This window comes from Sporosarcina sp. GW1-11 (assembly GCF_033088395.1).
In the GTDB taxonomy this organism is placed as follows: Bacteria; Bacillota; Bacilli; order Bacillales_A; family Planococcaceae; genus Sporosarcina.
Genome location: NZ_JAPMIW010000007.1, coordinates 1 through 86,610 on the forward strand (window position 1 = coordinate 1; position 86,610 = coordinate 86,610).

General features: G+C 39.6%; 99 protein-coding genes, 4 pseudogenes and 1 riboswitch. Of the genes and pseudogenes, 25 read left to right on the plus strand and 78 right to left on the minus strand.

Features of this window, described 5'->3' with window-relative positions; genetic code table 11:
* Positions 1–1,035: 1,035 nt before the first annotated feature.
* The 13 genes from ORD22_RS06120 to ORD22_RS06180 form a co-directional block, all read right to left on the minus strand.
* Positions 1,036–1,422 carry an Asp23/Gls24 family envelope stress response protein gene (locus ORD22_RS06120; protein WP_317645049.1) on the minus strand — a complete coding sequence of 129 codons (387 nt, stop codon included), beginning with the start codon at positions 1,420–1,422 and terminating at the stop codon, positions 1,036–1,038.
* 16 nt (positions 1,423–1,438) lie between these two features.
* Entirely contained in the window at positions 1,439–2,785 is a 1,347-nt protein-coding gene (gene accC / locus ORD22_RS06125; protein ID WP_317645050.1) for an acetyl-CoA carboxylase biotin carboxylase subunit, read from the minus strand.
* A 13-nt stretch (positions 2,786–2,798) separates the two neighbouring features.
* Positions 2,799–3,314 carry an acetyl-CoA carboxylase biotin carboxyl carrier protein gene (gene accB, locus ORD22_RS06130; RefSeq protein WP_317645051.1) on the minus strand — a complete coding sequence of 172 codons (516 nt, stop codon included), beginning with the start codon at positions 3,312–3,314 and terminating at the stop codon, positions 2,799–2,801.
* A gap of 263 nt (positions 3,315–3,577) precedes the next feature.
* Positions 3,578–4,129 carry a SpoIIIAH-like family protein gene (locus ORD22_RS06135; protein ID WP_317645052.1) on the minus strand — a complete coding sequence of 184 codons (552 nt, stop codon included), beginning with the start codon at positions 4,127–4,129 and terminating at the stop codon, positions 3,578–3,580.
* The gene (locus tag ORD22_RS06140) at positions 4,116–4,559 is read right to left on the minus strand and encodes a hypothetical protein (protein WP_317645053.1); all 444 of its coding nucleotides are present in this window, start codon (positions 4,557–4,559) and stop codon (positions 4,116–4,118) included. Before ORD22_RS06140 ends, ORD22_RS06135 begins: the two co-directional genes overlap by 14 nt.
* 43 nt (positions 4,560–4,602) lie before the next feature.
* Positions 4,603–4,770, minus strand: a complete 168-nt coding sequence (locus ORD22_RS06145) for a hypothetical protein (protein ID WP_317645054.1) — start codon at positions 4,768–4,770, stop codon at positions 4,603–4,605.
* Between the two features lie 9 nt (positions 4,771–4,779).
* Entirely contained in the window at positions 4,780–5,679 is a 900-nt protein-coding gene (locus ORD22_RS06150; RefSeq protein ID WP_317645055.1) for a stage III sporulation protein AE, read from the minus strand.
* A 37-nt stretch (positions 5,680–5,716) separates the two neighbouring features.
* Positions 5,717–6,091: a SpoIIIAC/SpoIIIAD family protein gene (locus tag ORD22_RS06155; protein ID WP_317645056.1), complete on the minus strand. Its 375-nt coding sequence runs from the start codon at positions 6,089–6,091 to the stop codon at positions 5,717–5,719.
* Entirely contained in the window at positions 6,091–6,300 is a 210-nt protein-coding gene (locus tag ORD22_RS06160; protein WP_099689929.1) for a stage III sporulation protein AC, read from the minus strand. The genes ORD22_RS06155 and ORD22_RS06160 overlap by 1 nt, the downstream gene beginning before the upstream one ends.
* Before the next feature lie 686 nt (positions 6,301–6,986).
* Positions 6,987–7,544: an elongation factor P gene (gene efp, locus ORD22_RS06165; protein WP_317645057.1), complete on the minus strand. Its 558-nt coding sequence runs from the start codon at positions 7,542–7,544 to the stop codon at positions 6,987–6,989.
* Between the two features lie 24 nt (positions 7,545–7,568).
* On the minus strand, positions 7,569–8,630 hold the full coding sequence (locus ORD22_RS06170) for a M24 family metallopeptidase (protein WP_317645171.1): 1,062 nt from the start codon (positions 8,628–8,630) through the stop codon (positions 7,569–7,571).
* On the minus strand, positions 8,624–9,070 hold the full coding sequence (gene aroQ / locus ORD22_RS06175) for a type II 3-dehydroquinate dehydratase (RefSeq protein WP_317645058.1): 447 nt from the start codon (positions 9,068–9,070) through the stop codon (positions 8,624–8,626). Before aroQ ends, ORD22_RS06170 begins: the two co-directional genes overlap by 7 nt.
* A 72-nt stretch (positions 9,071–9,142) precedes the next feature.
* Entirely contained in the window at positions 9,143–9,568 is a 426-nt protein-coding gene (locus ORD22_RS06180; protein WP_317645059.1) for a hypothetical protein, read from the minus strand.
* A 123-nt stretch (positions 9,569–9,691) separates the two neighbouring features.
* Between ORD22_RS06180 and ORD22_RS06185 the strand changes: the two genes are divergently transcribed.
* Positions 9,692–10,684: a DUF1385 domain-containing protein gene (locus tag ORD22_RS06185; RefSeq protein WP_317645060.1), complete on the plus strand. Its 993-nt coding sequence runs from the start codon at positions 9,692–9,694 to the stop codon at positions 10,682–10,684.
* 57 nt (positions 10,685–10,741) lie between these two features.
* Here the strand turns inward: ORD22_RS06185 and ORD22_RS06190 are convergent.
* The 3 genes and pseudogenes from ORD22_RS06190 to ORD22_RS06200 all read right to left on the minus strand — a co-directional run.
* A pseudogene (locus tag ORD22_RS06190) lies at positions 10,742–11,860 on the minus strand (vitamin B12-dependent ribonucleotide reductase); the annotation flags it as partial.
* A gap of 214 nt (positions 11,861–12,074) precedes the next feature.
* Positions 12,075–13,547, minus strand: a pseudogene (locus ORD22_RS06195) (vitamin B12-dependent ribonucleotide reductase); the annotation flags it as partial.
* A gap of 162 nt (positions 13,548–13,709) precedes the next feature.
* Complete coding sequence (locus tag ORD22_RS06200) at positions 13,710–14,543, minus strand: lipoate--protein ligase family protein (protein WP_317645061.1); 834 nt, start codon at positions 14,541–14,543, stop codon at positions 13,710–13,712.
* A 174-nt stretch (positions 14,544–14,717) separates the two neighbouring features.
* On the opposite strand from ORD22_RS06200, the gene ORD22_RS06205 reads away from it, so the two are divergent.
* From ORD22_RS06205 to ORD22_RS06225, 5 genes are all read left to right on the plus strand, one after another.
* On the plus strand, positions 14,718–15,068 hold the full coding sequence (locus ORD22_RS06205; RefSeq protein WP_411567626.1) for a rhodanese-like domain-containing protein: 351 nt from the start codon (positions 14,718–14,720) through the stop codon (positions 15,066–15,068).
* A gap of 61 nt (positions 15,069–15,129) precedes the next feature.
* A complete protein-coding gene (locus ORD22_RS06210) occupies positions 15,130–16,395 on the plus strand; it encodes an AAA family ATPase (RefSeq protein WP_317645063.1) in 1,266 nt (421 codons plus the stop codon).
* A 193-nt stretch (positions 16,396–16,588) separates the two neighbouring features.
* Complete coding sequence (locus tag ORD22_RS06215) at positions 16,589–17,308, plus strand: toast rack family protein (protein ID WP_317645064.1); 720 nt, start codon at positions 16,589–16,591, stop codon at positions 17,306–17,308.
* A 223-nt stretch (positions 17,309–17,531) separates the two neighbouring features.
* A complete protein-coding gene (locus ORD22_RS06220) occupies positions 17,532–19,952 on the plus strand; it encodes a Lon protease family protein (RefSeq protein WP_317645065.1) in 2,421 nt (806 codons plus the stop codon).
* A 300-nt stretch (positions 19,953–20,252) separates the two neighbouring features.
* Positions 20,253–21,314, plus strand: coding sequence for an acyltransferase family protein (locus tag ORD22_RS06225; RefSeq protein WP_317645066.1), 1,062 nt, complete (start codon positions 20,253–20,255; stop codon positions 21,312–21,314).
* Between the two features lie 176 nt (positions 21,315–21,490).
* Here the strand turns inward: ORD22_RS06225 and ORD22_RS06230 are convergent, their stop codons facing one another.
* The 5 genes from ORD22_RS06230 to ccsB all read right to left on the minus strand — a co-directional run bounded on the left by ORD22_RS06230 (position 21,491) and on the right by ccsB (position 26,840).
* Complete coding sequence (locus tag ORD22_RS06230; protein ID WP_317645067.1) at positions 21,491–22,018, minus strand: hypothetical protein; 528 nt, start codon at positions 22,016–22,018, stop codon at positions 21,491–21,493.
* 57 nt (positions 22,019–22,075) lie between these two features.
* Positions 22,076–22,201, minus strand: coding sequence for a hypothetical protein (locus tag ORD22_RS06235; RefSeq protein ID WP_317645068.1), 126 nt, complete (start codon positions 22,199–22,201; stop codon positions 22,076–22,078).
* A 90-nt stretch (positions 22,202–22,291) separates the two neighbouring features.
* Positions 22,292–23,011, minus strand: a complete 720-nt coding sequence (locus ORD22_RS06240; protein ID WP_317645069.1) for a VCBS repeat-containing protein — start codon at positions 23,009–23,011, stop codon at positions 22,292–22,294.
* A gap of 127 nt (positions 23,012–23,138) precedes the next feature.
* Complete coding sequence (locus tag ORD22_RS06245) at positions 23,139–25,421, minus strand: excinuclease ABC subunit UvrA (RefSeq protein WP_317645070.1); 2,283 nt, start codon at positions 25,419–25,421, stop codon at positions 23,139–23,141.
* A gap of 246 nt (positions 25,422–25,667) precedes the next feature.
* Positions 25,668–26,840, minus strand: coding sequence for a c-type cytochrome biogenesis protein CcsB (gene ccsB, locus ORD22_RS06250; protein ID WP_317645071.1), 1,173 nt, complete (start codon positions 26,838–26,840; stop codon positions 25,668–25,670).
* A gap of 165 nt (positions 26,841–27,005) precedes the next feature.
* Between ccsB and ORD22_RS06255 the strand changes: the two genes are divergently transcribed.
* Complete coding sequence (locus ORD22_RS06255) at positions 27,006–28,307, plus strand: sensor histidine kinase (protein WP_317645072.1); 1,302 nt, start codon at positions 27,006–27,008, stop codon at positions 28,305–28,307.
* On the plus strand, positions 28,294–29,022 hold the full coding sequence (locus ORD22_RS06260) for a LytR/AlgR family response regulator transcription factor (protein ID WP_317645172.1): 729 nt from the start codon (positions 28,294–28,296) through the stop codon (positions 29,020–29,022). Before ORD22_RS06255 ends, ORD22_RS06260 begins: the two co-directional genes overlap by 14 nt.
* A 121-nt stretch (positions 29,023–29,143) precedes the next feature.
* Here the strand turns inward: ORD22_RS06260 and ORD22_RS06265 are convergent, their stop codons facing one another.
* Genes ORD22_RS06265 through ORD22_RS06290 form a run of 6 tightly spaced genes read right to left on the minus strand, consistent with a single transcriptional unit; the run spans position 29,144 to position 31,207 of the window.
* A complete protein-coding gene (locus ORD22_RS06265) occupies positions 29,144–29,401 on the minus strand; it encodes a hypothetical protein (protein ID WP_317645073.1) in 258 nt (85 codons plus the stop codon).
* Positions 29,402–29,404: 3 nt separating this feature from the next.
* Positions 29,405–29,584 (minus strand): hypothetical protein, encoded by a 180-nt coding sequence (locus ORD22_RS06270; RefSeq protein ID WP_317645074.1) that lies wholly within the window; start codon positions 29,582–29,584, stop codon positions 29,405–29,407.
* Between the two features lie 11 nt (positions 29,585–29,595).
* On the minus strand, positions 29,596–29,832 hold the full coding sequence (locus tag ORD22_RS06275) for an ATP-dependent Lon protease (protein WP_317645075.1): 237 nt from the start codon (positions 29,830–29,832) through the stop codon (positions 29,596–29,598).
* Between the two features lie 31 nt (positions 29,833–29,863).
* Entirely contained in the window at positions 29,864–30,214 is a 351-nt protein-coding gene (locus ORD22_RS06280; protein ID WP_317645076.1) for a DUF2200 domain-containing protein, read from the minus strand.
* A gap of 51 nt (positions 30,215–30,265) precedes the next feature.
* On the minus strand, positions 30,266–30,679 hold the full coding sequence (locus tag ORD22_RS06285) for a DUF4275 family protein (RefSeq protein WP_317645077.1): 414 nt from the start codon (positions 30,677–30,679) through the stop codon (positions 30,266–30,268).
* Between the two features lie 54 nt (positions 30,680–30,733).
* Positions 30,734–31,207, minus strand: coding sequence for a DUF4362 domain-containing protein (locus ORD22_RS06290; protein ID WP_317645078.1), 474 nt, complete (start codon positions 31,205–31,207; stop codon positions 30,734–30,736).
* Between the two features lie 546 nt (positions 31,208–31,753).
* Between ORD22_RS06290 and ORD22_RS06295 the strand changes: the two genes are divergently transcribed.
* Positions 31,754–32,194: a carboxymuconolactone decarboxylase family protein gene (locus ORD22_RS06295; RefSeq protein WP_317645079.1), complete on the plus strand. Its 441-nt coding sequence runs from the start codon at positions 31,754–31,756 to the stop codon at positions 32,192–32,194.
* Between the two features lie 470 nt (positions 32,195–32,664).
* Positions 32,665–32,883: a hypothetical protein gene (locus ORD22_RS06300; RefSeq protein ID WP_317645177.1), complete on the plus strand. Its 219-nt coding sequence runs from the start codon at positions 32,665–32,667 to the stop codon at positions 32,881–32,883.
* Between the two features lie 179 nt (positions 32,884–33,062).
* On the opposite strand, the gene ORD22_RS06305 is transcribed toward ORD22_RS06300, so the two are convergent.
* From ORD22_RS06305 to ORD22_RS06340, 8 genes are all read right to left on the minus strand, one after another.
* Positions 33,063–33,581 (minus strand): hypothetical protein, encoded by a 519-nt coding sequence (locus ORD22_RS06305; RefSeq protein WP_317645080.1) that lies wholly within the window; start codon positions 33,579–33,581, stop codon positions 33,063–33,065.
* Between the two features lie 11 nt (positions 33,582–33,592).
* On the minus strand, positions 33,593–34,936 hold the full coding sequence (locus tag ORD22_RS06310) for an FAD-binding oxidoreductase (protein WP_317645081.1): 1,344 nt from the start codon (positions 34,934–34,936) through the stop codon (positions 33,593–33,595).
* Between the two features lie 991 nt (positions 34,937–35,927).
* Complete coding sequence (locus ORD22_RS06315; RefSeq protein WP_317645082.1) at positions 35,928–36,305, minus strand: hypothetical protein; 378 nt, start codon at positions 36,303–36,305, stop codon at positions 35,928–35,930.
* A 30-nt stretch (positions 36,306–36,335) separates the two neighbouring features.
* Positions 36,336–36,551 (minus strand): hypothetical protein, encoded by a 216-nt coding sequence (locus tag ORD22_RS06320; protein ID WP_317645083.1) that lies wholly within the window; start codon positions 36,549–36,551, stop codon positions 36,336–36,338.
* Positions 36,552–36,639: 88 nt separating this feature from the next.
* Positions 36,640–37,242: a hypothetical protein gene (locus tag ORD22_RS06325; protein WP_317645084.1), complete on the minus strand. Its 603-nt coding sequence runs from the start codon at positions 37,240–37,242 to the stop codon at positions 36,640–36,642.
* Between the two features lie 52 nt (positions 37,243–37,294).
* The gene (locus ORD22_RS06330; protein WP_317645085.1) at positions 37,295–37,492 is read right to left on the minus strand and encodes a hypothetical protein; all 198 of its coding nucleotides are present in this window, start codon (positions 37,490–37,492) and stop codon (positions 37,295–37,297) included.
* 119 nt (positions 37,493–37,611) lie between these two features.
* Positions 37,612–38,346: a hypothetical protein gene (locus ORD22_RS06335; protein WP_317645086.1), complete on the minus strand. Its 735-nt coding sequence runs from the start codon at positions 38,344–38,346 to the stop codon at positions 37,612–37,614.
* Positions 38,347–38,348: 2 nt separating this feature from the next.
* Positions 38,349–38,864, minus strand: coding sequence for a hypothetical protein (locus ORD22_RS06340; protein WP_317645087.1), 516 nt, complete (start codon positions 38,862–38,864; stop codon positions 38,349–38,351).
* A gap of 138 nt (positions 38,865–39,002) precedes the next feature.
* On the opposite strand from ORD22_RS06340, the gene ORD22_RS06345 reads away from it, so the two are divergent.
* The gene (locus ORD22_RS06345; RefSeq protein WP_317645088.1) at positions 39,003–39,128 is read left to right on the plus strand and encodes a hypothetical protein; all 126 of its coding nucleotides are present in this window, start codon (positions 39,003–39,005) and stop codon (positions 39,126–39,128) included.
* Positions 39,129–39,268: 140 nt separating this feature from the next.
* Here ORD22_RS06345 and ORD22_RS06350 read toward each other — a convergent pair whose 3' ends face one another.
* Both ORD22_RS06350 and rpmJ read right to left on the minus strand, forming a co-directional pair.
* Positions 39,269–39,409 (minus strand): hypothetical protein, encoded by a 141-nt coding sequence (locus ORD22_RS06350; RefSeq protein ID WP_317645089.1) that lies wholly within the window; start codon positions 39,407–39,409, stop codon positions 39,269–39,271.
* A 36-nt stretch (positions 39,410–39,445) separates the two neighbouring features.
* Entirely contained in the window at positions 39,446–39,559 is a 114-nt protein-coding gene (rpmJ, locus tag ORD22_RS06355; RefSeq protein WP_317645090.1) for a 50S ribosomal protein L36, read from the minus strand.
* A gap of 303 nt (positions 39,560–39,862) precedes the next feature.
* Here rpmJ and ORD22_RS06360 point away from each other — a divergent pair, with 303 nt between their 5' ends.
* On the plus strand, positions 39,863–40,843 hold the full coding sequence (locus ORD22_RS06360) for a polysaccharide deacetylase family protein (RefSeq protein ID WP_317645091.1): 981 nt from the start codon (positions 39,863–39,865) through the stop codon (positions 40,841–40,843).
* Between the two features lie 171 nt (positions 40,844–41,014).
* On the opposite strand, the gene ORD22_RS06365 is transcribed toward ORD22_RS06360, so the two are convergent.
* The 5 genes from ORD22_RS06365 to ORD22_RS06385 all read right to left on the minus strand — a co-directional run bounded on the left by ORD22_RS06365 (position 41,015) and on the right by ORD22_RS06385 (position 43,165).
* Positions 41,015–41,440 (minus strand): hypothetical protein, encoded by a 426-nt coding sequence (locus tag ORD22_RS06365; protein WP_317645092.1) that lies wholly within the window; start codon positions 41,438–41,440, stop codon positions 41,015–41,017.
* A gap of 35 nt (positions 41,441–41,475) precedes the next feature.
* On the minus strand, positions 41,476–42,216 hold the full coding sequence (locus tag ORD22_RS06370; RefSeq protein WP_317645093.1) for a hypothetical protein: 741 nt from the start codon (positions 42,214–42,216) through the stop codon (positions 41,476–41,478).
* A gap of 232 nt (positions 42,217–42,448) precedes the next feature.
* Positions 42,449–42,643, minus strand: coding sequence for a hypothetical protein (locus tag ORD22_RS06375; RefSeq protein WP_317645094.1), 195 nt, complete (start codon positions 42,641–42,643; stop codon positions 42,449–42,451).
* Positions 42,644–42,790: 147 nt separating this feature from the next.
* Positions 42,791–42,991, minus strand: a complete 201-nt coding sequence (locus ORD22_RS06380; protein WP_317645095.1) for an ATPase — start codon at positions 42,989–42,991, stop codon at positions 42,791–42,793.
* Positions 42,992–43,000: 9 nt separating this feature from the next.
* Positions 43,001–43,165 carry a hypothetical protein gene (locus tag ORD22_RS06385; RefSeq protein ID WP_317645096.1) on the minus strand — a complete coding sequence of 55 codons (165 nt, stop codon included), beginning with the start codon at positions 43,163–43,165 and terminating at the stop codon, positions 43,001–43,003.
* 749 nt (positions 43,166–43,914) lie between these two features.
* On the opposite strand from ORD22_RS06385, the gene ORD22_RS06390 reads away from it, so the two are divergent.
* Complete coding sequence (locus ORD22_RS06390) at positions 43,915–45,981, plus strand: catalase (RefSeq protein WP_317645097.1); 2,067 nt, start codon at positions 43,915–43,917, stop codon at positions 45,979–45,981.
* 282 nt (positions 45,982–46,263) lie between these two features.
* On the opposite strand, the gene ORD22_RS06395 is transcribed toward ORD22_RS06390, so the two are convergent.
* The 13 genes from ORD22_RS06395 to comGA form a co-directional block, all read right to left on the minus strand.
* On the minus strand, positions 46,264–46,956 hold the full coding sequence (locus tag ORD22_RS06395) for a DUF1361 domain-containing protein (RefSeq protein ID WP_317645098.1): 693 nt from the start codon (positions 46,954–46,956) through the stop codon (positions 46,264–46,266).
* 583 nt (positions 46,957–47,539) lie between these two features.
* Entirely contained in the window at positions 47,540–48,514 is a 975-nt protein-coding gene (locus tag ORD22_RS06400) for a N(5)-(carboxyethyl)ornithine synthase (protein ID WP_317645173.1), read from the minus strand.
* 435 nt (positions 48,515–48,949) lie between these two features.
* The gene (locus ORD22_RS06405) at positions 48,950–49,522 is read right to left on the minus strand and encodes a GNAT family N-acetyltransferase (protein WP_317645099.1); all 573 of its coding nucleotides are present in this window, start codon (positions 49,520–49,522) and stop codon (positions 48,950–48,952) included.
* Between the two features lie 216 nt (positions 49,523–49,738).
* A complete protein-coding gene (gene gcvPB / locus ORD22_RS06410) occupies positions 49,739–51,202 on the minus strand; it encodes an aminomethyl-transferring glycine dehydrogenase subunit GcvPB (RefSeq protein ID WP_317645100.1) in 1,464 nt (487 codons plus the stop codon).
* A complete protein-coding gene (gcvPA, locus tag ORD22_RS06415; protein ID WP_317645101.1) occupies positions 51,195–52,541 on the minus strand; it encodes an aminomethyl-transferring glycine dehydrogenase subunit GcvPA in 1,347 nt (448 codons plus the stop codon). Before gcvPA ends, gcvPB begins: the two co-directional genes overlap by 8 nt.
* A 21-nt stretch (positions 52,542–52,562) precedes the next feature.
* On the minus strand, positions 52,563–53,663 hold the full coding sequence (gene gcvT / locus ORD22_RS06420; RefSeq protein ID WP_317645102.1) for a glycine cleavage system aminomethyltransferase GcvT: 1,101 nt from the start codon (positions 53,661–53,663) through the stop codon (positions 52,563–52,565).
* Between the two features lie 160 nt (positions 53,664–53,823).
* Positions 53,824–53,916: riboswitch (glycine riboswitch) on the minus strand.
* Positions 53,917–54,052: 136 nt separating this feature from the next.
* Positions 54,053–54,559 (minus strand): shikimate kinase, encoded by a 507-nt coding sequence (locus tag ORD22_RS06425; protein WP_317645103.1) that lies wholly within the window; start codon positions 54,557–54,559, stop codon positions 54,053–54,055.
* Between the two features lie 162 nt (positions 54,560–54,721).
* Entirely contained in the window at positions 54,722–55,156 is a 435-nt protein-coding gene (gene comGF, locus ORD22_RS06430; RefSeq protein ID WP_317645104.1) for a competence type IV pilus minor pilin ComGF, read from the minus strand.
* The gene (locus tag ORD22_RS06435; protein ID WP_317645105.1) at positions 55,153–55,452 is read right to left on the minus strand and encodes a hypothetical protein; all 300 of its coding nucleotides are present in this window, start codon (positions 55,450–55,452) and stop codon (positions 55,153–55,155) included. The genes comGF and ORD22_RS06435 overlap by 4 nt, the downstream gene beginning before the upstream one ends.
* Positions 55,445–55,906 carry a type II secretion system protein gene (locus tag ORD22_RS06440; RefSeq protein ID WP_317645106.1) on the minus strand — a complete coding sequence of 154 codons (462 nt, stop codon included), beginning with the start codon at positions 55,904–55,906 and terminating at the stop codon, positions 55,445–55,447. Before ORD22_RS06440 ends, ORD22_RS06435 begins: the two co-directional genes overlap by 8 nt.
* Complete coding sequence (comGC, locus tag ORD22_RS06445; protein WP_317645107.1) at positions 55,887–56,216, minus strand: competence type IV pilus major pilin ComGC; 330 nt, start codon at positions 56,214–56,216, stop codon at positions 55,887–55,889. The genes ORD22_RS06440 and comGC overlap by 20 nt, the downstream gene beginning before the upstream one ends.
* Positions 56,217–57,269: a competence type IV pilus assembly protein ComGB gene (comGB, locus tag ORD22_RS06450; protein ID WP_317645108.1), complete on the minus strand. Its 1,053-nt coding sequence runs from the start codon at positions 57,267–57,269 to the stop codon at positions 56,217–56,219. It abuts the gene before it with no gap.
* Complete coding sequence (comGA, locus tag ORD22_RS06455) at positions 57,259–58,263, minus strand: competence type IV pilus ATPase ComGA (protein WP_317645109.1); 1,005 nt, start codon at positions 58,261–58,263, stop codon at positions 57,259–57,261. Before comGA ends, comGB begins: the two co-directional genes overlap by 11 nt.
* Positions 58,264–58,606: 343 nt before the next feature.
* Between comGA and ORD22_RS06460 the strand changes: the two genes are divergently transcribed.
* The gene (locus tag ORD22_RS06460; protein ID WP_317645110.1) at positions 58,607–58,849 is read left to right on the plus strand and encodes a DUF2626 domain-containing protein; all 243 of its coding nucleotides are present in this window, start codon (positions 58,607–58,609) and stop codon (positions 58,847–58,849) included.
* A 61-nt stretch (positions 58,850–58,910) separates the two neighbouring features.
* Here the strand turns inward: ORD22_RS06460 and ORD22_RS06465 are convergent, their stop codons facing one another.
* Positions 58,911–59,546, minus strand: a complete 636-nt coding sequence (locus ORD22_RS06465) for an MBL fold metallo-hydrolase (protein WP_317645111.1) — start codon at positions 59,544–59,546, stop codon at positions 58,911–58,913.
* A 158-nt stretch (positions 59,547–59,704) separates the two neighbouring features.
* Between ORD22_RS06465 and ORD22_RS06470 the strand changes: the two genes are divergently transcribed.
* On the plus strand, positions 59,705–59,887 hold the full coding sequence (locus ORD22_RS06470) for a DUF2759 domain-containing protein (protein ID WP_317645112.1): 183 nt from the start codon (positions 59,705–59,707) through the stop codon (positions 59,885–59,887).
* Positions 59,888–59,934: 47 nt separating this feature from the next.
* On the opposite strand, the gene ORD22_RS06475 is transcribed toward ORD22_RS06470, so the two are convergent.
* The 5 genes from ORD22_RS06475 to rpmG form a co-directional block, all read right to left on the minus strand.
* Positions 59,935–60,954, minus strand: a complete 1,020-nt coding sequence (locus ORD22_RS06475; protein ID WP_317645113.1) for a YqgU-like beta propeller domain-containing protein — start codon at positions 60,952–60,954, stop codon at positions 59,935–59,937.
* Positions 60,955–61,020: 66 nt separating this feature from the next.
* The gene (locus ORD22_RS06480) at positions 61,021–62,913 is read right to left on the minus strand and encodes an LTA synthase family protein (protein WP_317645114.1); all 1,893 of its coding nucleotides are present in this window, start codon (positions 62,911–62,913) and stop codon (positions 61,021–61,023) included.
* Positions 62,914–63,042: 129 nt separating this feature from the next.
* Positions 63,043–63,240, minus strand: coding sequence for a YqgQ family protein (locus tag ORD22_RS06485; protein WP_317645115.1), 198 nt, complete (start codon positions 63,238–63,240; stop codon positions 63,043–63,045).
* Positions 63,233–63,817, minus strand: coding sequence for a 5-formyltetrahydrofolate cyclo-ligase (locus ORD22_RS06490; protein ID WP_317645116.1), 585 nt, complete (start codon positions 63,815–63,817; stop codon positions 63,233–63,235). Before ORD22_RS06490 ends, ORD22_RS06485 begins: the two co-directional genes overlap by 8 nt.
* A gap of 56 nt (positions 63,818–63,873) precedes the next feature.
* On the minus strand, positions 63,874–64,023 hold the full coding sequence (gene rpmG, locus ORD22_RS06495) for a 50S ribosomal protein L33 (RefSeq protein ID WP_317645117.1): 150 nt from the start codon (positions 64,021–64,023) through the stop codon (positions 63,874–63,876).
* Positions 64,024–64,197: 174 nt separating this feature from the next.
* Between rpmG and ORD22_RS06500 the strand changes: the two genes are divergently transcribed.
* On the plus strand, positions 64,198–64,551 hold the full coding sequence (locus ORD22_RS06500) for a hypothetical protein (RefSeq protein WP_317645118.1): 354 nt from the start codon (positions 64,198–64,200) through the stop codon (positions 64,549–64,551).
* Positions 64,548–64,958, plus strand: a complete 411-nt coding sequence (locus ORD22_RS06505) for a hypothetical protein (RefSeq protein WP_317645119.1) — start codon at positions 64,548–64,550, stop codon at positions 64,956–64,958. Before ORD22_RS06500 ends, ORD22_RS06505 begins: the two co-directional genes overlap by 4 nt.
* A gap of 38 nt (positions 64,959–64,996) precedes the next feature.
* Here the strand turns inward: ORD22_RS06505 and ORD22_RS06510 are convergent, their stop codons facing one another.
* The 4 genes from ORD22_RS06510 to ORD22_RS06525 form a co-directional block, all read right to left on the minus strand.
* A complete protein-coding gene (locus ORD22_RS06510; protein ID WP_411567627.1) occupies positions 64,997–67,162 on the minus strand; it encodes a peptidoglycan D,D-transpeptidase FtsI family protein in 2,166 nt (721 codons plus the stop codon).
* 402 nt (positions 67,163–67,564) lie between these two features.
* A complete protein-coding gene (locus ORD22_RS06515; protein ID WP_317645121.1) occupies positions 67,565–68,173 on the minus strand; it encodes a superoxide dismutase in 609 nt (202 codons plus the stop codon).
* Between the two features lie 87 nt (positions 68,174–68,260).
* Positions 68,261–68,743, minus strand: a complete 483-nt coding sequence (locus tag ORD22_RS06520; RefSeq protein WP_317645122.1) for a DUF456 domain-containing protein — start codon at positions 68,741–68,743, stop codon at positions 68,261–68,263.
* Positions 68,744–68,762: 19 nt separating this feature from the next.
* The gene (locus ORD22_RS06525; protein ID WP_317645174.1) at positions 68,763–70,394 is read right to left on the minus strand and encodes a Na/Pi cotransporter family protein; all 1,632 of its coding nucleotides are present in this window, start codon (positions 70,392–70,394) and stop codon (positions 68,763–68,765) included.
* Positions 70,395–70,633: 239 nt separating this feature from the next.
* Between ORD22_RS06525 and ORD22_RS06530 the strand changes: the two genes are divergently transcribed.
* The 4 genes from ORD22_RS06530 to ORD22_RS06545 are packed head-to-tail and all read left to right on the plus strand — an operon-like array spanning position 70,634 to position 73,291.
* A complete protein-coding gene (locus ORD22_RS06530; protein ID WP_317645123.1) occupies positions 70,634–71,137 on the plus strand; it encodes a DUF1189 family protein in 504 nt (167 codons plus the stop codon).
* A gap of 46 nt (positions 71,138–71,183) precedes the next feature.
* Positions 71,184–71,528 carry a hypothetical protein gene (locus ORD22_RS06535; RefSeq protein WP_317645124.1) on the plus strand — a complete coding sequence of 115 codons (345 nt, stop codon included), beginning with the start codon at positions 71,184–71,186 and terminating at the stop codon, positions 71,526–71,528.
* 51 nt (positions 71,529–71,579) lie between these two features.
* Entirely contained in the window at positions 71,580–72,704 is a 1,125-nt protein-coding gene (gene ispG, locus ORD22_RS06540) for a flavodoxin-dependent (E)-4-hydroxy-3-methylbut-2-enyl-diphosphate synthase (protein WP_317645125.1), read from the plus strand.
* Entirely contained in the window at positions 72,701–73,291 is a 591-nt protein-coding gene (locus ORD22_RS06545; RefSeq protein WP_317645126.1) for a 5' nucleotidase, NT5C type, read from the plus strand. Before ispG ends, ORD22_RS06545 begins: the two co-directional genes overlap by 4 nt.
* Positions 73,292–73,420: 129 nt before the next feature.
* Here ORD22_RS06545 and ORD22_RS06550 read toward each other — a convergent pair.
* Positions 73,421–73,681 (minus strand): annotated as a pseudogene (locus tag ORD22_RS06550) (hypothetical protein).
* Positions 73,682–73,939: 258 nt separating this feature from the next.
* On the opposite strand from ORD22_RS06550, the gene ORD22_RS06555 reads away from it, so the two are divergent.
* Positions 73,940–74,104, plus strand: coding sequence for an aspartyl-phosphate phosphatase Spo0E family protein (locus tag ORD22_RS06555; RefSeq protein ID WP_317645127.1), 165 nt, complete (start codon positions 73,940–73,942; stop codon positions 74,102–74,104).
* Between the two features lie 116 nt (positions 74,105–74,220).
* Here ORD22_RS06555 and ORD22_RS06560 read toward each other — a convergent pair whose 3' ends face one another.
* From ORD22_RS06560 to ORD22_RS06570, 3 genes are read right to left on the minus strand one after another with little or no spacing between them, the layout of a single operon-like run.
* Entirely contained in the window at positions 74,221–74,634 is a 414-nt protein-coding gene (locus tag ORD22_RS06560) for a Fur family transcriptional regulator (RefSeq protein WP_317645128.1), read from the minus strand.
* 25 nt (positions 74,635–74,659) lie between these two features.
* A complete protein-coding gene (locus tag ORD22_RS06565) occupies positions 74,660–75,490 on the minus strand; it encodes a metal ABC transporter permease (protein WP_317645129.1) in 831 nt (276 codons plus the stop codon).
* On the minus strand, positions 75,487–76,257 hold the full coding sequence (locus ORD22_RS06570; protein WP_317645130.1) for a metal ABC transporter ATP-binding protein: 771 nt from the start codon (positions 76,255–76,257) through the stop codon (positions 75,487–75,489). Before ORD22_RS06570 ends, ORD22_RS06565 begins: the two co-directional genes overlap by 4 nt.
* Before the next feature lie 99 nt (positions 76,258–76,356).
* Between ORD22_RS06570 and ORD22_RS06575 the strand changes: the two genes are divergently transcribed.
* Positions 76,357–76,599 (plus strand): hypothetical protein, encoded by a 243-nt coding sequence (locus ORD22_RS06575; protein WP_317645131.1) that lies wholly within the window; start codon positions 76,357–76,359, stop codon positions 76,597–76,599.
* Between the two features lie 33 nt (positions 76,600–76,632).
* On the opposite strand, the gene ORD22_RS06580 is transcribed toward ORD22_RS06575, so the two are convergent.
* Both ORD22_RS06580 and ORD22_RS06585 read right to left on the minus strand, forming a co-directional pair.
* On the minus strand, positions 76,633–77,535 hold the full coding sequence (locus ORD22_RS06580) for a deoxyribonuclease IV (protein WP_317645132.1): 903 nt from the start codon (positions 77,533–77,535) through the stop codon (positions 76,633–76,635).
* A complete protein-coding gene (locus tag ORD22_RS06585; protein WP_317645133.1) occupies positions 77,532–78,827 on the minus strand; it encodes a DEAD/DEAH box helicase in 1,296 nt (431 codons plus the stop codon). The genes ORD22_RS06580 and ORD22_RS06585 overlap by 4 nt, the downstream gene beginning before the upstream one ends.
* A 111-nt stretch (positions 78,828–78,938) precedes the next feature.
* On the opposite strand from ORD22_RS06585, the gene vrrA reads away from it, so the two are divergent.
* Together vrrA and ORD22_RS06595 are read left to right on the plus strand one after the other, a co-directional pair.
* Complete coding sequence (gene vrrA / locus ORD22_RS06590; RefSeq protein WP_317645134.1) at positions 78,939–79,409, plus strand: VrrA/YqfQ family protein; 471 nt, start codon at positions 78,939–78,941, stop codon at positions 79,407–79,409.
* Between the two features lie 69 nt (positions 79,410–79,478).
* The gene (locus tag ORD22_RS06595) at positions 79,479–80,444 is read left to right on the plus strand and encodes a 4-hydroxy-3-methylbut-2-enyl diphosphate reductase (RefSeq protein ID WP_317645135.1); all 966 of its coding nucleotides are present in this window, start codon (positions 79,479–79,481) and stop codon (positions 80,442–80,444) included.
* 176 nt (positions 80,445–80,620) lie between these two features.
* On the opposite strand, the gene ORD22_RS06600 is transcribed toward ORD22_RS06595, so the two are convergent.
* The 7 genes and pseudogenes from ORD22_RS06600 to ORD22_RS06630 form a co-directional block, all read right to left on the minus strand.
* A complete protein-coding gene (locus tag ORD22_RS06600) occupies positions 80,621–81,742 on the minus strand; it encodes a Nif3-like dinuclear metal center hexameric protein (protein WP_317645136.1) in 1,122 nt (373 codons plus the stop codon).
* Positions 81,739–82,437 carry a tRNA (adenine(22)-N(1))-methyltransferase gene (locus ORD22_RS06605; RefSeq protein WP_317645137.1) on the minus strand — a complete coding sequence of 233 codons (699 nt, stop codon included), beginning with the start codon at positions 82,435–82,437 and terminating at the stop codon, positions 81,739–81,741. Before ORD22_RS06605 ends, ORD22_RS06600 begins: the two co-directional genes overlap by 4 nt.
* A gap of 117 nt (positions 82,438–82,554) precedes the next feature.
* A complete protein-coding gene (locus ORD22_RS06610) occupies positions 82,555–82,920 on the minus strand; it encodes a c-type cytochrome (RefSeq protein ID WP_317645138.1) in 366 nt (121 codons plus the stop codon).
* Between the two features lie 138 nt (positions 82,921–83,058).
* Positions 83,059–84,198: an acyl-CoA dehydrogenase family protein gene (locus tag ORD22_RS06615; protein WP_317645139.1), complete on the minus strand. Its 1,140-nt coding sequence runs from the start codon at positions 84,196–84,198 to the stop codon at positions 83,059–83,061.
* Positions 84,199–84,299: 101 nt separating this feature from the next.
* Positions 84,300–84,866, minus strand: coding sequence for a hypothetical protein (locus ORD22_RS06620; RefSeq protein ID WP_317645140.1), 567 nt, complete (start codon positions 84,864–84,866; stop codon positions 84,300–84,302).
* Between the two features lie 86 nt (positions 84,867–84,952).
* Positions 84,953–86,122: an RNA polymerase sigma factor RpoD gene (gene rpoD / locus ORD22_RS06625; protein WP_317645141.1), complete on the minus strand. Its 1,170-nt coding sequence runs from the start codon at positions 86,120–86,122 to the stop codon at positions 84,953–84,955.
* A 15-nt stretch (positions 86,123–86,137) separates the two neighbouring features.
* A pseudogene (locus tag ORD22_RS06630) lies at positions 86,138–86,610 on the minus strand (DNA primase); the annotation flags it as partial.

The window sequence follows — 86,610 nt, forward strand, 5'->3', positions numbered from 1 at the left end:
TGTTGGCTCCTGGCGGGAGGCAATCCCCCACGTGCCGAAGCGTTGATAGGAAGCGGACCTTCATGAAATTCAGTAACATAAAAAAGTCGAGCGACGACACATTACAAACTAGTAGTAAGTTCAAGACACATCAATCCGCTTCTGTATGCAGTGAAGTAATTCGTCACTGAACCCACTGCGGCGCTGGCGGATGGCTCCCGCGATAAGCCAGAAAGGAAGATCGCCTTTCTGTCTCATCGCTCCGCCTACCGCTTGTAAGGCGCCTGCGTTTTGTGAGGATAAGTAAATGGTATAGTACGTTGAAGTTAAAAAGTAGAATTCGCTAGGTTCCAAAGAGTACAAAACTACACTGCACTGCACTCACTAGCGTAGGCACAACTGCGGGGTCGGCCGAAGCCATGAGACAACTAGCGCGATTTTCGCTTGTTGGCTCATGGCGGGAGGCAATCCCCCACGTGCCGAAGCGTTGATAGGAAGCGGACCTTTACGAACTTCAGCACCCTAAAAAAGTCGTGCAACGATCCGACGTAATCTTAGAAGTTCGTCAGCGATTCAGTAACTTCAAGCCACTTCAATACGCTTCTGTATGTAGTGAAGTGATTTACCACTGAACCCACTTCGGCGCTGGCGGATGGCTCCCGCAATGAGCCAGAAAGGAAGATCGCCTCTCTGTCTCATCGCTCCGCCTACCGCTTGTAAGGCGCCTTCGTTTTGTAAGGATAAGTAAATGGCATAGTACATTGAAGTTGAAAGGTTTCATTCGGTAAGTGCCAAAGCCCACTAAAACTACACTGTACTCACCAGCGAAGGCACAACTGCGGGGTCAGCCGAAGCCAGGAGACAACTAGCGCGCCCTTCGCTTGTTGGCTCCTGGCGGGAGGCAATCCCCCACGTGCCGAAGCGGTGATAGGAAGCTGACCTGTACTAACTTCGGTACCGAAAATGAGTCGAGCTACGACACAACACACAAAAAAAGAGCCGCCACAAGAAATCGCAAAACACGACTTCCTGGGCAACTCCTTTTACTTCTAATACTCACTCATCAAACCGAATACCCGTAATATGAACATTCACCTCATGCGTAGCAAGGGAAGTCATATGGTAAACCGCCTGACGAATCTCTTGTTGAATTTTCGTCGCAACCGTAGGAATCGAATGGCCATATTCGATAATGCAATATACATCAATCTTCAGTCCTTCATCTACCCACTCAGTCTTCACACCCTTACCGTACATCACCCTACCCAACTTCTCCGCAACACCCGTTGCAAAATTTCCTTGAGTAGCTACAACGCCTTCGACCTCAATCGTAGCGATGCCAATGATGACTTCTAATACTTCAGGTGCAAGTTGAACACGTCCAAGTGCAGCATCTCCAGACGGTGTCATTCCGACAAACGATGGATTTGTTTTATCAGCCATTACAAGTCTCCTCCAATTAGTTCATGACGTCATATTTCTCTAAGAACTTCGTATCAAAATCACCAGATTGGAAAATTTCGTTATCCATCAAGTTGGAATGGAACGGAATCGTTGTATGAACGCCTTCTACAACGAATTCGTCGAGCGCGCGTTTCATCCGAGCGACCGCTTGCTCGCGTGTTTCCGCATGAACGATTAGTTTTGCGACCATTGAGTCGTAAAACGGCGGGATTGTATAGCCTGGATACACTCCTGAATCGACACGTACACCAAAACCACCTGGTGGTAAGTACATTGTCACTTGACCTGGAGACGGCATGAAATTCTTTTCTGGATTTTCTGCGTTGATCCGGCACTCAATAGACCATCCAGTAAGCTTGATATCTTTTTGCTTGATCGCTAACTTTTCACCAGAGGCTACTCGTAACTGCTGTTGAACCAAGTCAACACCTGTGATCATTTCTGTAATCGTATGTTCTACTTGAATGCGTGTATTCATTTCCATGAAGTAGAACTTTTGGTTAATATGGTCGAAGATGAATTCTACCGTACCTGCTCCGCGATAGTTAACAGCTTTTGCTGCTTTAACTGCCGCTTCACCCATTGCCTTACGAAGTTCAGGTGAGATTGCAGGAGATGGAGCTTCTTCCACTAACTTTTGCATACGACGCTGAATTGAACAATCACGTTCCCCTAAGTGGATCGTGTTGCCAAATTTATCAGCTAGTACTTGAACTTCCACGTGGCGGAACACTTCAATGTACTTTTCAAGATAAACGCCGGGATTTCCGAATGCAGCCGCTGCTTCTTTTTGTGTAATGTTAATACCTTTCACTAGCTCGTCCTCATCGCGAGCGACACGGATTCCTTTACCGCCACCACCAGCTGTCGCTTTGATGATAACTGGGAAACCAATTCTCTTCGCAATTTCAAGACCGTGTTCTGCATTATCCACAAGTCCATCAGAACCAGGAACAATTGGAACGCCAGCATCTTTCATTGTATTACGCGCAACGTCTTTCGTACCCATTCTTGAAATTGCATCCGAAGTAGGTCCGATAAACTCGATATTTACTTCTTCACATAACTCGGCAAAGCTAGCATTTTCTGCAAGGAAACCATAACCAGGATGGATCCCGTCACAGTCCGTCGCTTTCGCCACACTGATAACGTTAGAAAAGTTCAAATAACTATCTGTAGATAAACGAGGTCCAATGCAGTACGCCTCATCTGCTAATTGAACGTGTAACGCTTCAGCATCTGCTTCCGAATAAACAGCGACTGTTTTGATACCCATTTCTTTACATGCACGAATGATCCGTACTGCAATTTCTCCACGGTTTGCAATTAATACTTTTTTCATTAGTTAGCCCCCCTTAGTTCTCTCTGACGAGGAATAAAGGTTGTCCGTATTCCACGAGTTGACCGTCTTGCACTAAAATTTCAACGATTTCTCCGGATACTTCTGCTTCAATTTCATTAAATAGTTTCATTGCTTCAACGATACATACGATAGATTCAGCTGTTACTTTATCGCCTTTTTTAACGTATGCTGCTGCATCAGGTGATGGCGCTTGGTAGTATGTTCCAACCATTGGTGAAGTGATTTTGTGCAATGAAGCATCTTCCGCCACTTCTGCTGCGGGTGCGGGTGCTGCTACCTCTGCTACCGGAGCTGGTGCGGGTGCTGCTGCAACGGGTTCTGGTGTCACTACTGGAGCTGCTACCGGTCCGGGTGCTGCTGCAACTGGTGCGGGTGTCGCTTCCGCAACTACTGTACCTGCATTTTTCTCAAGCTTGATTTTCCCACCGTCTGCTTCAAATGTGAACTTCTGGATGGATGATTGGTCGATAAGCTTAATAATTTCACGAATTTCTTGAATTTTTAACATATCTGATTCTCCTGACTATAATTTTCTTCCTACCGTATACTATGATAGACGTTTTACAATAAATTTGGAATAGAAAAATCGCAAATTATTCTATAATTAATTAAAATTACAGATAGATTGCTAATTTCTACTTATTTTCATCAATATTCACATGCATGCGTTATCCTGCGAGTTACGACGGTTAACTCATTTCTGTTTTATTCAGACTATGAAAGGAATCTCTAAAAAAACCAGCAGCTTTTTTCGGCTACTGGTTACACGATTTATTGTTTCGCCTCTGCGAAGTCTACTTTCACTGTTTGCGCGCCATCCCAACTTGACATGACGTACTGTGTAATTTCATCTGCCATTTTCGGTGAGTGACTTTCTGTTGATAACACTGTCACATTCACTCGCTCATCTTCCGCTCGAACAAACACTTCTGGGTAGCCTAGTGCCTCAATTTGCATTTCCATTAAAGCTTCTGTAGAGCTCACTTTTCGTAGTTCCGCGATTTCATTGAAGATTTCATTCTTCTGTTCCGCTGAGTAATCGGATGAAGTCATTTTAGCTGTCAATTGTTCGACCATTTCACTGCGTTCGTTACGCACTTCCATACGCATGTCTTGGAAGATGTAGGACTCAGCGAAAACCGGCTTTACTTCCTCAGACTTACCTTCTTTTTCGAGTAACTTCGTTGCATCCTTCGTTTCTTTCGTGAAGATGGCAATTCCGTCAAACGGCATAGGTGCCTCTTTTTTGACATAGTAGATAGAAATCACTGCGACTAGACTAAGTAATGTTAAAAACCACACTGTACGTTTATTTGTTTTCAAGATGATTCCCCCTTTTCTTCATTTCAGCGATAACAATACGATGTTCAGGCAATTGTAGGACATTGGCTAATAGTTGTGAGAGCCCGTTTCTAACCGCTGGATCCTCTGCTCCTTCCGCCACGACAAGTAGTCCTTTTAACGAAGAACTTTCTTTCGGAGCGTTAGACGAAATCGAAAAGTACCCTGCTAACGAATTCTCAGATTCTTTTTCGTCATAATGAAAGTAGACGGTGACTTTACCTAGCCCTTCCATTTGTTCAAGCGTTTCTTCAAGACTTGACAGCATGCGTTTCTCTTCTTTACTTTCTTTCTCGCCTCCTAGCCCCGTACTCGTGAACCAGATGATGCCAAAGACAAGCATCAACAAACCGATTACCAACATATTGGACTTCCCTGTTGGTTTTTCCAAAGCCATCACCAACTCTAGCATGACTTTACTGAAAACGAATTCTACATTTGCATACTATGTAGAGTTACAGCAACTTATGACCTGCCACCTGCAATAAAAACTGTATAATCCAACAAGCGATTGCGAGTTTGATTAAAGGTAGAAAGATTTTCTCCTGGCTTGGGGTAGCTACTAACTGTATTACTACCGCCAGCAACACAAGATTTGTCAGTCCTACTAAAAAAAGATGCATCCCGCTCCCTCACTTTCCGAGCGTCATCAACTTGATAAACGTCACGATAAAAATCGTCGTGTAGATGAACGCAAACGATAGCAAAAAGGAAATCGAGCACAGAACAAATAATGTTCGGCCAATATCGTCCAGCAAACCACTTACTTCTTTTTGACTAAAAGGTTCAATGACCGCAGCCGTCCAGCGGTATAAAAAGGCAATGAGTAAAATCTTTATAGCGGGTAATAAAGCGATTGTCCAAATTGAAAACAACAGCCAGACGCTAATATACGCTGATGCACCAGACGAATAGCGACCGATCGAACCAAGCGTGTCCGTCAACAACGAACCAACTAGTGGAATATTCTGTTTAATTAATTCTTTTAACGGTTCATTTAGCGCACCGCTCATCGTCCACGACAACGCTCCGCCAGCTGTAATAAAAATCGAATACGCCGCAACCATCGCTGATACAATCGCCAGTAACGACGTCCGAAGTAAATCAGCCATTCGTGTAAAAATGATTTCTGGCATTAGACGCGTAAGAATATCGAGTAACAGCGCTGTCAATAACACGGGCAATAAAAACTTCTCTGCAAACACGACAGCCCCTTGCGCGAATAGCAGCATTGCCGGCTGAAAATTCACGACACCAAACGTGGCGCCGGAAGCTAAGATCATGGCTGCGATGAGTGGGTACATCCCGAGAAAAAGCGATGCAATGGAATGCGTAATGAGTTGAATTTGCTGAAAGCTCTCCGTTGCTGGTTCGATTAATAACACAAGAATCATCAGCAGCAACAGAAACCTCGTCCATTTTTGGAACGCAGGTAGAAAAAAATCAATTAGCGACGTTAGCAACAATAGTATGAGCAATAAAAGAAAAGGGCCTAGTACACCTGCAATGATGTCACTCAGAAATTCCGGCATAGGCTGTCTCGTCCATTCGTAGGTTTAGTTTCTGATTTCACCACGGGATTAGCGTATGAATGGTTTCGATTAATTGACTGATGGACGTAAACCATAGGGTAAGGATGACAACTTTCATGACAGTCTGAAATAATTGGCCGAACGCTTCATATCCTTCATCCTTCATCTGCAAGGCCAGTAGTTCCGCCATATAATACAATCCCGCGCTGACTACTAGTAATATGGTCGGTGCTGGCAGTTGTTCCACAAGTGCTAGTAACGTGCGCGCAAACGGTACGAGAACTGTGAAAAGTACATACACCGCCGCCATCAAAAACAGCGTCGTATACAGAATCGGATGTAGGCTTGGAACCGCGAATGACAGTAATAGCAGCACGATATAGATGATGAATAGTTGAAAGAGAACTGCCATTACATCGCCATAGATAACCAGCTGAAGAATTCCGTGATTTCCGTGAAGAACACGCGGAGAAACATCAGCAATTCAATCGAGATGTACAGATACGCCAAGAAAAATAGAAAGAATGAAAAGTCCTTTTTACCGGTTTGTTCAAAGAAGACATGCAATACCCCAATCACTAATCCGACGCCGGCGATGCGCAATAAGTCATTCAATTCCATCCCACTACGCCTCCTCCATGCTCTACTCTATGAAGCTCGGTCACTAGATATGCAAAGACGTAAAAAAACACACGAAATCTTTTCTCGTGTGTTTGGGACCATAGAAAAATGTTAATTAGTAGTTAGTGAGCCGTCCGGGATTGGAGCTGCAGAGGCGGACGCTTTCCGGAGGGCGTGGCCTGAGCCAAGCGAACAGCGAAGGGTTCGCTTTGCCGTATTTCTGCTGTCTTTGCAGAAATTAAGGCAGCTGTGCTTCTAACGCTACGCTCGCGTTCAGTCCAGGGTCTCAGACTCACGCTGATCCTCCCGGAGTCGCCGCCTCCTCCGCTTCAATCCTATATATAGATGACAAATACTTATAGAGTCCATTGTAGTTATTGAGTGACTTAGTATTTGTTCTTCATCTTTTTATATGCAAATGAAAGGAAAAGGTACAAAGCTAAAGATCTCACTAACTGTCTTCAGATGAAAACACTAGTGAAACGTAGTGTAAGGCGGCGACTCCAGGAGGATCAGCGGGACAGGTGAAACACCCAGCGAGCGTAGCGAGGGGTGTGGTTCACCGCCCGCCCTCCGGAACGCGTCCGCCTGGAACGCAGTGAAACGGTAATATCCCCCTTCTCCCACTCTTCTCATCACAAACTAAAAAACACACGAGTAAATTACCTCGTGTGTTTGGTGTAAGATTATGCGCGGGAAACGTATTCTGCTTCTTCTGTGTTGATGACCAACATATCGCCTTGGTTGACGAAGAATGGTACTTGTACAACGATGCCAGTTTCCATTTTTGCTGGCTTTGATCCACCGCTCGCTGTGTCACCCTTGATACCCGGCTCTGTTTCAGCTACTTGAAGCGTAACTGTTACTGGTAATTCAACGCCAAGTACTTCTTCTTTGTATGTGATGACGTGAACTTCCATATTCTCTTTTAAGAACTTCAACTCATATTCAATCTGAGATTCGTTAAGTTCAATTTGCTCGTATGATTCATTGTCCATGAAGACATGATCGTCGCCATTCGCATACAAGTACTGCATACGACGGTTATCGATTTGTGCTTTCGCTACTTTTTCGCCTGCACGGAACGTCTTTTCGTTAACGTTACCTGAGCGAAGGTTACGCAACTTCGAACGAACGAATGCTGCACCTTTTCCTGGCTTAACGTGTTGGAATTCCATTACGCGCCAAATATCTCCATCTACTTCAATTGTTAGTCCTGTACGAAATTCGTTTACTGAAATCATTCGTATTCCTCCATTATTATCCGATTATAAAATAAGCAATTCTTTAGTAGACTTTGTCAACCGTTCATTACCGGTTTCTGTAATAAGAATGTCATCTTCGATCCGTACGCCACCGATTCCCGGCAAATAAATTCCCGGTTCCACTGTTACTGCCATATTGGGCACTAACACCGTTTCTGAGCGGAATGACAAAGCAGGTGCTTCGTGAACTTCCATTCCAATTCCGTGACCTGTCGAATGACCAAATGCATCCCCATAGCCTTTTGACTTGATATAGTCGCGTGTAATTGCGTCCGCTTCGATACCTGTCATGCCAGGCTTGATCTTTTCTACGCCTAACTGCTGCGCATGCAACGTCACTTCGTAGATTTCACGTAGTTTAGCAGAAGGTTCTCCGACAGCAACCGTTCTCGTAATATCAGAGATGTATCCATTAAAGAGCGCACCGTAATCCATTGTAACAAAATCACCAGTCTCAATCACTTTATCAGATGCAACCCCATGCGGTAAAGCCCCTCTTTCGCCAGAAGCGACAATTATGTCGAATGAAGAGGAGGTTGCGCCTTGTTTACGCATAAAAAATTCCAATTCATTGGCGATTTCAAGCTCTGTTTTACCCGCTTTTATGAACGAACAAATATGGATGAATGCTGCATCCGCAATAGCCGCCGCTTGTTTTAACACTTCAATTTCCTTTGGTGTTTTGATGAGGCGAAGTTTTTCTACCAAGCCTGCGACGGGAACTAATTGTGCTTCAACCGCTTTTTCATACATTTCAAATTGACTATAGCTTAGATGTTCTTTTTCGAAGCCAAGTGTCGCAAGTTTCATTTCTTTCACTTGATTGGCAACTTCTCGAATCATCGTACCGGTATGTTGGACGATCCGGTAGCCTGTCAGTTGATCATTTGCTTGTTCCATATAACGAAAGTCCGTGATAAATACCGCATCGTTTTTGGAGATGATTGCTGTCCCTGCAGAACCTGTGAAATCCGTCATGTAGCGACGGTTATACGGATTCGTAATGAGTAAAGCATCTAGTTGTTGTTCCTCCAATAATTTACGGAGTTTTTCGATTTTCATGATTCGCTCTCCTTTCGTTTTAACAGAAACGCTTGGAAGGCGAGATCATAGCCCGCTGTTCCGAAACCACAGAGTTGTCCTGCCGCTACGGGTGCGATAACAGACGTGTGGCGGAATTCTTCTCGGGTATGTATATTCGAGATGTGGACTTCGATTACCGGTACATCTATAGAAGCAATCGCGTCACGCAAGGCGATACTGTAGTGCGTAAATGCGCCCGGATTGAAAATGATACCGTCGATTCCTTTGTCTCCCGCATCATGAATCCGATTAATAAGTTCGCCTTCTATATTTGATTGGAAACAAGATAGTGAGATATCCGATTGTTCAGCAAGTCGCTGCATTCGATTCTCGATGTCCGTCAATGTTTCCGCACCATAGATGTCTGGTTCTCTTTTGCCTAATCGGTTCAAGTTTGGACCGTTTAACAGTAACAGTTCCATCTGATCCCCTCCCATTTATTTTCTTTCCTATTCTAGCACAATGGGAAGGACGAACAAACTATTTCTATTTGACTAACCAAAGGATTTTTTCATGTAGACGGACGTACCTATGACGAAGCGGATAATTATAGCTAGTAGGCATCCGAACGGAATGGACACCTTTTTAATAAATTGCGTCATTGTTAGATCCGCTTTTATGTGGATCATCCACTCGATACAAAATAGTGCAATGATCGTAACAACGAGGGACGATACCGTCGGCGGAATTTTAGACGTGAAGAGCGTCATCGTATAAAGAAGAAAAAACAGCGCAAAACAAAGGCCCCAAAGTAAAATCCACTTAAACCAAGCAGGTGTCGTCGCAAACATTTGAAATTTGGCAGTCCACCCGATAGGTGACCACTTGATAAGTTTAAAGACTTTCAAAAATTTTAATGAAATAAGTGACAAGACCGCAGCCATTGCAGCTGTCCAAAATTGAGTTGCAGTAATTTTCATGACAATACCTCCCTCAGACAGTGTCGGATTTTCCTATCATTTTTAAACATCTGAATGGTGTATTTACCGTTTTTTTAGTACACTAGAGATATCGTTTCTTACGACAGAAAGTGTGGGTATGTAATGAGCAAATCACAAACTCCTCCCGCATACGGAGGTCAAGCACTTATAGAAGGTGTGATGTTTGGCGGAAAAAAAGATACAGTGACAGCTATTCGAAGAAAAGATGATTCTATTGAGTATTATCATGTACCAAGGGAGTCGCATCCGGTTGGCGCGAAACTAAAGAAGATTCCTTTCATTCGAGGCATTGTGGCATTGATCGAATCGGCAGGCAATGGTTCAAAGCATTTGACGTTCGCCAGTGATCGCTATGATGTAATGCCAGGTGAAGAGGCAGAAGTAAAAGAAGAGGAGACGTCAAAACTCGCGATGTTTCTTGGCGTCGCCGCTATTGGCGTTCTAACCTTTTTATTTAGTAAGTTTATCTTCACGTTAGTTCCGGTTTTCTTAGCGGAGTTATTCCAACCAATCGCTCCAGGTAAAACAGCGCAAATTATAATTGAAAGTCTTTTCAAACTCATGTTGTTACTGACGTATATCGGCTTGATTTCGATGACACCACTCATCAAACGCGTGTTCCAATACCACGGTGCGGAGCATAAAGTCATTAACAACTATGAAAATAATTTGGATATGACTGTTGAAAATGTGCAATCACAATCTCGTTTGCATTATCGCTGTGGAAGTAGCTTCATATTATTTACGGTAATTGTCGGGATGTTCATTTACTTCTTCGTACCAACTGATCCCCTTTGGTTGCGTGTTGTCAATCGGATTCTATTGATTCCTGTTGTGCTTGGTGTGTCGTTTGAAGTATTGCAGCTGACGAATGCAGTAAGAAATGTGCCAGTGCTTCGTTACTTAGGTTATCCTGGACTGTGGTTGCAATTGCTCACTACAAAAGAGCCAGACGATCAGCAAGTCGAAGTCGCAATTGCTTCTTTTGAAAAATTATTAGAAGTCGAAAAGTACGGTGTCAGTGTGTTGAACGAAAAAGTTGCAGTGGAAACAGAGACAGTTGATGAACAGAAAGCTATGACAATCTTGTCATAAATGAAAGATACCCCACGAGTCCGTTTTCACTGACTCGTGGGGTATTTTAATTGAATTTTACAATCCGCACTTTAATTGCGCTTGGCAATTCGTACATGTGTTACAGCCACCGATTTCTTCGACCGTCCCTTGTCTACAAACTGGGCATGTGTCGCCTACTTCAGAGCCGATAGTTACGTTTGTCGAACGCAATGCTTGGATCGTGTTCACAAGCACAACTTTCGGCTGTTCGTTTACTTCAACGACTTCTTCCGTATCAGGAATATTATCTTCTGCTTTTAGCGTCAGAACTTGTGAATCACGGCTTCCGTCAACATACACCGTGCCACCTTTCGCTCCGCCTTTATACAATCTTTCATAAACGCTTTCTACTTGTTCCACTGTATAGCCGCGTGGCGCGTTAACTGTTTTCGAGATTGAGCTATCGATCCAGCGCTGAATGATACATTGCACGTCCGCATGCGCTTCTGGTGCAAGTTCCATTGAAGAAATAAACCATTTAGGCAAGTTATTCGGATCTGCCTCTGGATTAGCTTGCAAATACTCTTCCACGATTTCTGCTTTGACTTCGATAAACTTGCCGAGACGTCCGCTGCGGTAATATGTGAAGGAGAAATAAGGTTCTAAGCCGGTCGAAACGCCTACCATTGTTCCAGTAGATCCCGTCGGAGCAACAGTTAGAAGATGGGAATTTCGAATACCATGCTCTAGAATCGCTTGTCGAATATCTTCTGGCATACGTTTCATAAAGCCTGAATTAATAAACGCTTGACGTAAAGTTTTCGTTTCTTCATCTGTCTTACCGATCAAGAATGGGAAACTTCCCTTTTCTTTCGCAAGCTCGATAGATTCACGGTAAGCTGTTGTCGCGATCGTTTCAAATACTTCGTCAACTAATTGATTACCTTCAGGAGAGCCGTATTCTTTTTCACAATAGATGTGAAGATCAGCTAGTCCCATAACACCAAGTCCTACACGGCGTTCACCTAGGGCTTGTACTTTATTGTCTTCTAAGAAATACGGTGTCGCATCAATGACGTTATCTTGCATACGTACACCTGTCTTTACAGTTTCTTTCAACTTCTCAAAGTTTACCGTCTTCGTTTCTTTATCCGCCATCTCTGCAAGATTGACAGCTGCCAAGTTACAGACAGAGTATGGTGCGAGTGGTTGTTCCAGTTGTTATCCTAAAGGCTTTTTATCCTCTAGTTCTTACAGTTGTCTTCCTGTAAGTTCAGCATACATTTTCACTGCATATACAGTGTTGCGGTCTCGTGCCTGGATTATAGTCTGATTATAATAAATCAGGATCACCAGGTATGCGTTGCCCCTGACTAGAACTTTACTTCCAGCCTTCGGTTCGGATTGGCATCTCAGCTTTCCCGCTTCATCCCGCAATTTTTAACGTGAGGCGAACTCCACCACACGGATTCGTTGCTACTACTTGCTGTCCGTACGCTTTCGCATTCGTTTCGTCATTGGCATTATCAATAAAGAAAATGCCTGGTTCCGCTGAATACGTAGCACAAATATTGATTAGATCCCATAACGCACGAGCTTTGATTGTACGGTAGACGCGGACATCATGTCCAAGTCGTTCCCATTCACGTACATCGCCCACTTCATGCCATTGTTCATTGTAGTGCTTCATTTCTTCAGGTGAATAATTTTCAACTGCCGGGAAACGAAGATCATACTCTGCGTCTTCCTCTACAGCTTTCATGAAATCATCCGTCAACGTTACAGAAATATTCGCACCTGTTAAGAATTCAGGATTATGAACAGTGTACGTTCCGCCATCTTGCAGTTTCAACTCTGCATCACGAATAATTGCTGCATTGAAACCACCTTGACCTGGAATGTGTTTATAATTTGTAATCCCTTGGTACATCGCTTCTTCTTGCGCTGTCAGTGGTTTGAAATTCAATTTCTCATGTGCCAGCTTCTTAATCATTTCATCTTCCGTATTTTCGATCAAATACCGCAAAATTCGCGGATTCTGCATCTTGGAGATGATAAATTCACAAATATCTGGGTGCCAGTTAGCTAACATAATCATTTGTGCACCACGTCTTGATCCGCCCTGCTCCACTAAATGTGTAAGCTTTGCGATATCGTCGAGCCATGAAACGGAACCGGAGGATTTACCGTTGACACCGCGTGCCAATGTATTACGTGGACGCAATGTTGAACCGTTCGTACCGACGCCACCGCCACGACTCATAATCTCCATCACTTGCTTGCGGTGATCCGAAATTCCTTCGCGTGAATCCGGAACAAACGGCATAACGTAACAGTTAAAGAATGTAACATCCGTATCGGAACCCGCACCGTACAGTACGCGCCCGGCCGGAATGAAGTTCAAGTCTTTTAACTGGTCATAAAATCGCTCATACGACTGTGCTCGTCCTTCTTCTGTCGTTTCAACAGAAGCTAAACCTGTCGCATTACGCTTAGCAATTTGCTCATAAAATACTTCCAATGGCTTTTCAACCACATCTAGTGGACGAGTAATCGTTCCTTTATGCTGCTCTTCTGCATCGTTGATGGATGAACGAAACTCTTCTTCGATCCAAATATCGGCTTCTCCAGCTTCCATGTCGAGCGCTGTAATATACCCTAGCCCACGCGCAGGAAATTTCGGATCTTCTCGAACTGTCAGAACAACGAAATCTCCAACTTTCAATGTCTTCTTTTCCATATCTTTAAATGAATAACGATCAATCATGACTAGACGAGATACGCCGCTATGCGTCAGCTTCATATCTTCCGTAATCGGATGCACTTGTGGGAACTTTTCAATGTCCTCATTCAATTGCTGTTTGTTCAAAAATGGTTCACCTTGTTTAGACATCGTAACCATATAACATCCTCCTTCAATTTCACCAAACACAACATCTAGTGTTGTTATTACTTATTAATCTACTACATATTGAAAAAATGTCAATGGACAACATAATCCTCAAAATAGGCAACAGTTGATATATCGACAATTCACAAAAAAAATAAAACAAAAGCCCTAACGTTATTTCTTGAAATTCCACTCATCATTGGCATACTTTTCTTTCTCAATTTGACGCACTAATTCCATTTGTTCATCCGTCAATTCAAGTGGCTCCAATGTAATATCGAGTGATTTTTCAAAGCCTTGTGAAAACGCAACTTTACATTCATCAATCGTAATATCACGATCCGACAGACGATCAATCGCTATTGCGCGATCCGGTAACGTTCTACGGACACGTTCTTTTAACGCCTCTGATGAATACTTGAAGATCGATGTCAGCTTATCGACATCTAGGCTCAGTAAAATAGCACCATGTTGAAGAATAACACCTTTTTGACGAGTTTGCGCACTTCCTGCAACTTTTTTTCCTTCAACCACTAATTCATACCAACTAGGCGCATCGAAACAGACCCCGCTTTTCGGATTTCTTAACTGATTTGTCACATCTGAATCCGGAATAGAAAATTCTGCTTGCAAGCCTAAATTACGGAAACCTTCCAGCAAACCGCCTGAAATGACCCGATAGGCTTCAGTTACCGTTTCCGGCATCTCTGGGTAATTCTCGCTAACAATTACGCTATATGTAAGTTCATGCTCATGTAGGACACCACGCCCCCCCGTTGGTCTACGGACAAACCCTAGCCCAAGCTCCTTCACTTTCTCCATATCAATATCTTTTTCAATACGTTGGAAATAGCCAATCGATAACGTAGCAGGAGACCATTCATAAAAGCGTAGAACGGGTCCAATTTCTCCTCGACTATGCAAGTCAAGAAGCGCTTCATCTAGCGCCATATTATATGACGGGCTACATTTCCCTGAATCTACATAATGCCAAACAAATTTTGCCATAGTTATTCTCCTTAATAAGTCATAATTCATCTATCGTATAGGAAATCGTGAATGAAAAAAACAATAACGCATTACATTTTAGCATTAGGATTGAACTGATGCTAGAAAATCTTTATACTAGAGATATTGATAAAAGGGGGAAGTTTTTTGACTTATTATATTTTGGGCGCAGCTGTGCTCGCAATCATCGTGTATTTTATTACTACATACGTTCGTGTGGGGAAAGCACTCACTACGTTAACGCAAGAAGAATTCATTAAAGGCTACCGGAAAGCGCAGTTAATCGACGTCCGGGAACCAAAAGATTTTGAAGCTGGACATATTTTAGGCGCGCGTAACATTCCATTCACACAATTTTCACAGCGCTACAAAGAAATCCGACCTGACAAGCCCATTTATCTTTACGATCAAAATACGAGTCGTACAGGTCGTGCTGCTTTATTTTTGAAGAAAAAAGGATGCACAGAAATTTATCAATTACGTGGCGGCTTCAAGCAGTGGACAGGTAAAATTAAAACAAAATAACGACTATCGATCCTCCTTTTTTGGGGGATCTACTCATATATAAAGGAGAATTTAAAATCGTATGAAACCATCATTTTTACTCCCTTTAGACGCAGCACACTATGAAAAGCTACCGTATTTTCAAAATTATGGTGTCGTCATACAAGCCATTCTAGACAAACTCACCGCGCATTCACCCGCTGATTGGAAACTGATCCAAGTAGAGGAATTCTCCTCTTATACAGAAACGATGCTTCCCGAGCTCATCCATCACAAACGCTTGCCTTATGAATCTCTTTGCCATCTATATCAAACACTACCAACCGAGAAAATCCGACAAGATGATTCGACCAATGGTTTCGCACTACAAACGGCAGAAACAATCGATAATCAGTTACTCTTTTTCCCAGAGCATCAACTTGCAGTGGCGAATATTAGCTATTATGTCGCTACCGGCTCCACATGGTCAGAGCATACCGTCTTCGCGCCATCAGCTGATCACGTCAAACGATTCATAGAAAAGTTGAATCACTTACAACGCCAAGCGATGAAAACGAATATTACATATTTGGTCGATACTGAAGAAGGAATTGAAAAGAAGACGTACGGACTAGGTACACAAATCGAACGTAGTGATGTGTTGCTAGACGAACATTTAAAAAATGAATTATTCCGTTCGATTGATGAATTCTTTTCGAATGATGGTGCGTTTTTCAAAGAATACGGTCTTCCATACAAACGCGGAATCTTACTGTATGGCTCTCCAGGTAACGGTAAGACAACACTCGTCCGTTCCATCACGGGAACAACAGACGCGCCAGTCGTTTATTGGCAAATTACTGAATTTACAGGCAGTCATTCTGTACAGGAAGTGTTTTCGACTGTAGAACGACTCGCACCCGCAATACTCGTGATCGAGGATATCGACTCCATGCCCGAGCATATGAGAAGCACATTTTTGAATATTCTAGACGGCGTACATGTCCGTGACGGCCTCTTTATTATCGGCACGACTAATTATCCTGAACGAATCGACCCTGCGCTTATTAACCGCGCTGGACGTTTTGACAGCACGTATGAGATCCCCTCTCCTACTGAAGAAGTGAGGAAACAATATATCGAGAAACTCGATAAGAAAAAGATTTTGCAAGAACCACAAATAGGAGATATCGCCAAACAAACAAAAGGCTTATCCATCTCGCAGTTAAACGAGTTGTATATGTCCATTGCGCTTACCTATCATTATGATGATATGATTATTTATGAAGAGCGTATCCAGCAATTACAAAAGCAGCATCGACAAGCCACTCGTCATGACTGGGATGGCGGTTCAGAAATAGGGTTTTAATGTTTGACACAAAAAGGATGCAATACCGCAATGGTTTTGCATCCTTTGTTATCTACTTATCTTACCTCACATTCTCTAATTCGCCGTACTTAAAAATATGTTTAGACCTAGGATACGTCATACTGTAAGCTATAAATTGTACACCTAAAATAATATAGTAGAAAGTAGAGTCCATAAAAAAGGAGCGGGTTAAATGAAGAAGTTTTTAGTGGTTGGGTTAATTATAGGTGTCCTAGTTATGCTAGGCATCATAGGCTATCAGTGGTTCAGTGGGAATTCTACTGAACGTGAAGTCACTATTGAAAAAGATGAAGCTACATCACTAGCAGTAAACGTCCAATTCGATGCAGGCGAACTAGTCATCCAAGGCGGATCTACAAACTGGTTAGATGCTATATTTGATACGAAAGATGAAAAATTTCTTCCTAACGTAACGTATACGAATAAAAAAGATACGGGTGTACTAACAGTTAAACCAAAATCTAATATTTTCCGATTTAATAAAGGCAAACAAAAGAATTACTGGGACATTCAACTCAATAATGACATACCTATTGATTTAGATGTGGATATGGGCGTATCGAAAGCAACATTGAACTTGAACGGAATACAACTGAACAACTTAACAATTGATAGCGGTGTCAGCGACTCTACTATTGACTTAAGTGGTGAGCGGCAGAATGACCTTCAAGGCGATATTGATGTAGGAGTTGGAAAGATGACACTCCTTCTACCAAAACAGACTGGCGTCAAACTGATTGTAGATAAAGGACTTGGCACACTTGAATTAAAAGATTTTATCGCACAAAGTAGAAACGTATATGTTAATGAAGCGTATACCGATAAAGGAACGACTATCGAAATAGACGTTGATCTAGGTGTAGGTACTTTGAAGGTAGACCTTGTCGAATAAAAATGATCGGTGTACCCTTATGAGTAAACCTGCGACACCAATGTCAGCGTTCCAGTGTTTTACCATTCGCTATGCACGTAACGAAATATGGAATATGCACAACCAAAAGCCTTTCACTCCACTACAACGGAATGAAAGGCTTTTTTCTAATTATTGCGTGTACTCCTATTATTTTGGGTATACAGAAAGTAGAGACGAAAATATTGTTGTGAGGTGAATTTAATTGGCAAATTCCAACGGACAATCTATTAAACAGAAAACCGCCTTGGAACCAACAGATTTAAAAAAAGTTGTAGATAGCTCGATGTTTACATTCGAATCAACCGAACAAGCTGAAAAGTTAACAACGATCGTTGGACAACAACGTGCCCGTAAAGTAATGAATTTTGGCCTACACGTGAATAAACCCGGATATAATTTATACGTCAGCGGGATCGTAGGCACCGGGAAAACTTCCTTTGTGAATTCAGTCGTGAATGACTTCGCTAATAGAGAGGCTAAACTTTTCGACTGGTGCTATGTGAATAACTTTGAAGACGAGTATAAGCCTAAAGTGTTAAAACTCCCGGCTGGATTAGGTAAGAAACTTCAAAAGTCTATGGAAAACTTGTTGAATGATTTAAAAGTAGATATCCCAAGTACTTTCACCGAAGACAATCATCAAAAAAATCGTGCATCCATTATTCGGAAATATAAAGAAAAGATAGAAAACGTGTATAAACAGACCGATCAAACGGCGACCGATTATGGATTTTTGCTCAAACAGTCCGGTTCAACGATTTTAACTATACCTATGGGTGAAGACGGACAACCTCTGAGTGAAGAAGCCTATAAAGCAATGGATGAAAAACAACTGGCTACTATGGAAAAGGACTCTACCAAATTACAAGAAATCATACTGGAAGCTACAAAATCTATTCACCATTTTGAACAAGAGTTGAAAAGATCATTAACTGGCTTTGATCATCAAACAGCCCTTATCGCAATTGACTATCAGATAGATGAGTTAAAAAAGAGTTATAAAGATTGTCCTGAAGTGATGCAACATGTAAAAGCCGTTCGAAAAGATCTTGTAGAAAACTTTCATATTTTTTTACCACATGAATCTACACAAGAAGAAAAGCAACTAGGCATTCTGTTTACAGACGAACAACAGGCGTTTAAAAAATATACAATTAACGTGCTTGTTGATCATAGTAAAACAGTAGGTATGCCTGTCATTTCGGCGGACAATCCTACTTTTTATAATTTAATTGGCAAGGTAGAATATGAAAACCGAATGGGTATTATGAGCACTGATTTCACTAAAATAAAACCAGGCTATCTTCATCATGCGAATGGCGGGTATCTCATCATTCAAGCGAAAGATATTTTTTCAAAAAGCCAAGCGTGGGAAGGATTAAAAAGAGCCTTATTGACCCATAAACTACAAATTGAGAATATAGGCGAGCACACAAGCATCATTGCGACAGCATCGGTTAATCCAGCCCCTATTCCTTTAGATGTAAAAGTCATTATTATTGGCAATATGGATATCTACCAAATTCTCTATACTCATGATGAAGATTTCCGCAAACTTTTTAAAATTCGTGTGGACTTTGATATTGAAATGAAATACAACGAGGACAATATAACAGCATTGGTAAGTTTTATTCATACACATTGCAAAAAACATGGACTGCGACATTTTGACCGTTCAGCTGTCGCAAAAATTATAGAATATAGCTCACGTCTCGCTGGGCACCAAAACAAATTATCTACACGGTTCAACCTTCAAGTTGAACTGCTTTACGAAGCGGATGCATGGGCAAGCATGATGGGTGACGACCTCGTTTCAGCTAAACATATTGAAAAAGCCATTCAGGAAAAGATCTATCGTTCAAACTTATATGAGGAAAAAGTTCAAGCAAGCATTGATGAAGGAAGTGTTTTGATTGATACAACTGGTGAAAAAGTTGGTCAGGTAAATGGCTTGGCCGTTTATGATTTAGGGCAATATCGTTTCGGTAAACCTAGCCGTATTACTGCAACCACTTTTATGGGAAGGAAAGGTTTTGTCAATATTGAAAGAGAAAGCCAAATGAGCGGTAATATTCATAATAAAGGCGTCTATATACTAGGTGGGTATTTGGGTCAAAAGTTTGCTCAAACGTATCCATTAGTAGTAACCGCACATATTGCGTTTGAACAATCGTATGGCGGCGTAGACGGTGATAGTGCGTCGAGTACAGAGCTCTATGCGATTCTGTCAAGTTTAGCAGAAGTCCCAATCGATCAAGGGTTAGCAGTAACCGGCTCCGTCAATCAAAACGGAGAAATTCAACCGATCGGTGGCGTGAATGAAAAAATTGAAGGATTTTATGCTGTTTGTAAAAGTAAAGGGTTGACAGGCACACAAGGTGTACTCATCCCCCATCAAAACGTCAAGAACTTGACGCTGAACGATGAAGTCATTGAAGCCGTCCGTGATGGACAGTTCCACATTTATAAAGTACAAACGATTGAAGAAGGAATAGAAATTTTAACTGGCCTCCCTGCTGGCCAACCGGATGAACATGGTGAGTATGAAAAAGAAACGGTGTATGGAAAAGTTGCAGAAAAACTGCGGATGTTTATGGAATTTGCGAAAGAGCAGGAGAAGTGAATGGTTATGGAATCGATCACACGTAGTTACTAAGCAATCTACCAATGTCCACAATATGATCTCTAGTAAAACTATCGTTTACTAAATAATTATAGCCGCGGGAAAAGCATCTTCCTGCGGCTTACGCTGATTGTAGTGAGTAAATGTAATACATTATTCATGCAAACGTAATATACAAAGAAAATTCTCCTATCTATTTCCAACTTACTTACATTCCTAAGTCTTTTTTGTTACATAATAATCAAGACTGCAATTAGGTTGTACAATGGAAATACGTCAATTTTCTTGAGGTGCTTTATTATGAATAAGAAACGCTTAACCTGGGTAGATGGTGCCAAAGGATTTTTAATGATTCTTGTCGTCATTGGTCATTACCCTGGACAGCTTGAATTCCCACTCGCTAAGTATATTTATTGGTTTCACATGCCGGCCTTCTTTATTTTAAGTGGTTTGTTTTTTAAACCTGTACTAGAAAAAGGCTTCATGAGACTCTCGATTCATAAACGATTTATGCAGTTGATTGTCCCCTATTTGTTTTTCCTTTTAAGCATTACGCTAATTCGTTACGGGATAGAAATTAGTTCGGGCAATATGGACATATCATGGTATGCACATGATTTTTGGACACTCGTTGTCGGCGGCCGTTTTGCGCGTGGTGCGTACGGTGTTTTCTGGTTTGTAACAACGCTTTTCTTTACGTATTTATTCTTCTTATGGTTGACTACATACTTTAGCCGCACGAAACAAATCATTATTTTGATTATTTCTTATTGCATTGCCCACTATGAAAGTATTTTTGCGATGCGTGTCATTGGTGGCGCACCCGATACTGCGTCCCAAACAGTCCCAATGATTTGGAATATCGATGTTGCACTTATGGCAGTCATCTATTTTTCTCTCGGGTATTATATGAAGAGTGTTTGGATGAACATTTCGGGAAGATGGTTAATCGCGGGATTGGTAGGTAGTGTAGTAGCCATTGTACTCGATGCCATTCATGTAATCGACTACCATTTGAGCATGAAATTTTTACGCTATGAGCATTTCATTCTAGATTTGATCATTCCACTTTCGTTCACGCTCGTAGTAGTTGGCGTATTCCAACGCATGGCTGCCAAGCTGTCAGTAAAATGGCTGCAAAAAATCGAGAAACACTCTTTAACAATTATGTACTTGCACATCTTCACAGATATTTTGTTAAATGATTACTTTACCTATGGCATTGTTGGCTTCACGGCATTCGGCTTGGGTATTCCAATCCTATTTTCCATCATCATACAAAAGTATTTACCGAATGGAAAGGTACTCGTTGGCGGGTTTTCACCAAAAAAGATCAATACCAGCCGGGTACTATCTCATTAACAGAATGATCGTGCCCTTTTTCTGTTAAGTATGCGGTAGGATTTGAACATGATACAAAACTCACATTAAAAGATATTGAGCAATATGAGTAAATGAAAACGTAGAATGAGGCGCACAGTAGATTAGCTGTGCGCCTTTTACTTGAACATGAATATTACTAAAACGTAGATATCGTATTATGTGCAGTCTTTACTAGTTATTCCTAGTGTATCTCCATCAAGTTCTAACAAAAAATTATTATCCCAATTGATTGACTCCTTACATGTGATTGATAACTTATTATTGAACCAACCAGTAAATTTAATCATATCTATCATTTCTAATGGACTTTCCAAAAGTGTCTTATCATTTATATTTGATTCTATCTTTTCGATACTATAATCGTCAGCTATTATGAATTCGCCTGATGGCGTTACAGTTAAACTTTGATATAGATGGTGAGACTCATATTCAATTACTTCTCCACTTAGACAATCCATTTGAAATAAATAATCTGAAGTAAGAACTAGAACTTTATTATATTTCTTCGATAATGCAACAGCCCGTGGTGCCCCTCTGAATTCACCACACCACTCAGTAAAATCCTCGTTCTCAAATTTTACCCATGTCCAACTTTGGGAATTCCATGGACTTATAACATCATAAATCCTCTCCTTGTATTGTCCCGAATATGGTTGGTCTATTATTTCTGCTTTCGTTATCAACTCGTTCGCCCCCCCATAAAAAATTGGGTATTTATCATGATTATTTATTCACGAACCCTATTCAGTATCTAGTACATGATACAATTTCTCTTCAATTAAATAAAGCACCGCTATATTCGGTGCTAATTTCGTTTTATCTTCACTTTCTGGTTTGGCTGCTTGTCGGTAAAAAATTCTTCTCAAATAGAAGTACTTCCGCTTATCTTTATAGTCCGTTCATTATACTCGACACAAGGCCTTTCATCATTACAATTCATCCAATCAAATCATATTTTAGCCACCAAAAATAGCCAAATACTGGTTTTCCAATTCAAATCGATTGTTCTTCCATCCTAACGTATTCATAATAAATCCTAGAGAATCCGCATTATATCTCCCTGCTATTTTTTGATAAGCCAATAATTCACAAACGCCATTCCCATCAAAATCTATCGGATACAAACCACTTAATGGGTTCACAAAACCACTGATCGGTTGTTTTAACTTTCCGTTTCTATCATATACTTCGTTTAAATAGTCCGCCCCTTTTAGCGATAGATCAATCATATACGTTTCATTGTTCAATTTACTTGTTACTAGCACCTTGTAATGATCGAGATATGTCACTTCGTATGAATACAAGTTATTATACGCTTCAAAGTCAAACAGCCATGTTGGTTTATTGCCCATATAGGAAACTATATAATAGTTCATTATCCCGCCACTGCCACCTGTAGCCATACTTATTAAAATCTCCTCCACACCATTACCAGTAAAATCTCCTACGTATAGCGTAGGATTGTAGCCCACATTTTCCTTAAGCGCAACACTAGTCAACATGCCCGTTCTCCCATCTCGCACATGAAGCGTAATCTGCTGAACGAATGGGCTATCTGCAGTTTTTGTCCCTGTTAAATACACGTGGTCAGGTATTCTATCTCCCGTAACATCTCCTGTAGTGGACGCTACAACCATCGGGCGACTTGCTGTATCGCTAGAATGATGATTAGTCATCATGGCACTCCTTCCCCCTGATTTGATTGCCTAATCTATCCTATGGGTTCTTTGGGTATTTGCTACTCAGTAAAAAAACAGATGCCACTATCGGAAACAAAAAAGATGTCAGTTGCCTATTCTTCTTTTATAAAACAGATGATCCCTCTACCCCAAGCCGAAGCCACTTCGCAGTTGGCGTGTCCGCATGTACCATCTCTTCCGGCGTTCCTTCAAAAAGTATTTGCCCGCCATTCTTCCCACCTTCTGGACCTAGCTCAATCACCCAGTCACTTGCCGCAATAAAGTCTATATTATGTTCAATAATCACTACTGAATTTCCTTTATTGACAAGACTTTGAAAGACGTCCAACAATCGCGCATTATCATGTACATGCAGCCCTAAAGACGGTTCATCCAGTAAATAGATTTGTCCTTCTTTTTTCAAATGACTTGCTAGTTTAAGACGCTGCACTTCACCGCCACTTAATGAACTTGTCGTTTGGCCCAATGTCAGATACCCTAGTCCCACATCTTTTAGCGTGTCTACTTTTTCCACGATTTTAGGCATTGTAAAATAGTGATTCGCTTCGTCAATCGTTAACTGTAAAATTTCCACTATATTTTTACCCTCGTAACGATAGGACAATGCTTCATCTGAATACCTCGTTCCGCCACAAGCTTCACAAGGAATCGTCACTGGATCCGCAAAGGCTACGTCTGGAGTCGTGACGCCTTTCCCATCACATACCGGACACGCACCTAATGAATTAAAACTAAACAAGCCCGCTGGTTGGCCCGTAGCTTTCGCAAAAATCTTACGAATATCATCCATTATGCCCATATACGTTGCGAGTGTTGAACGACAGGAAGTTCCTATACTGCCTTGACCTACCATAATCGCCTCGCCATAACTTTTTGGGAATGCTTCAAACAGTAACGAACTTTTACCAGAACCCGATACACCGCATATCGAAACGAAAACATGCTTAGGGATATCTACGCTGACATCTTTTAAATTATTAGTCATTGCATTCTTTATCGCAAAATACTCTTCACTACCTCTTGGCTGTTTATTTATTTCCAACGTATGATCCAGGTTTGTCACCGCCGAAGCATTATTCAACCCTTCAGGCGTTCCTTGGTAGACAATTTCTCCGCCATGTACGCCTGCTCCTGGACCCATCTCAATGATTTCATCCGCCACTTTTATAACAGATAAATCATGTTCGATGACGATTACAGTATTATGATTTGCTTGCAAACTTTTCAGCATGTGTAGTAATAAATCTACTTCTTCAGGATGAAGTCCTGCACTCGGTTCGTCGAAAATGTACGTCAGATTATTTAAACTGCTCCCTAAATGACGCGCGATTTTCACCCGCTGCGCTTCACCACCAGATAACGTTCCTATTTTTCTTGCCAGACTTAAATAGCCTAAACCTAAATCTACTAGTTGTTTAATATTCGGTATAGCTTGTTGCGTGATAGACTTTCCTAGTGGATCCTGAATTCTCTTAAGTTCACTGTGTAATTCTGTCAGTTCTAGTTGATCATACTCGGCAATATTGTAACCATTTATTTTACATTTCAAAACTTCTGGATTTAAGCCTGAACCGAAGCAAGTCGGACATATTGTACGCGTAGAAACTGCTAATACCTCATCCTGAGATGTTTGTTTTAGCTTCGAAACGTCGCGATTAATATATAGCCGTACAAATCTAGGCAATAACCCGTCCCACTCATGATCCTGAGGTCCGCCTTTCGTATGAAAAGGTGCAAAAACTTGCTCACCTTCTGGAGGACCATAAATTAATAAATCATACGTTTCTTTAGGATAGTCTTTTATCGGTAGATCCGGATCAAATAACCCCCCAGTCATCATCCACCGACCTTGCCAGCCTGAAGGGGATAACGGCTTAAACTGTACTGCATATTCACGCAACGATTTATTGGGATCAATCATCTTATGTAAATCCGGAGCTACAACCTCGCCAAATCCACTACATTGCGGACATCTACCAAATGAACTTTGGCTCGAAAAGTCCGTAGCGGAACTTATAGACGGACTCCCAATTCTAGAAAATAGCAACCGAATCAATGGATGGATATCCATATACGTACCTACCGTAGAACGTGAATTGCCAACTACCGCTTTTTGCTCAACAACGACGACTGGACTCAAATGCTGCATAAGATCCGCACTCGGTCTTTCGTATCGAGGCATTTGATTCCTCACATATAGTGGATAGTTCAGCGTCATTTGTCTTCTACTTTCTGTAGCTAACGTATCAAATACAACTGAACTCTTTCCAGAACCTGAAAGTCCTGTAAATACCGTGAGTTGTTCTTTCGGGATATTCAAATCTATATTTTTTAAATTATTTTCTTGTAGTCCACGTAAGATTATTTCATCTTTATTTTTTGACATGCGTTCGACCTCCCTAGCTGTATATATTTGATTGTCTTGTAAAGGGTTTGCCTATTTTTCATAACTAACATTATATTACGGCATAAAAATAGACTGTAGAGTGAAATAAACTCTACAGACTTAGTTTGATCTACTAACAATTATTTATCAAGCACTCAACTGATTCCGGTTTAAACGTCAAGCATTATTGAATTTTCAACCCAACGATGCGATCATTCAAAATTGACTATAAAACAAAGTATTTACCTAGGCATAAGAATGCAATCCTGAAATTACCAGATTGACAAATACCTGATTGAACACAATTAGACCGAAACCTACAATTGACATCCAGGCAGTCCGCTTTCCTTCCCATCCTTGCGATGTCCGTAGATGTAAAAAGGCGGCATAAAATAGCCAGGTGATAAGAGCCCATACTTCTTTTGGATCCCACCCCCAAAATCGCCCCCACGCAAGATGAGCCCATATCATAGCAAACAATAGACCACCCAGCGAGAATAAAGGGAAACCGATGACGACTGCTCGATATGACATCTCATCCATCACCCTTGAGTTCACTCTCTTAGTAAATGGTTTTAGTAATTGGATTATGTTCTTTCCGGTTAGCTTTCGAATAATCAGATATAAAAAGGAACCTATTAATAACGACCACAGAATAGTGTTAACCTTTTTTGCATCGATAAAGCTAGGGACTTCTATGAGTCCGATAGATTGTTCAACATCCACTAGTACGGCATTTTGATTCACGATAATTGCAGGCAACATATATGTCACTTGAACTGTCTTCTGTTCTTCACCTTCAAACCGAATCAATTTTTCGTCGGATATATTTGAAAAAATGAATGAGCTCATGATAAATCCTAATAATATAACTAGACAATACATGACGAATTCCAAGCTCTTTGTGTGCACGGTCTTTAATTCAACATCTAACACGCATAGTAAATAAATAACTCCTGTTGCAAACGCTATTGATAGTATGGCACTTGAAAAGGCTACAGTAATAACATGTATAGATAGCCAATTACTTTGTAGCGCTGGAATTAGTGGTGAAGCTTCACTCATAAAAACTCCCCCAAATCCCATAACGATTAGTGAAAAAGGGATCGAAAATAACACCAATACCATTTGTTTATATAACTGGTATAGTAGTAATGAACTTGTAACAAGCATAATGCCGAAAAACGTCATAAATTCATACATATTGCTTACGGGTGCATGACCAATCGCAAGCCATCTAAGTACAAAATAAGTTAGTTGTAATAATAACGCTGAATAGGTTAAGCCTATACCCAGCCGTTTTGTCCACTCTTTTTTTGAGGTAACCGATAATCCAACCGGCACAATAGCAACTAATAACATGATAAATGCCACCAATAATGTTTGATTACTTATTTCAATTAAACTTTCACCGTTCATTTTATATTCCTCCAGACACCATAATGAATTTATACAGATAATCATGCATAAGTTTCAAACTCATTATAGACATGCCTGAATGATTTAGGGTACTTTTATCTTAAACGTATCAAATTCAATCTTGAACGTACTGGAAAAATGAACACAAAATACAGAGGTGACGATTTGACAACTACATTTGTCCTCTTTAGTTTATTCAATTTCTTTATCATCTATGGATCATTGTTTTATATTATGAATTTACATGTTACTATAAAACGATTCATTTTATGTATGCTCGTTAATGCACTTGTTTCAGTGCTAGCGTACATATTTCCGCAATCAATTTGGATTTCGATTGCCGTTAGCATTACTTTAAGTACTGGATTAATTTATTTATTTTCAAAACAACATATGGTCTATTTTCATTTACTAACTATTTATATTTCTAGTATCTTGGTAGAATATGCTGTACTATTTTTAGTGAGCATTTTTCATTTATCGTTAGTCGTTCATGGTAGTTTAATCGTACTACTACTTACAATTATAATGCTTGGATATAAAAAATTCCTTACCCACTACAATTGGAATCAAGTAAATCTTGCGATACGATCTCAAATGGTATTATTCCTTATCGCAACTATCACTATTATCGTCTTTTATAAACTGATTTTTGTCACTGCCCAAAAGGGTGATATCCAAATTTCCATAACCAATTTAATAATTCTGTCCTCATACTTTATAATCATGATCACCTTGACCCGAATTCTTTTATTTACAATGATGAAGGAGCAAAGTATCAACGCGAAACTCATCGAGCAACAATTATTTAACCAATACATGCAATCACTGGAACAAGTTAATCGGGACATGCAGAATTTCCGACACGATCACGCAAACATACTTCTTTCTTTGCGTGGCTATATCGAGAACGACGATATTATCGGACTTAAAAAGTATTTTGAGGAGAAAATTGTAAAGGTAGAGCAGCAGACCTTATTTAAAAACCAACTATTTAGTCAGTTGGATCGGCTTCAGATAATTGAAATTAAGGGATTAATTTCGACTAAACTATTACTTGCGGATGAATTATCTATACCCATTTCTGTAGAAGTGCCAAAAATGATTAAAGATATTTCTATTGACCGGCTCCATTTATCACGTATTTTGGGAGTTTTCTTAGATAATGCAATTGAAGCATCTGCTTCATTGGATGCACCTCAAATTAATTTGGCTTTCCTTTCTATGACTAACGAAATCATTATTGTCATCGAAAATAAACTATTGAATAGCGAGATAAGCATTCAACAATTATTTACGGAACGATATTCGACAAAAGGTGAACATAGAGGATTCGGGTTGTCTTCAGTCAGAAATGTTTTATCCGGGTACCCGAATATTACTTGGAATTCACGAATAGAAAATCAATGGTTTATTCATGAAATCATTATCAGGGAGAGGATTACAGTTGAGGGTGATCATATGTGAAGATAATCTAGTGCAAAGGGAATTTATTTATAAAGAAATTATGAACTATACAAGCTTCCATGAGCCAAGTATTGAATTGGTTTTATGTACAAATACTCCAGACGAGGTATTATCCTACCTGAATAATTATCAAGCAGACTGCTATTTCTTAGACATCGAGTTAGATCATCAATTAGATGGGATGGAATTAGCCATGGAGATTCGAAAAAAAGATCCATTAGCCACTATTATTTTTATTACAACTCACGCAGATCGACTTAAACTTACTTTTACTTATAAATTGGCCGCACTTGACTTTATCGTGAAAGATACACCTGATCAAATAGCCACACAAGTTAAAGAAGCATTACAAGCTGCATTTGAAAAATATATACAATTTGCTGAAGTGGTTCCTACAGAACTCATTCAAATAAATATTGGAGAACGTATTAAAAATATAGCGCTTCAGGATATTTATTTTTTCGAAACTTCTACGATTCCACATAAGTTGACTTTATATGAAAAAAACGGTTTTTATGAATTTTATGGAAGACTGAAAGATTTTGAGGAAGTGAATCCCTCATTCTATCGATGTCACAAAAGTTTTTTAATTAACCTGCAGCATGTGAAAGAATTGGATAAAAAGAAACGCACGGTAACAATGTCAAATGGAGCTATATGTGTAATTTCGTTTCGTGCGTTTCGAGAACTACAAAGTAGACTATCCGCTTATTAGTGACCGGTACCCGGTTCTTAAACCAATGGGTCTTCAACGAGAACCTGGGTATCGTCAGTTTTGAGCATTACTCTTCGTACAGCTACTGTCTCGACATCCATTTCGTACTACTGTTCAATGACTACATATCCACACACAAATTAATTCTCACAATCATTTCAATAAGAGGGGGTGTGAAACTTTCCGGAATCATCGGTGAAGGTTTATACTGTGTGATATTCGTCAGACCAAAAGAAGCCTCCTCCACAACAGCCAAGTCTAGTTCTTTGACTCCCTGAATTTCGCCGATCAAATGATAATCTGCTACGAAATAAGTTGTACCATCATCATTTTCACAAGCTCTAAATACTTCCGCTTCTTTTCTAGGATCTATACCCAACCGCTAAAAAAATTCTTGTACAGGTGCAGAGGAGCGAACGACTGCTTTTGTATAATCCATACAATCAGAACAACCACAATGTCGTTTATCAGAAATCAGCGGAAGTTCCGCATACAAAGCTCCTGTTTTTTTGCACATCCACATGAACAACACGTCCATTGATGTTGAGCTGCTCCATTTCAAACCTCCCCACCTCACTCATTGCCACTGTTTTCCTTTTCGGCTCTTTCAATCATATATCTCTCATACGCATCCTTCACATGATCATTTGCATCAACTGGTACAACGTGTTTATGTATCTCCACTAACAAAAGAAACGATCTAAAAATAACTATCACAATAATTGTACAGACGAGAAAAATTCCAATCGGTCCAGTGAGAGCTAAAATCCCCAAAAGACCCCCAACAACAATCGAGAAAAATAACTTCATAAAATCCCCCTTCCTACTAAAACCCTACCACTTACTTCCGCAAAATCTTCTCCATTGCTTTTCCTTTTGCTAACTCATCAATTAACTTATCCAAATAGCGAATTTCCCGCATCGTCGGCTCTTCAATTTCCTCCACTCGAACACCACAAATCACACCTTTGATCAACGTTCGTGAAGGATTCATTTTTGGCGCATCGGCAAAGAACGTCTCAAAATCTGTCTGTTTCAATAGAAGTGCGTCGAATTCTTCTTCGCTATAGCCTGTCAACCATAGAATGATTTCATCAACTTCCTCCTTCGTGCGACCTTTTCTCTCTGCTTTCTTAATATATAATGGATAGACACTTGCGAGACTCATTGTATAAATCTTGTGTTTAGTCATAGTACATCCTACCTTTCTCAGTAACTTTATTCATCATATCATTAAACGTATTTATCCCATTTCTATAAAATACGGTCCAAGCCAGTCATTTTCATGCGTTATGATAAAAGTCCATTGATGATCCTGATCCATTACATATAGATCTTGATAATCCATATTCCACTCATCCCTCGGCAAGTCCTGCACACTAAGATTCTTAGCATGCTGAACTAAATAAGCATCATCCGAAAATTGATAAAATATAGTGCATTGCTTTTTGTTTTTCTTCTCGAATGCACTAATCGCTTCTTCCTTTTCAAGACATTCTACCTTTTCATAACTACAAAGATGCCACAAAAACTGATCCATATAAATTTCTTTTCGCTCTTCTATTGTTAGGTTTGCAGCAAAACTCTCAATCCATTTACCACGTAAATAGCGCCCCCACTTTGGTATGTCTAGTACGTTTAACTCTTTATTTTGCATAGACTTCAACCTTTCCCAAATGAACATACATATTCCTTAGTCAAATACTCTTCATCAATCCGATATGACAAAATTAAACGTTTGACCCACCTCATCTAAGCAATCACGTAACTCATACATAACTCCTTGATTAACAGGTGTAGATACAATCTCAGAACAAGTCGTGTCTTTTATTCCAATGTCAGGGCCACCGAATCCATCGCGTGAATCATCATACGTATAGTGGAGTTTATTTCCGTCATACTGAAGATCATAGAAGATTGGAGCCCCTTCAACGGTGTAAATTGTAATTCGAATGTTGTCTTTTGTAGCATGTGTTACATTTTCAATAAACGTTTCAAACCTTTGCACATTACTCAGTTTCCCATGAAGATTCACTATATCGCCATTTTCTATAGCGTCTTCAGGAGGATAAGGAGTCTTCGGACGACCGATTTCATCTTCTATAACGATCTCATTTTTCTGTTGGCATCCAACTAACGGTAGTAAAAGTAAACTGATGGATAAAAGAAAACTGACCTTTTTCAATTATACCCCACTCCCTTTATAAAGTTAGTCGTATGACATGAAGTAACGTTTCAAATTTTCATTACCTTAATGCGCAGCATGTATTCAGTAACTGCGCTTTAGTCGTACCACACGATCCATTCATTTAAGTATTTCCTGGGCAATCTTTGTTCTTTAAGGAATAAGCAAACTCAAAATCAATTCTATATAGATTCGCCTTAATCATTGAATCTATTTTACCTAAAGTCATCCAACAATTAACTTCTTTCTTCCATTTACAGTACATTTTATTTAATTTGATATATTCATCAAGCCCATTATTCAGTTTTATTAGATTCATTTACAAATACTTATCTCAATTCACTTCAAACCCACTTTATAAATATATGTACACAAAAAAATGCTCATTATGGTGGATTTTTGTGTTGCTATACAGAAGTTTTTTCCATTCCATTTTATTCAGAAAGATTCGCTATCCACCGAGAAGCCGCAAATGGGCAAAAAGTTAGTACAAACGTTCTTTTGGATATATAATTTCCTTATCTCAAATTAAAGGAGTTTTGTTTCATGAGTCCAAGAATCCCCTATTCAGATATTGCACCTGATGGTATGGCAATCATGATGGAAATGGAGAAGTACACAAAAACATCAGCAGTTGAACGAAAACTTCGTGAGCTTATCAAAATTCAAGCTTCCCAAATTAATGGATGTGCATATTGTTTAAATATGCATACAGCAGAATCCCGAATAATGGGCGAAACGGAGCAAAGATTATACTGTGTCAGTGCATGGGATGATTGTGAATTCTATACTGAAGCAGAAAAAGTGGCTTTGGAGCTGACAGAGCACGTAACATTAATTCCAACGAAACGCGTTCCGGATGACCTTTATCAACGGGTACGTGAACATTATAACGAGAAACAATATGTAGATCTTATATTAATCATCAATCAAATTAACAATTGGAATAGAATTTCTATTGCAATGGGTAATACAGCAAGTAAATAATAATCACATTTGACGAACCTCACATGATGTTCGTCTTTTTTCATGCAGTATTTAACAAATGAGAAATAAATCAATTAAAATACCTGTATACATATGATTCATTATCATAGGTCTTTTACGAATTTCAAAATACTTGAAAAGTATTTTGATGAAGTTATTTTTTAGTGAATGCTGCAAATCCTTCCTTTAAACAATAGTCATACGGTCAAAAGGTTTCTAAAGTTCCAACCGCATCCCCAACAATACTTTATACTCTTTTTTTTTACATTTCCTCTCCTTCAATTCTAAATTGTGTTTGCACTTCACCTCTAACGTCATTGCTAAACCTTTTTCGTTTTTATCCTGATCACTTATCATCCATGTATAACTTCAACAAAACGAGACATATTACGGCAAGAGGAAATGTAAATTATTCATAAATGTACAATCAACGAATACATGGAATTAGGGTTTTAAGCTAGCTCGCGAAAATGCCTGTGGGAAAAGGTATAGGGAAGCCATTCAGAAAACAGAAATCGAAAGGAGATTATTATATGAAGAAGGAAAACTACACAGTAGTTGGAACGAATATAGACGAGGTAAAAAGACTAAATTCAGAATCTGGTCTAACATATAATGAGATGAATGAACTTCTTACAAAAGAAATTGAACAAAGAAAAAAATCGAACACTGATAAACATAAAGAATAACTTTGATAGCGCTTGTCATTGCAAAAAGCATTATTTCGTTCGACACTGAACGGAATAATGCTTTTCCTTTTATGACATTACAATCGATAGGTATACAACGTATTCCCAAGTAATCGGGAAAAGTATAGCACCCTTGTGTCCACCTCATAATATAGGCGAAAATAAAATCTGAATTATATTCATATACTCTCTTTTCTTTTTCTAATAAACTCCCAAACGCCACACAAACACAATAACAAACCAAAAATAGTAATAAAGACCACTGGGGAAATGATTGTAACAAAGCTAAAACCGATCATCGCGAAACCGACAATCAAATAATGATGAACCGCGTGTAAATGGTACGTTTCCTGTTCGGTATGCCAAGCACGAAAATACCCCTGTAATAAGCCAAGAATGACCTGCAAGAGAAGCACCATATACGGAAGGGTTTCAAATGGATTTTTTATATAGCCAATTAGTACATACACCATACCTATGCCTACATAAATAAGGAATATAAAAGACTGATCCTTATTCTTTTTGGACTGAAAGATTCGATACCCCCAAGCAGCCGCAAATGAAAATGCTGCAAAAAACCAGGCAAATAATGTGAAGGTCAGAGATACTTGCTTTAGCCAAATGATATAATACGGAAAAATCACAACTTGTCCTACAGTGACAACAAGCGGTAGAAAACGTGTAGTTTTATCATTCATACAGTGCTCCTTCACTTTATGTAATAGTCATAAAACATATTTTGGAACACTTCATTTGGATCTCTTCGCAATTTTTCATTCGCAAAGTTTTCCCACGCGGGATAAGAACGCCTGAATTGGTTTTTTGTCTGATAGCGGTAATAAGGCAGGTAATACGTTCCTCCGTGTTTAAGGGTGACGTCCGTCCAACGCTGGATAATTGATGTCGCATTCGTAACCGCTTCTTCCTTTACTCCATGCTGCATCAAAACTACCAAACCTACCATGTCTTCTTTTGCATAGTTCAGTGTCGTGAAGCTATCTTTAGCAGCATAGCGGATTGTTATATTATGAACTTTGAAATCATCAGTCTTATCGTCGGCTGAGATCACTTGCTTTAAATTATGGATATAGTCTTCGTAAGCATCAACCGGTACAAAAAACTCTTGCAGTACTTCGACACGACCAGGCTTCGTATATTCCATAAACGTGGATTCTGAACGCATCGCATTATTGCGTGTAATCTCTTTTCCATGAATAGAAGCAATATATCTCTTTTGCATAGCCCAAAATAGATCCTCTAAAGCCCCACCTTGTCGCCCCATATCAAGTGCTATCTTAGATAATCGCACACCTTGTTCTTTTTTTAGAAAATCTTTTTGATCCTGTTTATCTGTGTAATTGTAATTGATTATATACATTTCATTTAAAAAAGAACTCGGTGCAACACTCAGTCTGGCGTAGTGCATCGCCGTATTTTGATGATCAACTAGTTGAGTAAAATAGCTTTCATACTCGCTCGTTTTCAACTTTTCTGTCTGAATCACATATAAATCATTGTCCGTTAATTGCAACGTCACATCTAAAATTACACCGAATAATCCATAGCCACCAAATACGTACTTCATCCATTCATCTAAATCATCTCGCGTGACGTTCTTTATTTCTCCAGTAGGGGTTAACAGCGTCATTTCCTCAACCGTTTCCGCCATCGAACCGAAGCGAATATCCCGTCCGTGCGCATTGACTGAAAGAGAACCACCGATTGTAAAAATCGATTGAGATTGGGTTACTTTCAAAGCTAATCCATACGGAAGTAGTGCTTCTTGGACATCTTCCCATGTCGCTCCAGCTTCTACACGAATCGTTTTTTGACGTTCATCCAGTTCTAGTATTCGATTGAAAGTCCGCATATCAATAACGACGCCGTCTTTATAATACGTATGGCCACCTTGCGAATGTTGTAATCCCGCAACTGAGATCTGCTGCCCATTGTCGTTTGCTCGTTTTACAATCCGTTGCAAATCCTCTCGGTTGTCCGCCACCACGACTCGTTCCACACGTTCAGGAAGAAGACCGGTATAATCGGTTACCAAACTGCTTTGAGAAAGCCCATATTTCCTTTTCTCGATTGGGTTGTTCCATAGGACTACGGTTATAAAAATAACAACTATACTCCCCAGAAACCATGGTTTTTTAAATAGGTTCGTTAGTTTTTTCATAGGTCCCCCTTTTATCGTCACATTATGTATTGGTATAGTTATATTGTCATTATACAATGTAAAGTCAGAAAAGAATCGTATAGTAGTATATTCATAACGCAAAGAAGGACACCATGACTATATGTATGATGCCCTTCTTTGCGCTATTTTGTTCTACTAGAAACCTTTTCTATCACAATCGAGTCTAGCAACTGAATACTAAAAGGGAAACAAGATTCCTATATCCAAGCATCGCCAACGTTAGGAGCGTATGTGAACATACTATAACTACAAATTCGAAGGCTCTTGATTTAGCCTTTTGATTTATTAGAATAAACCTCTTCTCATTTTATTTTTAAGATTTTAGATCTATTATTTTTATTACACCATAATAAATCGTCCAAAATAGGAGAGGTATACATACTGAATAATTCTTTTTAGCTTCAGGTAAAAAAATTAGAGCAATTACAAATATAAAAATACTAGGAATAAGTAAGATCCAATATAATTTTCTTTTAGTCATGGTAAACGTCCATTTCCTTTCCATATCCACACACTATTAGATTCAATTCCTAATTCCAGTAAAAATCTACTGATAAACAACGTGATCGATATGAAGAAGGAGTGCAGCGACATGATAAGTAACTGTAGTGAAAATAACTTAGAAATCATTACGTCTCGTCTTAAGAATTTTCTAAGTGAGATCCATATAGCCCAAATGGATAAAATTAAACCGATGCCATTTTTCTCTTTAGACATACCCCCACGTCATCTAACTCGTACTATTGCTGAATTGGCATAAATCTTTATTAAAGACTAGCGTCCGATTATTGTTTAATTACTTAATTGTAAATTCCGCTAAAATCGCACCGATTTGCGTAACTTTTTATCGTTCTTTAAATTTATTCTGTACCTGAACAAGAACGTATTTCTTAGTCCACATTTGAGTAGTGACAATTAATTGTTCATCCACTTTTTCAAAAAAGAGACCAGAACCCTCTTTAGCTTTATATTCCCAACCTTTGGAAGCAATCATTTTTTTAACGTTTTCATCGGCTATTGAAATACCTTCATTCTTGCTTTTCGTAATATACCATGTGGAATCATTGTCTGTAGCTAGTTCTACAATCTTTTCATCGGAATTCTTCAGTTTCCCAATTACATCTTTTGCAGTTATATTGTCTATCGGTAGGGAAGGATAATATGACTTATTTACAAATATAAACATAGCTGCAATTACTATAACTATTCCAACCCATTTCACATACGTTCACCCTTATGGAATAAGAACTTTTTATTTTTGTTGCATTCTCTCCTTTTCTTTCAAAATAAAAAAATCCCTGATAAATGCCCCAATAACTCCCGACAAACCAATCACCGCAAAAAGATTTAACACCCTAACAAATACATAGGGTGAATTAATGACTAGCAGACTATCAGCTGTAACGATAATTGCAAATAGTACACAGAATAAAATCATTTTGGCGGGCGTATTCTTTTTCTCTTTCATCGGCTCCCCTCCGAACCTGTTATCACACATAATGGCCCTCTAGCGATATAGGCGCTTATTCCTTATTTGGGAATCACGCCCGCTCGCTTCACGACTTTTTTTTGTGAGATACATCATAAAAAACGGTCGTATAGAAATCAAAACCTGCTCTGAATTCTCCTCGTAAATTACCTAACAATCTTTGTAAATCGCTTCTCGAGAAATATTTTCCGTTTCTTATATACCTAATTCTTTCTTCTAAGCTTAGAAACCTTTTTATATTGTCAACCAAGTACCCTCTTTCTTCTTTATTATAATCTCCTTTAGAAAGAAGGTCTAACAGGGTATTCCTTGCCTGTTCTACATCAAGAAGTATTCTATCTAGTTGATCTTTATCCATTGTTTTGGAATCCGTACCGATGAGCCATTCCTGTTCAAAAATCGGAAGAATATATTGGGTTCGATCTACTGTAGCATTGTAATTATCACCTTCTACATTCATTTTCACATCTTTTTCATAGGTAGCTCTAAACTCGCTAATCTCTTCATTATACGTTTTCCCATTATGAGTTTCCCAACTAGGTTGATATGTAAAGCGTTGGTCGATGCTAAATGGTGAAAATGGATAATACCAAGATATAAAAATCATAACAAGTATAATGAATGCTACTGAACTTATCCCCCAGATTTTCTTTTTAGGCTTTGTATTCATATAAATCTCCTTTATATTGAGACGAACCCATTTAACTTTTCAGGCGGTAAGATTACCTCTCTATATTTCTATTTATTTCTTCTAACACAATTTTTGTACAAATAACTATAAGTCCACTAAGTAGAATCATTCCTGAATATATCGGAAACAAATCCCCTGCCTCTGGACCAAAGAAATAGTCAAAAATTAAAGGTAAAACCACAAAACTAAGAATGATGAAGCCAACCATTGTTCCAATTACTGCTTTCAACATATCATCCCCTATTTCTAAATTTAAGACTTTCATTCTTCATCATAAACTTGGAACCTTTTGCTACAAAATAATCCCAAAGCAGAACAATCAAGATCCAATTAACTTAATGAAATAACTCATTGCGGAAACTTATTAGTTAAGATATATTCCCGAACGAGTTGCAGCATCTTTTCCTTCATAGCCTCATCGTTCTTTTCTTTATCGATTAAATACCCTATATGATATATGTGTCCATCGTAGTATGCATAAAATTCATTAGCAGCAGTCGCTACAGTCGTTAGACCTTTTTCATTTTCATCGTAATATCGGTATAATAATGCACGATCCGTTGTGAGAACTTGCTGGTAAATTGGTAAATCTCCTATTAGCTTTTGTTTTATTAATGTATTCCCTACGGAGTCATATGCATCCATTCCATCGTATGATTCCAATGGATTTTTATCAGCTTCAGTAATCGATAGGATAAGAAAATCACTCGTTTGTTCATACTCATCCTTACCGAGATAGCTCAACTGTACCTGATCCTTTATTTTTCCATCTCTGTCTTTTGAAGTGACTAGAAAAGCTTTCACCTCGTCCACTGTAAACGGTAGCTTGTCGTGATCGATTGTATGCACAGTATTTTTCACTTGATCAGGTAATGATGATCCTGTTTTATTCAGCAGAAAAGGTTTGTAGAACGTAACATTCTCTCTTTCATCCAGACGATCATAAGGCTTAAAATACTCACTATAAGTCAAACTAGTACCCTTCACTTTCACAAGTTTCGATTGATCAATAGAACATCCAAACACTATGGAACTCGTAACGAGTAGCGAGAGTAATAAGCTTGGAATTTTTTTAGTTGTCATAATTACCTCTCCTCATTCATAGGAAACCAGAAACCCATGATGTTTGCTGCTTTTATCGACTGATCCTCTGTCTGAATTTCTCCTGTAGCCCAAAAGAAATTAGAATTGAAGTCAAGGAACTCTATCTTCTTAATATTCGCTTGCAAGTGAGCAGAATCCGATTGCGAAATCTGCACACATTCCACACTTTCACAATAAAGCCCATATTCTTCATATACGTAATCGGTGAAATCGCTTGTGAGGACTGGTACGCGGTAGAAGAAAACAAATAGTACTGACACCACTACTAGTAAAAACTTCTTGATAATTGAAACACTCGAATTTAGAATTAACCCGATTGCACAGGCCAAAGTCAACCAAAGCACAGATTTTATTTGGACAATCCACACGAAATAGAAGGAAACTACTAGGACAAACATCAAATAACGTGTCAGGAAATCAGTCGTTTTATCAAAAAACAAAGTGAAAAAATAAACAACTACTACAAATATGAAAAACAAAATATTGATTACAACCATCGTAAACCTCCCTATGAAACTACCTTAACCTTCTTTCTTGAAAGTCCAAAATAGAGCGCTACGAGTAGCGAAATAATCGGAGTCAAACTAATATACTTCAACGCGTTAACTGCTCCTGAAACATAGTACGAAATAGGTATGAAACTAACCGTACAGATCAGCATGAAGCATCAAGACCGTTTAGCTACTCCAATGATCAACGTACTTACTGAGATTAAAAATGAAGCACACCCTCATGAGAAATCCTTCTTTAAGTTTCAATAATTACTTAAATATTCCATACATTCGATTATAGAGTTCTTTGTGAACGAACACAAAATAAAACACCCCTTTTTAGGTTAGCGTGATTAACAAGAAATCACTACCTAGTAAAAGAGGTGCTTGCTTTATTTAAAACTAACTATTTAACGCTTTCTTCTAATTAACAATTGGTCCACAATGGTTCCGCCAATCAGGAAAGAGAGAGCCGACGTATTACCATCAGAAGCAAACGGTGCACTTAAATCATCCGCTAACACCAATTCCCCCATCATTTTCTGACTCATTGCAATCTTCCTAGATAAAGAATTGAAACCAACGAGCTATCCTTGGCTTTGTTTATGTTTGGGGTTTTCGCAAATCACCATGACTTTTCCACTTCTTTTAACAACTTTACACTTCTCACAAATCGGCTTAACAGATGGTCTAACTTTCATACGTTTCACCGCCTTTTAAGCAGCAGAAATGAAAGCAAGCAACATGTTCAACCTGGTTTTTGAATATACAAATAGAATTCCCAATGTCTGTCGTATTATGCCAACAAATTCTTTAACACGATACGTTATTTACGCGATATTGGACACGTGAGAATTCTTATTCACTCCATTACATGCTAAATGGAAAATTTGTAGTATTTAGCTAGTTGGTAGATAACTTATGAACCCGCCATAAAACGTATTAATAATCGAAATAAGGGCATAACAGGAATAATTAACTACCACTTCAAAAAGGAGGACCTTATGAAACAAATTAGTCTAATGACATGCTTGTTAATAGTTTGCGCTACTTTGTTGATTCTAGATAACGAAAAAGATCCAGTACCTCAAAAAACAATGACTCCCACATCCAAAACCATTACAACTGGGGCTACATTGATTGACAACGGATTGGACGATTACATAAAAAAAGTCCAGTCCTATGCGGAGAAGCATGATATAAAGCCCATTGATGCAAAGATTGACCCAGTGTGGAAAGCTATTCCAGGATACAATGGGTTAACCGTCGATGTTTCCAAGACGTACCGAATGATGTTGGATGGTAATAATTTCGACACGAATCATCTAGTTTTTAAAGAAGCTCCACCTAAAGTTCATTTGGATGATCTCCCACCCTCGCCTATTTATAAAGGCAATCCAGAAAAACCGATGGTAGCCTTATTAATCAATGTTGCATGGGGTGAGGAACATCTTCCACATATGTTGAAAACATTAAAAGAATCTGATGTAAAGGCCACCTTTTTCTTTGACGGAAGTTGGGTGAAAAGAAATCCGGGCATTACGAAAATGATCAGCCTAGAAGGTCATGAAATTGGTAACCACGCCTATAGTCATCCCGATCTTAACAAAAGTTCTCTCAAAGAAACAGAAGATGAATTGGGGAAAACGAATGAGGTCATTGAAGATACACTTGGCGTGAAACCTAAGTGGTTTGCACCGCCTAGCGGAAGTTTTAATCAGCAAACTGTCGATGTTGCACATGAACTTGGGATGAAAACGATTCTATGGACAGTTGACACGATCGACTGGAAAAAGCCAGATACATCGCAAATGGTCACTCGAGTTTTATCTGAAATTGAAAATGGTTCCATGATACTTATGCATCCTACAAAACCAAGTGCTGAAGGATTGGAAAATATAATTAAAGGGGCAAAAGAGAAAGGACTTCATCTAGACACTGTAAGTAATTTAATGAGTGAAAAACGGGTAGATCCTTATAAATAAATCAAAGGGAAGCTGAAAACGCCCACTTATTTAGCAGTGAGCATTTATTATTGTCCTTGTTTAGTTATTATTTGGAATATCTCTGTTTAATCTAATGCTTATTGTAGAACCGACCATAGTAGGGGCGGATTCCATCCAAACATCATCCGCCCCACTTCCTAAACTGAACCGTCAATAGTCCTTTATCCCACTTACGGATTGAAAATAGGTTTCTTCACCATTTTTAAAAACTCTCATATATTCATAATCCTTATCCAATTTGATCTTATATAATCTGTAGCTCTCGGCAGCTTTCGTAACTTCATCCTCTTCGGTTAAGTAAATATTCCATGCGTTATCATCTGTCTTAATATCCAAACTTCCAAACCCCTTACCACTTTCCAAATAGTCTTGATCAAGGTACAGATAGCGCGTGTCTGACGCATTTTCAAATATATGAATTCCATTACTATCTTCGGTAGTTACACCAGTTTCAATGAAATCTTTCACATCACGTGTCGCTTGATCTATACTTATTTCTGAAAAAGACACTTCATTTTTACCACATCCGGATAACACACTAGTCAGTAATACGATTAGCATTAAAAAACTTCTCATAATTTCTCAACTCCTTTAAAAGATCAACAACCTGCTTACTGCTGCTTTTCAACAAGCAATTGCCCTTTACGCTCGCTAATATCCCATGTGAACGCCTTACCCGAATCAAGTTTTCCCGTGACCGTTTCCCCTTTATAGCGTTCATCCACATAAACAAATAAATGGTTACGTTCTTCAAGAACAACGAACTTTCCACGTTCCCCTTGTTGTAATTTGAGTAAACTATAGCCTTCTTTTGAATAAGAAAATAACGCGATGGCCGGCTGATGATCGATCGTTAAAGCATCGATCCATTCATCTTCCTTCGTAATGTCTGCAATCCCAGCCTCTAACGTATACGGATCCCCAACAATCGATTTAACTTCTCGCCATAGTTCTTGCTGCGTTGGATACTCATCAGTTGACCAAGTACCTATTTGTTTCACCTGTCCTTCTTTAGAAACATCAAACGTCACACCGATCGTTGGCGTCTCCACATCATTGACATCAAACTGTCCAACACTATGTCCATTTTCATAATGTTCCGGTGAAATAGTTAGCTTCTTATCTGGATAGTTTTCTACCAGATAGTCAATCAGTTGCCCATATCGCTCGGCATGTGTGTTTATTTTCAACGTAGGATAATATAAATAGTATCCGATATAGCTAATAACAAGCAGACTAGTTAACACAATGGCTAGTTTTTTTCTTTTTCTACATATGAGCCAAAGTAATAGAATGACAACAACTACGGCAACTGCTAGTAGAAAAAAGTAGATAGCTTCTCCTGGATTCATGCGACAGCTCCTATTCTCATTTTCCACGCTCTTCTTTATCAAGCAAAGCGATTAACTTATCCAATTTCTCTTCTATTCTTTTATTACTTCGAATTTTCTTCTGTTGATTACTCAATAAAGAACTAAACATTAAAGCGAGAAAACATATGAATATAATATAGAGAAATAATTCCATAGTCCATTCACCCCTTTTCATCGTGTAACGCATTATAAATATTTCCCGAGAAATTACCTATTCGATGATAATGCTACTTGAAATATTAAGCTTACTCCAAACCCAGGCATGATATATCCGATTCATTTCAATTTCCAAATCTTTTTCATCCATGTGCTCATCAAGACCTAATTTCTCAAAGGTGAATGTCTCCGTCGCCTCAGTCCCTTCATATTCAGCACTAGCGAACGAAAAAGTGATTGTTTTTACCACTATCCTTCACTCCTATTCTTTACTTTTCTTATAATCATGCGGTTTCCATGCCATTCAAAAAATAAATACATTGAAAATGCAATTAGAGAGATCGCAATATTGTCTTTCCAATATCGCGTCATATTATTCGCAGTACAACATTTCACCTTACGTAGCTTTCGATTTGATCATACGTTCAGTGATAAACCCTGCTAACAGTCCTCCAGCGATAGGTACTAGGGAAATCTCAGTTTCCGACAGCGACATTCTAAATATAAGGACATCTACATCCGCTACATAACCTAGTAAATATAATAATATTATCGTTCCAAATGAAACTAATAATGGAATCCAAAAGGTCTTATCCATTATTCAACCTCACTTTTCTTTGTCTTGGAGCTGTACAATTGCTAAACAAGTCACACCAATTGATAATAATGTTATTGCAGTATCTACAGGTAAATTTCCTAAAATACTTAAAACCAGTGTACTCACACCCATCCCTAATGCAACTGCTTTAAAAACTATCTGAATATTTTTCATATGAATATCCTCCCCTTCGGCCCGTATTGGATAAATGTCTCCCTACCAATCGCAGCCTTTTGTTTAAAAATATTTAATGAAACTACCCAACGACTGCTGCTGTGGTAACGAAGGACATAGATCTCTCAATTCTTCAGAATACATCCTTTTACTTTTCACATTCGAAAGAGTAGCTACTCGTCAGGTTATTGTGAATATCAATTCTAACTTCCCCGTGACTCTCGTAGCATGTAGATGTTAGGTTGTTTATCTCTTTTGTATTGAAATAACTTGTTGATGTGATGAGAAATGAGACTACTAATAAAACCACTGACATAATTGAGAAAAAACCTAGTAACTGATTGCTTTTTAACACTTTCAAACTTACCCCTCCTTACAAATATATTTCTACAAACTAGTTAAATATATACAGCTTATTGGCACGGCAATATGCCCGACCATTATTCCTTTACCATGCGCTATATCACAATAAAAACCCTCTTCGATAAACTACTTATATAGCTCTTCTTTCCATTTATCCCCTACCACTGTATTACTATACTCATATAGTAGCGTCCCGTTTTCTTATACTATATAACTCTCCGTCCTGTATTAACGGATAAGTCATGATGTAAGTTTCATTTAATTTAAAAATGTTTCAATAATCCCTCGATTTTCTTCCAAATACGTTGCATTACTATATGTACTAGTCAACTATACATACACATATACTGTCGATGAGATGCTAGGAATGACTTGGAGGCGATATTGTGAAGAATCAATCTTCAAACAAAGGAAATAACATAAAAAAGAATCGTAAAGACCAACAGTTAGATCAGTTTAAAGTGAATAATGAAGGAACAAAGTTTACTACCAATCAAGGAGTTAAAGTTTCAAATGATGAAGAGTCATTAAAAGCAGGAGTGCGTGGCCCTACTTTAATGGAAGGTATTCATTTTAAAGAGAAATTATCGCATTTTGACCGTGAACGAATTCCTGAACGCGTGGTTCATGCGAGAGGTTACGCTGCACACGGTGAATTCGAGTGTTATGAATCGATGAAAGAGTATACAACAGCAAGTTTTCTACAAGAAGCGGGACAGAAGACACCTGTTTTCACACGATTCTCTAACGTGGCGGGGAGCTCTGGCTCTGCTGATACCGCAAGAGATGTAAGAGGTTTTGCGGTGAAATTTTATACAGAAGAAGGAAACTATGACTTAGTAGGAAACAATCTACCCGTATTTTTCATTCAGGATAGTATTAAATTTCCGGATCTTATTCATGCGGTCAAACCAGAACCTAACACAGAAATGCCACAAGCCGCTTCAGCGCATGACACATTCTGGGATTTCGTTGCCAATAACCAGGAATCTGCGCATATGGTCATGTGGCAAATGTCAGACCGAACCATCCCTAGAAGCTGGCGGATGATGGAAGGGTTTGGTATTCATACATTTCGATTTGTGAACAGCGAAGGTAAAGCATCGTTTGTAAAGTTTCACTGGAAGCCCATACTTGGGGTACATTCACTTGTATGGGATGAAGCGCAGAAAATTGCTGGAAAAGATGCAGACTTCCAGCGCAGAGATTTATGGGAAAACATTGAGAATGGTTATTTTGCGGAGTATGAATTTGGTGTCCAGATGATTGCTGAAGAAGATGAATTTATGTTTGACTTTGATATTCTGGATCCAACAAAACTATGGCCTGAAGAGATCGTGCCAGTGAAAATCATTGGCAAAATGACGTTAAATCAAAATGTTACCAACGTCTTTGCTGAAACCGAGCAAGCTGCATTTCATCCGGGCAATGTGGTTCCCGGAATAGATTTTTCCAATGATCCACTTTTACAAGGAAGACTTTTATCTTATCTGGATACACAACTGTATCGTCTAGGCGGTCCAAACTTCACAGAAATACCAATCAATCGTTCGATTTGTCCATTTCATAATAATCAACGGAATGGGTTTAATCGTCAGCGAATTGATGTCGGACCGGTTAGTTATCATAAAAATTCCTTAGCCAACAATACGCCATCCACGTCTACAGCGGAAGAAGGCGGATTCGTTCATTACGCACAAAAAGTTGAGGGACGTGTGATTCAAGCTCGAAGCAAATCGTTCGATGATTTCTTTTCTCAAGCCCGACTCTTTTGGAATAGTATGTCGCCTCCAGAAAAACAACATATCATTAACGCGTTTAGCTTTGAACTTGGAAAAGTAAATAGTGTTCATGTTAGACAACAAGTGGTAGATATGTTTTGTAATGTGGATAAGGAAATGGCAACTACGATTGCGATGAATATAGGCGTTAACAAGCCAACGGGTGAACAAGTGAATGTTTCAGCATCTTCACCGGCTTTAAGTCAAGAACATACGAATCACTTTGCATACAGTTTAAAAGTAGGGATCATCATTGGCAACGAGTTTACTGATCAAGAAGTGAAGTCAACGATTGAAAATCTATCGAAATACGGCGTATGGGTTTACACAATTGGTGAAAAGATCGGTACAGTAAAAGGCAAGAACGGACTAGCGATCAATATAAGTGATACGTTTTTAACAACGGCACCTGTCTTATTTGATTCTCTTTATGTTGTGGGAGGATCGGCAGAAAATCAAGCGAAGTTTAATTCGGAGAGTGTTTATTTTATCAATGAAGCATTTAAACATTATAAACCCATTGGTATTGCGTCAACAGGTAACTCCCTATTTAAGGCTTCTGACACAAAAAAGGGAGCAGGTATTATACAAGCTGAAAATACCTCCGAGTTTAGCGATGATTTTATAAGGGCTATTAGTCAGCAACGATTTTGGGAAAGGCAAATTTATTAAGTGTATAGAAAACGAAGGGCCATTCTTCATTAGAAGAGTGCCCCTTCTTTATTTGTTTTGGTTAGTTCTTTAGCTAAGAAAACGTAGATATCAGCTACTCATCCATGATTTAATCTGTTGATTTGTCAGATCCATGTCTCATAGCGTTCATCCCATTTTTAAATGTTCCTGTGAAATCTATAAGTTTCTCATATTACTACTTAACATAATGGCGAGTTTTTGCATGTGAGCCCAAGAAATAAAATCACAATTACTACGACACGTCCTATTAGAAATTATAAATTATTTCTCAAAAGACCCGTTTCTAAACATTCTATGAAGTGTATAACAACCTATAACGAAAATAGTGAAAACGCCAATGAACTGAGCTGCAAATCCATCGAGTACAGCAACTTGTTTTAACAATTGCAATGGGTTGAAAAGTATATCCCAACTATTGAATCGTAAAAACCTCCCAATATACACTCCTATTCCCGTTAGCAACGTGACTACTAACATTCCTACGTAACAAATACTCTTTGAATAGTTCTTTCTTATAACCTTTTCAAAAATATAGAAAGACTCTAAACCAACTACTAGGGCAAAAAAGAAACCAAATCCAATCACTAATAATTTTGCCCAAACAATAATTTCATGACTGTAAACAACACCTGAATCTGACGAATACCTTTCAACTTCTACTAACCATAAAAATTTATCGTTAGATATATGAATAAAATCCGTCACCAGATAAACTGAGTTCGGAAAGAAAAACAACCAAAGTCCCAACCAAAAAATGGAACTCCCCATTTTTCTTTGATTCATAGTCACTTCTGCTTTTCCAATAAAATATAATGGTAATACAGCTAACAAAATATTCCACGACAACATGATATAAAGGAAATTAGGATCTTTATAAAACATGATAAAACACGTACACCAATAGACAAATACAAAGAATGCTACGCCTTTATATTGCTCGAAAAAACTCCCCATAGAACCTCCATCTACTATGAACTAACATTCCTATTGATTAATTTTGCCTAATAGAAACGCAGTACGTATTTCCGAATTGCGATCGTTTCCAATTAAACTGGGCTTCTTGTACAAGCAATAGCGTACTGCTTTTCCCATCGTTTTAATGAAGATCCTATGAACCTCTGCTTCACTATAAACTCCCTTTAATATAGTAACGAATTTGTTATGTTGTAAGTTTCACTAATTTTACAAATACTTTCATAGTTAGATAAATTGGGAGATATAGGTTCAATGACTATCTTTGAAAATAGATAGAAAAAATACCAAGAGTCGATGCAGCTTTGAATAGCTGCGACACTTGGTACAGTATATTACTTTTGGAAATTCAATTTAATATTTTACGACACGACCGGTTCAGTTAACATTAGAAAAGTAATGAATAAAACTTTCTAGTTCGTAAAGAGAAATTATTGTCCAATCTTATTTTGTTATTAAACAATAATGCCCCCACAGACTATGTCCTTCGATGGCAAGCAACAAACTAAAAAGACCAGAGATCCCATTATGGACCCCCTTGTTTTTTACATATTCCGGTAGTAATTTATTTAACGAATAAGCCTCTAGCTTCTCTGAATTCTGTAATATTTTTATCGAGAATATTACCTTTTTCGATGACAATTGCTTGGCGAACCATATCCGTCCAGTTGCCCTCAGAAAGCATATCTACCATTTCAGAAAATACTTCGCTCAACATATTTGTGACAGTATGTGGGAACATAGCTGGTGTATTATCCACTGCATAATGGATAATTCCATCTACTGTGTAGACTGGATCATCAATAGTTGAAGGACGGGAAGTCTCAATCTCTAAATTCGGATCACAACTTACGTCAACAATCATTGCACCTTTTTTAAGTTTCTTCAAATCTTCTTTATAGATGATTCTATCTGTTCTACTCGTATCCCACATGACACAGTTTACAAGCACATCATAATTATACATATTTTTTCTAAATAGGGATTCTAATTTTCTACCATATACATCAACATCTGCTCCTAAACCATGAAGAATTCTTAATACCCCTTTTGTCGTATGACCATTTCCAAGAACTGCAACTTTTGTTTCATACGGCATCTTACCACAGTATTGATACGATTGAATAATTGCAGCTTCTCCTGCAATTTCTCTATTGCGATAGAAAATATATCTTCCACCATCAAACATCTCTTCCCAAGCCATGACTGTATGATTTCCAGCTAACGCGGCATCAGTGAATTTGATATCCTGAACTGCATGTGCCCAACCGATCAACAGTTTGCCAGGTGGTATCTTATCAAAGAAATCAGCGTCTCCTAGTTTAACGTCCACAATCGCATCACATTCTAGTACACGATCTCTTGATACGATATGAACGCCATGAGCTGTATACTCTTCGTCTGAATAGCCTAAAACATCGCCATATCCTTCTTCAAAGTATAATTTGTCCACGCATTTAATTTGTGTTAAGTCCTTTGGAACTAAAGCTCTTCTCTTTTCATTATTTTTATGACTAATTACAAATCCAATCGTATAAATAGTAAAACCTCCATATAATTAGTATTGAAAATTACATTACGTACTTTGCAAAAAAGTCTTTATATTGAAAATAATAGAGATGGGGCAACATCTAATTCCAGACTATTTTAATTATACCATATAATTGAAAAATAAGTTATCTATATAGATACTAAACTTAATCAGAGGACAGGATAGACCGCCACACACATCTACTCATAACTCATTGTATAGTTCATATGAATGAAATCAAAAAAATCTATTGTTTCACAGAAGATTACACCAAGCACTAAAATGCTCGTAAGGATCCAATTTTCTCCTCAATTCATGATTACACTGTATAAGCAACTTAAGGCAATAACTAAAGCTGCATATTTCGCTCGCCATTTTTCAAAAATTGAAGAACTTTCATTACTCAAAATAACCCACCTCTACTTTCCCCACTAATTGATCGTGTTACATCATGTTTTTAATATTTCTTTTCACACTCGCCCACTCTTCTTTAGTAACGCTAAACATTACGGTGTGCCGGATTGTTCCATCTACACGAATCATATGATTCCGAAGAACACCTTCTTTTTTCGCCCCCATTCGTTCAATAGCTTGTTGGGAACGAATGTTTCTATGATCGGTTTTCAGTTGGACACGATTCAACTGTAATTCCTCGAAACAATGAGTGAGTAGTAAATATTTACATTCTGTGTTGATCGGCGTTCGCCAAAATTCAGGATTCAACCAAGTGTTCCCGATTTCCAAACGCTTATGGGCAATATTCATATCCATAAACCTAGTCGAACCGATGATTTTATTTGTTTCATTATGAATGATAACAAATGGATACTCACTGCCAAGTTCTTTCGCGCTGAGAGCTACCTGAACATAATTCTCCATGTCCTGTTGTGCGTTCATTGTATTCGTCATATGCGCCCATATCCGATCATCTTGCGCCACATCATAAAGGGCCTGCACATCGTCTTTCATCATCGCTCTCAGCGTAACTTGAATACCTGATAATAAAATCTCTTTCATAACGAATCCCTCGCAGTTAGTAGTATCATGTAATTTTGGCCTATTAGATTAAGTTATTATTTCTTAAAGAAAACGAATATCTACCTGGAAACAACTATAGTTAATCCGTTTATCACAAATATACTATAGATAACCAATTAAACCTTCCACCAGTAACATTCATAGGAACAAAAAATTCGCACCGCTTTACACGATGCGAATTTTTCTATTTACCTATTACGCTTCTTTCGTATAACGCAATACTGGCTTACGTGCAGCTTTTGTTTCATCCAAGCGACCAATAACTGTTGTATGTGGTGCTTCTTGGACGATTTCTGGATTCTCGTCTACTTCTTTAGCAATTTGAATCATTGCTTCGATGAAGTTATCCAATGTTTCTTTCGATTCTGTTTCTGTTGGCTCGATCATCATGCCTTCTTCTACGTTCAATGGGAAGTAGATGGTTGGCGGATGGTAGCCAAAGTCTAATAAGCGTTTCGCCATATCAAGTGTACGTACACCAAGTTTCTTTTGGCGACGGCCAGACAAGACGAATTCGTGTTTACAATGCTGTGTATATGGAAGGTCGAAGTATGGCTCTAGGCGACGCATCATATAATTCGCATTGAGTACCGCATATTCCGTAACAGCTTTCAGGCCATCTGGACCCATAGAACGGATATATGTGTAAGCACGTAGATAAATACCGAAGTTACCGTAGTATGGCTTCACGCGCCCAATTGATTGAGGCACATCGTAGTTCAAGACAAAACGATCGTCCACTTTTGTGATAACTGGTTTCGGCATAAATGCTGCGAGTTCGTCCGTTACGCCGACAGGACCAGAACCTGGACCGCCACCACCGTGAGGACCTGTGAACGTTTTGTGCAAGTTCAAGTGAACCGCATCAAAGCCCATGTCTCCAGGACGTGCTTTAGACATAACTGCATTCAAGTTCGCGCCGTCATAATAAAGTTTACCGCCAACTCCATGAACAACTTTCGCCATTTCAAGAATTTCTTCTTCAAATAGACCAAGTGTATTCGGGTTCGTCAACATCAATGCTGCTGTATCGGGCCCAACTTTCGCTTTTAAGTCTTCCAAATCTACTAAACCATTATCATTGGACTTTACTGTCACCGTATCAAAACCAGCAACGGTTGCCGATGCAGGATTTGTACCGTGAGCGGAGTCTGGTACTAGAACTTTCGTACGTGCTGTGTCGCCATTCGCTTCATGGAATGCACGAATCATCATCAATGCTGTCCATTCACCGTGTGCTCCAGCTGCGGGTTGTAGCGTCACTTGAGACATGCCCGTAATTTCAGCTAAATGCTCCTGCAAATCATACGCTACTTCCAAAGCGCCTTGCACCGTAGACTCATCTTGTAATGGGTGAATACGCGCAAATCCCGGGAATCGAGCAACAGCTTCGTTGATTTTCGGATTGTACTTCATCGTACAAGAACCGAGCGGATAGAATCCTGTATCGACTCCATGGTTACGGTTGGATAGCGCTGTATAGTGGCGCATAATATCTAGTTCCGACACTTCCGGTAGTTCTGCATCTTCTGTACGAATCAGTTGCTTCGGTAAAATAGAAGATACATCTAGTTCCGGTACATCTAACTCAGGTAAACTGTATCCGACACGTCCAGCTTTAGATATCTCAAAAATGAGCGATTGATTTTCTTTATGCATGGATAGCCTCCAGTTCTTGCACGAATGCATCGATTTCTTCTTTAGTACGTTGTTCCGTCACAGCGATTAATGCGTGATTTGCTAAGTTTTCATCTATCAAGCTTAAATCATAACCTCCGATGATGCCTTGCTCAAGCAAACGCTTATTCACTTCTTTAATAGGAGATTTTAAATCTACGACGATTTCATTGAAATGAGCTGGACCAAACTTCACGTTGAATCCTGCTTTTTCAAATGCTTGACGTGCGTAGGCTGTCTTCGCGATGTTTTGATACGCGATTTCCTTTATGCCTTCTTTACCAAGAGCTGTCATCGCAACAGAAGCTGCCAAAGCCGTTAATGCTTGGTTCGAACAAATATTAGACGTCGCTTTTTCCCGACGAATATGCTGCTCACGTGCTTGCAACGTCAATACATACCCCCGACGTCCTTGATCGTCAGTTGTTTCTCCAACTAAACGGCCTGGCATTTTACGCATCAACTTTTTCGTTACAGCGAAATAACCACAGTGCGGACCACCGAATGATTCCGCAATACCAAATGGCTGTGCGTCACCGACCGTAATATCCGCACCTAACGCTCCTGGAGGTGTCAATAGACCAAGTGCTAACGGATTAGCTGAAACAACAAATAATGCGCCATTTTCGTGTGCAATATCGCCCATTACTTGAAGATCTTCTACTTGACCGAAGAAGTTCGGGTATTGAACGAGTACCGCAGCAGTTTCATCATCAATTAATTCCTTCAACTTTTCTACGCACGTGACACCGTCTGTATGTGGAATCGTCACGACTTCAATCGATTGTCCATCCGCATACGTTTTAACAACTGCTTGGGACTCCGCATGTACTGTAGAAGACACGAGCAACTTCTTACGGCGTGTATGACCAGCCGCAAGTGTTCCTGCCTCTGCCAATGAAGTTCCGCCATCATACATCGAAGAGTTGGCAAGATCCATGCCTGTCAATTCACAGATCATCGTCTGGAATTCAAAGATCGCCTGCAATTCACCTTGCGAAATTTCCGGTTGGTATGGTGTATACGCTGTATAAAACTCAGAACGTGAAATGACATGATCGACAATGATTGGTCGGTAGTGATCGTAAACACCCGCACCTAAAAACGAAGCATAGTCTTGCGCGTTACTATTCTTCGCAGCTAAACGACCCAATTCTTTCAATAAAGATGTTTCAGATTTCGCTGGTTTAATCTTATATTCCCCTGTAAACCGAACCGCTTCAGGAATGTCTGAGAATAATTCATCGATGGAAGAAACTCCGATTGTTTCGAGCATTTCTTTCTGGTCTTGCTCCGTCATTGGAAGATAACGATGCTTCATAATAGTTTTACCCCTTTTCGCTTATGATCTTTTATAGAAAGGTGTGCCAATCACTTTGGCTTTTAAACGTTTTGAACGAATTTCTACTTCCACTTCTGTACCTAGCTCCGTCAACTCTGTAGTAAGTAGCGCAAAACCGATATTCTTCTTTAATGTAGGAGATTGCGTTCCTGTCGTCACTTCTCCAACTTCTGTCTCACCGGAATAGATTTTGTAGCCCGTACGTGGAATCCCTTTATCAATCATTTCAAGACCAACCAATTTACGTTTCAACCCTTGTTCTTTTTGCTTCTTCAATGCTTCTTTACCGATAAAGTTTTGTTCTTTGTTTAACTTCACAACGAATCCAAGACCTGCTTCTAAAGGAGAAATGTCCTCTGACAATTCTTGACCATATAACGGCAATCCCGCTTCAAAACGCAATGTGTCACGCGCGCCAAGTCCTGCTGGCACCACGCCTTCCTCTTCCCCTGCTTGCAAGATTTTTGGAAATAGTGTTTGAATCGCTGTTGGAGAACCGTAGATTTCAAAACCATTCTCTCCTGTATACCCTGTACGTGAAACGAGTACATCTTCCCCGCCCACTTGTACATTCTCTTTAAAACGGAAGAACTTGATCTCTTCTAATGGCTCATCTGTTAATTTTTGCAGTATATCTTGCGCTAAAGGACCTTGCAGTGCAAGTAATGCATAATCAGCTGATTGGTTTTCAATAACAACATTTTCTGTCTGTTGCTTTTTCATCCAGGAAACATCTTTCTCGATATTAGATGCATTAACAACTAATAAATAGCGTTCTTCAGCCAGTTTATAGATTAGGAAATCGTCAATTGTACCGCCGTCCTCATTACACATCACTGTATATTGCGCTTGACCAATCTGTAGCTTCGATACATCATTTGTCACTAGCATCTGCAAGTATTCAAGCGACCCACTACCTGTAACAAGAACTTCGCCCATATGGGACACATCGAAAAGACCCGCTTTCGTACGGACTGCTTCATGCTCTGCTTTAATGCTTGAAAACTGCACAGGCAATTCCCAGCCGCCAAAGTCGATTGTCTTTCCTCCATACTCTTTGTAACTTTCAAATAAGGGCGTACGCAATAGTTGATTTGTCAAACTGCTTCCTCCTTTATCATCTGATCCTATAGACCAGTAGGTAATACATAAAAAAGGACAGAGGTCTCCTATAGTAAGAGACCCCTGTCCTTTTGCCTGAAAGCTTTACAGTTTCCATACTTTCTTCGGCCGCCGATTGACTCGGCACTCTCCAGAGATGCGTCATGTATGCGTTTTGTTACCTGAGAGATTCATAACATTCGTTACTTGCTCCTTCGGCGGCGCCCAATGCGCGCTCTCCCCATACAATCATTCGCATTATTTAATTAATTGTTTCTTCACAGATATCTTAACATTTCATAGAAGTAAGCGCAATCTATTTCTAATAAAGGAAATAAGACGAATGATAAGATGAAAAAACACTACATCATTCGTCTTATGAAATGTCATTACTTATATCTTTCAATTTGAAAAATAATATACTCAGCAATATCCGTCAATGATTTACCTGTAGTTTCTACTGTAAAATGACATGCCTGTAAATACTTTGGTTTTCGTTTTCTATACAGTGTTTCCAATTCTTTGCGTGAAGACTGCTGCACAATGGGGCGATTAACATCTGTCGAGATTCTTCGCCAAATATCGCGGAACGATGCATTCAGGAAAAACACAATTCCGGTTTCTCGCATAAGTTGTATATTTTCTTCTTTCACCGCCACACCGCCGCCTGTTGCGATTATGCAATACTCTTCTGGAAACGACCGTAAAAATTCCGTTTCTAGCTCGCGAAAGTGCGGTTCTCCGTACTTTTCAAAAATTTCAGGTATCGTCAGTTGCATTTGTTCTGAAATTTCATGATCCATATCATAGAAAGGTATATGTGTCAGCGTATGTAGCCGTTTCCCAATCGCACTTTTCCCGCACCCCATAAATCCTACTAAGTAAACCCTTTTCATAGTCAACCATCCCGTTTCATTAATTTGACCGCCTGTTGTTTATAATGACTTTCCACCGAGTCATATATCCCGTATAACCTATCATGCCATGAAACGAGGGAGAAAAGAAAGAGACTTACGAAAAAAAGTAGAACAATGGCGAAAATAAATGATCCTCCTCTCTCATTGTGATGATATTCCAATCGCAAACGTCCCTTCTTTTTTAATTCCATTTGTTTTTTCAACCATTATCTTTAAGCGATTGCCTTCTACTAAAAAGTTAGCAGATCGTAAATCGACTAATAAGGGCACATGACCTTCTCCGTTTACTAACTTACGGATCATTTGCTGGTATACTTGAAGTGTAATCCGTCCTCTCTCCGTGTGAAAGGTGAAACTAGTAGTTCTAGGTTGTTCTATTACGTGGACTTCCTTCAATAATTCTTGAACTTCTAGCGAGAAAACTTCCCATTCGCTGAGAAAATCATTTTGATAGCTAGATTGTACAGGCTCTTTCCAATGAAAGAATAATAGAGTGAGTTGTATTAGAATTGTAAATATGAGTAGATGAATCATACTTTCGAATAACGAAAATCCTTTCTCATCGATTCTTTTCATACGCTCACACAATAGTTACCAGGACCTCGTAAATCTTCATATATCACACAAATTTCTTCGTTATTTACTGTCCATTGATATTCCAATTCTTCATGCGTGCGCACTCCCGCCATTTGGCCACTTGCACGATAGTGAATTGCCGCCTGATAACTAGTTTGAGCGGCTATCATCATATGTTTTTTTGCTACTACAGAAGTCGTTAGCTTCATCGCCATTGGTAAAAGTGAGCTAAAAATAATCATGATGATGGCTAAAGATAACATAGCTTCCGGCCACGACTGCCCTTTTTCATTCATTGATTATCATTCTACCCCTTTCAAATTGAAAACTGATTGTTCTATTTCCCAGAGTCTTTGTGATAATCGTCATTTTGCCCGTAGGAGATAAATTACCATTGGGCATAAAATATAATTCCTTTAAATTTGTGTCGCTCCCCCTCCTCATACCTGTAGGAAACTGACCTTCTACTATCACCGTTTGATCTTCTTTTAAAGATTTATAAACGGTTCCATCTTCGAAAAATGTCATACGTATTGGTTCACCATGAGTTATTGCATATAATTGTGTCTCATGAACAGCTACTATGAATCCTTTTAGTGCATCCTCTTCTGAATTTTTATGCAAACGTTTGTCACTGAATGGCAGAATAACACCGGTCATAATGACGACAATGGATAATACTAATAGTATCTCTAGAAAAGTGAATCCATGTTCTTTTCTCCATTTTGATTTAACCGCCCGTTTTATCAACAGTCACCTTTCCTTCTGCATCAATCGCGATCGCACTTCCATCTGGACAAGCAGGCTCCTCTGGTAAATAGTCACCATCTGTTAACAACGTTATTGTTGGAATCTTTTTCTTATCCATTTTATATGCTTGTATTTGCCCTTCCACCATTTTCACATATGCTTCACAGCCTTTTTCATCTATTGATTTGGAATGCTTTGTTACGTTTGGAATCGCAATTAAAATTAAGACCGTAATGATCAACAAAACGATCATCATCTCTATCAAAGTAAATCCTTTTTCGTTCTTTATCAATTTGGTTTTCCTCCTCATTTAGATACCGTCTATCATCTTGTATACAGGTAATAAAATCGATAAATACGACAGCAAAATACAAATAGCCAATATGCCGAATAGGGCGGGTTGCAATATTGTAATCCATCGATTCATTTTCTCTTCTAATTGCTCACCTGTATGTTCACTGTAAATCATTAATTCTTTAGAAAGATATCCTGTGTCTGCACCATGTTTAGCAAAGTCCGCCAGTCGATTGGAAAGACCATCCGTTAATCGAATCGCTTCATGTAATGGTTCTCCATAAATCACATAGTTACTTAGCTGTCCCGTAATTTCTGCTAAAATTGGATCTTCCGTTTGTTCTTTTAAGACACCTAAAGCGCTTTGCAATGACAAGCCTGACTGCAAAAGACTTCCTAATTCACTCGCAAAGTCTCTCGTTTTCATATCACAAAAAAACGAACCCGCTAGTGGTACTTTTAAAAACTTTCGTAAGATTTGAGCAGCTGTTAATCTCTTAATCCAAAACTTCATGACAACATAGCCTACAACTACTGAGATTGCTATGACTAGCAATAAATTAGGAATGGCAGATACAATATAAGGTAACAGCTGGACCACACCTGACTGTTCATCAGAACGCATGATTGATAAGGCTTCAAAGTTAGGCAAGAAAAATTGTCGGAACGCTACTAATAACAGTAGAAGAAATGAGAACAAAACAACCGGATAGGCTAATAGCTTTTGAATTTGCTTTTGTTTTTCTTCTCTACGATTAACACGATTTGCCACTTCATTCAGTGCACGAAGTAAATTTCCATCTACTTCTGCAATCGCTATAGGCAACATCATACTTTTACTGAAACCTAAGCTTTCCAATATATAGGAAACACCATAGCCACTCTTTAACTCTGTTTCTACCTGCTCAAGTCTTTCTACGTAATTTTTCGTATGATAAGGCAAAATCAAAATCAATCCTTCATGAAAGGTATACCCCTCTTCTAACAACACAGATAACCTATGGAGAAATTCAGCAGGTTTTACCAACTTTTTCTTGACTGATTTTTCACTAAAAAGATTACTCTCCATCGGCGCGTACCTGTTCATAAATCATTAGTTGTTTATCAATGTCTCCGAATTCTGAAGATGTAAATCGCTGCCCTTTTGTGATAGCTTCTGTCGCTTCTTCTACAGTAGACCCATTCAAAATCTCAAAAACTGCAGCTGTTTCTCCTGAAGGTTTGGTTATTAACCTTTGAGCTGAAATCGCAATAATCGTCTGTCGAAGTTCTTCTAAGTGAATGCCCAAATCTAATAAACGATATAAACAACCAATCGGATTTTTCGCGTGAATCGTAGTGAGCACTAGATGCCCTGTCAAGGCAGCTTCTACAGCAATCTTCGCTGTTTCCGCATCACGAATTTCTCCAATCATAATAACATCAGGTGAATGTCGCAAAATCGCTTTCAATCCAGCTGAATAAGTAATACCAGATCGTTCATTGACCTGGATTTGTAAGAGGTGACTGTGATTGTTCTCTACTGGATCTTCTAACGAAATGACGTGACGCTTTAATTCCGCTACACAATGAGATGTCAAAGAATATAATGTTGTCGTCTTACCAGAACCTGTTGGACCTGTGACGAGAAATAATCCTTGTTTATTCGATATCGCTTCAGATAATTGCTTGCTCCAATCAGTATTCATACATAATTGATGAAGGGGAACGATCTTGTCATGTTTTTGGATGCGTATCGCGACACTTTCTCGCAATTGAATAGAAGGTATGGTGGAAACACGAAACGAGAAGTTTTGGTCAGAAAATGACCGGTGAAAGGACCCGCTTTGAGGTCGTCGCTGTTCGCTAATGTCCAAAGACGATAAAAACTTGTAAAATGAAATTAAGCGGCCACCCAGTGTTTGAGGAAATTGGCCAATTTTCGAGAATATTGCCTGCTTGCGGATCGTCACGTCATAGCCTTCAGCAGTCGGTACAAAATGGATATCTGTTGCATCCGATTGGATAGCTTTCTCCAACAGCTGAAAACACGTTTTTTCAATTGGATTTTCGTTAACCTCCATAATTCTCTCCTTTCTCTAATGAATGGAAGACCACTTTCCATCTTAAAATGGAGTATACAACGGAAACTAATTGTTTAAAAACAACCAACAATTACATCAATTCAATTTTACCTATAAATATCACACCAAAATTCATTTCTTACGCCACATTTGAACTCAAAAATGAATTTTCATATTATTTTCATTCGATATTCTGGTATACTAGAGAAAGCTATTGTCTGCGTCACCCGCGCAAGTACACTCTTTTGTCACAATGTAAAATTGATTGGAGTTTACTTTTAGGCTGACGTTCTATTATAATGGATAAGAGCTTATTGTATTGTTGTGAAGGAGGGACTTGTAGATGGATAATATGTTCAAACTTTGTGGATTCTGGACAGGTATTTTTGCAGTTATGTTCTATGTAGGACATATGGTACCTGCATCTTTACTGATGGTCGCAAGTACGATTTTCTTTATACTACTTGGATATTTGAAAATTTCAGAGCGTATGTACGTATACTTATTCGGAGCATACTTGATGATCTTTATGGTTGGTTTCAGTTACTATTCCATTTTTATTCACGTACCAGGTGGAGGACACTAATCTGTACATACAAAAAACAGCCTTCTTTTAGAAAGCTGTTTTTTGTTTTTCTTATTTTCATTTAAAAACCATTCAAGTAAGGGTTTGAATCTTTTTCACGTCCTGGCGTCGTAGCAGGTCCGTGTCCGGGGTAAATAATAAACTCATCATCAAGCGTTAATAACTCCTCATGGATAGAAGTTAGCAAAGTCTCTGTATTACCACCTGGCAAGTCCGTACGCCCTACGCTCCCTTGGAACAATGTATCCCCTACGATAGCGAATCCGTCATCTTCAAAAATGTAACTGACGCTTCCTGGCGAATGTCCAGGTGTATGGCGCGTCCCCATCGTAAATGGCCCTACTTGCAACGTCTTTTCCTCATCGAGTAAAATATCAGCCGGCTTACATACGACATCAGGTAGCACGGGATATTTAGCAGAACCATTCAACTCAGCGCTGGTCATCCATTTCTTTTCCGCCACATGCAAATACACCGGAATGTTATACGCTTCACGAACCGTATCTACCGCACCGATATGATCAAAATGTGCATGTGTCAGTAAAATCGCTAGCGGTTTCAGCGACAACTTACGCAGCTCTGCAAGTAACGCCTCCCCATCACTCCCTGGATCAAACACTAAACAATTTTTCTTTTCATCTTCCACTATATAGCAATTCGTCTGAATTGGACCGAGTGGATGTGTATGTATTCTCAAATAACTCACCTCAGTTTCTACTATAAATGATACCTGACACATATTTCAAACAATCGTCATTATTTAATCTCGACAAACAGTTTCTTTAACAGTACAATAGAGGAGGAATATTGCTTTACGGCATTCATTTTTTCACTGTTGAAAGGAGTGTCTTCTCAATGAATTTATTAGTAATCATTTTTGGATTGATTGCAATTTTAGCAGTCTTTGGAACGGTCCAAGCTTTTAAAGAGCGGAATCTAGTAAGTATAATTTTCAATGTGGTAACGGTTGTAGTTATCGGAGGATTTACGGTCGCTACTGTCATATATTCAGGATACCCGCCACAGCTACACAAATAAGTTCCAAAAAATAAGGACACCTCTCTTTTAGAGAGTGTCCTTATTTTTTATTCATTAATAATCAACCAATCTACCGTCTCGCCTGTTTCTAGCTGAAGCAACGTTTCGAAGCGATTGCCAGTCAGACATGTATAGGCTGACGCGCAACTGAGTAAACTAGACTCTATATCAACTTCATACCGCTTCACTTCTTTACTATGTTGTACATGATGAACGAACGCTGTCGGAGTTGCAGATGTTTGATTGGTAGTTGACATAATAATATTATCCTCGTCTATCATCTCTACATTCTCAACTACTTGCGTCGGATCTTCAGAAATCCACGTACTTATCTCTTCTCCCTCTACATCAAATAACTTATAATTCGACGTTTCGTCTTCGAATACTACGAGTAAGAGTTGAGTAGACGAAGCATGAAATTGATTAGCCTCTGGTGCAAGTATTTTCTTTTCATTTGTTTCTAGCGTCTCTTTTACTAGCGCTGTATCTTCTATATACACAACGTCTTTTCCGCCTAACCACTGCGGAAACGGATCAGCAAGTGTTATAGGAGTGACCGCTTGTTCTTTTGCGTCGTACAGATACATTTGATAGCTCCAATCGTCCGCAAAAGCGGATAGCAATAGCTCGGATGGGTCAACGGGATTCCAATTAATCTCTAGTTCTGAAGATTCGACTACTAATTCATCTAGCACTTGTGCTTCGTTTGTAAAAACAATAATGTTCGCTTCGGTAGATTTATCTGCTGTTTTTACAAGAAACTGTTGTTTAGACGGATGAATGAGCACTTCTGAAATAATAGCGGGATTTGTGTACAATGTTTCAACTTCGCCCGTTACGATATTAAACGTCTGTAAGCGATCTTCTTCTTCCTGATGAACGACAAAACCAATCGTTTGATCATCGAGCCATCCCGCCACAAAGCGAAACTCTTCCTCTGACACATTCACTGTCTGAGTCACCACTTCTTCCTCAACGGATGATGTAGGTTCCGGCGCTTCGACTTCTTGTTGCTGACAACCGAGCAGAAAAATCGTTGCTATGGTCGGCAAAATTATTCGCTTCACAACATCCCCCTCTTTTCTATGTATAAAAAAAGCTGCACGGCATAGATAGCCGTGCAACTTATAGCATTATTTTCTTTCTTTCAACTCTGGACTACCTTCTGGTTGCTCTTTGAATCGAAGCAAGTCCCCGATGATAAGTGCATCTGAATAATTCAGTTCAGTCGTAGCACGCTCTACATACGGCTCACAATGCGCTTGATCTGTCGGCTCTCGAGTCTCAACATCGTAGCAAACTTCCTGTGCGTAGATATATTTATCCGTTATTAAACGTCCATCACGGAAGATTACGAAAGGCTCATGGTCCGGTGAGAACACATCAGAACCAAATTGCATATCTGATTTCGTATCAATACCTAGCAAGTGCAAGATTGTTGGACGAATATCGAGCTGTCCAGCAAGTTCTTCCATCTTCTTACCTTCACCAAAACCCGGGATATGGATAAACATTGGTACCTTTTGTAATTCAGCATTGTCTAATGGCGTAATTTCTTTATCCATATACATGCCCATTGCTTTATTATGGTTTTCCGAAATTCCGTAGTGATCCCCATACATTACAATAATCGAATTATCATATAATCCACTTTCTTTCAGATCAGCAAAAAATTCTTTCACTGCTTCATCCATATAGCGAACCGTTTGGAAATACTTATTCAACGTATTAGAATTCGATGTATATTCAGGAATTAACTTATCTTCTTCATCCAAATCAAATGGGTGATGGTTTGTTAATGTAATCATACGCGTTTCAAATGGTTGTGGCATTTCCTTCATCAATTCTACTGATTGATGGAAGAACGGAATATCTTTCATCCCCCAGTTGACTGCTTCACCTTCACCAATTGTATAGCTATCTACATCATAGAACTTTTGAACATCTAATGCCTTATACATAATGTCACGGTTCCAGAAACTTTTACTATTCGGATGCATAACGCTTGTAAAATACCCATTCTCGCCCATACGTTCTGATAGAGAATTGTATGTGTTCCCGCTGTTCGTGAAGAATACTGCACTGCCGTTACGGCCATACAAAGAATTCTCTACGATGAACTCAGAGTCCGATGTCTTCCCTAAGCCTGTTTGATGATAGAAGTTATCAAAGTAAAATGTATCTTTATCGTTTGTCAGTTCATTCAGGAATGGCGTGATCACGTGGCCGTCCATTTCATTGTTAATGACAAAGTTTTGTAAAGACTCAAGTGAAACAATAATTACGTTACGACCTTTCGCTGTACCGAACATTTTCGGATCCGGTTGTGCGTGATTGGCTTTCACATAGTTTTCGATTTCAGTTAGTTCTGTACCGTCAGCAAATGTTCGTTGTGCGTGTGACTTCGATTGAACGAATAAATCATATAGATGATAGTTATATGTTCCGATGTTTTTCACTAGTAGCTCACGGTCGAAGCTACGTGTCAACAACTGCGGACGTTGCGCTTCGGCCATAGCCAAGTTGAACATCAATAACGTTGCCGTAGCTGCGAAATACACTTTGCGTCCTAATTTTCTTTCCGTCAGTTGTATAGCCTCTTGCGGAATCAACTTAATCGCTAGATAAACGATCAGTACATCCGTAAAGAAAAAGACATCTAGAAAACGCATATTCTCTGTAATTGAAGAACTTAAATCTGCAAAGTTACTCGTCTGGAACAATAGTGGAATCGTAATAAAGTCTGTAAAGAAACGATAGAATACTGCGTTACTAAACATGACTACTGAAGTTAAGATACTGATAGTTAAAATATAACGATTACGTGTTCTAGTCTTTTTAATAAATAGCGCAATCCCATAAATAAACAGCAAAAATGCCAATGGGTTAATAAATAATATAAATTGTTGCATAGCATTATCGATTTTCATATTGAAACTTGTGAAATACCCAATATAGGTAGTCAACCAAGTAGCGATCACAGCGATAATGAGTACGGAATGCTTTGGCCATGAAATCTTTCTCATTCCATCTCTTCCTTTCATATCTGTTTCTAAACTATCTCGTAGCTTGTTTTTGCTTACTGAATTATAGACGTTTGGCTGCGTGAAAAGTTTCACATATCGAGTCAAATGAGTAGATTCTCCTATATATGGTTAACGTGTATCCGTTTTATTAATTTCTCTACGCAAAATTAATAGCGCTTGTAGATACGTTTGCTTATCAATAAATTGATGATCATATAGCTCTTTCACTTCGGACTCCATCACCATACTATCTTGTCTTTTATTACCTGTATAAATAATGACTCCAAACTTTTTAAGCAATTGGAGTACGTCGTAAAACTCATTCATAGTTTTCACGTGCTTTCTGACAGTCTATTATACGTTCTTCAGTAAATATATATGAAACCGGTACATCATGAGATTCTTTCTCTATAGTATCGGTTATTTGTCGTTCAAATGCCAATGATACCTTCTGAAAAGGATAGTCAACTAAGTATCGATCGTAGTAGCCGCCACCAAAACCAATGCGGTAGCCTTGCTCTGAATAGACGACACCTGGCACAATTTGCAGGTCAATTTCTTCAGGTGCAACTGATGTTGTAGAGTCAACACGCGGCTCTAGTAAATCCATATAGACCGTCTCTGTCTGATGAAACGAATCGATTAGACGAAAATCCATTTCTCTAGTAGCAGCGATGCATTTCGGAATCGCAATTCGTTTTCCAGCTTGCCAAGCGATTTCAATCAAATGATGCGTTGCTACTTCCGGAAATCTAGAAAGTGTGATTCCGATCGTTCGTGCATTCTTAAATTCATCCGAAGCAAGAAACTTTTCATGTATCATTGCTGATTTTTGTTCGTGATCAGATGGAGTTAATTGATGTAATTGCTTCAACACTTGGTTTCGATGATGGTGCTTTTCCATTTTCGCTACCTCCCGTAAGAAAAAACCAAAACCGAAGCAGGTTTTGGTTTTAGTAATTATTTCGTTTCACGGTGCAACGTGTGCTTTTTTTCACGTGAGCAATATTTGTTCATTTCAATACGCTCTGGATTGTTACGCTTGTTTTTCTTTGAAATATAATTACGCTCTGCACATTCTGTACAAGCGAGTGTAATATTTACGCGCATTACTGTCCCTCCCACTCATTAGCGATAGATATAAAATAAAACATGAGCATGATCTATACGACTAATAAATTATACCATATATTTTTTCATTGTACAGCAGAAATATTCAAATATCATTCATCTGACGCTTATGGTATTATGTAGAAAACTCTAGTTATTTTGGAGGTACATACTATGGACATCCCTTTATTATTACTTATTATCGGTATAATTGCTATCGTTGCCTCTTTTTTCGTAGGCAGCAATACCCGGGTGTTGGAAGACGAATTGGAAAAGGTTTCAATTAGCCTTTATCAAGAAACGAGTAATCTAAAAAAGCGCGTGCGAGTGTTAGAAGAGGAATTAATGATTGTTGCACCAGCACAAGAGACATTTGCGGCACCTAAAAAACCGATTCATGCAATTATTGTCAATCAAATCACTTCATTGCATAGTCAAGGCTACACCATCCCTGAAATTTCGCAGAGGTCGTCTCTTGCAGAAGCAGAAGTCGTCGCCGTACTGCGCTCTAAAGGAGTACACTTATGATTAGACAAGTTTTACGAACAGTTGGCATCGGCTGTTTACTAGCGGGCGGTATTTTATATTTGGTCAATACTCCGCAAGGAACGGATGCCTCTTTAGAAAAAGAATTGACTGCGATTCAAAAAGAATTGGCCCTCGTAAAAAAGGAATTAGCAATCTCTCAAACGGTTTCATCAAAAACACCTAATTCAACAAAATTTACTAACGGTCGCGAGTTCACCGTAGCTCCTGGAACGGCTTCTTCTGATTTATCTAAGAAGCTAGAGCAAGAGAAGTTTATCGAAGACGCGAAGAAATTTGATGCTTATATGGAAGAGAATAACTATACTGACAAAATGAAGTCCGGCACGTTCATGCTATACGACGGCATGAGATTCCCAGACATCGCACGTGTGTTACTAGGATTATAACGGCAAAACAACCTCCTACAATGATGCAGGAGGTTGTTTTATTCTTCTACTTTTTTAATTTTAATCTCTGGTGAAGAAGATGTAATCGCTTCTGCACTACGCTGCCTTTTCAAATCAAAGAATACATCTAATGCTTCTCTCGCAATCTCGCTCGCTGTTGCGGAAGGATAGCGTTTGGTATTCGTTGAGATATACGGCACAATCACCGAATAAGCAACTTGTGGGTTTTTTGATGGCGCATAACCGACGTGAGATAAATTGATTGTCGGGATGACCGGATTTGATTTATTCCCTGTGTAGTAAAATGATTCAGCCGTACCTGTTTTTCCGGCACCGTCGTAAGAAGCGCCTGCTAGTAAGCCTGAAGCTGTTCCATTGTTACCGTAGTAGACATAATGCATACCCTTCTTCACTTGGTCGATTTCAGGTTGTGAATTTTTAATACGATTCAATACTTCTACCGGCTTTTCTTCAACTAACTCGCCGAGCACTTCTCCATCCGGTGAAGGTTCGCGAATTTCCTTGAGGATTCTCGGTGCAATCCGATATCCATCTGATGCGATCGTCGCTACATACTGTGCCATTTGCAACGGTGTGTACGTATCGAACTGTCCGATAGAAAAGTCAAGCAGCTTTCCGGGAATCGTTTCCGTGCCGGTTACACCCGTATATTCTCCTGGTAGATCAATTCCTGTCTTCACACCTAGGCCAAAGGAGGCGAAATTTTCTCGGAATGTATCAAATGCTTTCTTATCAATTGGCAAACCTTGTCCCGGTCGATACGTTGCATTCCCTAGTCCCATCGCAATGCGGAACATATAAACGTTGGAAGAACGCCCGATAGCAGAAATGTCATTTAGCGCTACGCGGCCATTCGGATTGAATAAAGATCGTTTGTAAGTGCCGCCGACATTAATCGGTTGGTCAATTTTCACTTCACCGATTCGTGCCGCACCTTCATGGTAACCCGTCAGCATTGTTGCCAATTTGACAGTGGAACCGACTTCATAGGCAGATGTGAACGTACCGAACGTATAATCTTGTATCGCCCATTTTCCAGTAGATTCATCTTTTACAACTTTTTTACCGACCAATGAAAGTATCTCACCATTATTCGGATCTAACATAACTAGGAAGGCAGATTCCAATGCGCTTGTGTTTGGTCCTTGTTTCAATCGCAACAATTTATTGGATACGATATTTTCTAACGCTTGTTGAAGATCAGAGTCGGTTGTTAAGACAAGATCTTTTCCTGGCTCTCCTTCTCTCACTGTCTTCGTTTCTATAACTTTTCCTGTTCGGTCTTTGATATTTTTCACAATTGCCTTCTGACCTTTTAATAAATCCTCATAGTATGATTCCAAGTAACTTCGACCGACACGGTCATTTCTGGAATAATCACGTGCTAGGAAGTAGTTTAAATGTGAACGTGGAATTCCTTCTAACGGACTCGTTGTAGAACCAAGAATCGCACTATCTGATTTTTTCACACGAGACCAATCCGTTGTCGTATTGAAACCTGGTAATTCATCTAGTCTTTCAGATATAATAGCAAATTCTCTATCGGTCACACCATCATTTTTAATGATTTGCGGTGAATAAGCGTAACCTGCCATCATTTCTCGATAAATCGCGAGAACCTTTAAGTCTTCAGCAGTTAACGAAGCCAGCTCTTCATCTGTTATTCGATCTCGCGTCAGTTGGTTGATTTGTCTCTGTATATCTCTTTTAGACAACTTATCATTTTTACTTAAGTCAATTTGTTCTTGCTTGGATACTTTTTCAGCGGCTTTTTCAGGGTTCAACAAAATCCAAAAATCTCGCTTATCCCCCATTGTTACACGTTTCGTGTCTTGGTCTATCCATTTAGATATTTTCCTAGCAAGTTCCAACATCTCTTTTGTAGTAGTAGAAGATGTCTTCGTATATGTAATTGCATTTTTCGCTTCATTATCTATTAGTACTTGACCATAGCGATCATATATTCTTCCTCGCGGGGTACTTGTGTTGACGGCAATTTCTTCCGTACGTTCAAGTGCACGTGTGTAATCTTCCCCTTTGACAATTTGCAAATAACCAAGACGGAATATAAGCAAAGAGAAAAGAGCAAAAATTGCAACGAAGAGGAAGTTCATTCGAAAAGGAATATGTTGACGATGATTAGCTTTCGGCTGATCCGTCTTTTTTTGGTTTATCTTCAACAGGAATCTCCTTTCTGTGAATTTGATATGTACGCTAAATTATAGCATGAAAACAACAACGTTGAAGTATATGTTGGAAATATCCACTGCATCTTCACAAAAGGGTTTTCTCTTTTGAGCCATCTAGCTACACGCGCCAGCTCCTCGGGACGTTTCAGACTAGCAGTAAAGGCAAAAAACGCCTTTATTGCTAGTCTTCCAACGCCTGTCGGAGCTAAACGGCGCATTTCGCTTTTGAGCCATCTAGCTACACGCGCCAGCTCCTCGGGACGTTTCAGACTAGCAGTAAAGGCAAAAAACGCCTTTATTGCTAGTCTTCCAACGCCTGTCGGAGCTAAACGGCGCATTTCGCTTTTGAATTAAAGAACACACATCTAGACGAACTAGATGTGTGTTAGGTTTCAATTATTTAGCTGCTTGGTAACGCTTTTCAACTTCGTCCCAGTTTACTACGTTCCAGAATGCTGAAATGTAGTCCGGACGACGGTTTTGGTAGTTTAGGTAGTATGCGTGCTCCCAAACGTCCAAACCTAGTAGTGGTGTTTTACCTTCCATGAATGGAGAGTCTTGGTTAGGAGTTGAAGAAACTTCTATTTCACCGTTGTTCACTGATAGCCACGCCCAGCCTGAACCGAAGCGAGTAGTTGCTGCTTTAGCAAACTCTTCTTTGAAAGCGTCAAAGCTACCGAACTTTTTGTCGATTGCTTCTGCAACTTCCCCAGTTGGGTTGCCGCCACCGTTCGGTGAAAGGATTGTCCAGAACAATGAGTGGTTTGAGTGTCCACCTGCATTGTTACGTACAGCTCCACGCTTTTCTTCTGGAACATTGTCCAAGTTTGCGATTAACTCATCAACTGGTAAGTTAAGAAGTTCATCATGACCTGCCAATGCATTGTTCACGTTTGTAATATACGTGTTGTGGTGTTTCGTGTGATGAATGTTCATCGTTTCTTTGTCGATGTGTGGCTCCAACGCATCATATGCGTATGGTAGTTCTGGTAATTCATAAGCCATTTTCCATTCCTCCTCTAATTTATATCTGTTTTGTCCTACATCTTCACATTATCAAAATATGATGAATCATTCAATTAAAAGAGACTTTTATTGGAGAAAAATGAAGAAAATAATGATCATGATTGCCATGAGTACACCTTTTACAGCTACTGACGTCAAGAAACCGACAACAGAACCAACGCCCGTCTTGACTGATTGCTTGAGACCGGAACGCGTAATGACTAATTCTGCGATGATAGCTCCTAGGAATGGCCCTATTAAAATACCTGCCACTGGAATGACGAAAGGACCGATTAATAAGCCAATCGTACTGCCCCACATCCCGGCTTTACTGCCACCGAACTTTTTAACACCGACAAGGTTTGCCACGGTATCTGCACCAAATAATAACACGAGGAACATTACTTCAATAACCCAAAACAACCAAGTTAATTCGTCAAATGAAACAATTGCTCCATAAAGTAAGAATCCTGCGAACAGGAAGATAACGGAAGGAATGATGGGATAAATCAATCCGACAAACGCAATGACAAACATGACAATCGCTACAATCCAACCAATCCATAACATACCCATCAATCCTCCTTCATCAAGCGTGTTTACCTAAAATAGCTTCTGCAATATTTACTGCGTGGTCACCGATTCGTTCCAAGTTTGAAACGATATCTACGAACACCATACCTGCCTGCGCACTACAATGTCCTTCATTTAGACGAATGATATGATTTTTACGGAAACGACGCTCCATATTATCAATCAAATCTTCTTTCTCGGAAACCGTACGAGCCAGTCCTGTGTCATTTTCATCCAGTGATTCAATGGCTTTTTGGACCGTTTCAATCGTCAATGTAAACATTTCTGTCAAATCATCTATTGCACCGTCTGTTAGCTTTAATTTATTCGTTTCACGTAAATCGATTAACTCAACAATATTCTCGAAGTGGTCACCAATTCGTTCAATATCGCGAACGCTATCCATTAACATGACGTGTCGTCCAGACTCTGCTGCAGATACGGTTACAGAAGATACTTCTACTAAATAGTCTGTAATCTTCCGGTCGAGGTTGTTAATGGCATCTTCTATTTGATAGGCGGTCTCCGCATGCTTTTTCTGTCCAGTCTTTAAATATTCAAATGTTTCTTTAAGACCTTGCACACTGAAATCACCCATTCGGATTATTTCTTCTTTGGCTTGTCCAATCGCAACAGCTGGTGATTGTGCGATGAAACGACGGTCAAGATGCTTCGGTTTGTATTCGATCGTCACATCTTCACCTGGTATCATCTTCGTAACGAAATACGCCCATGCCCCGATGAACGGGAATTGAAGAATTGTATTCGCGATGTTAAATGAACCGTGAGCAAATGCTATCTGCATTTTACTCTCTAAATTCAAGACACCAGATATCCACTCAACGTACGCGGTGAATGGAATCAACAACAACAGGAAAACAACCGTACCGACAACATTAAATAATACGTGTGTTGCAGCCGCGCGTCTAGCGGCGACTGATGCACCGATGGAAGCTAATATAGCGGTAATCGTTGTCCCGATGTTATCACCGAATAGGATGGGCAATGCGGCTTTCAACGTCACAAGGTCTTCAGCGTACAGACCTTGCAAAATTCCAACAGTCGCACTTGAACTCTGCACTATTAATGTGAAAATCGTTCCTGCTACAACACCTAGTAACGAGTGTTCACTCATTGCCAATGTGAAATCGGCAAATGCTTCTAATGAACGTAAAGGCTTCATACCACCACTCATTAACTCCAAACCTAAAAACAATCCCCCGAAGCCAAAAATAACTTCTCCTAAGTTCTTAATTTTAGCTTTATTAATGAAGAAAATCAGAAATGCACCAAATGCCATGATTGGCAATGCATAGGCTCCAACATCAAGACCGATGACGAATGCTGTCACAGTTGTACCAATATTGGCACCCATGATGACACCGATCGCTTGGCGAAGCGTCATAAACCCAGCACTTACAAGCCCGACTGTAATAACAGTTGTACCCGAACTAGACTGAATTAGCACCGTTACGATAATACCGACAAGAACGCCCATTAATGGATTGGTAGTAAAACGATCCAAGATTGCACGCAGTCTGTCCCCCGCAGCTTTTTGCAATCCATCCCCCATGTACTTAATTGCGAATAGGAAAATCCCTAAGCCCCCAAGAAATTGGAATATAATTTCTTGCCAGTTTACTTCCATTGAATTGTCAACCTCCATCAAACGATTTATCTACTGTCTAACCACTTCATTCCACACTTTACATGTGCGAGAAGTTCACCTTATTATGTTGGCAAAGAAGATGATTGTAAAGTATCGAATGACAATCTTTACATCACCTTAACAAAGCGGCTATGATTTGTCATTGAAATGTCGAATTTTAACGTAACATGTAAGTTTCATAAAAATGATAGACTATAGTACAGAAGGAGGCCGAGTCAGTGAAATTTCATCAGCTCTTTATAGCTTCATTGCACGAACCAAAGAAACTTGCTGCGTTTCGCTTACTGTCCATCGGTAAAGTCATTCAATACATATTTATTTTCATCTTTCTCTACACAACTGTATCGTTTTTACAGTTTGTACTTGGCGACCATTCCATATTCCAGTCATCTCCGGAATTAGCTGAAATAGGAGAAACTATCGGTTTATTAATTTATCCGATGGCTTTTGTATTACAGTTAGTTATTATTACGTCGTATTTATTTATTCGCATCAGCATTTTTGCTATTATAGGAGTATTGCTATTGAAACTATTGCATCGCCGCGGTGAGTTTCGCTTTATGTGGCGAACAGCAGCGATTGCTTCCACCCTTCCTATCTTGCTCACGATGACGTTTGAATTTTTACCAATGATGCAACGCTACAGTATTTGGATCGCATCGCTTGCCCATTTACTCTATGTGTGGCGGGCGGCTACGTACTATCCGAAACAGCCACGATGAATAGTCTTCCCTTTCCTCGCATAGTGTGAGGCAGGAGGGATGGACTATGAGAATATTTCTACTTGCGCTCGCTGTTTTTTGTATCGTACATTTCGTTCGTGTGGACTTAACCGATGGGACAATCCCTCTTGCAGCTTTTTTTGAAGATGAATCGTCCTGTATAGAGGAAACACCCAATCACGCAATTATCATTCGTGTGGTGGAAGGTGATACAATAGAATCGTTATTCGCATTATACCCAGATCCGACGCAAAACTTTCTAGAGAGGTTGGAACAATTTTATTCCATGAACCCTCATCTGAAAAAACAGCGATTTCAGGCTGGTGAACAAATTACTCTACCGATTGGTAAACAATCAGAACCTGCTTGTCAGGATAGTGACAGAAGCTAATTCCCATCTCATCCGCTGATGGTATTTATTTATTTGAAGGAGAGAAAAGTAATGACAGAAATGACTCATCGTTCTAAAACACGCCCCGTTAAAGTTGGTAACTTAACGATTGGAGGAAGCAACGAGCTATTTATGCAAAGTATGACGACAACGAAAACTCATGATGTCGAGGCTACAGTTGCGGAGATTAAGCGTTTAGAAGAGGCGGGTTGTCAAATTGTACGTGTAGCATGTCCAGACGAGCGTGCGGCCTATTCCATTGGCGCAATCAAAAAACAAATCAATATTCCACTCGTTGTGGATATTCACTTTGACTATAAATTGGCTTTGATCGCCATCGAACAAGGCGCAGACAAAATCCGTATTAACCCAGGTAATATCGGCCGTCAAGCAAAGGTCGAAGCAGTCGTCAATGCAGCAAAAGCAAAAGGCATTCCGATTCGTATTGGTGTCAACGCAGGTTCATTAGAGAAAAAGATTCTTGAGAAATATGGTTATCCAACAGCTGAAGGTATGGTAGAAAGTGCCTTACATCACATTAAAATATTGGAAGACTTGGATTTCCACGATATTATCGTGTCGCTCAAAGCATCTGACGTCAACTTGGCGATTGAAGCTTATAAACTAGCTTCTGCGGCATTCGATTATCCATTACACTTAGGTATCACGGAATCCGGTACATTATTCGCAGGTTCTATCAAGAGCGCGGCGGGTCTTGGTTCATTATTATCAGCTGGAATCGGGAATACGATGCGCGTATCGTTAAGTGCTGATCCAGTACAAGAAATTAAAGTAGCAAAAGAGCTATTGAAAGTGTTCGGATTGTCTTCAAACTCCGCAACATTAATCTCTTGCCCAACATGTGGACGTATCGAAATCGACTTGATCTCGATAGCGAATGAAGTGGAAGAATATATTTCAAACATTAAAGCACCGCTTAAAGTCGCTGTACTAGGTTGCGCAGTAAATGGACCGGGTGAAGCAAGAGAAGCTGATATCGGAATCGCAGGCGCTCGTGGCGAAGGCTTATTGTTCATGCACGGGAAAACAGTACGAAAAGTACCGGAAGAAACAATGGTCGAAGAGTTGAAGAAAGAAATCGATATTCTAGCTGAACAATATTTCGAGAAGAAACGACAAGAAGAAGCTCTTGTCCAAGGTGGCGTTTCTAAGTGAAAGACATCCGTTTCGGCATCGATATTGACGGAACTGTAACATGTCCGACTGCCCTATTGCCCCACATCAATAAACGTTTCGGTTCCAACCTGACGCTCAATGATATTAAAGAGTATGATCTAACAAAAGCATTCGATGTGGATCCTGAGCTATTCGGAAAATGGTATAAAGAAACAGAGGAACTGATCTATCAAACGTCTCCTGCGCAACAGTTTGCAAAAGAAGTGTTGACGGACTGGCAAAAGCAATTTGAATTGTTCTATATTTCTGCACGCGGGCAAAACGTACTGGAAGCTACGACCAACTGGTTCCATGAACAGCAAATTCCATACGATCATGTGGAACTAATTGGTACACACTACAAAATTGAAGCAGCAAAGCAATTTAACGTGGATGCTTTTTTCGAGGACAAACATGATAATGCGGTAGGAATCCATGAAGAACTAGACATCCCTGTCTTTTTGTTTGATACACCGTACAATCAAGATCCAATTCCACAAGGTGTCATACGCGTAGCAAATTGGCGGCAGGCTGATCAATACGTCAGAAGATTGTTCCATGCATCAGAAATGATTACGAATAAGTAAATGATAGAGCATCGCACGTTTGCGATGCTCTTTTTGTCTTTGTCAACTAACGCATAGACAAGAATGTTTATTTTCATCGAGATCTGACTTGAACCTAATATATGTTAGATAAAGTTCTTGATTCACTTATCAGATGGATATACTTTCCAGTTTACTTAATAGTTCATCTGGCATATGACAATAATCATCTAGATATCTAGCTAACCTATCTTAATGTTCTTCTGCACTTTTCACATAGTTTGTAAGAGGTAATACTTCGACGACTATACGATCACAATCACTCTCAAGTATATGGCTTATCCCATTTGCTCTTCCCGCTTCTGTAAAGATAACTCCAGGTAAAGTTTTTACAAACGCCTGTACTCCCTATAAACATCCACCACAAAATATATGACTTCCCTGCTCTCTGACCTCAAAAATTCATTCCAATTAAATACGATATACGAAAATTCTTTTTCACATGTAGGAAAATAATGAATAGTCTAACATCATACACATTTCCGTCATGATTCACCAACAATTTAAAAGTCATCCAAAATACGACATACTTTTCATTTTGGGCTTTGTATGATGTAAAAAAAGGGTTCAATCCTTACAAAAAAACTACAGCATTGCTTGAAGCATAATATATATCACGGAGGAATAGAAATGAAGAACACGATCAAAAAGAACTTAATGTTGTTTAGGATTAAAGTAAAAAGAATAGCTATGTATAAGAAAGCAGGACACTTAGGATTTACACATCCAAGCGTTGTAAAATGCAGCCAAGAGCTAGATAACTTATTGAACAAAGTACAGGGTATTTGTTCATAACTACAGAATAGAAACTACTGAATCGATCATGATAGTTTAAAAAAAAGACAGTTCCATTTTTTTGGATCTGTCTCTTCATTTATACTCAAATTTTATGCGAAAAATCTACTTGCTAACTATTCAATACACTTCGGACATCTACCATAAATCTCAAACTTATGCCCTTCAATCTCATACTCTGACAAATTCACCGTCACCATATCCATCGGGCAGCTAGGGATCGGTTTCGTGCTACCACAAGTAGTGCAAATAAAATGATGGTGATGGTGGTCTATAGCGCATTGCATACGAAATAGACGTTCCCCATTTAATTCCGTTTCATCCAAAATACCAAGCTTCGAAAAAACCGCTAGATTACGGTAGATCGTATCAAAGCTAATGCCTGGATTATCCTGCTCCACCGCCACGCGAACATCCATAGCGGTTACATAGTTATCCGCTTCATCAAAAAACCGAAGCAAAATCTCTCTATTTTTCGTTCGCTTGTAATCATGTTTTAATAAAATTTCCCACGCTTCATCTAAAGTCATATCAACGCGCCCCTTTCCACGATCTTTATGACCGTATCTTTTTCCAAAAAAGCACTAATAACAAAATGATAACTGACGTGACAACAATTGTTCCACCTGGCGCGATATCCAAGTAAAAAGCAGAAATCAGTCCGATAATTACAGAGATTTCACCGAACACGACAGAATAAACTAACGCCCCTTTATAACTCTTTGCGAGTTGGATTGCCGCCGCTACAGGTAATGTCATTAACGACGATACGAGTAAGATCCCGACGATACGCATTGAAGCGCCAATGACTAACGCTGTAATAATCATAAATACCGCCTGAATCACTCGTTCATTCACACCAGACACTCTCGCATACTCTGGATCAAATGCCAATGAAAATAGTTCTTTGTACAGAAAGTAGAGGAATGCGATAACAATGATCGCAATACTAATGACAATATATAAATCTTGACGACTCACTGCAGAAACTGAGCCGAATAAATAACCGACCAAATCCGTACCGAAGCCTTTCGCTAACGAAATGAAAATCGCACCGAAGCCGATACCGGCAGAAAGTATAATCGGAATCGCCAGTTCTTCAAAACTTTTGTACACTCTGCGCAAACGTTCAATAAGCAACGAACCTACAACTGCTGCACCCATTCCTAAATAGACAGGATTTAGCGCAGCAAAAAATAACACTTGCTGACTTAAATACAAGCTACCCGCTATACCCGCTAATGCGACATGACTCAGCGCATCAGAAATCATCGCCATACGCCGGACCACGATAAACAACCCAAGCATCGGTGCAATAATACCGATAATCAGACCGGACAGCACCGCGTTTTGTAAAAATTCATAAGTAAAAATGGCTTCAATCATGTAATCGGCTCCGTTTCTTTTTGATGAAGCCGTCGAATAGGATGTCCGTACCAGCCGGACAATTCTGACTCAGTCATTTTATCATAATCTTCATGTGCGCCATGGAAATGAATTGTGCGATTCAAGCAAGCGATATGTGTCGCAAGTTGAGTCACAACATCAATTTCATGTGTAACTAATAAAATGGCAATTCCATATTCACGATTTAATTCACTAAGCATAGAATAAAAGGATTCAACATTTTGTCGGTCAATCCCGACTGTCGGCTCATCCATAATTAGCAAATCTGGCTGACCGACAAGAGCTCTCGCGATAAATACACGTTGTTGTTGGCCACCTGATAGATTGCCGATGCTCTCGTGTTGATAGTCCGCCATTTTAACGACATGTAGCGCATCTATTGCCTTCCGTTCATCTTCTTTGTTAAAACGCTTGAACAGCCCTTTTCTACTTGTCAAACCACTTTTTACCACTTCTAGCACAGTTGCAGGAAACTTCGTTGAAAACGCATTGGATTTTTGCGAAACATAGCCAATCCGCTGTTGCTGTTTAAATGAATCAATCGGGCCACCAAATAACTGGATGGTCCCTTCTGTCGGCTTTAGTAGCCCTAAAATAATTTTAAGTAATGTTGATTTCCCCGAACCATTCGGACCGATCAACGCCCAAAATTCTCCTTGCTTCACTTCTAAACTAACATCAGAAAGTGCAATGGAGTGATGATAGTTATGTGTTATATGTTTTAGCTTAATGATGGAATTGGTCATATACATATCCCTTCCTTTAATTCGGAACCATTCCGATTACTTTATGAATTATATCGGAATTTGCGGTGGGATACAACCAATTGAAAGGAATTGATGAGGATGGATTTATTACAATTGATTCAGCAGATTAAAATGTTATCGGATGATGAGGCAAAACGCTATGCAGCAGACAACGGTGTCGAGTTATCTGTTAGAGAAATCCAGCAATTACGACCGATGTTGGATGAGATTTCATTCTCATGGTTATTTACTGGAATTCCGCCAGCTTTTATTGAGCGGGTGGCACAAATAATCGGTTACGAGAAAACGATACTTTATTTGGAACAGTATCGACTACAATAGAAAAAAGCGTTGCCGTTAAGCAACGCTTGAAGATTAGTTCTGTAATTCCTGCAATAAAGCAGGCGTAAATTGTTTGTTTTTCAACATCTCGATTTCTATCGCATAGGGTGCTTTTTTATTCGTTTTGTCTGTTCCGATAAAAGGTGTTTCTAAAATTTTTGGAACGTCCTTGAATGTCGGATGGTGAACGATATAAGCGAGTGGTTCGAAACCGATGTGACCGAAGCCAATATTTTCATGACGGTCTTTTCCAGCGCCGCGTTCGTTTTTACTGTCGTTCACGTGAATAACAGAAATTCGATCGAGTCCAACGATTTGTTCGAACTCATCGAGTACACCAGCGAAGTCGTTGACGATGTCGTATCCTGCGTCGTGAACGTGACACGTGTCGAAGCACACAGATAGGCGCTCGTTATTTTTCACGCCATCAATGATCTTTGCGATTTCGTCGAAACTTCTACCGCATTCCGTACCTTTACCAGCCATCGTCTCCAGCGCAATACGAACGTTCGCGTCTTCAGCTAGGACTTCATTCAGCCCTTCGATGATTTTCGCAATTCCTACGTCTGCTCCAGCGCCTACGTGTGCACCTGGATGCAAGACGATCTGGTTTACTCCTAACGCTTCTGTGCGCTGAATTTCTTGCTGCAAGAAATCTACACCTAAACGAAACGTTTCCGGTTTTGTTGTGTTAGCGACATTGATGATGTAGGGAGCGTGGACAACGATATTGGATAGACCATTAGCTTTCATATGTTCCGTGCCAAGTTCTATATTCAATTCTTCAATCGGTTTACGTCTCGTGTTTTGTGGAGCTCCTGTATAAATCATAAACGTATTAGCTCCGTAGCTTAGCGCTTCTTCACTGGAGCCGAGCAGCATTTTTTTGCCGCTCATCGATACGTGGGACCCTAGAAGGATTTCATTTGGTGTCATGATCTCTTCTTCATTCTCCTTTGTCTCTTTTTGAATTTTTCTTGTTGTTCAGCCATCTTTTTCTTATAGCCCGGCTTTACTTTATCCGGTTTGCGAATTATGGAAGTAGCTTTTAAATCGATTTCATCTATTTCACGTACGCGTTTCTTACGCGCTTGGCGTTCTTTGACTTCAATCCATTCACCATTTTTGACATCTTCATGAACAAACGGGATACCAAGCTTTTCAATGCGGTTAATCGCATCTTCATCTTCTGGCTTATATAGCGTAATCGCTGTGCCTTGTAGTCCTGCACGCGCCGTCCGTCCTACACGGTGAATGAAAAATTCAAGATCTTCCGGTAATTCAAAGTTGATAACATGGCTGACACCTGGAATATCGATACCGCGTGCTGCTAAGTCTGTTGCCACAATATATTGATACTCAAGATCACGCACTTGCTTCATTGTCCGTGTACGTTCGCGTGGTGTTAAATCACCGTGGATTCTTCCTACTTTATGGCCATGTTCAGCTAAGTAGTCCGCTAATTGATTAGCATTTTGTTTCGTATTCATAAAGATAATCGCCAAATAGGGCTGAATTGCGTCCATAACGTGTAGCAATTTCTTATTTTTATCCATACTTCTAACAGGCACTAATGAATAATGCATATTTTCTGTTAATGGCTTTTTATCATCCATTTGGATATGGACAGGTGAATTCATATATTTTGCCAAGAACGGCTTGAGTTTTTCCGGAATCGTTGCAGAAAACACATACATATTCAGTTTATTTGGCATTCTTGAAGCGAATTTATCAATATCTTCAATGAATCCCATATCAAACGCAAGATCTGCCTCATCGATCACGAGCTGTGTGGCCGTGTGAATCGCCAATGCACCTGATTCCGACATATCTTGTATACGACCTGGTGTGCCGACAATGATATGTGGTGTACTTCGCAGGCGTTCTGCAGAGCGTTTTTTATCAGTACCTCCGATGAGGATAGCACTCTTGATGTCCGTACCGTCAATTAACTTCTTCAATTCATCATGCAGCTGAACAGCTAATTCACGCGTTGGCGCGGTAATGACCGTTTGTAATTCTTCTTGTTCTATATTAATTTTTTCAACAAGCGGGATTAAGAAACTGTGGGATTTCCCTGTTCCTGTATGCGCTTGTCCAATCGCACTTGTGTTTTTCATGATCAATGGAATGATCTCTTTTTGTATCGGTGTCGGTTCTTCAAACCCTAACTTTTGAATGGCTTCCCTCAAAAACGGTTTGAACTGGTAATCTGTAAATTTCGACATATCGTTCCTCCTCTAGCTTATACCTCATTGTAACATGATTTGGTGCCATCAGTTGCTTTTTTCGCATAGGATAGCATAGTTGTACAGAAAAATTCCGGAAAGGAGTTCATCATGAGATATCAATCTTTTTATCCATTTAGTAATCAGCAGCGGCCAATGACACCCGGGCCGCCTCCCCCGCGATTTCAGGGTGGCGGAACTCAACAACCGTTTCCTCGAGGGATGCAGGGTAATGCTGGCAGTTTTGGACCCCAAGGATCCCCTCAAGGTTCTATGCCTTCACAAGGAATGCCACAGTCACAAGCTGGACAATCGGGTGGTTCACGAGCAGATCAATATATGCAGACTGCCAATCGCTTTTTAAATACTGCCCAACAGTTTGCTCCTCTCGTGCAACAGGTTGCGCCAATGCTTCAAAACTTACCCGCTATGTGGAAATTATATAAAGGGTTTCAATCTATGCCAGATGCGCCTGCTCCACCGTCTGCTAGTCCTATAAATCCCGCAGCACCACGTGCACAAGCACCACCCATACCTAATGATCAGCCCGCTCCACCAAGAATTTATCAACCTCCCTTCTGAACTCTTTGAATCAACCGCCAATCTCCGCTATAATGAAAGAGAACTTACTAGAAGAGTGGAGTGGAAGAAATGAAGGTACTCAAGATTTCACCAAGAGGTTATTGTTATGGCGTGGTGGATGCGATGGTCATTGCTAGAAACGCTGCGCTTGATACATCCTTGCCTAGGCCCATTTATATATTAGGTATGATTGTCCACAATAAACACGTAACGGACGCATTCGAAGAAGATGGGATCATTACGTTGGATGGAGAAAATCGCCTAGATATTTTACGAAAAGTCGATAAAGGAACGGTCATCTATACAGCACACGGCGTATCACCCGAAGTACGTAAACTTGCAAAAGAAAAAGGATTAGTTGCGATTGATGCGACATGTCCAGATGTTTCGGTCACACACCATTTGATCGAAGAGAAAGTCGCAGAAGGCTATGACATTCTTTATATCGGTAAAAAACATCACCCAGAGCCTGAAGGAGCGATCGGTGTCGCACCTGATTCTGTTCATTTAATTGAAAGACTGGAAGATATCGAAAACTTACAAGTAGATAACGAAAAGCTGTTGGTAACGAATCAAACAACGATGAGCCAATGGGATGTCGCGCATTTGATGGAAGAATTAGAGCGCAAGTATCCGCACATTGAAGTGCATAAAGAAATTTGTCTAGCAACACAAGTCCGTCAAGAAGCGGTTGCACAACAAGCAGGAGAAGCAGATTTACTGCTAGTCGTTGGCGATCCAAAAAGTAATAACTCCAATCGTTTAACACAAGTATCTGTAGAAATTGCGAATACACCTTCTTACCGAATCTCAGACGTCTCAGAAATCGATCCTGCATGGTTGATGGATATTGAGACAGTAGCTGTTACAGCAGGTGCTTCGACGCCTACAGTGATCGTTAGAGAAGTTATTGCTTACTTGAGCGACTTCGATGCAGCGGATCCTTCTACGCATCAACCTGAACGTAAATTTAAGCTTGATAAGATTTTACCGAAGATCAAAAATCCTAGTCCTGTCGTTCGAATTGAACCGTAAGTTGAATTTACGAAAAAAACACCACCAAGAGCTATCTCTTGGTGGTGTTTTACTTATGGATAAAAGGTAGTATGCTCGGGGGGATCCCGTTCGACAGGGTTAGAAATCCCCTCAAATACATCAGCATGAAACGCACTGTAACACCATCTAACTACTTTCCAATGACTAGAGATAACTTAAGATAAAAACTGAAATGGTTCTGTAATGACTTTAGATTCGATGCACGTAATGTCTAGATTCTTTTCTTCACATAGCGCAGTGAGCTTCTTTGCCACACCCGCAATCATGATCTTTTCAATATTATGCCCTGGATCGACTACCGCAATGCCTAATGCTTGTGCGTCTTGAGCGACGTGGTAATATAAATCACCTGTGACAAGCACGTCCGCACCTTTCCGCTTAGCTGCTGCGATATATTTGTTGCCGTCGCCTCCAAGTACCGCCACTTTGCGGATCGGTGTTTCTGGATCACCGACGAAGCGTAATGCGGGAACGTCGAATGCCTGTTTCACCTGTTTAGCAAATTGCTTCAATGTGATTTCTTCAGCAATCCGGCCTACACGTCCGATTCCTTGCACATTTGTTTTTTGCTGCATCTTGAACAAATCAAATGCCGGCTCTTCATATGGATGTGAACTAAACATCGCCTTCGTGACTTTTGACTGAAGACTTTCCGGGAAGACGACTTCAATACGCTCTTCATCTACTCGTGTTGCTCCTCCGACTTCACCAATCGTCGGGTTCGCTCCGTCAACTGGCGTAAAACGTCCAACACCTTGCGAGCTAAAACTACATGCTACGTAATCACCGATGGCACCTGCTCCTGCTTCCGCCAAGCTCTTGCGAAGCTTGTCCGCGTCTGATTGTGGGCAAAAGACTGCAAGCTTCACCAAATGCTCAGAGTCAGTCACGTCAATTGGCTCTGTCTCAAGAACACCAAGTCGTTCCGCGAGCATATCATTAACGCCACCTTCTGTAATATCTAAATTCGTATGCGCCGCATAGACCGCGATATCATGTTTGATGCATTTCTCGATCATCTTTCCTTGCGGAGTATCTGTCCAAATCGTTTTCAACGGGCGGAATAATGGCGGGTGATGTGCAATCACGAGATTCGCACCTTGTTCAATCGCTTCATCAATCACTTGTTCATTGACATCGAGCGTGATAAGTACTTTTTCTACTGGTCGATTCAATTGACCGATATGCAAGCCGACAGGATCCCCTTCGAATGCTAGTCGTTTAGGTGACCACTTTTCAAAAATCTCGATTATCTGATGTCCATTCGCTTTTCTCATGTAGTTAACACCTTCCTAATTAATTCATACTGCTGTTCAATAACCGCTTTCTTCTGTTGTATCTCTTCTGTCTGCTCCGCTTGATCAAGAGCTGCCAGCACACGCATCCATTCCGCCATTTCCCTTTCCCATTTGGCATGAAAAACAGCTGAAGCTTTTTCTTTTAGAATAGGACCCACTAAAAGTTCAGTCGGCGTATAACTAGCTGTACCTCTCTCTAACACGAGCACTTCATAGATTTTTCCGTCCTCTTGTAGAATTTCTTCATCCACAAGATAAAAGTTGTTTGCGACAGCCCACTCCCGGATCGCTATGGCGTGAATATTCGGCTGTGCAATGATGCGCGTTACATTCGACAAAAGATCTTTCCCAGCTTCTAGAATGGACGTAATTAATGTGCCACCCATACCTGCAATTGTAACTGTTTCTACCTCATCTGTTGGTTGAATGGCTTGTAATCCATTAGCTAAGCGCACGTCTATCATGTTCGTAAAACCGTTAGCTTCCACATTACGCTTCGCTTGTTCATACGGACCTTTCACGACTTCTCCAGCAATCGCCTTTGAAATAATTCCTTTATTCATCAAATAACAAGGTAAATATGCATGATCGCTACCGATATCAGCGAGCACTGTATGTTGTGGAACGAAACTTGCGACCATCGCAAGACGTTCAGATAATTGGTTCGTGTTCATAAATTCCCGCCTTTCATTCCACTCTATTGTATAATTGGTAAGCATTTCGTGCAATGTAAAAGAGCTATTGAACCAAGGAGTTCCAAGGTTCAATAGCTCTATTTTGTAAGTAAGCATTCAGTCTAGTGATAAAATGTAATCTACCATTTCATCTATGTTCTCATCTGGAACAAGTCCAGCAGGCATAGCTGTTCCTGCAACGCCGTCTTTGATTGCGTCATGCAATACTTTCGGATCGCTTTTGCTGTTAAGAGCAGGCCCCATTCCGCCGGATAAGTTTTCACCGTGACAACTTATACACTTTTGCTGAGCGACAGCTTCTGCATCAAATTCGCCAGTGTTTGCATTTTCTTCTTGCGTAGTGCCTTCTTCTGGTCCAGCAATTTCTTCTTTTTGCTCTAAACCATAAAGTGATAAGAAGAAAATCAGTCCAATTCCGAGCGCGAAAATCAAGAAAAATGGTACAATAGGATTTTTATTCATTGGATTACCCTCCTTCACCAAAATCTATTCTGTAAAAGATACAGTATACATTTAACATTGTACTGTATCTATGCGGAAACTGAAAGTGTTATTGAAGGACTTTCTCCCTTTTGTGACAGTTTCGTCATAATTTTCGTTTTAGCAACCTATTTGTCTAGCAATGACCATTCGTTGAACTTCTGAAGTCCCTTCGCCAATCTCCAAAAGCTTGGCATCCCGTAGATAGCGCTCGACTTCATATTCTCGCATATAGCCATAGCCGCCATGGATTTGAATCGCTTCGTTTGAAACTTCCATCGCGATTTCTGAAGCGTACAATTTACACATTGATGCCTCTTTCGTGAACTTTCTTCCTTGATCCTTCAGCCATGCCGCTTTATAAACCATCGTTCGTGCGAGTTCAATTTTCATCGCCATATCTGCAAGCTTAAATTGCGTACTTTGGAATGAAGAAAGCGTCTGACCGAATTGCTTGCGTTCCTTCGAATAGCTTAACGCGCGCTCATACGCAGCTTGTGCGATACCGACTGCCATAGCCCCAATACCAATCCGTCCACCGTCTAGCGTCACGAGGAACTGCTGGAACCCTTTCCCACGCTCTCCAAGTACGTTCTCTTCAGGCACGACGACTTGATCAAATACTAATTCAGTTGTGTTCGATGCATGCAGGCCCATTTTTTCATAGTTGTCGATGATTGTGAAGCCTTCTGCATCTGTAGGTACTATAATTGCGCTAATTTCCTTCTTGCCTTCAGAACGGTCTGTGATTGCTGTAATCGCTAAGTGTTTTGCATAGCTGGCATTCGTTATAAAGACCTTTGAGCCGTTAATCGTATATTTACTATCCTTTAACACAGCCGTTGTTTCCGTCCCACCTGCATCTGATCCTGCATTTGGTTCTGTCAGGCCGAATGCACCAAATGACTCTCCCAAACAAATAGGCGTCAAAAAACGTTCTTTTTGTTGTTCTGTACCAAATAAATGTAACGGTGCACCACCTAATGAAATATGAGCGGAATACGTAATACCTGTCGATGCACAAGCTCGACTCAACTCTTCTGTGACAATCGCAAAACTAATCGTATCTGCGCCTGCACCACCGTATTTTTCGGGGAATGGTAAACCCATCATCCCCATCGCAGATAGCTTCTTGAAAATTGCTATAGGAAACTCACCTGTTCGATCACGGTCGATTGCACCAGGCGCCACTTCTTCATTCGCAAAATCTCTCATCAACTTTTTTACCATTAGCTGTTCTTGAGTTAAATCAAAGTTCATTTTGATCATCCTCTCTTTATGAAAACCCTTACATCTCATTATATAGAAAACGGACAGATATTAGCAATAAATTCATTGCCATCTGTCCATTTATTGGATACTTAAAGTGATAAAATCAGGAACGCGATAATTGTCAACAAGCCGAGTGAACCGGAAATCGTAAAATATAATAATTTCAGCACTCTTCCTGTAAATAGCCACAGACTACAGTTCAACATAAGTAGTCCGATTAATAATGTAGTATCCGCGTTAAAATAGACTGTCCAGATTTTCAACGACATCATCAATAATAAAAAAGCCAATGATATGTATAAAAATGGTGCGAAGCCATTTCTAATAAATGATTTTCTCGAAACAATCAGAAGAAAACTGAACGCTAATAAAGCAGCTGCGACTAACGTGACCATCGGATACTCTGTATACAAGAACATCGCAGCAGACGCTACACCCGCCAACAACAAACTAAAGAGTAAGATCATCAATTGTTTTGTCCGCAATTGCCTACGTTCTTTCTGTAGTGTGGAAGTTTTCTTTTCCGCGACTTCATCAGGGTCTTCCCCTTGCGCGTATAGCGTGATTAAGAAATCACAATAATGTTCAGGTAAAAGTTTATTCTGTTTCCAATAACGGATTTCAGAAATAATGATCTGTTTTTTTTCCTTAGTCATCCTTTCTCCCCCAATAGCTCGAATGGTTACTGTACCACTTGATGGATATAGAAAATGCATCGGCTAGTTTGAAGCCGATGCATCTATTACTCTAAAAAGTCTTTTAATCGTTTACTGCGTGAAGGATGGCGCAATTTCCGAAGGGCTTTCGCTTCAATCTGACGAATACGTTCACGTGTTACACCGAAGACTTTACCTACTTCTTCTAGCGTGCGCGTACGGCCATCATCTAAACCAAAACGAAGACGCAACACATTTTCTTCACGATCTGTCAATGTATCCAAAACATCTTCAAGTTGCTCTTTCAGCAACTCATACGCTGCATGGTCTGATGGAGATTGAGCTTCCGAGTCTTCAATGAAATCACCTAAATGTGAGTCATCTTCTTCTCCAATAGGCGTTTCCAATGATACCGGTTCTTGTGCAATCTTCAAGATTTCGCGAACTTTTTCTGGCGTTAAATCCATTTCTTCGCCAATTTCTTCAGGAGAAGGCTCTCGTCCTAAATCTTGCAGAAGTTGCCGCTGTACACGAATCAATTTATTGATCGTTTCAACCATGTGCACAGGAATACGGATTGTACGGGCTTGGTCTGCAATTGCACGAGTGATCGCTTGACGAATCCACCACGTCGCATACGTACTGAATTTAAAGCCTTTTGTATGGTCAAACTTCTCAACCGCTTTAATCAGTCCCATATTTCCTTCTTGTATCAAATCAAGGAATAGCATGCCACGACCGACATAACGCTTCGCAATACTAACGACTAAACGAAGGTTGGCTTCGGCTAATTTCTTCTTGGCATTTTCACCACGAATAATAGCTGCATCTATTTTAGGGGTCATTTTCCCTGTTTCTTCTAACTCTGCTTCTGCTTCGATACCGTCTTGGATTCGAATAGCTAAGTCGACTTCTTCTTTACCTGTTAGTAAGTCTACACGCCCGATTTCTTTCAAATACATGCGAACAGGGTCGTTGATTCTAACACCTGGTGGTACACTTAAATCATTTAAATCGAATTGTTCTTCCTTCTCGCTCTTAGGATCAGCCTCATCTTTTCTATCCATTTCAATTTCTTGCGCTTCTATTTGATCAAGGAACTCTTCAAACTGATCCGGTTCCATTTCGAAAGATGCCAACTTTTCGGTTACATCCTCTAATGATAATTCACCTGTTTTTTTACCAGCCTCAATAATAGCCGCTTTTGCTTCTTCTAGAGTCATTTCAACTCCGCTCGCTTGTTCTTCTTTTGTCATAGTGACTATACCTCCTTACAGAACCTTTAACGATCTCAAAAGTTGGATGACTTCTGAGCCCAACTCCATTGCCTTTGATAAGTCGTTCCTTTTTTCTGCTTCTTTTGATTCGTGCTGTTTTTGTTCGATTAAACGTTTTAGTTGATTACGCTTCAAGTGACGGATACAATCTTCTACTTCTTGCGCTGTATGTTCTTCTGATATATCTGCTCTAATCGCTCCCATGACCACATTCTGCAACTGGCGATCTTCAAGCGTTTCAACAAATCGCTGATAGTTTGGCAGGTCATATTGTTCATAAAACGCGGCTAGCTTAAAAAATATTTTCATAATATCTTCTCTAACAAATAACTCTTGAAGTTCTAGGCGTTTTTCTTCAAACAAGTCTGCATCCATTAACAAACGTGCAAGTAGGAGCTGTTCGGCGCGATCTGTTTCTGTTTTGTTTACAGTTGCTCTTGTGATGTGTACAGATCGACTTTCCTCAA

Excerpts from the sequence above, each read along its gene's own strand:
- ORD22_RS06565 (WP_317645129.1), bottom strand. The coding sequence starts at position 75,490 with ATGATTGAAGCCATTTTTACTTATGAATTTTTACAAAACGCGGTGCTG.
- ORD22_RS06370 (WP_317645093.1), bottom strand. The coding sequence starts at position 42,216 with ATGAATCCAGGAGAAGCTATCTACTTTTTTCTACTAGCAGTTGCCGTA.
- ORD22_RS06490 (WP_317645116.1), bottom strand. The coding sequence starts at position 63,817 with ATGGAAAAGCACCATCATCGAAACCAAGTGTTGAAGCAATTACATCAA.
- ORD22_RS06360 (WP_317645091.1), top strand. The coding sequence starts at position 39,863 with ATGAAACAAATTAGTCTAATGACATGCTTGTTAATAGTTTGCGCTACT.
- ORD22_RS06225 (WP_317645066.1), top strand. The coding sequence starts at position 20,253 with ATGAATAAGAAACGCTTAACCTGGGTAGATGGTGCCAAAGGATTTTTA.
- vrrA (WP_317645134.1), top strand. The coding sequence starts at position 78,939 with ATGAGATATCAATCTTTTTATCCATTTAGTAATCAGCAGCGGCCAATG.
- rpmJ (WP_317645090.1), bottom strand. The coding sequence starts at position 39,559 with ATGAAAGTTAGACCATCTGTTAAGCCGATTTGTGAGAAGTGTAAAGTT.
- ORD22_RS06580 (WP_317645132.1), bottom strand. The coding sequence starts at position 77,535 with ATGACACCAAATGAAATCCTTCTAGGGTCCCACGTATCGATGAGCGGC.
- ORD22_RS06435 (WP_317645105.1), bottom strand. The coding sequence starts at position 55,452 with ATGAATGAAAAAGGGCAGTCGTGGCCGGAAGCTATGTTATCTTTAGCC.
- ORD22_RS06325 (WP_317645084.1), bottom strand. The coding sequence starts at position 37,242 with ATGAATACAAAGCCTAAAAAGAAAATCTGGGGGATAAGTTCAGTAGCA.
- ORD22_RS06145 (WP_317645054.1), bottom strand. The coding sequence starts at position 4,770 with ATGCATCTTTTTTTAGTAGGACTGACAAATCTTGTGTTGCTGGCGGTA.
- ORD22_RS06200 (WP_317645061.1), bottom strand. The coding sequence starts at position 14,543 with ATGGCAAAATTTGTTTGGCATTATGTAGATTCAGGGAAATGTAGCCCG.
- ORD22_RS06185 (WP_317645060.1), top strand. The coding sequence starts at position 9,692 with ATGAGCAAATCACAAACTCCTCCCGCATACGGAGGTCAAGCACTTATA.
- ORD22_RS06600 (WP_317645136.1), bottom strand. The coding sequence starts at position 81,742 with ATGAGAAAAGCGAATGGACATCAGATAATCGAGATTTTTGAAAAGTGG.
- ORD22_RS06285 (WP_317645077.1), bottom strand. The coding sequence starts at position 30,679 with ATGCAAAATAAAGAGTTAAACGTACTAGACATACCAAAGTGGGGGCGC.
- comGB (WP_317645108.1), bottom strand. The coding sequence starts at position 57,269 with ATGGAGAGTAATCTTTTTAGTGAAAAATCAGTCAAGAAAAAGTTGGTA.
- ORD22_RS06180 (WP_317645059.1), bottom strand. The coding sequence starts at position 9,568 with ATGAAAATTACTGCAACTCAATTTTGGACAGCTGCAATGGCTGCGGTC.
- accB (WP_317645051.1), bottom strand. The coding sequence starts at position 3,314 with ATGTTAAAAATTCAAGAAATTCGTGAAATTATTAAGCTTATCGACCAA.
- ORD22_RS06585 (WP_317645133.1), bottom strand. The coding sequence starts at position 78,827 with ATGTCGAAATTTACAGATTACCAGTTCAAACCGTTTTTGAGGGAAGCC.
- ORD22_RS06575 (WP_317645131.1), top strand. The coding sequence starts at position 76,357 with ATGGATTTATTACAATTGATTCAGCAGATTAAAATGTTATCGGATGAT.
- comGA (WP_317645109.1), bottom strand. The coding sequence starts at position 58,263 with ATGGAGGTTAACGAAAATCCAATTGAAAAAACGTGTTTTCAGCTGTTG.
- ORD22_RS06520 (WP_317645122.1), bottom strand. The coding sequence starts at position 68,743 with ATGTTATGGATTGGTTGGATTGTAGCGATTGTCATGTTTGTCATTGCG.
- ORD22_RS06480 (WP_317645114.1), bottom strand. The coding sequence starts at position 62,913 with ATGAGAAAGATTTCATGGCCAAAGCATTCCGTACTCATTATCGCTGTG.
- ORD22_RS06425 (WP_317645103.1), bottom strand. The coding sequence starts at position 54,559 with ATGAAAAGGGTTTACTTAGTAGGATTTATGGGGTGCGGGAAAAGTGCG.
- gcvPB (WP_317645100.1), bottom strand. The coding sequence starts at position 51,202 with ATGCATAAAGAAAATCAATCGCTCATTTTTGAGATATCTAAAGCTGGA.
- ORD22_RS06140 (WP_317645053.1), bottom strand. The coding sequence starts at position 4,559 with ATGCTAGAGTTGGTGATGGCTTTGGAAAAACCAACAGGGAAGTCCAAT.
- ORD22_RS06515 (WP_317645121.1), bottom strand. The coding sequence starts at position 68,173 with ATGGCTTATGAATTACCAGAACTACCATACGCATATGATGCGTTGGAG.
- ORD22_RS06245 (WP_317645070.1), bottom strand. The coding sequence starts at position 25,421 with ATGTCAAAAAATAAAGATGAAATAATCTTACGTGGACTACAAGAAAAT.
- ORD22_RS06365 (WP_317645092.1), bottom strand. The coding sequence starts at position 41,440 with ATGAGAAGTTTTTTAATGCTAATCGTATTACTGACTAGTGTGTTATCC.
- ORD22_RS06610 (WP_317645138.1), bottom strand. The coding sequence starts at position 82,920 with ATGAATAAAAATCCTATTGTACCATTTTTCTTGATTTTCGCGCTCGGA.
- ORD22_RS06395 (WP_317645098.1), bottom strand. The coding sequence starts at position 46,956 with ATGGGGAGTTTTTTCGAGCAATATAAAGGCGTAGCATTCTTTGTATTT.
- ORD22_RS06335 (WP_317645086.1), bottom strand. The coding sequence starts at position 38,346 with ATGACAACTAAAAAAATTCCAAGCTTATTACTCTCGCTACTCGTTACG.
- ORD22_RS06155 (WP_317645056.1), bottom strand. The coding sequence starts at position 6,091 with ATGGCAGTTCTCTTTCAACTATTCATCATCTATATCGTGCTGCTATTA.
- ORD22_RS06305 (WP_317645080.1), bottom strand. The coding sequence starts at position 33,581 with ATGAATGATAAAACTACACGTTTTCTACCGCTTGTTGTCACTGTAGGA.
- ccsB (WP_317645071.1), bottom strand. The coding sequence starts at position 26,840 with ATGAACGGTGAAAGTTTAATTGAAATAAGTAATCAAACATTATTGGTG.
- ORD22_RS06560 (WP_317645128.1), bottom strand. The coding sequence starts at position 74,634 with ATGACTTTAGATGAAGCGTGGGAAATTTTATTAAAACATGATTACAAG.
- ORD22_RS06150 (WP_317645055.1), bottom strand. The coding sequence starts at position 5,679 with ATGCCGGAATTTCTGAGTGACATCATTGCAGGTGTACTAGGCCCTTTT.
- rpoD (WP_317645141.1), bottom strand. The coding sequence starts at position 86,122 with ATGACAAAAGAAGAACAAGCGAGCGGAGTTGAAATGACTCTAGAAGAA.
- ORD22_RS06345 (WP_317645088.1), top strand. The coding sequence starts at position 39,003 with ATGAAACTAACCGTACAGATCAGCATGAAGCATCAAGACCGTTTAGCT.
- ORD22_RS06380 (WP_317645095.1), bottom strand. The coding sequence starts at position 42,991 with ATGGATAAGACCTTTTGGATTCCATTATTAGTTTCATTTGGAACGATA.
- ORD22_RS06275 (WP_317645075.1), bottom strand. The coding sequence starts at position 29,832 with ATGAAGTTATTTTTCTCGATTGTTGTTGGGGGTCTTTTGGGGATTTTA.
- ORD22_RS06160 (WP_099689929.1), bottom strand. The coding sequence starts at position 6,300 with ATGGAATTGAATGACTTATTGCGCATCGCCGGCGTCGGATTAGTGATT.
- ORD22_RS06500 (WP_317645118.1), top strand. The coding sequence starts at position 64,198 with ATGGACATCCCTTTATTATTACTTATTATCGGTATAATTGCTATCGTT.
- ORD22_RS06340 (WP_317645087.1), bottom strand. The coding sequence starts at position 38,864 with ATGGTTGTAATCAATATTTTGTTTTTCATATTTGTAGTAGTTGTTTAT.
- comGF (WP_317645104.1), bottom strand. The coding sequence starts at position 55,156 with ATGAAAAGAATCGATGAGAAAGGATTTTCGTTATTCGAAAGTATGATT.
- ORD22_RS06215 (WP_317645064.1), top strand. The coding sequence starts at position 16,589 with ATGAAGAAGTTTTTAGTGGTTGGGTTAATTATAGGTGTCCTAGTTATG.
- ORD22_RS06570 (WP_317645130.1), bottom strand. The coding sequence starts at position 76,257 with ATGACCAATTCCATCATTAAGCTAAAACATATAACACATAACTATCAT.
- ORD22_RS06555 (WP_317645127.1), top strand. The coding sequence starts at position 73,940 with ATGAAGAACACGATCAAAAAGAACTTAATGTTGTTTAGGATTAAAGTA.
- ORD22_RS06240 (WP_317645069.1), bottom strand. The coding sequence starts at position 23,011 with ATGACTAATCATCATTCTAGCGATACAGCAAGTCGCCCGATGGTTGTA.
- ORD22_RS06485 (WP_317645115.1), bottom strand. The coding sequence starts at position 63,240 with ATGAATGAGTTTTACGACGTACTCCAATTGCTTAAAAAGTTTGGAGTC.
- ORD22_RS06460 (WP_317645110.1), top strand. The coding sequence starts at position 58,607 with ATGGATAATATGTTCAAACTTTGTGGATTCTGGACAGGTATTTTTGCA.
- ORD22_RS06525 (WP_317645174.1), bottom strand. The coding sequence starts at position 70,394 with ATGGAAGTAAACTGGCAAGAAATTATATTCCAATTTCTTGGGGGCTTA.
- comGC (WP_317645107.1), bottom strand. The coding sequence starts at position 56,216 with ATGAGGAGGAAAACCAAATTGATAAAGAACGAAAAAGGATTTACTTTG.
- ORD22_RS06470 (WP_317645112.1), top strand. The coding sequence starts at position 59,705 with ATGAATTTATTAGTAATCATTTTTGGATTGATTGCAATTTTAGCAGTC.
- ORD22_RS06605 (WP_317645137.1), bottom strand. The coding sequence starts at position 82,437 with ATGAACACGAACCAATTATCTGAACGTCTTGCGATGGTCGCAAGTTTC.
- ORD22_RS06280 (WP_317645076.1), bottom strand. The coding sequence starts at position 30,214 with ATGACTAAACACAAGATTTATACAATGAGTCTCGCAAGTGTCTATCCA.
- ispG (WP_317645125.1), top strand. The coding sequence starts at position 71,580 with ATGACAGAAATGACTCATCGTTCTAAAACACGCCCCGTTAAAGTTGGT.
- aroQ (WP_317645058.1), bottom strand. The coding sequence starts at position 9,070 with ATGGAACTGTTACTGTTAAACGGTCCAAACTTGAACCGATTAGGCAAA.
- ORD22_RS06320 (WP_317645083.1), bottom strand. The coding sequence starts at position 36,551 with ATGAAAGAGAAAAAGAATACGCCCGCCAAAATGATTTTATTCTGTGTA.
- efp (WP_317645057.1), bottom strand. The coding sequence starts at position 7,544 with ATGATTTCAGTAAACGAATTTCGTACAGGACTAACAATTGAAGTAGAT.
- gcvPA (WP_317645101.1), bottom strand. The coding sequence starts at position 52,541 with ATGAAGCATCGTTATCTTCCAATGACGGAGCAAGACCAGAAAGAAATG.
- ORD22_RS06595 (WP_317645135.1), top strand. The coding sequence starts at position 79,479 with ATGAAGGTACTCAAGATTTCACCAAGAGGTTATTGTTATGGCGTGGTG.
- ORD22_RS06300 (WP_317645177.1), top strand. The coding sequence starts at position 32,665 with ATGCCTGTGGGAAAAGGTATAGGGAAGCCATTCAGAAAACAGAAATCG.
- rpmG (WP_317645117.1), bottom strand. The coding sequence starts at position 64,023 with ATGCGCGTAAATATTACACTCGCTTGTACAGAATGTGCAGAGCGTAAT.
- ORD22_RS06385 (WP_317645096.1), bottom strand. The coding sequence starts at position 43,165 with ATGAAAAATATTCAGATAGTTTTTAAAGCAGTTGCATTAGGGATGGGT.
- ORD22_RS06405 (WP_317645099.1), bottom strand. The coding sequence starts at position 49,522 with ATGAAAGAGATTTTATTATCAGGTATTCAAGTTACGCTGAGAGCGATG.
- ORD22_RS06210 (WP_317645063.1), top strand. The coding sequence starts at position 15,130 with ATGAAACCATCATTTTTACTCCCTTTAGACGCAGCACACTATGAAAAG.
- ORD22_RS06120 (WP_317645049.1), bottom strand. The coding sequence starts at position 1,422 with ATGGCTGATAAAACAAATCCATCGTTTGTCGGAATGACACCGTCTGGA.
- accC (WP_317645050.1), bottom strand. The coding sequence starts at position 2,785 with ATGAAAAAAGTATTAATTGCAAACCGTGGAGAAATTGCAGTACGGATC.
- ORD22_RS06620 (WP_317645140.1), bottom strand. The coding sequence starts at position 84,866 with ATGACTAAGGAAAAAAAACAGATCATTATTTCTGAAATCCGTTATTGG.
- ORD22_RS06350 (WP_317645089.1), bottom strand. The coding sequence starts at position 39,409 with ATGAGTCAGAAAATGATGGGGGAATTGGTGTTAGCGGATGATTTAAGT.
- ORD22_RS06615 (WP_317645139.1), bottom strand. The coding sequence starts at position 84,198 with ATGAACTTTGATTTAACTCAAGAACAGCTAATGGTAAAAAAGTTGATG.
- ORD22_RS06505 (WP_317645119.1), top strand. The coding sequence starts at position 64,548 with ATGATTAGACAAGTTTTACGAACAGTTGGCATCGGCTGTTTACTAGCG.
- ORD22_RS06295 (WP_317645079.1), top strand. The coding sequence starts at position 31,754 with ATGAGTCCAAGAATCCCCTATTCAGATATTGCACCTGATGGTATGGCA.
- ORD22_RS06535 (WP_317645124.1), top strand. The coding sequence starts at position 71,184 with ATGAGAATATTTCTACTTGCGCTCGCTGTTTTTTGTATCGTACATTTC.